The sequence below is a fragment of the Streptomyces sp. NPDC050549 genome, assembly GCF_040655035.1.
GTDB lineage: Bacteria > Actinomycetota > Actinomycetes > Streptomycetales > Streptomycetaceae > Streptomyces.
In genome coordinates this window covers 284,129-399,471 of record NZ_JBFAJD010000002.1, presented here as the reverse complement: position 1 = coordinate 399,471, position 115,343 = coordinate 284,129, and the positions used below count along the sequence as shown (strand labels likewise).

General features: G+C 67.5%; 108 protein-coding genes, 2 tRNA genes and 2 pseudogenes (2 of these 112 running past the window's edge). 68 read left to right on the top strand and 44 right to left on the bottom strand.

Annotation, left to right across the window (positions count from 1 at the left end; genetic code table 11):
* The 3 genes from AB0I51_RS05935 to AB0I51_RS05925 all read right to left on the bottom strand — a co-directional run.
* Window positions 1–3,060, bottom strand: the 5' portion of a protein-coding gene (locus AB0I51_RS05935) for a nitrate reductase subunit alpha (RefSeq protein WP_362971906.1). The gene continues 630 nt to the left of window position 1, outside the view; the window shows 3,060 of its 3,690 coding nt (coding positions 1–3,060); it begins with the start codon at window positions 3,058–3,060; the stop codon falls past the left edge of the window.
* A 295-nt stretch (window positions 3,061–3,355) separates the two neighbouring features.
* Window positions 3,356–3,832, bottom strand: coding sequence for a hemerythrin domain-containing protein (locus AB0I51_RS05930; protein ID WP_362971845.1), 477 nt, complete (start codon window positions 3,830–3,832; stop codon window positions 3,356–3,358).
* A gap of 58 nt (window positions 3,833–3,890) precedes the next feature.
* Window positions 3,891–5,180, bottom strand: coding sequence for an MFS transporter (locus tag AB0I51_RS05925; RefSeq protein ID WP_362971843.1), 1,290 nt, complete (start codon window positions 5,178–5,180; stop codon window positions 3,891–3,893).
* A 582-nt stretch (window positions 5,181–5,762) separates the two neighbouring features.
* On the opposite strand from AB0I51_RS05925, the gene AB0I51_RS05920 reads away from it, so the two are divergent.
* A complete protein-coding gene (locus tag AB0I51_RS05920; protein WP_362971841.1) occupies window positions 5,763–6,095 on the top strand; it encodes a cupin domain-containing protein in 333 nt (110 codons plus the stop codon).
* Window positions 6,096–6,543: 448 nt separating this feature from the next.
* On the opposite strand, the gene AB0I51_RS05915 is transcribed toward AB0I51_RS05920, so the two are convergent.
* The 6 genes from AB0I51_RS05915 to AB0I51_RS05890 form a co-directional block, all read right to left on the bottom strand.
* Window positions 6,544–6,924 (bottom strand): nuclear transport factor 2 family protein, encoded by a 381-nt coding sequence (locus AB0I51_RS05915; protein ID WP_362971839.1) that lies wholly within the window; start codon window positions 6,922–6,924, stop codon window positions 6,544–6,546.
* A 160-nt stretch (window positions 6,925–7,084) separates the two neighbouring features.
* Complete coding sequence (locus AB0I51_RS05910; protein ID WP_362971837.1) at window positions 7,085–7,495, bottom strand: nuclear transport factor 2 family protein; 411 nt, start codon at window positions 7,493–7,495, stop codon at window positions 7,085–7,087.
* A 2-nt stretch (window positions 7,496–7,497) separates the two neighbouring features.
* The gene (locus AB0I51_RS05905; protein WP_362971835.1) at window positions 7,498–8,304 is read right to left on the bottom strand and encodes an MBL fold metallo-hydrolase; all 807 of its coding nucleotides are present in this window, start codon (window positions 8,302–8,304) and stop codon (window positions 7,498–7,500) included.
* Between the two features lie 51 nt (window positions 8,305–8,355).
* Window positions 8,356–8,964: a DsbA family protein gene (locus tag AB0I51_RS05900; RefSeq protein ID WP_362971833.1), complete on the bottom strand. Its 609-nt coding sequence runs from the start codon at window positions 8,962–8,964 to the stop codon at window positions 8,356–8,358.
* A gap of 155 nt (window positions 8,965–9,119) precedes the next feature.
* Window positions 9,120–9,614, bottom strand: a complete 495-nt coding sequence (locus AB0I51_RS05895) for a MarR family transcriptional regulator (RefSeq protein ID WP_362971831.1) — start codon at window positions 9,612–9,614, stop codon at window positions 9,120–9,122.
* A 205-nt stretch (window positions 9,615–9,819) separates the two neighbouring features.
* A complete protein-coding gene (locus tag AB0I51_RS05890) occupies window positions 9,820–11,025 on the bottom strand; it encodes an NAD(P)/FAD-dependent oxidoreductase (RefSeq protein WP_362971829.1) in 1,206 nt (401 codons plus the stop codon).
* Window positions 11,026–12,009: 984 nt separating this feature from the next.
* Here AB0I51_RS05890 and AB0I51_RS05885 point away from each other — a divergent pair.
* Window positions 12,010–12,085: transfer RNA gene (locus AB0I51_RS05885), tRNA-Arg, on the top strand.
* A 94-nt stretch (window positions 12,086–12,179) separates the two neighbouring features.
* Here the strand turns inward: AB0I51_RS05885 and AB0I51_RS05880 are convergent.
* Window positions 12,180–13,760: a tyrosine-type recombinase/integrase gene (locus AB0I51_RS05880; RefSeq protein WP_362971827.1), complete on the bottom strand. Its 1,581-nt coding sequence runs from the start codon at window positions 13,758–13,760 to the stop codon at window positions 12,180–12,182.
* A gap of 301 nt (window positions 13,761–14,061) precedes the next feature.
* Between AB0I51_RS05880 and AB0I51_RS05875 the strand changes: the two genes are divergently transcribed.
* A complete protein-coding gene (locus AB0I51_RS05875; protein WP_362971825.1) occupies window positions 14,062–14,265 on the top strand; it encodes a DNA-binding protein in 204 nt (67 codons plus the stop codon).
* A gap of 680 nt (window positions 14,266–14,945) precedes the next feature.
* Window positions 14,946–15,866 carry a recombinase family protein gene (locus tag AB0I51_RS05870; RefSeq protein WP_362971823.1) on the top strand — a complete coding sequence of 307 codons (921 nt, stop codon included), beginning with the start codon at window positions 14,946–14,948 and terminating at the stop codon, window positions 15,864–15,866.
* A gap of 103 nt (window positions 15,867–15,969) precedes the next feature.
* Here the strand turns inward: AB0I51_RS05870 and AB0I51_RS05865 are convergent, their stop codons facing one another.
* The 5 genes from AB0I51_RS05865 to AB0I51_RS05845 all read right to left on the bottom strand — a co-directional run bounded on the left by AB0I51_RS05865 (window position 15,970) and on the right by AB0I51_RS05845 (window position 19,469).
* Window positions 15,970–16,473, bottom strand: a complete 504-nt coding sequence (locus AB0I51_RS05865; protein ID WP_362971821.1) for a hypothetical protein — start codon at window positions 16,471–16,473, stop codon at window positions 15,970–15,972.
* On the bottom strand, window positions 16,431–17,096 hold the full coding sequence (locus tag AB0I51_RS05860; RefSeq protein ID WP_362971819.1) for a hypothetical protein: 666 nt from the start codon (window positions 17,094–17,096) through the stop codon (window positions 16,431–16,433). The genes AB0I51_RS05865 and AB0I51_RS05860 overlap by 43 nt, the downstream gene beginning before the upstream one ends.
* The gene (locus AB0I51_RS05855) at window positions 17,093–18,229 is read right to left on the bottom strand and encodes a DUF6545 domain-containing protein (protein ID WP_362971817.1); all 1,137 of its coding nucleotides are present in this window, start codon (window positions 18,227–18,229) and stop codon (window positions 17,093–17,095) included. The genes AB0I51_RS05860 and AB0I51_RS05855 overlap by 4 nt, the downstream gene beginning before the upstream one ends.
* 142 nt (window positions 18,230–18,371) lie before the next feature.
* The gene (locus tag AB0I51_RS05850; protein ID WP_362971815.1) at window positions 18,372–18,923 is read right to left on the bottom strand and encodes a hypothetical protein; all 552 of its coding nucleotides are present in this window, start codon (window positions 18,921–18,923) and stop codon (window positions 18,372–18,374) included.
* Between the two features lie 63 nt (window positions 18,924–18,986).
* Entirely contained in the window at window positions 18,987–19,469 is a 483-nt protein-coding gene (locus tag AB0I51_RS05845; RefSeq protein WP_362971813.1) for a hypothetical protein, read from the bottom strand.
* A gap of 573 nt (window positions 19,470–20,042) precedes the next feature.
* Between AB0I51_RS05845 and AB0I51_RS05840 the strand changes: the two genes are divergently transcribed.
* The 15 genes from AB0I51_RS05840 (at window position 20,043) to AB0I51_RS05770 (ending at window position 33,540) form a co-directional block, all read left to right on the top strand.
* Entirely contained in the window at window positions 20,043–21,071 is a 1,029-nt protein-coding gene (locus AB0I51_RS05840) for a ParB/RepB/Spo0J family partition protein (protein WP_362971811.1), read from the top strand.
* Between the two features lie 246 nt (window positions 21,072–21,317).
* On the top strand, window positions 21,318–21,728 hold the full coding sequence (locus AB0I51_RS05835; RefSeq protein WP_362971809.1) for a hypothetical protein: 411 nt from the start codon (window positions 21,318–21,320) through the stop codon (window positions 21,726–21,728).
* A gap of 334 nt (window positions 21,729–22,062) precedes the next feature.
* Window positions 22,063–22,134, top strand: a tRNA-Gly gene (locus AB0I51_RS05830).
* A gap of 171 nt (window positions 22,135–22,305) precedes the next feature.
* Window positions 22,306–23,661 carry a hypothetical protein gene (locus AB0I51_RS05825; protein ID WP_362971807.1) on the top strand — a complete coding sequence of 452 codons (1,356 nt, stop codon included), beginning with the start codon at window positions 22,306–22,308 and terminating at the stop codon, window positions 23,659–23,661.
* Entirely contained in the window at window positions 23,658–24,569 is a 912-nt protein-coding gene (locus tag AB0I51_RS05820) for a ParB/Srx family N-terminal domain-containing protein (protein WP_362971805.1), read from the top strand. Before AB0I51_RS05825 ends, AB0I51_RS05820 begins: the two co-directional genes overlap by 4 nt.
* Entirely contained in the window at window positions 24,566–24,748 is a 183-nt protein-coding gene (locus tag AB0I51_RS05815) for a hypothetical protein (protein WP_362971803.1), read from the top strand. The genes AB0I51_RS05820 and AB0I51_RS05815 overlap by 4 nt, the downstream gene beginning before the upstream one ends.
* A 70-nt stretch (window positions 24,749–24,818) precedes the next feature.
* The gene (locus tag AB0I51_RS05810; protein ID WP_362971801.1) at window positions 24,819–25,361 is read left to right on the top strand and encodes a hypothetical protein; all 543 of its coding nucleotides are present in this window, start codon (window positions 24,819–24,821) and stop codon (window positions 25,359–25,361) included.
* Window positions 25,358–26,815: a terminase family protein gene (locus AB0I51_RS05805; RefSeq protein WP_362971799.1), complete on the top strand. Its 1,458-nt coding sequence runs from the start codon at window positions 25,358–25,360 to the stop codon at window positions 26,813–26,815. The genes AB0I51_RS05810 and AB0I51_RS05805 overlap by 4 nt, the downstream gene beginning before the upstream one ends.
* A gap of 128 nt (window positions 26,816–26,943) precedes the next feature.
* On the top strand, window positions 26,944–28,773 hold the full coding sequence (locus tag AB0I51_RS05800; protein WP_362971797.1) for a hypothetical protein: 1,830 nt from the start codon (window positions 26,944–26,946) through the stop codon (window positions 28,771–28,773).
* Window positions 28,774–29,018: 245 nt separating this feature from the next.
* Window positions 29,019–30,629: a hypothetical protein gene (locus AB0I51_RS05795; protein ID WP_362971795.1), complete on the top strand. Its 1,611-nt coding sequence runs from the start codon at window positions 29,019–29,021 to the stop codon at window positions 30,627–30,629.
* Window positions 30,630–30,727: 98 nt separating this feature from the next.
* Window positions 30,728–31,474, top strand: a complete 747-nt coding sequence (locus AB0I51_RS05790; protein WP_362971793.1) for a hypothetical protein — start codon at window positions 30,728–30,730, stop codon at window positions 31,472–31,474.
* A 106-nt stretch (window positions 31,475–31,580) separates the two neighbouring features.
* The gene (locus AB0I51_RS05785; RefSeq protein ID WP_362971791.1) at window positions 31,581–31,991 is read left to right on the top strand and encodes a head decoration protein; all 411 of its coding nucleotides are present in this window, start codon (window positions 31,581–31,583) and stop codon (window positions 31,989–31,991) included.
* 15 nt (window positions 31,992–32,006) lie between these two features.
* Window positions 32,007–33,053, top strand: coding sequence for a major capsid protein (locus tag AB0I51_RS05780; protein WP_362971789.1), 1,047 nt, complete (start codon window positions 32,007–32,009; stop codon window positions 33,051–33,053).
* Window positions 33,053–33,238 (top strand): hypothetical protein, encoded by a 186-nt coding sequence (locus tag AB0I51_RS05775; RefSeq protein ID WP_362971787.1) that lies wholly within the window; start codon window positions 33,053–33,055, stop codon window positions 33,236–33,238. The genes AB0I51_RS05780 and AB0I51_RS05775 overlap by 1 nt, the downstream gene beginning before the upstream one ends.
* Window positions 33,235–33,540 carry a hypothetical protein gene (locus AB0I51_RS05770; protein WP_362971785.1) on the top strand — a complete coding sequence of 102 codons (306 nt, stop codon included), beginning with the start codon at window positions 33,235–33,237 and terminating at the stop codon, window positions 33,538–33,540. Before AB0I51_RS05775 ends, AB0I51_RS05770 begins: the two co-directional genes overlap by 4 nt.
* Window position 33,541: 1 nt before the next feature.
* On the opposite strand, the gene AB0I51_RS05765 is transcribed toward AB0I51_RS05770, so the two are convergent.
* Complete coding sequence (locus tag AB0I51_RS05765; protein ID WP_362971783.1) at window positions 33,542–34,468, bottom strand: phosphorothioated DNA-binding restriction endonuclease; 927 nt, start codon at window positions 34,466–34,468, stop codon at window positions 33,542–33,544.
* 288 nt (window positions 34,469–34,756) lie between these two features.
* Between AB0I51_RS05765 and AB0I51_RS05760 the strand changes: the two genes are divergently transcribed.
* Entirely contained in the window at window positions 34,757–35,278 is a 522-nt protein-coding gene (locus AB0I51_RS05760; RefSeq protein ID WP_362971781.1) for a DUF1643 domain-containing protein, read from the top strand.
* A gap of 97 nt (window positions 35,279–35,375) precedes the next feature.
* On the opposite strand, the gene AB0I51_RS05755 is transcribed toward AB0I51_RS05760, so the two are convergent.
* The 10 genes from AB0I51_RS05755 to mycP form a co-directional block, all read right to left on the bottom strand.
* Window positions 35,376–38,816 (bottom strand): Swt1 family HEPN domain-containing protein, encoded by a 3,441-nt coding sequence (locus tag AB0I51_RS05755; protein ID WP_362971779.1) that lies wholly within the window; start codon window positions 38,814–38,816, stop codon window positions 35,376–35,378.
* A 67-nt stretch (window positions 38,817–38,883) separates the two neighbouring features.
* Entirely contained in the window at window positions 38,884–41,694 is a 2,811-nt protein-coding gene (locus tag AB0I51_RS05750; RefSeq protein ID WP_362971777.1) for a DUF1156 domain-containing protein, read from the bottom strand.
* Between the two features lie 155 nt (window positions 41,695–41,849).
* On the bottom strand, window positions 41,850–45,455 hold the full coding sequence (locus tag AB0I51_RS05745; RefSeq protein ID WP_362971775.1) for a helicase-related protein: 3,606 nt from the start codon (window positions 45,453–45,455) through the stop codon (window positions 41,850–41,852).
* A 94-nt stretch (window positions 45,456–45,549) separates the two neighbouring features.
* Window positions 45,550–46,728: a hypothetical protein gene (locus tag AB0I51_RS05740; protein ID WP_362971773.1), complete on the bottom strand. Its 1,179-nt coding sequence runs from the start codon at window positions 46,726–46,728 to the stop codon at window positions 45,550–45,552.
* Complete coding sequence (locus tag AB0I51_RS05735; protein WP_362971771.1) at window positions 46,725–47,264, bottom strand: DUF4365 domain-containing protein; 540 nt, start codon at window positions 47,262–47,264, stop codon at window positions 46,725–46,727. Before AB0I51_RS05735 ends, AB0I51_RS05740 begins: the two co-directional genes overlap by 4 nt.
* A gap of 209 nt (window positions 47,265–47,473) precedes the next feature.
* A complete protein-coding gene (locus AB0I51_RS05730) occupies window positions 47,474–48,763 on the bottom strand; it encodes a hypothetical protein (protein ID WP_362971769.1) in 1,290 nt (429 codons plus the stop codon).
* A gap of 20 nt (window positions 48,764–48,783) precedes the next feature.
* Window positions 48,784–49,050, bottom strand: coding sequence for a hypothetical protein (locus tag AB0I51_RS05725; RefSeq protein ID WP_362971767.1), 267 nt, complete (start codon window positions 49,048–49,050; stop codon window positions 48,784–48,786).
* Entirely contained in the window at window positions 49,047–51,692 is a 2,646-nt protein-coding gene (locus tag AB0I51_RS05720; RefSeq protein ID WP_362971904.1) for an SUMF1/EgtB/PvdO family nonheme iron enzyme, read from the bottom strand. Before AB0I51_RS05720 ends, AB0I51_RS05725 begins: the two co-directional genes overlap by 4 nt.
* A gap of 5 nt (window positions 51,693–51,697) precedes the next feature.
* Window positions 51,698–52,474, bottom strand: a complete 777-nt coding sequence (locus AB0I51_RS05715; protein WP_362971765.1) for a class I SAM-dependent methyltransferase — start codon at window positions 52,472–52,474, stop codon at window positions 51,698–51,700.
* A gap of 151 nt (window positions 52,475–52,625) precedes the next feature.
* Window positions 52,626–53,945, bottom strand: a complete 1,320-nt coding sequence (gene mycP, locus AB0I51_RS05710; RefSeq protein ID WP_362971763.1) for a type VII secretion-associated serine protease mycosin — start codon at window positions 53,943–53,945, stop codon at window positions 52,626–52,628.
* A gap of 843 nt (window positions 53,946–54,788) precedes the next feature.
* Between mycP and AB0I51_RS05705 the strand changes: the two genes are divergently transcribed.
* A complete protein-coding gene (locus AB0I51_RS05705) occupies window positions 54,789–55,130 on the top strand; it encodes a hypothetical protein (protein ID WP_362971761.1) in 342 nt (113 codons plus the stop codon).
* A gap of 557 nt (window positions 55,131–55,687) precedes the next feature.
* Here the strand turns inward: AB0I51_RS05705 and AB0I51_RS05700 are convergent.
* A complete protein-coding gene (locus tag AB0I51_RS05700) occupies window positions 55,688–56,248 on the bottom strand; it encodes a hypothetical protein (protein WP_362971759.1) in 561 nt (186 codons plus the stop codon).
* 494 nt (window positions 56,249–56,742) lie between these two features.
* Here AB0I51_RS05700 and AB0I51_RS05695 point away from each other — a divergent pair, with 494 nt between their 5' ends.
* The 3 genes from AB0I51_RS05695 to AB0I51_RS05685 are packed head-to-tail and all read left to right on the top strand — an operon-like array spanning window position 56,743 to window position 59,740.
* On the top strand, window positions 56,743–57,204 hold the full coding sequence (locus AB0I51_RS05695) for an amino acid ABC transporter permease (RefSeq protein WP_362971757.1): 462 nt from the start codon (window positions 56,743–56,745) through the stop codon (window positions 57,202–57,204).
* The gene (locus AB0I51_RS05690) at window positions 57,201–59,141 is read left to right on the top strand and encodes an alpha/beta hydrolase (protein WP_362971755.1); all 1,941 of its coding nucleotides are present in this window, start codon (window positions 57,201–57,203) and stop codon (window positions 59,139–59,141) included. The genes AB0I51_RS05695 and AB0I51_RS05690 overlap by 4 nt, the downstream gene beginning before the upstream one ends.
* Window positions 59,138–59,740 carry a hypothetical protein gene (locus AB0I51_RS05685; RefSeq protein WP_362971753.1) on the top strand — a complete coding sequence of 201 codons (603 nt, stop codon included), beginning with the start codon at window positions 59,138–59,140 and terminating at the stop codon, window positions 59,738–59,740. The genes AB0I51_RS05690 and AB0I51_RS05685 overlap by 4 nt, the downstream gene beginning before the upstream one ends.
* Before the next feature lie 34 nt (window positions 59,741–59,774).
* Here the strand turns inward: AB0I51_RS05685 and AB0I51_RS05680 are convergent, their stop codons facing one another.
* The 5 genes from AB0I51_RS05680 to AB0I51_RS05660 all read right to left on the bottom strand — a co-directional run bounded on the left by AB0I51_RS05680 (window position 59,775) and on the right by AB0I51_RS05660 (window position 64,936).
* Complete coding sequence (locus AB0I51_RS05680) at window positions 59,775–60,968, bottom strand: UDP-N-acetylglucosamine--N-acetylmuramyl-(pentapeptide) pyrophosphoryl-undecaprenol N-acetylglucosamine transferase (RefSeq protein ID WP_362971751.1); 1,194 nt, start codon at window positions 60,966–60,968, stop codon at window positions 59,775–59,777.
* Window positions 60,965–63,133, bottom strand: a complete 2,169-nt coding sequence (locus AB0I51_RS05675; protein ID WP_362971749.1) for a radical SAM protein — start codon at window positions 63,131–63,133, stop codon at window positions 60,965–60,967. Before AB0I51_RS05675 ends, AB0I51_RS05680 begins: the two co-directional genes overlap by 4 nt.
* Entirely contained in the window at window positions 63,130–64,023 is an 894-nt protein-coding gene (locus AB0I51_RS05670) for a TauD/TfdA family dioxygenase (RefSeq protein ID WP_362971747.1), read from the bottom strand. The genes AB0I51_RS05675 and AB0I51_RS05670 overlap by 4 nt, the downstream gene beginning before the upstream one ends.
* Before the next feature lie 134 nt (window positions 64,024–64,157).
* Window positions 64,158–64,370, bottom strand: a complete 213-nt coding sequence (locus AB0I51_RS05665; RefSeq protein ID WP_362971745.1) for a hypothetical protein — start codon at window positions 64,368–64,370, stop codon at window positions 64,158–64,160.
* Window positions 64,367–64,936, bottom strand: coding sequence for an ATP-binding protein (locus tag AB0I51_RS05660; protein WP_362971743.1), 570 nt, complete (start codon window positions 64,934–64,936; stop codon window positions 64,367–64,369). The genes AB0I51_RS05665 and AB0I51_RS05660 overlap by 4 nt, the downstream gene beginning before the upstream one ends.
* Before the next feature lie 232 nt (window positions 64,937–65,168).
* On the opposite strand from AB0I51_RS05660, the gene AB0I51_RS05655 reads away from it, so the two are divergent.
* The 4 genes from AB0I51_RS05655 (at window position 65,169) to AB0I51_RS05640 (ending at window position 67,839) form a co-directional block, all read left to right on the top strand.
* Window positions 65,169–66,047 carry a helix-turn-helix transcriptional regulator gene (locus tag AB0I51_RS05655; RefSeq protein ID WP_318017877.1) on the top strand — a complete coding sequence of 293 codons (879 nt, stop codon included), beginning with the start codon at window positions 65,169–65,171 and terminating at the stop codon, window positions 66,045–66,047.
* On the top strand, window positions 66,047–66,289 hold the full coding sequence (locus AB0I51_RS05650) for a DUF397 domain-containing protein (protein WP_362971741.1): 243 nt from the start codon (window positions 66,047–66,049) through the stop codon (window positions 66,287–66,289). The genes AB0I51_RS05655 and AB0I51_RS05650 overlap by 1 nt, the downstream gene beginning before the upstream one ends.
* 301 nt (window positions 66,290–66,590) lie before the next feature.
* Window positions 66,591–67,325 (top strand): hypothetical protein, encoded by a 735-nt coding sequence (locus AB0I51_RS05645; protein WP_362971739.1) that lies wholly within the window; start codon window positions 66,591–66,593, stop codon window positions 67,323–67,325.
* A 97-nt stretch (window positions 67,326–67,422) separates the two neighbouring features.
* Window positions 67,423–67,839 (top strand): hypothetical protein, encoded by a 417-nt coding sequence (locus tag AB0I51_RS05640; protein WP_362971737.1) that lies wholly within the window; start codon window positions 67,423–67,425, stop codon window positions 67,837–67,839.
* A 79-nt stretch (window positions 67,840–67,918) separates the two neighbouring features.
* Here AB0I51_RS05640 and AB0I51_RS05635 read toward each other — a convergent pair whose 3' ends face one another.
* Together AB0I51_RS05635 and AB0I51_RS05630 are read right to left on the bottom strand one after the other, a co-directional pair.
* Window positions 67,919–68,437: a hypothetical protein gene (locus AB0I51_RS05635; RefSeq protein ID WP_362971735.1), complete on the bottom strand. Its 519-nt coding sequence runs from the start codon at window positions 68,435–68,437 to the stop codon at window positions 67,919–67,921.
* 35 nt (window positions 68,438–68,472) lie between these two features.
* Window positions 68,473–68,838: a hypothetical protein gene (locus AB0I51_RS05630; protein WP_362971733.1), complete on the bottom strand. Its 366-nt coding sequence runs from the start codon at window positions 68,836–68,838 to the stop codon at window positions 68,473–68,475.
* A gap of 97 nt (window positions 68,839–68,935) precedes the next feature.
* On the opposite strand from AB0I51_RS05630, the gene AB0I51_RS05625 reads away from it, so the two are divergent.
* Together AB0I51_RS05625 and AB0I51_RS05620 are read left to right on the top strand one after the other, a co-directional pair.
* Window positions 68,936–69,298 (top strand): hypothetical protein, encoded by a 363-nt coding sequence (locus AB0I51_RS05625; protein ID WP_362971731.1) that lies wholly within the window; start codon window positions 68,936–68,938, stop codon window positions 69,296–69,298.
* Entirely contained in the window at window positions 69,288–69,704 is a 417-nt protein-coding gene (locus AB0I51_RS05620) for a DUF6093 family protein (protein ID WP_362971729.1), read from the top strand. Before AB0I51_RS05625 ends, AB0I51_RS05620 begins: the two co-directional genes overlap by 11 nt.
* Before the next feature lie 137 nt (window positions 69,705–69,841).
* On the opposite strand, the gene AB0I51_RS05615 is transcribed toward AB0I51_RS05620, so the two are convergent.
* The gene (locus tag AB0I51_RS05615) at window positions 69,842–70,411 is read right to left on the bottom strand and encodes a hypothetical protein (protein ID WP_362971727.1); all 570 of its coding nucleotides are present in this window, start codon (window positions 70,409–70,411) and stop codon (window positions 69,842–69,844) included.
* Window positions 70,392–71,615: a hypothetical protein gene (locus AB0I51_RS05610; RefSeq protein ID WP_362971725.1), complete on the bottom strand. Its 1,224-nt coding sequence runs from the start codon at window positions 71,613–71,615 to the stop codon at window positions 70,392–70,394. Before AB0I51_RS05610 ends, AB0I51_RS05615 begins: the two co-directional genes overlap by 20 nt.
* On the opposite strand from AB0I51_RS05610, the gene AB0I51_RS05605 reads away from it, so the two are divergent.
* The 12 genes from AB0I51_RS05605 (at window position 71,593) to AB0I51_RS05550 (ending at window position 86,260) form a co-directional block, all read left to right on the top strand.
* The gene (locus tag AB0I51_RS05605; RefSeq protein ID WP_362971723.1) at window positions 71,593–72,060 is read left to right on the top strand and encodes a hypothetical protein; all 468 of its coding nucleotides are present in this window, start codon (window positions 71,593–71,595) and stop codon (window positions 72,058–72,060) included. The genes AB0I51_RS05610 and AB0I51_RS05605 overlap by 23 nt on opposite strands.
* A gap of 253 nt (window positions 72,061–72,313) precedes the next feature.
* The gene (locus tag AB0I51_RS05600; protein WP_362971721.1) at window positions 72,314–72,745 is read left to right on the top strand and encodes an HK97 gp10 family phage protein; all 432 of its coding nucleotides are present in this window, start codon (window positions 72,314–72,316) and stop codon (window positions 72,743–72,745) included.
* On the top strand, window positions 72,742–73,179 hold the full coding sequence (locus AB0I51_RS05595; protein ID WP_362971719.1) for a hypothetical protein: 438 nt from the start codon (window positions 72,742–72,744) through the stop codon (window positions 73,177–73,179). Before AB0I51_RS05600 ends, AB0I51_RS05595 begins: the two co-directional genes overlap by 4 nt.
* Before the next feature lie 73 nt (window positions 73,180–73,252).
* Window positions 73,253–73,750, top strand: a complete 498-nt coding sequence (locus AB0I51_RS05590; RefSeq protein WP_362971717.1) for a hypothetical protein — start codon at window positions 73,253–73,255, stop codon at window positions 73,748–73,750.
* The gene (locus tag AB0I51_RS05585; RefSeq protein ID WP_362971715.1) at window positions 73,750–74,268 is read left to right on the top strand and encodes a hypothetical protein; all 519 of its coding nucleotides are present in this window, start codon (window positions 73,750–73,752) and stop codon (window positions 74,266–74,268) included. Before AB0I51_RS05590 ends, AB0I51_RS05585 begins: the two co-directional genes overlap by 1 nt.
* A 14-nt stretch (window positions 74,269–74,282) precedes the next feature.
* Window positions 74,283–74,612 (top strand): hypothetical protein, encoded by a 330-nt coding sequence (locus AB0I51_RS05580; protein ID WP_362971713.1) that lies wholly within the window; start codon window positions 74,283–74,285, stop codon window positions 74,610–74,612.
* A 19-nt stretch (window positions 74,613–74,631) separates the two neighbouring features.
* Window positions 74,632–79,692 (top strand): phage tail tape measure protein, encoded by a 5,061-nt coding sequence (locus AB0I51_RS05575; protein WP_362971711.1) that lies wholly within the window; start codon window positions 74,632–74,634, stop codon window positions 79,690–79,692.
* The gene (locus tag AB0I51_RS05570; protein WP_362971709.1) at window positions 79,692–80,585 is read left to right on the top strand and encodes a hypothetical protein; all 894 of its coding nucleotides are present in this window, start codon (window positions 79,692–79,694) and stop codon (window positions 80,583–80,585) included. Before AB0I51_RS05575 ends, AB0I51_RS05570 begins: the two co-directional genes overlap by 1 nt.
* Before the next feature lie 17 nt (window positions 80,586–80,602).
* On the top strand, window positions 80,603–81,532 hold the full coding sequence (locus tag AB0I51_RS05565) for a hypothetical protein (RefSeq protein WP_362971707.1): 930 nt from the start codon (window positions 80,603–80,605) through the stop codon (window positions 81,530–81,532).
* Window positions 81,533–81,536: 4 nt separating this feature from the next.
* Window positions 81,537–82,625 carry a hypothetical protein gene (locus AB0I51_RS05560; RefSeq protein ID WP_362971705.1) on the top strand — a complete coding sequence of 363 codons (1,089 nt, stop codon included), beginning with the start codon at window positions 81,537–81,539 and terminating at the stop codon, window positions 82,623–82,625.
* A gap of 2 nt (window positions 82,626–82,627) precedes the next feature.
* Window positions 82,628–84,916, top strand: a complete 2,289-nt coding sequence (locus AB0I51_RS05555; protein WP_362971703.1) for a hypothetical protein — start codon at window positions 82,628–82,630, stop codon at window positions 84,914–84,916.
* An 18-nt stretch (window positions 84,917–84,934) separates the two neighbouring features.
* Window positions 84,935–86,260, top strand: a complete 1,326-nt coding sequence (locus AB0I51_RS05550; RefSeq protein WP_362971701.1) for a glycoside hydrolase family 6 protein — start codon at window positions 84,935–84,937, stop codon at window positions 86,258–86,260.
* A gap of 86 nt (window positions 86,261–86,346) precedes the next feature.
* Here AB0I51_RS05550 and AB0I51_RS05545 read toward each other — a convergent pair whose 3' ends face one another.
* Window positions 86,347–87,294, bottom strand: a complete 948-nt coding sequence (locus AB0I51_RS05545; protein ID WP_362971699.1) for a hypothetical protein — start codon at window positions 87,292–87,294, stop codon at window positions 86,347–86,349.
* Window positions 87,295–87,704: 410 nt separating this feature from the next.
* Here AB0I51_RS05545 and AB0I51_RS05540 point away from each other — a divergent pair, with 410 nt between their 5' ends.
* The 3 genes from AB0I51_RS05540 to AB0I51_RS05530 are packed head-to-tail and all read left to right on the top strand — an operon-like array spanning window position 87,705 to window position 89,137.
* Window positions 87,705–88,580, top strand: coding sequence for a peptidoglycan-binding protein (locus AB0I51_RS05540; RefSeq protein ID WP_362971697.1), 876 nt, complete (start codon window positions 87,705–87,707; stop codon window positions 88,578–88,580).
* Window positions 88,581–88,607: 27 nt separating this feature from the next.
* Window positions 88,608–88,874 carry a hypothetical protein gene (locus tag AB0I51_RS05535; protein WP_362971695.1) on the top strand — a complete coding sequence of 89 codons (267 nt, stop codon included), beginning with the start codon at window positions 88,608–88,610 and terminating at the stop codon, window positions 88,872–88,874.
* Window positions 88,875–88,891: 17 nt separating this feature from the next.
* On the top strand, window positions 88,892–89,137 hold the full coding sequence (locus tag AB0I51_RS05530; RefSeq protein WP_362971693.1) for a hypothetical protein: 246 nt from the start codon (window positions 88,892–88,894) through the stop codon (window positions 89,135–89,137).
* Window positions 89,138–89,186: 49 nt separating this feature from the next.
* On the opposite strand, the gene AB0I51_RS05525 is transcribed toward AB0I51_RS05530, so the two are convergent.
* Complete coding sequence (locus AB0I51_RS05525; protein WP_362971691.1) at window positions 89,187–89,597, bottom strand: DUF6416 domain-containing protein; 411 nt, start codon at window positions 89,595–89,597, stop codon at window positions 89,187–89,189.
* A 191-nt stretch (window positions 89,598–89,788) separates the two neighbouring features.
* On the opposite strand from AB0I51_RS05525, the gene AB0I51_RS05520 reads away from it, so the two are divergent.
* Entirely contained in the window at window positions 89,789–90,439 is a 651-nt protein-coding gene (locus AB0I51_RS05520; protein WP_362971689.1) for a hypothetical protein, read from the top strand.
* A 33-nt stretch (window positions 90,440–90,472) separates the two neighbouring features.
* Here AB0I51_RS05520 and AB0I51_RS05515 read toward each other — a convergent pair whose 3' ends face one another.
* Window positions 90,473–91,624, bottom strand: coding sequence for a hypothetical protein (locus AB0I51_RS05515; RefSeq protein WP_362971687.1), 1,152 nt, complete (start codon window positions 91,622–91,624; stop codon window positions 90,473–90,475).
* A gap of 450 nt (window positions 91,625–92,074) precedes the next feature.
* Between AB0I51_RS05515 and AB0I51_RS05510 the strand changes: the two genes are divergently transcribed.
* From AB0I51_RS05510 to AB0I51_RS05435, 16 genes are all read left to right on the top strand, one after another.
* Window positions 92,075–93,229, top strand: coding sequence for a recombinase RecT (locus AB0I51_RS05510; protein WP_362971685.1), 1,155 nt, complete (start codon window positions 92,075–92,077; stop codon window positions 93,227–93,229).
* Between the two features lie 56 nt (window positions 93,230–93,285).
* Window positions 93,286–94,371, top strand: a complete 1,086-nt coding sequence (locus tag AB0I51_RS05505; RefSeq protein ID WP_362971683.1) for a PD-(D/E)XK nuclease family protein — start codon at window positions 93,286–93,288, stop codon at window positions 94,369–94,371.
* 91 nt (window positions 94,372–94,462) lie between these two features.
* Window positions 94,463–94,801, top strand: coding sequence for a helix-turn-helix domain-containing protein (locus AB0I51_RS05500; RefSeq protein WP_362971681.1), 339 nt, complete (start codon window positions 94,463–94,465; stop codon window positions 94,799–94,801).
* The gene (locus AB0I51_RS05495; protein WP_362971679.1) at window positions 94,798–95,613 is read left to right on the top strand and encodes a helix-turn-helix domain-containing protein; all 816 of its coding nucleotides are present in this window, start codon (window positions 94,798–94,800) and stop codon (window positions 95,611–95,613) included. The genes AB0I51_RS05500 and AB0I51_RS05495 overlap by 4 nt, the downstream gene beginning before the upstream one ends.
* A 53-nt stretch (window positions 95,614–95,666) precedes the next feature.
* Window positions 95,667–95,936, top strand: a complete 270-nt coding sequence (locus AB0I51_RS05490) for a hypothetical protein (RefSeq protein ID WP_362971677.1) — start codon at window positions 95,667–95,669, stop codon at window positions 95,934–95,936.
* Between the two features lie 95 nt (window positions 95,937–96,031).
* The gene (locus tag AB0I51_RS05485; protein WP_362971675.1) at window positions 96,032–96,340 is read left to right on the top strand and encodes a hypothetical protein; all 309 of its coding nucleotides are present in this window, start codon (window positions 96,032–96,034) and stop codon (window positions 96,338–96,340) included.
* Between the two features lie 67 nt (window positions 96,341–96,407).
* Complete coding sequence (locus AB0I51_RS05480; protein WP_362971673.1) at window positions 96,408–97,109, top strand: hypothetical protein; 702 nt, start codon at window positions 96,408–96,410, stop codon at window positions 97,107–97,109.
* A 97-nt stretch (window positions 97,110–97,206) separates the two neighbouring features.
* Window positions 97,207–97,890 carry a hypothetical protein gene (locus AB0I51_RS05475; RefSeq protein ID WP_362971671.1) on the top strand — a complete coding sequence of 228 codons (684 nt, stop codon included), beginning with the start codon at window positions 97,207–97,209 and terminating at the stop codon, window positions 97,888–97,890.
* A gap of 30 nt (window positions 97,891–97,920) precedes the next feature.
* Window positions 97,921–98,697 (top strand): hypothetical protein, encoded by a 777-nt coding sequence (locus AB0I51_RS05470; protein ID WP_362971669.1) that lies wholly within the window; start codon window positions 97,921–97,923, stop codon window positions 98,695–98,697.
* A gap of 32 nt (window positions 98,698–98,729) precedes the next feature.
* The gene (locus tag AB0I51_RS05465) at window positions 98,730–99,461 is read left to right on the top strand and encodes a hypothetical protein (protein ID WP_362971667.1); all 732 of its coding nucleotides are present in this window, start codon (window positions 98,730–98,732) and stop codon (window positions 99,459–99,461) included.
* Between the two features lie 6 nt (window positions 99,462–99,467).
* The gene (locus tag AB0I51_RS05460; RefSeq protein WP_362971665.1) at window positions 99,468–100,091 is read left to right on the top strand and encodes a hypothetical protein; all 624 of its coding nucleotides are present in this window, start codon (window positions 99,468–99,470) and stop codon (window positions 100,089–100,091) included.
* 46 nt (window positions 100,092–100,137) lie between these two features.
* Window positions 100,138–100,536: a hypothetical protein gene (locus AB0I51_RS05455; RefSeq protein WP_362971663.1), complete on the top strand. Its 399-nt coding sequence runs from the start codon at window positions 100,138–100,140 to the stop codon at window positions 100,534–100,536.
* 160 nt (window positions 100,537–100,696) lie between these two features.
* Window positions 100,697–101,695: an N-6 DNA methylase gene (locus AB0I51_RS05450; protein ID WP_362971661.1), complete on the top strand. Its 999-nt coding sequence runs from the start codon at window positions 100,697–100,699 to the stop codon at window positions 101,693–101,695.
* Window positions 101,696–101,738: 43 nt separating this feature from the next.
* The gene (locus AB0I51_RS05445; protein WP_362971659.1) at window positions 101,739–102,491 is read left to right on the top strand and encodes a hypothetical protein; all 753 of its coding nucleotides are present in this window, start codon (window positions 101,739–101,741) and stop codon (window positions 102,489–102,491) included.
* 74 nt (window positions 102,492–102,565) lie between these two features.
* Window positions 102,566–103,039, top strand: coding sequence for a hypothetical protein (locus AB0I51_RS05440; protein ID WP_362971657.1), 474 nt, complete (start codon window positions 102,566–102,568; stop codon window positions 103,037–103,039).
* A gap of 44 nt (window positions 103,040–103,083) precedes the next feature.
* Window positions 103,084–103,719, top strand: coding sequence for a DUF4352 domain-containing protein (locus AB0I51_RS05435; RefSeq protein ID WP_362971655.1), 636 nt, complete (start codon window positions 103,084–103,086; stop codon window positions 103,717–103,719).
* A gap of 12 nt (window positions 103,720–103,731) precedes the next feature.
* Here the strand turns inward: AB0I51_RS05435 and AB0I51_RS05430 are convergent, their stop codons facing one another.
* Together AB0I51_RS05430 and AB0I51_RS05425 are read right to left on the bottom strand one after the other, a co-directional pair.
* Complete coding sequence (locus AB0I51_RS05430; protein WP_362971653.1) at window positions 103,732–104,616, bottom strand: hypothetical protein; 885 nt, start codon at window positions 104,614–104,616, stop codon at window positions 103,732–103,734.
* Between the two features lie 747 nt (window positions 104,617–105,363).
* Window positions 105,364–106,222: pseudogene (locus AB0I51_RS05425) on the bottom strand (site-specific integrase); the annotation flags it as partial.
* A 2-nt stretch (window positions 106,223–106,224) separates the two neighbouring features.
* On the opposite strand from AB0I51_RS05425, the pseudogene AB0I51_RS05420 reads away from it, so the two are divergent.
* A pseudogene (locus AB0I51_RS05420) lies at window positions 106,225–106,545 on the top strand (GNAT family N-acetyltransferase); the annotation flags it as partial.
* Here the strand turns inward: AB0I51_RS05420 and AB0I51_RS05415 are convergent.
* Together AB0I51_RS05415 and AB0I51_RS05410 are read right to left on the bottom strand one after the other, a co-directional pair.
* Complete coding sequence (locus tag AB0I51_RS05415; RefSeq protein ID WP_362971651.1) at window positions 106,505–107,290, bottom strand: alpha/beta fold hydrolase; 786 nt, start codon at window positions 107,288–107,290, stop codon at window positions 106,505–106,507. The pseudogene AB0I51_RS05420 and the gene AB0I51_RS05415 overlap by 41 nt on opposite strands.
* Before the next feature lie 29 nt (window positions 107,291–107,319).
* Window positions 107,320–108,009, bottom strand: coding sequence for a FadR/GntR family transcriptional regulator (locus AB0I51_RS05410; protein ID WP_362971649.1), 690 nt, complete (start codon window positions 108,007–108,009; stop codon window positions 107,320–107,322).
* A 187-nt stretch (window positions 108,010–108,196) separates the two neighbouring features.
* Between AB0I51_RS05410 and leuA the strand changes: the two genes are divergently transcribed.
* Window positions 108,197–109,996, top strand: coding sequence for a 2-isopropylmalate synthase (gene leuA / locus AB0I51_RS05405; protein ID WP_362971647.1), 1,800 nt, complete (start codon window positions 108,197–108,199; stop codon window positions 109,994–109,996).
* Between the two features lie 20 nt (window positions 109,997–110,016).
* The gene (locus tag AB0I51_RS05400) at window positions 110,017–110,802 is read left to right on the top strand and encodes an ATP-binding cassette domain-containing protein (RefSeq protein ID WP_362971645.1); all 786 of its coding nucleotides are present in this window, start codon (window positions 110,017–110,019) and stop codon (window positions 110,800–110,802) included.
* A gap of 54 nt (window positions 110,803–110,856) precedes the next feature.
* On the opposite strand, the gene AB0I51_RS05395 is transcribed toward AB0I51_RS05400, so the two are convergent.
* Entirely contained in the window at window positions 110,857–111,714 is an 858-nt protein-coding gene (locus tag AB0I51_RS05395) for a hypothetical protein (RefSeq protein WP_362971643.1), read from the bottom strand.
* A gap of 272 nt (window positions 111,715–111,986) precedes the next feature.
* On the opposite strand from AB0I51_RS05395, the gene AB0I51_RS05390 reads away from it, so the two are divergent.
* From AB0I51_RS05390 to AB0I51_RS05380, 3 genes are all read left to right on the top strand, one after another.
* Window positions 111,987–113,216: an MFS transporter gene (locus AB0I51_RS05390; protein WP_362971641.1), complete on the top strand. Its 1,230-nt coding sequence runs from the start codon at window positions 111,987–111,989 to the stop codon at window positions 113,214–113,216.
* 196 nt (window positions 113,217–113,412) lie between these two features.
* Window positions 113,413–113,781 carry a cupin domain-containing protein gene (locus AB0I51_RS05385; protein ID WP_362971639.1) on the top strand — a complete coding sequence of 123 codons (369 nt, stop codon included), beginning with the start codon at window positions 113,413–113,415 and terminating at the stop codon, window positions 113,779–113,781.
* A 64-nt stretch (window positions 113,782–113,845) separates the two neighbouring features.
* Window positions 113,846–115,343 carry the 5' portion of an AMP-binding protein gene (locus AB0I51_RS05380; protein ID WP_362971637.1) on the top strand. It continues 38 nt past the right edge of the window, so 1,498 of the gene's 1,536 nt are visible here — the first part of the coding sequence; its start codon is at window positions 113,846–113,848; the stop codon falls past the right edge of the window.

The window sequence follows — 115,343 nt, the reverse complement described above, 5'->3', positions numbered from 1 at the left end:
GAAGGGGGAGTATCGGCGTCCGCCGGTCTCCGAGCCCGACCACTCGGGTGAGGTGATGACCGGGACGGGAGCGGCCTGGGTGTCGGCGAAGGTGATCTGTTTTCCCTCGTGCTCGGCCGCGAGGTCCGCCAGTTGCCTGCCCGTACGCGCTTCGAGGGTGTGGAAGCCCTGGGTGGCGAGGTGTCCGTTGGTGGTGCCGGACAGGGCGAGGATCGCCTCGCAGGCATCAGTGTCGCGGGCGATCGAGGGCCTCCCGTCTGCCACTCCGCCCCGCACGGTGCCGTTCTTGTGCCGCAGGTACTCCAGTTCGCGGCCGACCTCGAAGGTGACGCCCTTGGTCGTGGCGCCCAGGGAGTCGAGCAGCGGGCCGAGCGCGGCCATCTTCTGCGCCACCGCCCCGTAGTCGCGTTCGACGGTGACGAGTTTCGGCATGGTGCGGCCCGGCACCGGTTCGCACTCCCCCGCCTTCCAGTCACGCACCGTCCCGTGCGGGTTGGCCAGTTCGTCGGGGGTGTCGTGCAGCAGCGGCGCGGTGACCACATCCCTCCGTACGCCGAGATGACCGGCGGCCTGGCGGCTGAACTCCTCGGCGAGGGTGTGGAAGGCGTCCCAGTCGGTACGGGTCTGCCAGGGCGGGGAGATCGCCGGGTTGAAGGCGTGCACGAACGGGTGCATGTCCGTGCTCGACAGGTCGTGCTTCTCGTACCAGGTGGCGGCCGGCAGCACCACGTCGGAGAAGATCGTGGTGCTGGTCATGCGGAAGTCCAGCGTGAGCAGGAGGTCGAGCTTGCCCTCGGGGGCCTCCTCCCGCCAGACCACGTCCCGCGGGCGGGCGTCCGGCGGCGCCTCGGTCGCCCGGACCGCGTGGTCGGTGCCGAGCAGGTGTTTCAGGAAGTACTCGTTGCCCTTGGCCGAGGAACCCAGCAGGTTGGCGCGCCAGATGGTCAGCACCCGGGGGAAGTTCTCGGGTGCGTCCGGATCCTCGCCCGCGAACCGCAGCCGTCCGGCCTTCAGTTCGTCCACCACGTGCTCGGCGGCCGGGCGGCCCGTGGCGGCGGCCTCGTCGGCCAGGTCCAGCGGGTTGCGGTCGAAGGTCGGGTACGACGGCATCCAGCCCATCCGGGCCGACTGCGCGATGACGTCCGCCGTGGTCTTCCCGGCGAACGGGCCGTCCCGGCCGGGACCGGCCGCCGCGAGGGTGTCGGCGGAGAACGGGTCGTAGCGGAACTGGTCGGCGTGCAGGTACCAGTAGGCGGTCTGGATCATCTGCCGGGCCGGCCGGTTCCAGTCGGCGGCGGTCGCGATCGCCGAGTAGCCGGTGATCGGACGGACCTTCTCCTGCCCGACGTAGTGGGCCCAGCCGCCGCCGTTCACTCCTTGGCAGCCGGTGAGTGTGGTGAGCGTCAGGAAGGCGCGGTAGATGGTGTCGGAGTGGAACCAGTGGTTGGTGCCCGCCCCCATGATGATCATCGAACGGCCGCCGGACTCCTCGGCGTTGGCGGCGAACTCCCGGGCGATACGGGCCGCCCGCTCGGCGTCGACTCCGGTGATCGCCGCCTGCCAGGCCGGGGTGTACGGCTCCGTCGCGTCCTCGTACGAGGACGGCCAGCGACCGGGCAGGCCGTCACGGGCCACCCCGTACTGGGCCAGCAGCAGGTCGTACACCGTGGTCACCAGCCGACCGGCGACCCGCCGTACCGGCACTCCGCGCCGCAGCCTGTCCGCGCTGCCGTCCGGAGCGTCGAAGCGCGGCAGTCCGACCGTGACCGGCGTCTCGCCGCCACCGTAGGCCGACAGCAGCGGATCGGTGTCGCCCAGGTCGAGGTTCCATTTCCCGGCCCCGGCCTCGCCGTAGCGGTCGCCGAGCGTGCCGTTCGGCACCACCGGCTCCCCGGTGGCCGCGTCCAGCAGCACGGTACGGAACTCCGCGTGCTCGGCTTCGGCGGCCTCGCCACCGAGGTCGGCGGCGGTCAGGAACTTGCCAGGTGTGTAGGTGCCCGGCTCGTCCTCGGCCTCGTCGAGGGCGACCAGGAAGGGCAGGTCGGTGTACCGCTTCACGTAGGAGGCGAAGTGCTCCGTCTGCCGGTCGACGAAGAACTCCTTGAGGATCACGTGCCCCATGGCCATCGCCAGGGCCCCGTCGGTGCCCGGCTGGGCCGCCAGCCACTCGTCGGCGAACTTCACGTTGTCCGCGTAGTCCGGCGACACCGCGACGACCTTCTGGCCGCGGTAGCGGGCCTCGGCCATCCAGTGCGCGTCGGGCGTACGGGTGACCGGCAGGTTCGAGCCCCACATGATCAGATAGCCGGCGTCCCACCAGTCCCCCGACTCGGGCACGTCGGTCTGGTCCCCGAACACCTGCGGCGAGGCCACCGGCAGGTCGGCGTACCAGTCGTAGAAGGAGAGCATCACGCCGCCGAGGAGCGAGTAGAAACGTGCTCCCGCCGCATGCGACACCATCGACATCGCCGGGATGGGCGAGAACCCGGCCAGCCGGTCCGGCCCGTACTCCTTGATCGTGTGCACATGCGCGGCGGCCACCATCTCCACCGCCTCGTCCCAACTCGCCCGTACCAGACCGCCCTTGCCGCGCGCCGCCTTGTAGCGGCGGGCGCGTACGGGGTCGGAGACGATGTCCGCCCAGGCCGCCACCGGATCGCCGAGGCGGGCCTTGGCCTCCCGGTACATCTCCAGCAACACGCCGCGCACGTAGGGGTAGCGCACCCGCGTGGGCGAGTAGGTGTACCAGGAGAACGCGGCCCCGCGCGGGCAGCCGCGCGGCTCGTACTCGGGGCGGTCCGGGCCCACCGAGGGATAGTCCGTCTGCTGGGCCTCCCAGGTGATGATGCCGTCCTTGACGTACACCTTCCACGAGCAGGAGCCGGTGCAGTTCACCCCGTGGGTGGAGCGCACCACCTTGTCGTGCGACCAGCGGTCCCGGTAGAAGTCGTCCGCCTGCCGGCCGCCCTTGCGGTGCAGGGTGCGCAGATCCTCGGAGACCTCCGCCCGGCTGAAGAAGCGGCGGCTGCGCACCAGCGCCTCTGCCAGCTCGCCGTCCATGCGCGCCCGTGCCTGACTGTCTCTCGTACCCAACGTGCCACTCCGCTCCGGGCGTTCAGGCCCGTTCGAGACGTGTTGGAGACCGGCGCACCCGACTGTACGGGCGCCGTCCGGCGAAAGGCCGACAACCGCACGGGGACCGTGCGGGGACCGTGCGGCGGGGATCGTCTCCGCGCCGAATCGGCAATCGGGATTCCGCGTGGTCGAGCCGGAAGGTGCCCGGGGGCGGGACGGTCCGGCGGACGAGAGGGGGGAAGCGGCCCGACCTGCCCGGTGGTGGGCCTTGGGCGGCCCATCAGGCGGTCGGCCGGGACAAGGTGCTGCCTGCCTCCGCGCGCACGGCCTCCACCGCTTCCCACTCCTCGGTGCCGAGGTTCGCGAGCGCTGCCGGGAAAACGCCGTCCTGCTCCTTGAGGATGTGGTCGCGCAGCATCGCCATCGTCTCGATCAGCCGCTCCGGCCAGGCCGGGTCCGAGGGCGTGACGCCGTCGGCAGCCTCGGCCAGCACCGCTTCGACGCGGCGGTGTTCGGCTTCCAGAACGGCGATCTGCTCGGGGAAGTCCCCGGCCAGCGCAGGGAACAGACCATGCTCCTCGACCCGCGTGTGGGGGCCGAGCACGGTGGCGATCCGGCGGGCGACCCGCGCCATCCTGCCCACGTCACCGTCCTCGTGGGCGGGACGGAGATGGCTGATCAGCCGGACGACCTCGTCGTGCTCGCGGGTCAGTTCGTCGATCGACGCCAGCGACTGGCAGCCGCAGTACTCGCACACGGTGCTGCTCCTTACCTGTTCGAGATCTGTCCGGTCCGTCGTTCCCGGCGGCCGGTGCTCACACCGTGGTGGGCGCCGGGCCGGGCCGAGGTCCGTGTCCGGTGCGACGCGAAGCCGGGACGCCGCCCCGGGCGACGGCGGAGCGGACACCGGTGAGGGTGAAGCCCAGCGCCGCCGCGGCCACCAGCGCGAGCAGGACGAGGCCGGCCGCGTAGGAGCCGTACTCCCCGTACAGCGAGCCCATCACCAGCGGCGGGAGGAAACCGCCCAGGCCGCCCGCGGCACCGACGACGCCGGTGACCGAGCCGATCCTGTTCGCCGGGGTCAGCAGGGCGACGAGGGCGAACGTCGCCCCGCTGCCCGCGCCCAGCGCGGCGGCCATGGCGAGGAAGGCGACGGTGCCCACCGGTGCCAGCGCCGGAGTGAACGACTGCACCACCGCCCCGGCCGCGACGACGGCCAGGGACGCGGCCAGCACCCGGACCGGACCCAGCCGGTCGGACAGCCAGCCGCCGATCGGACGCATCGACACGGCCAGCAGCACGAACCCCGCCATGCGGTTCGCGGCGTCCCCCTGTGTGAGCCCGTAGCCGGTTTTGAGATAGGTGGGCAGGTAGACGGAGAAGGCGACATAGCCACCGAACGCGACCGCGTACAGGACGGACGCCTGCCAGGTGATGCCCAGCCTGGCGGTCGCCGCCAGGCGACGGGCCAGCGGCTCCGTCGGCACGATCCGGCCGGGCGCGTCCCGCAGCAGCAGCGCGGCGGTCGCGGCGTACACGGCCAGTACCGCGGCCGTGATCAGGAACGGTGTCGACATGCTGTGCGCGTCGACCAGCTTCACGGTGGTGAGGGCACTGATGGCGGTGCCGCCCATGCCGGCGCCGAACACCCCGATGGCCAGGCCCCGCCGCTCGGGCGGGAACCAGGCGTTGACGAAGGGCACACCGACGGCGAAGGCGGTGCCGCCGATACCGAGGAAGAATCCGCCTGCCAGGAGCGCGGCGAAGGAGGAGTGACCGGCCAGACCGAGGTAGAGCACCGGCACGATGGTGGCCGCGGACACGATCGGGAACATGACCCGCCCGCCGAACCGGTCGGTCAGCGCGCCGACCGGAATCCGGCCCAGGGAGCCGACCACGACCGGCACCGCCACCAGCAGCGACTGCTGGAAGGAGCTCAGTTCCAGGACGTCCTTGAACCGCGGCCCGAGCGGGCTCAGCAAGGCCCACGCCCAGAAGTTGACGGCGAAACCGACCGTGGCCAGGGCCAGCATCAGCCATGCCCGGCCGGACACGGGCACCCCTGAAGCCGACCCGTCCCCCTGCTTCGTCGACGACTGGACCATGGTGTCCGTCCTTTCCCTCGCCCGGAGTCCCCGGTGGCACGGAGGCCGCGTCGGAACGGCAGGCTCCTTGTCGCACCCACCCAGCCACTGTCCGCATCCGAGCGCCCTGGCGACATGGGCCATGGGGCCCTGGTTCCAGGCAGTCGGCCCCGGGAATCGGCTCCGGGAATCGGCTCCGGCCGGGACACGGCAGAAGAGGGCCGACCGGCACTACCCCCTCCCGTCGCCTTCGGGAACGATGACTCAATGGCCTCGAACGGCGCCTTCACGCACTCGACCGGCCGGAGTACCGCACCGCCGGTCAACGTCGTGTGGCGCACACCCGGCATGCGCCGCCCGCGGCCTCCCGGCCGGCTCTTCGCCGGACTCGGACATTCCTGTCCCGTTGGGCATCTCAGCCAGCTCCCATCCTGCCGGGCATCTCAGTCGGCTCCGTCCCCTCCACCTCGGCCGCGGCGGTGAGCGGTCCACCTCGCGAAACCGGTCGCCGGCTTCCGCCGTCGGCGCCGCGGCAACGTCCTGTCCCCCTCACCCGCATGGCGAACCGGCGGTCGCCGACCAGATGCACGGAGGCTTGAACCCATGCAGAAGCTCTCACTGGACGCGCTGGCCCGCGAGCAACTGCAGTGCGCCACGGCCGCGTCGACCGGACGCAGCGCCACCACCGTCTACGGCGGCCACGAACACGTGCTGCGCCAGACCCTCCTCGCGCTGACCACCGGCACCTCCCTCGCCGAGCACGAGAGCCCTGGCGAGGCGACCCTTCTGGTGCTGCGCGGACGCGTCCGCCTCACCAGCGGCGACGCCTCCTGGGACGGCCGGACCGGCGACCTGATCTCCATCCCGCAGGCGCGCCACAGCCTGCAGGCGGTGGAGGACGCCGCGGTACTGCTCACCGTCGCCAAACTCGGCTGATGCCAACCACCCAGAGTGCCCCGTCACGCGGTGCGACACCCGCCGGGCAGGACAACCCGTCGTGTATCGGCGCGAGCACCCCGGCCAACGCCGCAAGGGCAGTTTTTCCCGAGACAACACCGTCCAGCTTGGTCCCTTCGGCTGCCCCGAACCCCGCCCAGCCCTGGCAGGCCAGGCGGGGTTCGGGGCAGGTGCCCGGGTGCGACCCGAGCGAGCGGCAGGCGGCCCGGCCCGCGTCCTCGGTCGCCACGAAGCGGCTGGGTGGAAGGCGAGTCGGAGCACCGCCGAGCGCCTCCGCAGGGGCGGGCCCCGCCCGCTGCTGATCGACAAGTGCGGCCGTGCGCCGCGACATGTGCTGCGGCGCACGGCCGGTGGTTCAAAGGCCGATGGCGGGCCGTACGACTTTTTGTGTTGCCTGCCGGTCCGGCGCGGACTGTCGGCGTGGAACTCAGAACATGGTGTTGTCGTTGGCGCTCTTGTCGGGCACCTCCTGGATCACGTCCCAGTGCTCGACGATCTTCCCGTCGGCCACACGCCAGATATCCGCGACGGCCATGCCACGGTCGCCCGGCTTGAGGTGCAGGTTGCTGTGGGTGACGACCAGGTCTCCTTCGGCGACGGCCCGCTTGATGTCCAGACGCAGGTCGGGGAACTGGCCGCGCAGCCAGTGGACGTAGCCGACGAACGCCTGAGGACTGTCCTGCGCCTCCGGGTTGTGCTGGGTGTAGCTCTCGCCGAGGTGCGCGGCGGCGGCCTGCTCCGGCTGGTAGTCGTTGAACGCCTGCTCATAAAACGCGATGACGAGCGCCTTGTTGTCGGCAGCGGACACACGCCTCTCCTCTCTTCGGGTGCTGGACGGTGTGTCTAAGCGGACCTGGTGAAGTCGACTGCGGTTCGGCAGCGCCCCAAAGGGGCGCGGGGAACTGCGCGACCAGCCACGACGGCGCTGCGGCCGAAAACCGACCTCTAACGCACATCCAGCGAAGCGCTTAGGCGGTCATGGCGTCGCGGACGAGCGCCGTGTCGACGAACTGCTCGAAACGGACGATGCGTCCCGCGCGTACGACGAAGTGGTGGGCGACGCGCACGTCGATCGGCTTGCCGGTGGCCTTGTTGGTCGCGGTGTAGCGGGCCAGGACGACGACGTTCTCGCCGTCGACGACGTAGGTGTCGTCATGGGCGGTCCAGCCGTCCCAGTCCTGGCCGAGCTTCTCCATCACGCCGGCGGTGACACCGTCAGGAGTGCGGTAGGTACCGGCGAGGGGGAAGCCGGCCATCTCCGTCCACTCCACGTCGGGGGCGAGGGTGGCCCGCAGGGCTTCCAGGTCACCGGCCGCGGAGGCCAGGTACTGACGCCGTACGACGTCGGCGGGTGCGGTGGAGGTCGCGAACTCGGTCATGGTCAGCCCCACGTCATCTCACCCTTGGCGACCTTCGCACCGATCTGCGCGGCGATCAGCATGCCGTTGTCGGGGTAGCGCTTGACCAGCGCCTCGGTGAGCGCGGCACCGTCGGCGGCCTTGCCGAGCTCCTCCTCGAAGGCGAGGAGGTACTCGCGGGTGGCGGAGATGGCGGACGCGTCCGCCGCCGTAGCGGGCAGACGGTGGCCCGGTACGACGAGCTGGGGGTCGAGCGCGGCCATCTCGTCGAGCAGGTCGATCCACGCGGCACGGTCGCCCGGGGTGGGGGTGTCGGCGACCCAGACGTGCTCCTGCTGGAAGAGCAGGACACCGCCGAGGAGGGCGCGGTGCTCGGCCTGCCACAGGTAGTGCCGGTCGGGCAGTGCGGCCGGGCCGCCCTTGAGCTCGAAGCGGTGGCCCTCCAAGGTGAGGTCACCGGTCAGCGGGGTGAGGTCGACCAGCCGGGTGGGCAGGTTCGGGCCGAGCGCGGCCCACGCCTTGAGCTTGCCCTCGTAGGAGTGCTGGATGTGCTCGATGACGAGCGGGGTGGCGACGAACGTCGCGTCGGGGAAGGTGTCGGCGAGGACCTCGGCACCGAAGTAGAAGTCGGGGTCGGCGTGGCTGACGAAGACGGTGGTCAGCTTCTTGCCGGAGTCGAGGATCTCGGCGGCGAGGCGGTGGCCGTCGGCGCGGGTGAACGCGGCGTCGACCAGCAGCGCCTCGTTCTCGCCGGTGACGAGGGTGGCGGTCTTGTTCTTGCTGCCGGCCGGGAAGTCCAGGTCGAGGACCTTGAAGGAGAGGCTGCTCATGCGGGGGCTCCTACATGCAAGGGATGGGGTGGGGTGGGGGCAGGGGGAAGATCAGTGGACGGCGAAGCGTGCGTCGACCTCGTCGGCGGTGGCCTGGCCGTAGGCCAGCGGGGTGACCGAGTCGCCCTCGACGGCCAGCAGAGTGGGGAAACCGGTGACGCCGAGCTGGACCGCGCGGCGGAAGTCGGCGTGGGCCGCGGTCTGTGCGTCGGGTGCTTCGAAGGCGGCGACGACGGCATCCGCGTCGAGCCCGGCGGCCTGGGCGACCGTCCGGTAGGTGGCCGCCTCGGACAGGCTGCGTCCGTCGACGTAGAAGGCGGCCTGGAGGGCCGCGGCCAGCTCCGCCGCGCGGTCGGGGGCGGCCTGGCGCAGGGCTGCGACGCCGCGGGCGGCGGCCTCGGAGTCCATCACGAAGGAGCCGTCGGCGATCAACTGCTCGTAGGCTGCGCCGAACTCGGCGCCGGTCAGCTCGGCGATCTTGGCGTTCGCGCCCTGGACGTAGCCGAACTGGCGGACGGGCACCCGCCGCGACCCGGTGAACAGACCGCCGGAGACGACTTCGACCGGCAGTTCGGGGTGACGGGCAGCGATCTCGCGCAATGTTCCGGAGAACCCGTGCGACCAGCCGCAGTAGGCGTCGAAGACGTAGACGAGCTTCATCGAAGACCTCGGCAGGGATGTGCGCCCGCGGGTTGCGAGCGATTCACCTGACAGAACAGTAACTGACGTGTCAGATATTTCAAGGTTCGTGTGAGGTGGAGCACAAAGGTGTGACTGACAACGGCATTACATCAACGCTGCCGATGGTCCGCAGGTCAGGGCAGACGCGGCAGCAGATCCCGAGCGGTGTGGCTGAGGATGCGGAGATCCTCCGCGAACCGCGTCCGATCCGCCGCGGGCAGGGGATCCACGAGGTACCGCTTGATGTTCTCCAGGTGGACCCGGGACGCGCGCACGACCGTCTCCTCACCCAGCGGCGTCAGCCGCACCAGCTTTCCGCGCCGGTCGTCGGGGGAGTCCGCGCGCGTCACGAAACCCGCCGCCTCCATGCGATCCACCACCCGGGTGGCACCACCGGTGGTCAGAACCTGCTCCTGGGCGATGGCCCGCATCGAAAGCCCCGGCTCACCCGCGCGCCCGAGGATCAGCAGCACCTCGAAGACCAGATGGCTGATGCCGCACTCCGCCTCCAGCGCCCGGCCGAGGATGTACTCCAACCGATTCGCCGCCCCCTGCAGCCGCCCGAACGCCAGGATGAGCTCGTGGTCGGCAGCCTCCTTCGCCGTCCCGATCTCCGCTTCCTCACCCACGGCCACACCGCCCCCTCGTCGTCCCGACACCACCGTACCGATCATGCAGGAACCAGAAGGGGTGGCGGAGGCAGCTGGACCGGTCGAGCGACAAGCAGTCTCATCCATGCCCGCAGCGGCGTGCGGGCGGAACGGCACCAGCCAAACCGCGAGCGGGCGGTGAGCTCGGGCGGTGCTCTTGGGCGCCGCCCGAACAGCGCCGTGCCTATTCGGGCAGAGGCAGGTGCCCGATCACCTTCTGGCCGACGAACGCGGACATGCGCAGGGCGTGGTACGCGTAGTCGCGCATGGCCCGCTCGTATCCGGCGATGCCGTCGAGGAGCGGCTTGTCGCCGGCGGCGACGGCGAGCAGTTGATCACCCAGGGTGTGCGCGTCGCGCAGTGCGGTGTTGGCGCCGATGCCCAGGGCGGGGCTCATGGCGTGGATGGCGTCGCCCATGACGGTGACGGTGGACGGTTCCCAGGCGTCGACGGGTACGCAGCTGCGGCACTTGAGTGCCTGCACGGTGGCGGTGTCCCACAGCCGGACGGTGTCGACCAGGGCCGGGTGCCAGCCGGCGACGCGCCGCAGGGCGTGCGCCTTGAGCGTGTCGGGGCCGGCGGTGAACAGTTCGTCGTCGGGGAGCATCCGGTCGGGCAGGGAGTTGAAGATGCTCAGCGCGTAGTCGGCGGTGGCCTCGCGCCGGAAGCCGGGGTCCTGCTCGGCGATCAGCGGTGAGGTGGGGTCGGTGCGCTCCAGCGGGCCGAGGGTCAGCCCGGTGAAGTCGGCGGCGTAGGCCAGCGAGAAGGCGTTGAACAGCTCCGCGGGCAGCTTGGCCTTCGCCTCCTCGGTGAGGTGGATCTTCGCGGCGATGTGCCGGGAGCCGAGATCGGCGACCTGGACCTGGGGCAGGCGCTGGGCGCGGACGGCCGAGTTGATGCCGTCCGCGGCGATGAGCACGTCGGCCTCGACCGTGGCACCGTCCTCCAGGAGCACGGTGACCGTCGAGTCGGGGTGGGTGCGGTAGCCGGTGACCTTTGCGCCGAAGTGCACGGCCTTCTCCAGGCCGAGGTAGAGGATGCGGCGCAGGGTCGAGCGGCACACCACCAGATGTTCGGGGATGTCGGCGGGCACGCCGGTACCCTCGGTGGCCGACCTGTCGCGGCCGGGGCGGAGGTTGAGCTGCTCGTCGAAGAGGAGCATGTCCTCGCTCGGCATGCCGCAGGTCGCCAGGAACAGCTCCCACAGGCGCGGCTCCAGCGCCGCGTGCAGCGCGGAGGTGCCGGTGGAGTTGATGTGGATCCGGTACCCGGCCTCGCGTGCCGCGATATCGGCGTCGCGTTCGTAGACGGCCACGTCCAGGCCGTGCCGGTTCAGGTAGTGGGCCAGTGTCAGCCCGGCGAGTCCGCCGCCGGTGATGACAATTCGCATTTCGGACACAGTACTCCCAGTGCAGAGTTCTTCTCGTACTCGGAGCACACCAGGACTCCCTTGAAAGGGAGGACGTTGACGCAGAACGGGAAACCGGTGACCTGCGGTCCGGACTACCAACCGGAAAGCAATTTCGTGTGCCCCGAAAGCGTACACCGACGACCCGCCACCAGGGACGAATCAACCGTGCGGTGTGCGGGACTTCACTACTTCCGCCCCACCCAGGGAATTCTTCACATCCCATTTCCCGCATAAAGTCTTGACGAATTCAGAGATGTCTGGTCAGGAGAACATGACTTGACCGATTCCGCGAATATGTGCTCGCATTCCACTGGGAGCCGCGACCACCGGCGTCACCTCGTGGCGGACGGCAAGTTCGCCACGGCGTGTGGCTACGCGCGGCAGCGTTTCAGGCGGTTGATCCCGCGACGCTCGAATCCGATCCACCTCGTCAGGGATCGTGCACCCGATTCGGTAAACCCGATGGGAAGTTCCTTCCGAAGGTCTCCCCTGATCAACTGTTGCCGGACCCAGATCTCCTGGCGTTCCCGCTTCTGCCCATCGGCAACAACCGCTCCAGCCAAGCCCATCGACCGCTGGCCACATCACGCGCCCCGCCCCCGACAAGGGGCAACGTGCCATGCCAGGCCAGGCGCCGGCGAGACAGCGCCCAGTGGCCCCACAAGCTGACGCATGGAGCAGAACGGTCCGATCGCCCTTGACCTCAGCCTCCAATCATTCGCTACAGGCCACAGAAGCTGCAGTTCAGAGGCACCACAGCTCACCTCCCCGCTCTCCTGCCCCTATACAGAGGACAGCCGCTGGCGCGCATCCGCTAGGCTGTCCCTGGTCAGCCGTTGGTACGTCGCGTTGTCTGCTCAGGTGACAGGGCAGAGAGCGTCGCACCACGTCCGACCAGCGGGCTTGTGATCCTCGTCGAAGATCCGCAGCATGGGTTTTCCACAAGGTTTTCCACAAGCCCCGGCCTTCGTAGCTCAGGGGATAGAGCACCGCTCTCCTAAAGCGGGTGTCGCAGGTTCGAATCCTGCCGGGGGCACCAGGCCTGACCAGGCCATATGAATCGAACACCCCCCCCGGAATGATCTCCGGAGGGGGTGTTTTCGCGTGTACGGGGACAGAACGGGGACACGGTGTTAGGCGGCACCCTCCGCGTCCTCTGCGGGGACTGCCCGGGGGCCCTGGGGCTGCTCGCCTGCGGCCTGCTCCCCCTGCTGTGCTGCCTTGCGCGGGACAAGGGCCACGGGCGCGTCCGCGGCTTCAAGTTCGAGCTGCGGAAGGACGCTGGTGTAGGTGTCGGCGGTCAGCCTGTACGAGGAGTGTCCGAGCATCACCTGGATGGTCTTCATGTGGACGCCGGCGGCGAGGGAGAGCGTCGCGGCGCAGTGGCGCAGGTCGTGCAGGCGGATCGGTGGGAGGCCGAGGTCTTTGTTCTGGATGAGCCGGCTGAAGACCTGGGAGAGGTACTCCGGGTGGTACGGGCGGCCGTCCTCCCACGTGAAGACGCGGCCGGAGTCGACGTAAGGCCCGTACTTCTTGGGCTCCTTGCGGTGTTTCTCCTCCCACTCCGCGCGCTCGACCTGCTGGCGTCGCCGCCAGAAGAGCAGGAGTTGGTGGGTCTGGCCGTCGAGGCGGACCGTGCGGGCTCCGCTGTCGCTCTTGGGGGTGTCCTCCCAGACGTCATAGGAGGCCGCGACCAGTTGCTCGCTGATGTGGACGGTGCCGACGGTCATGTCGGTCTCCCTCCAGGGCAGTCCGCAGGACTCGCCGCGGCGGGTTCCTCGGAAGACCATGAGGTGGAACATCGGGTAGAGGCGGTGCTCCGCGACTCCGTCGAGGAAGGCGCCGGTCTGTTCGGCCGTCCAGACCATGACCGGGCCGGGCTTCTCGCCGGTCTCTTGCCAACGGGCGACACGCTCGTCCGTCCACACGAGGGGCTTGGGCGGGGTGTACTTCGGCAGGACAAGGTACTGGGCCCAGTTGTCGCTGATGAGCTTCTCGGTGCTCTTGGCGTAGTCGAGGGCGGCGCTGAGCTCGTTCTTCATCTTGAGCTGGACGCCAGGGCCGGTGATGTACCGGGGCTTCCTGCGGGCCTCGCGGAGTTTCTCCTTGGCCGCGTTCCAGCGCCGCCGGAGTTCGGGCGGGCGCGGTCGGGAGGCCTGCTTCCAGGCGTGCCGGGCGGCCTCGCACTCCCCCTTGGCCAGCTCTGCGGCGTCCTGATTGGCGGCGTGCTGTTCGTTGTCGCGCCAGATCTGCTCGAACATCTCCTGGAGGTGCCGAGTGCGTAAGTCCCGCATCTTGATGTGACCGAGGTTCGGGATGAAGACGCGGTGGATGTGGTCGTCGTACGTCTTCCAGGTGGACCGCTTGAGGTCGACCCGCTTGCTGAACCAGCGGAGCAGGAACTGCTCGAAGGTCTCGTCCGAGAGGACGTCGACGCCACTCTGCGCCTGGTCCCAGATCTCCTGGGCCTTCTCCTCGGCCTTCTTCTTGGTGAGGAAGCCGCCCTTGCGCGGGCGGCGCCGCTTGCCCTTCGGGCCCGGCGGCAGCTCAAGGTAGTAGTACCAACTGCCGTGGTCCCGCTTGCCGAGGTCGGGGCAGGCCGCGCCGAGCTCCGTCATCTTCGGTCTGCCCTGGTCGTCGAGGACGAGTGATCCGTCCTCGTTGGTCGTGGGCCCCTTGCAGTAACAGCGTCTGTAGATCGAGCCCTTGAACACCGTTCCCCTCCTGTGTGTCGCATGAGCAGCCACGCAAGCGTGATCATATGTGGAGACAGATAAAGAGTCTCCCTACTTGTTGCGAGGCAGATGCACCAAGTGCCTTGGTTTGCCCAGTGATCACGGCCTGTCGCGCCGATGGGGGCGACCGGCCAGCGAGTGGGATCTTGTTCGGTCGCCCGAGGAGAACTTAGACTCCGCCGGCACTTCCTGGGAGGCGCGGGGCGGAACAGGAGAGTCTGAGCATGCGAGAGCGAAATGATCCGGCCACCCGACGGTTTCCGACGGCGACGGTGCACGTATGACGCGGGACGAGGTTCTCGCGCTGCCCGTGACAGTCGATGTGCTGACAGCCGGCAGGGCGTTCGGCTTCAGCAGGAACACGACCTACGAGCTGATCAAGTCCGGCGACTTTCCCGTACCCGTGCACCCGTACGGCAAGGGCAAGCGCAGGGTGCTCACTTCGGAGCTGTGGGAGGCGCTGGGGATGCGACCAATGGATTGACTCGGGGGGATCGCTCAGATTCGGCCCCGTCACGTCTCACGTTTCCCACTCGGGCGTGATCGTCGGCCAAGAACGCGCGCGGGCCTCCGTCTCATGGACACGAGGCGAAGGCCCGCTCATAGATGATTACTGCTGGTCAGCCCTTCGGCGACCTTCCACCAAAGCGCCGACGAGAGCAGCAGCAGCAGTGAGCCATTCAGGGCTCACACCGGCGCGCCCGAGCACAATCACCGTGATCGTCACCGTAACCACGACGATGTGCCACCCCTTCACGCCGTGTGCCGGGCCCTCGCCTGGGGCATCCACACAGTGAGGTACTGTCACGTACTTCTCCTCTCAGGTTCGCCTGGGAATGGGCCTTGGCGCGTTTGGTTGGGAAGCCAGGAACACGCGCCGGGGCCCTCTTCATGGGACACCCAAGTCATCCCCGGAGGGAACGGACAACAAGCGTGACCTGACCATCGGTGCCGGTGCACAGGGGGCGCACGACCTCATTAGCCGGGGCAAGGCTCACGGCTGTTACACGTGCTCCGGAACTCCCCGGTAACCGATCTTCCAGCTGTACAGTCCGCCGTGCAGCGGCTGAACTTGGTTCACAACCGAGGTCACATGTCGGGCTGACAATGCTGCGTTTTGGCATACCCTGTCCAGGGGAGCAGGGGGATCGGGCTGGAGAGAACATGAGGGCTTACGGTCACGAAACAGACGGCGTCACCGCAGTTCCGGAGGAGGCCGCCCATTTGGTGGCGGCGGCCAAGCGTCTCCTTGAGGAGAAGAAGACGCTCAGGGAGACCGCGGAGTGGATGACGGAGAACGCGGGGCCCACGGTGTCCGGGCGGCCCTGGGCGCCGACGACGCTGCGCCGCCGTCTCCGGAATCCGGCGATCGCCGGCCTCAGGGAGAACGCCGAAGGCCAGCTGGTTCGCGGGCCTGCCGAGCCGTTGGTCGACCGCGAGACGTTCGACGCGCTGCAGGAGCTGTTCGAAGGCAACCAGAACAGCCAGGGCAGCAAGCCCAGGTTCGTGCACTACCTGTCCGGCGGCCTGGCGACCTGCGCCCTGTGTAAGCAGCCGCTGGTGCCGCGCTCGACGGCGAACGGGGGGCGCGGATACGTCTGCGAGAGCGAGGGCTGCGGCAAGGTGCGGATCTCCGCCGAGCCCTTGGACGAGTACGTCGGCGAACGGGTCGTTGCCCGGCTGGCCACCCCGGCACAGCTGAAGCGCCTCGCCGCGATCCGGGACCGGTTCGCGGCGGACGCCCGGGAGGCTGAACGGTTCCAAACGGAACTCCGGGGCCACAAGGAGGAGTTGGCCAAGGCATACGGTGCCAAGGAGCTGAACCTGGGCGAGTTCAGGGCGGCCAAGGCCGCCTTGGAGAAGCGGCGGGGCGAGGCGATGGCGGCCGTACGGCGGGGCAAGGCTCTCGACGAACTGCCGGAATTGACCCCGCAGGGCATTGAGACCTGGTGGAACGAGACGGCTGGTCGTGAGCAGCGCCGGAACCTGGTGCAGCTCACCGTGCGAGAGGTACGCGTGGGCCCGGCTACGGTGCGTGGGTCCCGGAAGTTCGACGAGGGTCGGTTCGAGATCTTTTGGCGGTAGCGGTTCCAGCCTTTGAGAGGCGGCTGGGCAGCCGTGCTCAGCAGACTGTCCAGTCCTGATCTGCTCCCGCACAGGTTGCTGTCCCGATGCCGGGCGTCTACGTCTACTCCAGTGCACCGGCGGCCGCGTCGATGAAGGGGTTGATCAGCAGTAGATAGGCGCGCCGTGTCTCCTGGAACTCCATCCGGTTCTCACGACTGGCGTTCTCAACTACAGCCGCAAAAGCGGTGACGAGGATGCCCGACATGGTCACTACGTTCGTTGCCGCAACGACAACTGCGGGAGGGCCCTCCAGAGCGATCAGGGTCGCTGCCCGGCGCAATTCTTGACGTCGTTCACGGAGAGCGACTAGAGCACTTGCCGGCTCGGGGGACACAACGACTCCATCAAGTCCTCCTTCGATGGCCTGCGCCCGCTCGATAAATTCCAGGTATGCGGCTCGCCGCTTCTCTCGGATACCGTCACGGCGTTGTGCCGCTGTCGCGGCATCGACCTGGATCCGAGCAGCGGAAGCGTTGCCTCTGCTGGTCAGCCAACTCGCCAGCGAACTGGCCACGATGGCCGTCACGCTGGTGAGTCCGGCGACGAACAACGAGTTGTCAGGCATGCCGAGGAGTCTGTCCACGAAGACTCTGCGACAGTCAACCCGGCGAAGACACCGCCAGCCACAAGGGCTCCGAGCATCGCACCGGCCGCCACCTGACCGATCGTGTGGTCGCGCAGTGCGACTCGCGACCAGCCGATGAGCGGGACCAGCAGAAAGGCCCCCGCCCACCAGGCGTTGATGCCGACGGCCAGGATCGCGACCGCTCCGGCCGAGACCGCGGTATGCACGCTGATCTTCCAGAACGCCGTCACTGGCAGGATCGCCCCGAGGGTGGCCAGCATTGCCACCACCATGGCGGTCATCTGTACGGGTGCGTCGAGCAGCACCATGGCCGCGATAGCGATGCCGACGGACGCCATGATCACGGGTATGAGGTGCATACGTCGCTCGCGCTGCCCGACGTGACGGTCCTGCCAACGGCCGGAGCGTATGCCGTACTTGATGTACGCCATGGGGATCACCGCAGCGAAGACGATCGCGTGGGCTGCCCAGGCCAAACCAGCGAATGTGTTCTCCTGGGCGGCCCCGAGGACGAGGCATACGGCGAGGATGACGTTCTTGGGTTCCAGGCCGTCGGTGATGGCGCGGGCGGTGCGGTGCTCGGCTGCGGGGATCGTGGTCACGCTGGCTTCCTTGTGGGGACGATACGGGCTTCGAGGGTGTCCATGAGCGGGGAGTGGTAATGGCGGGCGACGCGGGCGAGCCAAGTCGCGTTGGTGTCAAGGTCGTTGCCCATACTCAGCAACGGCACGGCCAGGGGGCTGTCGGCACGGGGCTCGTCGTCAGCGCAGCCGCGGCGGCCGGTGCGTAGGCAAAACGCCTGCGCTGCGGCCTCGGCGTCTTCTGTCCGCAGCCCGCAGGCGTGAGCGGCCTGCAATGCTCGCCTCGGCAGGTCCGCCGTGATCCAGGGGAGAACCTCGAGAGCGGAGTCACCGATGGCGAGCACTCGTTGGTCCAGCCGCCTCCACAGATCACGCACGTTGTACCTGTCATGGGATCGGGACGGCGCTTCAGCAAGGATGCGGACAACAGCTTCGGCGGGCAGGACGGAGACCAGTTCCTGCCACAAGGACCGCAGGGCGATCAGCCGATGCCGGCGCCGGACCAGGTGGGCGGCGTTCTCCCAGCCTCGGACCGAGACCCCGGCCAGGATCAGTCCGATGGCCACGACCTGGACGAGGCTGGAGACCTGGTCGACGGTTTCCGCGGACATGGGGTACGCGACGCCTGTCAGGCCGTAGACCAAGTAGCTGCCCCGGAAGAGCGAGTAGCCCACGCCGATCCAGCACCCCAGGGACATCAGGTACATGCACGCGCTGAACATCCGCTGCCCGGAGCCTCGCGCGGCCCGGGCCGCCACCGCGCACAGCGCCCCGGAGAAGGCCAGGGCCAAGGCCATGGTGCCGAGATAGGCGGCTAAGTACGCGGTCCCCGCTAGGTGGCCCGACTGCGCCTCGATGAAGTTCCGGTTCCCGTCGTCCTCGACCACGGCGGGCGCGGTGAAGGGGAACAGCGCGCTGGCGGCGGCGATGGCGACGACCGCGGTGAGCGTCCGCGGACGTGTCGTCGTCAGCCTGCGCCACCATCGGCGGGGCCCTGCCTCGGTTGCGATGGAGTCCACCCAGCGCCACAGGAGGACGGAGCTGAGGATCAGTGCCAGGTGTTTCACCAGTACGGCTAGGTCGCCCACCCCTGTCCACTTGGGGACGACGCGTTCGAGATAGCTCAGGCGCAGCGTCGCTGCGCACGCGAGCAAGACCAGAACGGTCCACAGTTCGCGTTGGCCACGGGAGCCTCGGAGGTAGCGAATCCTCCATAAGCACCAAGCCCATAACGGGACGATCGTGAACAGGGCTATGACGTCGTCTCTGATCATGTGAGGGGTCTTCACCTGCCAGTCAGAGGCTGCGGTGCAGCCGGTCGAGCAACGGATCTGCGTTTCGGCCGGAGTTGCGGAGTTCGGCGCTCTGGCGGAGAAGCGCCGCGAAGGCCTCGGCCTCGTCCTCGCGTTCGGTGTACAGCGGATCTCGGGAACGGCTGGGAGCACGCGTACGAACGCCCAGGAGGTCACCGGCGAGGAAGGCCGGCGACAACCACGTGAACGTCTCCGCCTCCTCCGACCCGACCGGCTTCTCGCCCACGGCTACGACAGGAAGCGGTGGGTGGCCGAGGAACTGGTGACCGAGCTCGTGGGCGTACGTGTGCACCGCCTGCGTACCGGCCGCCTCCGGCGCCACCCAGATGTGGTCCGCCTCGCCAGTCGGCCACCACAGGCCGCACGGGCGCTGGAGGCCCGGCGGGAACGGCTCGCGGTGCAAGATCAGGGGCCGGTGATGGTGCGCGACGGCGGCCTGGTGGAGCGTCTCGAGCGTCAGCGGATACGGGACCGGGAAGTCGGCAAGGGCTTCGGCGCAGCGCTCACGGGAGGCGGGTCCTAACACGGACGGCACACACCGCCCTTGGCCAGGGATAAGTGGGAGATGGTCACTTGAGGCATCCAGGAACGTCGGCGTTCAGCTCTGGGACTTCTGCATCTTGTGCAGGCTGGAGATGAACTCCATGGCAATCTTCAGGCCGTTGGAGTCCAGCCGGCGGGCGCTGCGCGCCAGCATCCGGATCCCCTCGGACTCCTCTTCCACCTGACGGGTCACCTGCTCCGTGTGCTCTCGACGCACGTCCATGAGCCTGTTCGCCTCGGCAGCGACGGCCTCGTACGCGGCGGAGCCCTCCTTGAAGGCGTCCAACGGCACCTGGAAGAAGGCCGCGATGTGCGCGACCTTGTCGAACGACGGCTGAGGACCACCCGGTGCGCGCAGCTTGCGGATCGTCTCGTCGGAGATCGCATGCCTGCCCGCACGTCGGTTTATGGCGGCCGCGACTTCGGTGTTGGTGTACTCCACACCGTTACGACCTGCCCCCGCGGCCTCGAACAGCAGGTTCAGCATCCGGGCGCTGAACGACCACTCGTCAACGGCAGCGTCATCAGGCCGTATCACGCACAACTCCTCTGTCGGACGATCGCACGAGCCACATGATAGCCGCCAAGCACAGATATTTGGTTGGTAAATCCTCAACCACCAAAGATTCTTGACAGAACGTGAAGGAAATGTGTTGGATCCGTAGCGCAGCCGAACGGTCCTGTTCCTGTCAAGTGCCAGGCGCACATACGCGCCACCAGGCAGCCGACAGCGACGAGCCGAACACCACCTCCAGCGACGCCTCCTGCCGGCCAAGGGACCCTCGATGCGAGCCAGCGACAATGCACCCGCCGGGTTACCGGGAGTACCCGATGGCGCCGGATCACAGAGGGCACCAGAGGTCGACCCCACGGACGAGGACAGTCGGCGAGATCTGGAGATCCTGAAGATCCTCATGGGTGCCGACATCGATCTCGATCGAGATCCCTTCGACTCCACATGTGTTAAAGGAGAGGAATGCCCTTTAGGTAAGTAGACTTCGCCGGATCAAATTAAATAACACTTGACGTTCAAGATCGATTGACAATAGTATTTAGTCATCACCTCAAAGGAACTCACCCTGCGAGACCAAGAGTGCGAGGAGTCATCGACATGAACGTCACCGAGGCGAACATCCAGGTCATTGCGATCCCGCTCGCGGACATCGAGCCCAATCCCGACCAGCCCCGCAAGTTCTTCGACGAGACCAAGCTGGAGGAGCTGGCGGCGCAGTTCCGCTCGGTCGGCCAGCTCCAGCCGATCGTGGTCCGGCCGGCCGGCGACAAGTTCCAGATCGTCATGGGCGAGCGCCGCTGGCGTGCGATGCACCTGGTGGAGGATGCCGAGACGATCGAGGCCAAGGTCGTCGGCAGCGTGGACGACGAAGAGGCGTTCGTGATGGGCATCTCCGAGAACATCGGCCGTGCGGACATGACGCTGATGGAGGAGGCGCAGGCGTACGCGGACCTGGTCGGGTTCGGGTACATGGCAGAGCGCATCGCGGAGATGTTCGGCAAGACCACCGACTACGTGCGGTGGCGGATGGACCTGCTGAACCTCACGACGGACATCGCGGAGCTGGTTTCCGAGGGGAAGATCAAGGCGGACTTCGCCTGGTACCTGTCGAAGCTCTCGCCGGCGAACCAGAAGGTCGCCGTCACCCGGTACATGAAGGGCGACTTCAGGACGGAGACGGACGCCTCCACCTTCGCGCAGGCGCTGCGGATGAAGGAGAACCAGGAGGGCTTCTTCTCCGAGAAGGAACTGTCGGAGAAGGAGAGGGAGGACAAGGCGAAGGAGCGCAAGCAGGCCAAGGGCAAGGTCGACCAGGTCGAGCGGGCCGGCGCCTTACTCGAGGAACTGGCGAAGCTCACGCCGACGGAGCTGGCGGACCTGTTCGAGGGCGAGGTCGGCAAGCACCTGGACGCGGTGGACCGGGTACGGAAGGCGGCGGCAGAGACGGCGAAGAAGCTGCGTAAGGCAAAGGCGATGTCCGAGGCGAAGCAGCTAACGGTACGTCCGGAGCTGGAGGTCGAGCCGGAGGCGGAGGATTTCGAGGGCGAGGAGGAGCCGAGCGAGGTCGAGATCGCGGAGGCCGCGGCCGAGGAGCCGTCGGAGGCAGAGCTCGAAGTCGCTGCGTGACCCCGTGACGCATCCGCGCGATGGCCGGGACCCGACTGCGGGTCCCGGCCGTTTCGTGTCGGCGAAACCTTGGGCCAGCGGGGCCGGGATGGGGCGATCGTGAGGTGCAAGTGGGGCGGCGCGCGCGACACTCAAAGATAAAACAATATTAGCCAGTCGAATCAATCGACGATAGAATGTTATTGGCGACAACTCGGTCCCGCACCACCTGATCTACGGCGCTGCGGGACCGCACGAAGGAGGAACGTGTTCGAACTGTTCACGCACAGATATCAGGGCTTCGAGCCGTCGATGGGCGTGCCGGTGCGCATCACCCTGGGCGCGCCACGTTGGACCCTGCCGTACACGCTGGAGCATCGGGTACCGGAGGCCGCACCGAGCCGCGAGTACTTCGGGGCCGCGCGACCGGCGTACGAGGCGGCGTATGTGGCCCAACTGGACGGACATGGCGTCGAGTTCTTCGCCTCCCGCTTCCAGGACATCGCGGTAGCGGCCGGGGACCTGCGCCTGGTGCTGCTCTGCTTCGAGAACCTGTCGAAACCGGAGCAGTGGTGTCACCGGCGAATGTTCGCCGAGTGGTGGCAGGAGAAGACCGGTGCAAGGGTGAGGGAACTCGGACCACTCGGGCCGGCCTACGAACAGGGGACGTTGCTGTGAGCGAGAAGCAGAGACCCAACTGGGCGGAGATGAGACCCGAGGACTTCGAGGCGCTACCGCAGCCGAAACCGGCGCCACCTGGCCAGATGGAACTGTTCGAGCCCGGGCCGGGCAGAGCAAGGATGAAGCCGAGGACGCAGCCGGACTGCCCGGTCGGGACGCCGAGCCTGCTGGACATCGCCGATACAGAGGCATAGCAGCCAACACCCCAGCTCCTCCGGGGTACCAGCCCATGTGGCGGGGTGGCGCCACACCCGCCACATGTGTTGTGACAGTTGAAAGTCTGATACCTTTCAACTGCTGGCGAGACGATCTTCCGGATCAGCCTCGCCACGCGCCGGTAGTGCACCTGGCAGCACGCCCCGCCCCCGGCGGGGAGGAGTCCGTTCGAGTCGGGCCCGGCGCTCGAGGACGCGTCCGCACAGGCACATGGTGCGGAGCCGATCAGCCAAGGAACCATCCCCTCCAGGCGTCCCCCGCGCCTCCTGGTTCCCAGGCGGTCCGGCATGGCAGGACCAGCCCCCTGCCCCTCCGGGCCCACGTCCTTCTCGTTCAACTCCGCGCAGGGGAGGCAGTGTTGTTCCACGGCTCGATCCCCGCGGACCTCCGAGCGATCATCCACGAGCATGCGGCCACCTGGCGTGGCCAGGCCGAGGACGTCTACGTCGGCTGCTCCGGCAACTTCACCATCGAGCGCGTACTGCACGATTCAGGGTTCCGGCTGCACGGATGTGACGTGCAGCTGTACTCGTCAGCGATCGGCTGGTACCTGGCCGGGCAGGAACTTCCCATCACCATCCGTCCTGAGTCGGCCGACGAACTCAACTGGCTGGTCCCGTACTTGGACGGCCGAGCTGGCACGCTCGCGGTGGTACTCCTCGGCTCCCGTTTCTTCCAGTGGCTCGGGCGCGGCGACCATCCGTACTACGGTCGGATGTTGGCTGCGTACCGGCAACAGTTCCCGGAGCTGCACGCGAAGACGGTCGCGAAGATCGAGGCACTGCCGCTGCGACTCGCGTCGTACGCTCCGATGGACGTGAACCGGTGGCTCGCCGAGCGGGTGCCGGCCGATGTCCCAGTCGTCGCTTTCCCTCCGTTCTACGCGGGGGACTACGAAGGCCAATTCGCGGCGCTGGACCAGCACTTGGCGTGGCCGGCGCCGGAGTACCCGACACTGGACGACGCGGCGAAGCAGACGCTGATCGAGCGCATCACCGACCGGCCGCACTGGATGCTCGGGCTTCACTTCGAGGTCGAGGAGCTGGCCGAGCACCTGCGCGGCCAGGTGCAGACGGCCAACCGCGGCTTGCCGATCAACGTGTACTCGTCCGTGCCGCGCTCGCGGATCGTACGACCGAAGCAGCGCCTGGAACCTGTGCGCGCCCCGCGGCTCCTACCGGGCCGGCGCCTCGGCGACGCACTGACGCTCGCCCAGCTGTCGATGGGGCAGTTCGCGACGCTGCGCTCCCAGTACATGAACCCCAACATCCGCCCGGGCACACCGACGATGGCGCTCGCGGTGCTGGTCGACGGGGTCGTGGTGGGCGCGTTCGCGTTCTCGACGCCGAAGTACGACCCGCACAACGTGTACCTGCTCTCCGACTTCCCGGTCGCCCCGACGTCGTACGGCCGACTGGCGAAGCTCGTGCTGCACGCGGCGCTGTCGACGGAAGCACAGTTCCTGGCCCAGCGGACCATGAACACCCGCCTGACCCGGCTGAACACGACGGCCTTCACTCAGCGGCCGGCGTCCATGAAGTACCGCGGACTCCTGCGCCTGAACTCCCGCAAGGACTCGACCGACCCCGCCTACCGCTACCAGCTCGACTACGGCAGCGAGTTGGGACGCTGGTCGCTGGCCGACGGGTTCGCCGAGTGGAGCCGCAAACACGGACACACCACTGAGGGACTCCAGGAGGACACGGCCCGGTGACCCCGCTCAGCAAGCCCCGCATCGTCGAGGGCGACCCGCGTGACCTGACCCTGCTGGACGTGAACGCCCGCTTCATGCGGCACGAGCAGTTCCAGCGCCTGGTGACGAACATCCGCGGCGACGGACACCTGACGTCCACACCTCTGGTGTGGAACGACGCCGACTCCGGCCGCCGCATCGTCCTGTCCGGCAACCACCGTACGAAGGCCGCCATCGAGGCCGGCCTCTCAACAATCTTCTGGCTGGAGGTCACCGACCCACTCCCCCGCCAGAAGCAGATCGCGCTACAGCTGTCCCACAACGCGATCGCGGGCGAGGACGATCCGGCCACCCTCAAGGCCCTGTACGAAGAGCTGGAGGACGTCTCCATGCGCCTGTACTCCGGGCTGGACGACAAGACGCTCGACCTGCTGGATGAGGTGAGCGTGCCGAGCCTCGCGGAGGCCAACCTGGACTTCGCGACAGTGCAGATCGTGTTCCTGCCGGAGGAGAAGGAAGCCGCGGAGCGAGCGCTGGAAACCGCCCGGAGGACGGCGTCCGCCGATGCCCGCTGGCTCGCCCACATCGAGCAGTACGAGAGCGTGTTGGACGCCCTCGACACGACGAGGGGCGCGCACAACATCGGCAATGTCGCGTCTGCGTTCGGGATCGTCCTGGCGATCGTGGAGCGACACCTCGGCGAACTCGCCGAGGGCTGGTACGACCCCGATGAGCAGGCCGCGACGCGCAAGGGAACGGCGCCGATCGAAACGGTGCTCGCCACGCACACCATGCCGACCGACGCAGCTGCCGTAGTCCAGCAGGCCATCGACCGCATGGAACGGGACGGCGACATCGAGGCCGGCCAGCGGTGGCGGGCTCTGGAGCTGTGGGCTGCTGACTATCTGGCAGGCGGAGGCACGCAGTGAACCTGGCCAAGGACTCCTCTTCGTGGGAGCGCACGGTCGCCGTCACTCCGCTGCCCGACTCGGTACGTCGCGACGCAGCTCTCCAAGTAGCCGCCCGCTCCGACGGCAGCGCCGATTGCCGGGACCTGCTGGAGCACCTCGGCCTGTTCGATCCGGCTCTGCGCAGCATGTCGAGTTGAAGCAAAGACATCCAGGCACCAGGAGTGAGCGGGAGAGGGCAGGCAGACCGGGCAGGAGAGCACCGAGCGGATGGCGGAAAGCGCCGAGGCATGGGAGCGGCAGCCGGGCGAATCGACCGCCGCCTGGGAGGCGTTCGCCTGCTACCGCGATCTCGGCCTGTCCCGCAGCATCGGCAAGGTCGCCGAGCGACTGTCGAAGTCCCGCACGCTCATCGAGCGTTGGTCGACGGCTCACCGCTGGGTGCTGCGCGCCGAGGCATGGGACCGAGAGCAGGATCGACTCTGGCGCGCCGAACAACGCCAGGCCGCCCGAGAGGTCGCGCGCAGACACGCCCGCCTCGCATCGGCCGCCCAGTCGAAGATCGTCGTCCAGCTGCAACAGCTGGACCCCTCTCGCCTCAGCCCCTCTGACGTGATCCGCTGGCTGGAGGTCACGATCCGCATCGAGCGCCAGGCGTACGGCATGGACCTGGCGGAGGCCGCCGCCCGAACCACGGGCACGGAGACGGCGGACGTCTCCGGCCTGACGGACGAAGAACGCCGCGCCCGCATGGAACAGCTGCGACGCGAACTCGAGGCGCGCATTGGCACATTGGGCGGCGACCAGACGTGACCGCCGACCCGCCGACCGCGTTCCCGGACCCGGCGCGCATGTCCGATGCCGAGCTGCAGGCCGAGGTCTCCGCACTGATCGAGGCCGACGCAACCTCGGCGCGCCGCTGGGCCTGCGACCGCCCCACCTGCGACGGCCTCCCGCACACAGGCTGGTTGCACCACCACGCCCGCGCCACACAGCGACTCCCCGAAGGCAGCTGGGCGGCATGGATGATGCTGACGGGCCGCGGCTGGGGCAAGACGAAGTCGGCCGCGGAGGCGGTCCGCGCATGGACGGCCACGCCCGGCACGATGATCGCGGTCGTCGCGAAGAACGCCACTCTGGTCAAGGAGATCTGCTTCGAGTCCCCCAAGTCCGGCCTCCTGGCGGTCATTCCGCCCGAGGACATCCGCCGCTACAGCCCCGGCAACGGCCTCACCACCCTCCGCCTGAAGAACGGCTCGGCGATCTACGGCTTCGGCGCCGAGACCCCGGACAACCTCCGCGGCTTCGCGTTCGACAAGGGCTGGCTGGACGAGTACGCGGCGTGGAACCGGCACACTGCCCAGTCGGTCTACGACATGCTGTGGTTCTGCCTGCGCGAGGCCCCGAGCCCACAGGTCGTCATCTCCACCACACCGAAGCCGCTCCCCCACGTCAAACGCCTGGTCGAGCGCGGCCGACGCCCCGGCTCCACGGTGGTCCTGACGACGGGCCCCACCGAGGACAACCGCGCCAACCTCTCCCCCGCCGCCCTCGCCGAACTGGACTCCGAGTACGGCGGCACGCGCCTCGGCCGCCAGGAACTCGACGGTGTCCTCTTGGAGGACGTCGAGGGCGCCCTGTGGAAGCAGTGGATGTTCGAGGTCGAGGGCTTCCGTGTCGCCCGCCATGCGGTCCCGCCCCTGGAGCGCTTGGTCGTCGCCGTCGACCCGGCGGTCACCACCACCGACAGCGCGGACTTCACCGCCTTCACCGTGGCCGGCCGCTCCTACCCGCTGGAGCAGATGTACGGCGACCGCCGCCCCCGCGGCTACGTCCTCCACGCCGAACAGGACCACTACACCCCGACCGCCGCGATGCGCCGGGCTGCGGCGCTGTACCACGAGCACCAGGCCGACTGCGTGGTCATCGAGGCCAACAACGGTGGCGAGTACCTCCCCGCCCTCCTCACCGAGGTCGACCCCACGGTCCAATGGCTCATCGTCCACGCGACCCGTAACAAGCGCGCGCGGGCGGCCCCGGTCGCGATGCTCTACGAGCAGTCCCGGATCAGCCACGTCGGCTCGCCCCGTGCCTTCGCCGCGCTTGAGGAGCAGATGACGACGTACGTCGGTGCCTCCGAGCACGAGGAGAAGTCCCCCGACCTCCTTGACTCCTGTGTGTGGGCGCTTACTGATCTCTTCCTGGACAACTCGGTGTCAGGCGCCCCCGGCGAGGCTACAGACCGGCGCCTCACTGGACGCCGGTGACCGGCGACCCTGACAGAGACGGTTGATGTCAGACCTCATCCACTACTGTGCGTGCCGCATACCGCATCCATCTGCTCCAAGCCGTCCCGCCCACGGGCGGTGAGTTCCCGGGCCGCATAATCGCTCGGGTGAGCGACCTGCCCGTTCCCCTGCCGCCCGGAGCTGCACCCGCGAGTGCTCCTGCCTGGCTGTCCCACGATGCCCTCCGCTGGGCGGATCCTCGGTTGCCGCGCTGGGCGGAGCCTCGGTGGCCGGCACTGGCGCTGCTGCTGACCGTGATCGCGGCGATCCTCCTGGAACCGGAGCAGCCCTGCACGGTGGCGGCCCCGTGCGGGCCCGACTGGCTGGGCATGATCCAGATGGGCCTCGCCGTGGTGCAGCTGCCGTGGTACTTCCGGCTGCCGGAACTCACGCTCGTCTCGGGACCGGTGCTGGCGGTGCTCGTGGCGGTGGAGGAGTTCCCCCTGCCCGGCACCGCCGAGGCCGCCAACGCCGCAGTGATCGCGGCACTCGCCTTCGGATGGGCCGCATCGTGGCAGCGGCTCGCTCTTCGGCGGCGGCAGCGGCACCTTGCCGAACAGGCCGCCGCAGGGGTACGGCACCCGCTCCCCGAAGACATCGGTCCGCTGCGGCGAGGACTCGTCCCCGTCGCTGCCGGGTTCGTGCTGTGCGCCGTGGCCGGTGTGGCTGTCGGCCTGGGCCTGCGGGGTGTTCACGAGGACGAGCAGCGGGCCGCGAAGGCGGAATCGGTGTCGGCCGTCGTCATCGGTCATGGCGAGGACACGCTGCGCGTCCGCGCCTCCGACGGCTCGAAACGCACTGTCGACGCCGCCTACCCCGACGACTACGACACCGACAGCGCCGTGATCCTCCTGTCCGACGGCGACTGGAGCCGCCTGGCCGCCGAGCCGTACGACGCCTTCGGCTGGCAGCTGCTCACCCTGGCCGCCGGGCTGCCGGGGCTGACTCTCCTCGCTGTCGGTGTCCTGGCCCGCCGCCGGGCCGCCGCGCTGCGTCGTGCGCCGGTCCCCGTGCTGCGGGTGCTGCAACGGGTGGACCACAACGTCGACACCTGGATCTACGCCGCCGACGACACCGCTGGCCGTACGCCGCTGCTGCGCTGCCTGGCCTACCCGGTCATCGACGACGAGGCCGGTGAGGACAGCCCCGCTGACGACGAGGACGAGGACTGGCCCGATGTCGACACCCGGCTGCGGGAGGCAGTGCTGTACGGGCCGCCCTACGACGTCGGTGAGTTGGTGATCGTCACCGCCGACTGGGACGGGAACCGGGCGGTCCTGCTCACATCCGGTCCGGTGCGGTTGCCGAAGGGAGATCAGGGGCCGGAGCTCGAACGGCCGGTGGAGGATGTCGTCGAGCAGCGGGATCCGAAGCTGGTGGAGCGAGCCGCGGTGTCGATGCGGCCAGTCGCCCGTCCGGTGCGCTGGGGGCCGGGCGTGTTCACCCGGTGCTCGGCGGTGCTCGGCGCGGTGTTCGTCGCGGCTGTGATCAAGTTTGCTCTGGACGAGGTGAGGGCGGGCACCCTGGGATGGCATGTCCTGCCCCTGCTGGGGCTGGCGTTCGCGCCGGGAGGGCTGGCGGATTTCCTCAACTGGCGTGTCACCGCCGACCGTTCGGGGTTGTGGCTGGCCGGGGCGTACAAGGTCCGCCACCTGACCTGGGAAGAGCTGCGCGCGGTCGCCTACACCGGCGGTGTCCTGGAGATACGCCGCGTCGACGGGAAGACGTGGGCGCCGTCCCTGGGCTGGCCCTGGATGGAACGCCGCCTGCGCGTGCGCCCGTCGTATGTGAGAGCCGTGGAGGAGATTTCCGCCATGCACGCCCACCCGGAGCTCCGCCCCACTGAGGAGAGCCAGCCGCGCGACCGCGGCCTCCCGCTCGGCCCGGTACTTGCGGTGCTCTACGTTCTGTGGGCGGTCGCTCTCCTCATCCTGTGACGGGAGACATCAGCCCGGACGGTGCCGAAGTCGACCATCCCACAACTACCGGCCCCGCCCCGCCCGCCCCGAGGCGTGCCAGGAGGGGCATCCCGCACCGGCAAACGGCCTGCCGTTGGTAGTCCTGCAGCTCGCGCACCGCCCCATCAACACGCCGGCTGCCGGTGAAGTGCAGTTCGAGGCGCGCTGGATCTGGCGCGCACATTAGGCTCCGCCAACTTCAGAGGCCCTACAGGGAGCGGCGGATGCGACGGTGGCGCGACTTGATCATCGATACCTGGGGAGCGCTGTCCTACAAGCCGGCGTTCCGACAGGCCGCGGACCGCCGCCCCGGACGGCTCCCCGGCCATGCCGGCGCATCCTGGGTGCCGGAAGCCGACCTCCGTCGCCTTGCCGCGTACACAGTGCTCGCCGCGTACGACACGAACCAGGCAGCCGCGCTGCTCGGCGATGATGGCGCGGACCGGCGCGAGTACGGGGACCCGGCGCTCATCGTCGACCAGACGCTGACGCACCTGCTCGGTGAGACCCAGCAGATCGTCGTCGCAGGAGCAGAAGAGGCCGAGCAGGCAGCGCAGGACGCGGAGACCCTGCTGCGGGACTGGGCGGACTCCGAGCACTTCTGGATGCGGATGCAGTACGCGGAGCGCAACGCAGTCCTGCTCGGAGACTCCGTGTACCTCCTCGCGTGGTCGAGGGAGAAGGGGCGACCGGTGATCAAGACCATCGACCCCGGCTTCTACTTCCCCGTACTTCCGGACGGCGCGATCGACGCCGACGAGTATCCCGCACGCATCCACCTCGCCTGGGAGACCCCGGCCGACCCGGCGACGGGGAGCAAAGGCACGCTGCGTCGCGTCACCTACGAACTCGGCCTGATTGGCGAAGGCGAGCCGGTGACGCGCACGTACCCGTGGTCGGCGCGACCCAGCGCACTCACCTGCCATCTGACCGACGCAGAGTGGGACTTGGACCAGGTGGACCGGACGGGCGACATCGACTCCCTGTCGCTGAAAAGGGCACGGTTTCATACGAACGCGGACGGAGACATCCTCAACCACCTGGACCTGCAACTGGACTTCATCCCGATCATCCACGTACCGAACACCATCAACGGCGCCGAACACTTCGGCCAGTCCAGCCTGATGAAGGCCGCCCAACTCATCGACGACCTCGGTGCGGCCGACACCGACAGCCAGCGCGCCTCGGCCACCACCGGCTCGCCGATCATCGGCCTGTCCGGCGCCCGCCTGCCCGTAGACCGCAAGTCCGGCCAGCCGCTCCCGGTGCAGGTCGAGCCGGGCATGGTCTGGCCTCTCGGCGACAGCGGTCAGCTCACCACCGTGGACACGTCCACCCAACTCGCCGAACTCCGCTCGTACGTCGACACGTTGCGCGATCGCCTGTCGGTGGTGACCCGCCTGCCGGCCAGCGTCCTGGGCACCATGGAAGTCTCCCAGGCTCCCTCCGGGTACGCGATCCAGCTCAGCTTCGGCCCGCTGGACGCCATGGTCCGCTCCATGCGGCTGGCCCGCGTGGCGAAGTATCCGCTGCTGCTGAAGATGGTGTTGCGCCTGTACCAGGCCGGCGGGGTGCTCCCGCCAGGCCAGCAGCCGCAGGCGTCCATCGCTCTCGGCTCCTACTTGCCCGCTGACCGGGCGGGCATCCTCGACCTGGTGACCCAGGGCGTCGCGGCCGGTGTGCTGTCACTGGAGACGGGCGTACGGATGCTCGTCGACGCGGGCTTCCCTATCGATGACGCAGCGCTGGAGGTGGAACGTATTCAGAGTCGTACTCCAACAGGGGCCCAGCAAGGCCAGGTTGAAGACGAAGACGCGGATGACGAGGCAGCGTAGATACGGGGAATCTTCCCGCTGGTACGTGTGGGCAGGAACAGGACGGGTCTGGTTAGACTGCGCGCCGACGCGGGGGCGTCTGGGCGAGGAGCCCGCCGATGACCACACACCCCAAATCCGCCGAGCGGCCACCGCTGCCGCTCGCACCGCTCGGGTTCCGCCGTGACGGCCGCCCGATCCTGCCGATCCTCGGCGCCTCCTCCGGCGATCCCGGTGACCCGCCGACGGGCGATCCGGCCCCGACGGGTGACGTCGGAAACGCGACGGTGACCATCCCCCAGGAGGAGTTGTCCCGCCGCTTCGCCCGGGAGAAGGACCAGGGCCGCCGTGCGGGCGTACGCGACCTCCTCGGCAACCTCGGCTTCGACTCCGCGAAGGCCCTGACCGACTTCATCGACTCCCAGCGCCAGGCCGCGCAGGAGCGCAGAGACGCCGAACAGGCCCAACTGTCCGAAGTCGAGCGCCGCGAGCAGACCGCCGCCGAACGCGAACGGCAGGCCGAACAACGCGAGTCGGCTGCCGCGGCCCGCGAACGGGACGCCGTCCGCAGGGCACTCCTCGTCGGCCTCGGTGCTACCGGCAACGACCTGGACGACGCCGTCCTCCTGCTCAGCCGAGCCGCAGACCTCGACGCCGACACCGCCGCCCTCACCCAGGCCGCAGAGGACCTGAAGCAGCGCCGCCCCGAACTCTTCGGCCAGCAGCAGCCCCCGCCACCTCCGCCGGCCCCGCCCTCGGGTAGCCCGTCCGGCGGCATCCCGCCGCGCTCCGGCGGAACTCCATCGCGCCCCGGCTCGCTCGGCTTGGACATCGCCCGCCGCCGCGGCCACCTCAACAACACCTGACGCTCGCCCCGCAGGGACCGCGCCCCACCACCCACTCGCGGACGACGGCACCGCCCGGTGACCGTACGGACTCGCCGCTCACCCGGCCTGCCCGAAGGAACCCGGCGTGGATCTCCAGCCGATCACCTACTCCGAGTCCACCACCGCCGACCGCCCCTGGCTCGCCTCCCGGCACGGACTCGACACCCCGCTCACCGTCACCCTCGACGTCGCCAAGTTCACCAGCGGCACGCACTACAGGCCCAGCATCCTCCTCCAGCCGCGCAACACCTTCCTCGCCGGCATCCCGCTCGGCCGTATCACCGCCACCGGCCTCTACGGACCGTGGGACGAGGCCGCCAACGACGGCCGCGCCACGTTCACCGGCGTCCTGCTCGCCGAGGTCCCCTTCGCTCCGAACAGCACTCGCGCCGGGGCGACCCTGCTGTGGCACGGCGTCATTGCGGCCGCCCACATCCCCGGCGGCCTCAACCCGGCGGACATCGCCCAGTCGACCGCGCAGATCCACTTCATCTGAGGAGCCGCACCGACCATGCTCGACACCCTGCTGCGCGACATCGATGCCGCCGACATCAACGCCTTCGCCCGCACCATGACCACCCCAGCCGACTACGAGCTGACCCGCACGGTCATGCCCGAACGCCGCCTGAACTCCGTCAAGTTCCGCATCAGGAGCAGCAAGCGCCGCGTGAACGCTGCGAAGTTCCGCGCGTACGACGCCCAGACCGCCGTAGCCCGCCGCCAGGCCGAGAAGATCATCACCGAGGGCATGCTCCCGCCGCTCGGCCAGAAGCTGCTGATCGGTGAACTCGAACAGATCCTCCTCGACACCTCCCGCGGCGCCGACGCCACGGAGTTCGTCGAGCTGCTCTACGACGACGTCGAGCGTCACGTCGAGTCGATCCACAACCGCATGGAACTGGCCGCCGGCGACCTCCTCACCGACGGGATCTTCACCCTCAACGGCGAGAACGGCCTCCATCTGGAAGCCGACTTCGGCGTCCCCGCCGCCAACATGCCCACGGCCGCCAAGCCCTGGTCCGACCCGACCAGCGACCCCCTCGCCGACGAACTCCGATGGATCGAGTACCTCCGCTCCATCGGCGCCCCGCTCCCCACCCGCGTCATCACCTCGTACAAGGCCCGCGCGACCCTCGCCGCGAACAACGCCTACCGCGCGGCGTACTACGGCAGCGTCAACGGCTCCACCACCCCCACCGCGGTCCTCGCCCCGAACGAAGTCGAGGTCGTCCGCGCCCGCTACAACCTCCCGCCGATCACCGTCTACGACGTCCAGATCTCCGTCGACGACACCTACCAGCGTGTCATCCCCGAGGACCGCTGGATCCTCCTCCCGCCGAACCCGCAGTCGTGGGCGGAGACCCAGTACGGCATCACGGCGGAGTCCTTGGTCCTGTCCTCCGGCACGAACCCGGCTATCACCCGCGAGGAGGCCCCAGGCATCGTCATCACCCAGGGCTACCAGGACGACCCGGTCCAGGTCTGGACGAAGGGTGCTGCGGTCGCCATGCCCATCCTGTACGTCCCCGACATCCACATCACGGCGAAGGTCCTCTGATGCCCGCGGCCCGCACCCTCGCCGCGGCGGTCTTCGTCACCGACCCGGCAACGCACGAGACCCTGCTCCTCCAGCCGGGCACGGAGATCACTAACCCGGCGATCGCCGACCAGATCACCCACCCCGACGCCTGGGCCCAGGAACCGCCTCGCCAGCCCCGCCGCACCAAGGCCGAGACACCGTGACCCTCACCGACGCCGAATACGCCTACCTCCGCTCCGAACTGGGCGAAGCCGAACGCACTGATCTGGACACCCGCTACCAGCGTCTCGGCTCACTCCAGGCCGTGGCCACCGAGGTCCTCCGTGAGCGCAAGGCAGCACTGATCTCCGACCCTCTGGCCGTCACAGTCCAAGGGGTCGCCACCGTCAACAATGCCGAGAACGTCAAGGCACTTGAGCGTCAGATTGCGACCATCGAGGGGGACGGCTCAGCGGAAGTCGACCATCTCGCCCCGGTTCCTCTGCAGCGACGACAAGCCCGATGATCTACGCGGCGGTCTGAGTGCTGGTCCGCTTGAAGACCTGGAGACCGTGCCAGATGACGAAGTCCGCGGAGACGGCTGGCCTCCCGGGCCGGGGCGTGGCGAGGGGACGGCCGTGGAGGGTATCTATGGCCTGCCCTGCCGGACTGCGGGCTACGTACAGTTGAGATACCTGAATATCCAAGCTGGCCGTCAGACCGAGTACTCCGAGGTCGAAGAGCGTGTGGTGGAGCGCGCACAGTGCCAGCCCGTTGTTCACCTCGTCCGGCCCGTCCTGGCTGTGCCATCGGACATGGGCGGCTTCGAGCCCGACCGGGTTACGGCCCAGCGCCCCGTCGTACCCGCACATCGCGCAGGCGAAGGCGTACGCCTGCAGAACCTCCTCAGCGAAGCCGTCTCGGCGTGCCCGCTTCTTCTTCACGACCAGCTGGTACGCCGCCTCCTCGACGGAGGTCAGATCGAGACCGGCAGCCGCGCAGATGGGTCCTTCGAGAGCGGGCGTAAAGTGCTGGTCGAGTAGAAGGCGGGCTGCGCTTGCGAGAGTGGCGGGGTCGGCCAGTAGGTGCTCGATACGCGGGTGGAGCCGACCGTGAGCGCCCTGTTTGCGGAGCCAGCTCCCACGCTCGGGGGCATCTGGCTCGATGGGCTCGCCGTCGTTGCCCCGCAGGTCCCACAGATCGCGTTCCAGGTGCACGAACGGCATCGCGGCCCGTTCCCGCGCCCTCGACCGGCTCAGCACCGCAGGCCCGAAGTCGTTGATCAGGCGGCTGACCGACTCTTCGGCCTCGTCGTACGTAACCGTGGTGCTGCCGGAAGCGGTGTACCGCCCGAGCAACCACAGCAGGAGCAGCGGCTTATGAGGAGCCCGGCGGTTGCCTATCTGCGCACGACGCACCGAGCCAAGCAGGCTCAGTAGCTCGTCGACCGTCATGGCGCCACTTTGTCATGAGCGCCGCCGACAATGCGCCCGCCATCGCCAGCACCAGCACCAGCACCAGCAATTACCGGACCAACCCAGTCCAGGTCTGGACGATGGGCACCTCGATTGCGATGCCGGTCCTGTACGTCGCGGACGTTCGTTACCACGAAGGCCCTCAGCAGCTACTGGCACTCGCTCATCGGTGGCGTTCCAGAACTCGCCGACTTGCGCAATTGGTGGGCGTCGTACCATCAGGAGTCGGCAGTTCGTCCGGCTGAAGACTGCCCCGATAGAGGTGTGATGACCGCCCCGGTCGCTGTTTCCGGAGCCGATCAGCGGATGTTGTGCGCGATTTTGCTCAACCCGCCCCTGCGTCCCGCAGCGGACACGATCTCGCACCGCAATCTGCTTGCCGCGCTGCCACTGATCGGCTGCACCGAGCTGAGACTGGCCAATCTGATCGATCTCCCGTCCAAGGACCAGACGCAGCTGACCAGGCTCGTCGTGACGGAGCAGGACCTCGAAAGGTCCCGTCAGCAGCTGTCCGAGGCGATCGAGGGGGCTGATGAGGTTCTGTTCGCCTGGGGTACCGGGAGGATCACCGGTGTTGTGGGAAGACTCCTCAAGGAGCAGGCTGCATGGGTGCGTACGCACGTGGACGCCCGTGGTCTACGAAAGGTCTGGATGGTCGCTGGCACGCCGAGACATCCGTCGCGGTGGCGGCAGTTCGTCGGCCCGGAGAAGCAGCGTGTCGAGGGCAGTTCATTCGAAGAGCGGCTGGCCAAAGTGCTGACCAGTCATGAATCGAGCGCGCTCCCGTAGCAACTGCTATCTCGCCTGTCATTGGTGACTGGACAGAGAGCCGTGCGCTCGGCGACCGCGGGTCCAAGATCCTAGGCCGCCGAGCGCATCGTCTGGGCTATTCGTCCTCGAAGCCGTACTGCTCGAACTTCAGGGTGCGGGCATTTTCGGTGACGACTCGTACCTTGTCGTCCGAGTAGCCGTCCTTGCTGTGCGCCTCGATCTCCAGGCGGATACGTACCTCGGCCCCTGGAGCGGACCGCAGGTGCGGAAGGATCTCCTCGACGAACTTCGCGAAGTCACGACCGCTGCGCTCTGCATCCACTGGATATGACCCGAAGAAACGGATGTTCCGGATCGGATCCGGCTCTGGAGCAGGCGGAGTCGTTTGCCTCGTAGAGACGTCGGCGGGGCTGCCTCCACTGAACGTGTCGGCGTCATCGGCTATCGACGAATCGCTGGCTGCCCGCGCAGCGGCCTCACGTTCCGCTGTTCTACGAGCCGCCTCGGCCAGATCTCTTTCCCGCTGCTCGTTCGCCTGCTCGGGCTTGACGAGCAAAGTGGCGTCGGTTGGCAGACCGAAGGAATCCTGCATGGGCAGAGAGAGACCGACGTAGGTGCCGCTTGCTTCGTCGTATCCCTCGGCGAGCGCGAATCCCTCGGCTTCCCAGGTGATTCCCTCCGACAGGACGGACAGCACAGCCTGTTCAAGTACGGACCGGTCCCGAAGGCGCATCAAGTAGGGGTGCTTGCGGTAGTAGTTCCACAGTGCACCGAGCGAGACGTGCCCGGACTCCCAGACCGGCCGCAAGTGGGAGTTGAGATCCAGCCGGATGTTGAGCGCACCGAACACCGTGGTGAACTGCCCTGCGCTCACCAGCACCTTGGAAGCCCGTACGGCGAGCCTGTCTTCGCTGCCTTCACAGCGGATCGGACTGAGTACGTACTCCTTGTCGCCCTGTGGTTGCTTCGGCACGATCAGCCAGGTGTACGTACCCGCGATCCTCAGGTTGACCGTCTCGTCCGCCTGGGCGCAACGGCTCTCGGCGAGGCCGGCCTGCTGGGCTGTGAGGTTCAGTCCGGCTTCCCCTCGTTGCGCGTACGCGTCCTTCCATGCAAGGTAATCGCGTACGGCGTCTTCAAGCTCCTCGAGGCGCCGATCATCAGGAGCGAGAAACGCCAGCTGGTTAACGTTCACCCGCGTGGCAGTGCCGCGCTGCTTGAGGCACTTCTTGACGAACTCCAGTGCCTTGGTGTCCTTTTCCCCCTTGCTGTGGAAGAACTTGGGGTGCAGCAGGACCAGCCGGGCCTCTTCCAGGTCCGGCACGTCAGCGGTGCCGTCCGGGGCAGTGTGAACCCGAGCGAAGTCCCCGGAGGGCTGCCTCTGGGTCCGGTTGAGGCGGTCGGCGATCTCCGCCCAGACTTCCTCGGGACGGTCGCGCAGCGCCTCTGCAGCATCCTGAACATGGCGCGTGATGGACGCCTGGGTGCTGTAGTAGTAGCGCCCGCTTTCCGGGTAGAAGAACGTGGTGCGCTGACTGAGCAAGTCGAGCGCGGAGCCGAAATTCCCGATCGTGTCGCCGGGTACGGCCGTACCCAGCCACACGTATTGGCGGTCGATGCCCTTGTGATCGCTACGCAGGGTGGGCGCCGAGCCGAAGTACACCGTGCGGGCAAGCCGGCGGGTGAGCCGCCGCTGGCCGAAGGTGGTGCGCTCCTCGTCGATCCGGACGGGGACGGACCCTTCTCCGTCGACGTCAGTGGAGATGATGACCTTCCACTCGTCGTCGAGGTACTGGTTGAGCTCGCTGACGACCTTCGCATCCTGGAGCGGGATCGAGCCGGGCATGATGAGGGGCCCTGGGTCGTTCGCTGCCCACAGCGCGTGGACGACGGTGCTCATCATGCGCAGCACACCGCGGGTGCGCTGGAACCGTTCCAAGGTCGACCAGTCCTTGTAGAGGCGGTCGAAGAGCTCGGGGTGTATCGGGTAGGCAGCCTTGATCCGGTCCTCGTACGCCGGCTCGGAGCATTCGCGGGGGAACTCGCCCTGCTTCGAGCGGTAGAACTCGACGAACTGCCTTGCCACAGCGGCGATTTCAACTTTGCCGTCGGCGTCGGGCGCTTCGAAGAGTCGACGTCGGACGATCTCGAAGGACTCCTGGGCGGTGGCTGGCTGCCATGGGTCGGCCACGCGCCGCACGACATTCTGCAGCCGTTTGAGGGCGGCCTGACCATGCAGACCACCGATCTCCAGATCACTGGCGCCGGTCGAATCTGCGTCGCTGCCGTCCGCCTTGTGTGATGCCGGAATAGAGACGACTAGAAGTGCGCCGGGGACCGCCTTGACCGATTCGGTCAGGGTCTGCGCGAACGTGAACTGGCTGTCGAAGGTGCCAGCGGGCAAGTCATCCTTGCCATACAACTCACGCGCATAGGCGACCCATTCGTCGATGAGGATGAGGCAGGGGCCGTAGTCGGCGATCAACTCCTGCAGCGCCCGGCCGGGGTTGGTGCCGGCTTCGTCGTCCTCCGCGATTCGGTCGTACGCTTCCCGGCCGCCGAGTTGCCAGGCGAGCTCGCCCCAGAGCGTGTTGACGTGGGTGCCGTCGTCCTTGAGGTCTCCCTTGGCCGGCCTGATCCGATTGCCGACAAGCGTGACTCGCTTCACTTGACCTACGGAGTCCCAGGCGACACCGGAGTCCGCGATCAAGTCGTGGAGTTCCTGCGGGAAATCGGCGAGCGGGGTTCCGGAGGCCAGGTGGTACAACGCCAGCATCGAGTGGGTCTTCCCCCCACCGAAGTTGGTCTGGAGGTTGATGACGGGGCTGGCGTTGGAGTCACCGGAGAGCCGTCGAGCTGCCCGGGTGAGGAGGTCACGCAGTCCTTCGGTGAGGTAGGTGCGCTCGAAGAACCGGACGGGGTCGGTGTATTCCTCGCTGCCCTCGTTACGCTTCACGCCGTCCAGGTCGGCGGCGAACTCTGCGGAGGCGTAGTTTCCGGAGGCCACATCGCGGTGCGGGCGGATGATCTCGCGCCAGGGCTTGATGCTCTGGCCCCTGACCAAGCCGGGGACACCCACCGCTGCACGAGCCGACTCCTTCACCGCCTCGCGGGTCTCGGTCTCGTACATGGCCCGCAGCAGGTTCTGCTTCTCCTTACGGGCAGCTGCTGCCCGCTCGGTGTCGCCGGCCGACGTCAGTAGCCGCTCGACCAAGTCGAGCACGTGCGCGGCATCTTCGGGGCTGTACCGCTCGTTGTGTGCCCACTTGTTGCGGTGATCGCGGAGGAGGGAGGCGATGGACTGCTCACCGCGGGAAAGCTTGTCCTTGAACCCGGCCCGCCACTCCTCGGTGATCACCTTGAGGAGTACAGCCGGGTCGGACTTGGTGTAGACCCGGTTCGTTCCGAACTTCTGGCTATCGCGGGCCTCGAGGACCTTGATCCAGTCGCCCCCGTCGGGCGTGGCGGCTGTCATGATCTCGTCGACGAAGGGCTCCAGTCCCTGCGCCAACAGTTCGAACCCGCGATTCACGCGGTCCCGGTTGCTGATTGCCATCGCCTGTCCTCGTCCCCGTCCTCTGTCCTTCTGGTGCTGATGTCTATGGTGCAACGGCCCGCAGCTGCTACTCCTCGTCGAACGTGAACCCGTCCTGAATCAGCTTCGGAGCCGAGGCCGCCTGCTTGCGTGCAGCAGCGGTCAGATCGGACCATGACTGGCCGAGGCCGTTAAAGAGGATCGCGTCTTGAGCCAGGCCACGCTTCTCGCAGATGGCGAAAAGTAGATACGCCAGCTCCTGGGCGACGTCCATGTCAACGCGGGTGCGGGCGGCTGCCATGAGGCGGGCTGCGGCGTCGCCGCCCTCCTCGTCCAAAGCTTTCGCGAGGTGCAGGACAACTTCCCAGAGGCTGATGCGCTCGTCGGTCTCTGGATGCCAGTCGGAGGGCAGCTCAGAGAAGGGCAGCAGTTTCGCCGTGCCAGCTACGGCTCGGAAGACACCGCCACGCTGGACCCCTTCGACGGAGGTGTTGCGGCCGCGGGCAAGGTTGTCGGCGTCGCCGAAGGAACCCTCGTTCCAGCCGAAGTTCTTGAACCACTGGACGCAAAATCGGGTGTCGGAATCGAAGTCGCCTTCTTGCTCTGACAGCACTTCGTCCAGGATCTGGTTGATGAGCATGAGCGCGGTCCTCACAGTCATCGGCTTGCCGTCGGACTCCAGGACCTGGGCGTACCGGGAGAAGACGGCCATGCCGGGGCCGATCGCAGCCTGGGCCAGGTCGACCGGAGCGATGGCGCCTTGCTGAAGCTCGTTGAGCTTCGCTGGCATTTCGTCCTTGAGTGCACCCAGGAAGGCACCGCGGGTAGTGATGCCGGCGTCGCTGAGGCGCGGGCGACAAGCGAGGACGATAGAAGAGGCCAGGGCGTTACTGTCGACATTACGCATCCGATTGCCCAGTTCTGTCCGCATTGGCCAGGTGCCCGTAATGGACCATCCCGAGCGAATCATTCCAGAGAGGAGGGTCTCCCATCCTGTGGACGCTTCTCCGAACGAATCAGTCTCGGCCTGCTTGAACGCGTAGAATACGGCGGTTGGGAAATTATCAGGAGATTCTCGGCGAATGTTTCTAAAAATTTCATTGAAGCCATTTTCGAAGAAAGTGTCGGCCTCCTTCTTTCCTTTGTGGCGAAGCGGGTCGGCTACAAGCTCTTCGGCCTTTGGAGTGAGCATTGTATTCAAGAGTGAGGGGAATTCACTCTGCAAGGATTTCCTGAGCCACACATAAAAGAAATCAGAGAGGTCCGCATAGGGCACGTTGTCGTAGTAGGGGGGGTCCGTGGAGACGAGAAGTCCAGAATAGCTGCGCTGAGTCGCGTCCGCTTGCTCGACCTTTCCAGGTTTTCCAGTTCCTAGGCGACTGAGTGCCTCTGCGACGGCTTCGAACGCCTTCCCTAGGCCGCCGGATGCATCGACAAATGGGTTGGCCTCGGAGAAGTCCCACACCATTGAAATCGCCTGCCGTGCAAATACATTTCGAGTCCCCTCCGTCTTGGTGCTGCTGTCCCAGCCGCTGATGGAGGTGAGTCGATCGGCGGCCTTGCTGACGGCTAGCGCCAGGTATGTGGAAATGCTTCCTGAATAGGATTCTGCGCTATTTCCGTCTACCTCCAGGTGATCTCCGTTGGGCAGTCCGAATTCTTTCGCATCCTTCGAGATTGAACTTTTGACGTCTTGGGCCAATGAGGTCAGGACGGCCATAACGGTAAGCTGGCGATTTGTGAAGAGATCGGCGTGGTGGGTCATGCCGTAGTTCGGTGGAGTCAGGTAACGCGGATTGTAAGGAATTTCTGTGTCAGGGACCTCCGTCGGACGCGGAACATTCGCAGCTCGTCCGTGCTCCTCGTTCGGTGGCAAGTAGATTCGCCGACGCTTTCCCTCCGCCGCGATGGCCATGAGTTGCTGGCCGATCCGACCCGCCTTGCCTTCCTCCCGCACATACGACAGGGGGACCGCATCTCCGCAACCGATACAGACCGCACCTGCCCGACCGACAGTGCCATCCGCCTCCTTCTTCGGGGCCTGCTTGACGTCGTGACTGATCTCGAAGATGACCTTGCCAGCAACGACGCTTGGGACGACGTATGCCTCCTTTCCCTTCTTCTTACCGAGCCACCATGACTTGACCAGCGGCATTCGAATCCCGCATGCAGGGCTGGGGCACTGCACGGTCCGGGCCCAAATCCAGGCGATGACGTCGGCTTTACTGCCGTCCTCTAGTTTGGCCTTCGGGTACAGGTGGCCAATCTGTGTCTCTGCCTCGTCCCGCATCCACTTGCCGTAGCGGCGGACGTCTTCCGCCAAGCCTGTGGCCCTCGGCCACATGCCCTCGGCTTGGCCACCCTGGGAGAGTTTTTCCTGTGCTGCACCTGGGAATACTGGCGGCTGGCCCGCCCACTTCGGTGGGATCTCGATCAGGGCTTTGTTGATGAGTACTGGCACGGGATTGAGGTCTGAGGCATGGGCTTCCAGACCCAGCCGCTGAGCCTCTAGCGGGATGGAGCCGCCACCTGCGAATGGGTCGAGGATGGGCGGTGGATTGCCGTCAGTGGACTTGAGGATCTCCTCGTGGGCTTCCCGCAACAGTGCCTCATCCGAGGTGTTCTGCCAGGCGACCAGGCGCTCGATGAGGCGGAACAGCCGCTGTCGCTCGGCGGCGACCGCCTCTTCCGTCGGGAACTTGTCCGGGTGAGAGGAAGGGTCGTCCACGAGTTGGGCGAAGAGCACAGCTCGGCACGCGGCGAGCGGGCGACGCGCCCACCACAGGTGAAGCGTCGACGGGTGCCCGTGCCGGATGGACTTCTCCCGCGCGGATTCGCGGTTGATCGCTTCCAGCGGCAGCGCGACCTCGATCAGTTTGCGCTTGGGCGTGGTCGTCATGCGGGGCGCTCTTCTCTTCGGGCCGGGCGGGTGATGCGGGGGCTGGAGTCCTAGTACAGAACGGTCAGCTCAGTCGTCCAGTATGGACCGAGCTGCTGACCGGGATCTCTCCTTCTGCCGATCCCGCTCCCACATCAGGGGTGAGAGGGATCAGGTCAGTGGGGGTGTGCGCCCTGCTCCCACATGCGCTTCCAGTGGAAGACGAACTTGGTCACATTGAAGTCATTCGTACTCGTCTCGCGGAACGGCTGGGTCAGATACCGCACCTCGTCGGACTCCGGCCCGTCGGGGGAGACCGACACCAGGGCGAGGCGGTAGTGATCGCCGACGTTCTTGGCGTGCAGCACCTCGTTACGGGTGATCGTGAAGTCTTGAGCTCCGGCGATCCGGCCCTTGACCTCCAGGTGCAGCAGGCCGCTCCTGTCTGCAGTCCAGGACCGGAGGTCGAAGCCCTTGTTGTTGGGTGGCATCTCTTCGGTCTGGCGGCCGAGGCGCTGCTCGGCGTCTATCACGGCCATGACGGCTCGACGTTCGACGGCAGTTGTGTCTCGCACAGCAGCAGTGACCGCTGCAGAGTCAAGCCGTCGACCAAGTAGGCGATCGACAAGCCCCTGGGGCAGCACCAGTGCCCCGCCTGCTACGCGAGGCGGACGAGGCAGGAGGCGTTCGTCGAGATCCAGTTCGTGTAGCCGTCGCTTCAGCCGTTCCTCCAGGTCGCTCGCGCGGCGCAGCGCGGTCTCGGGGCGCAGCTTCAGTTTGCGTCCCTGGCTCTGCGCATCGAGGAGCTCGAGATGACGGGCGTACCAGAAGTCGATCTCTTGAGTGAGGCGCTGCCGTACCTGTTCACGGGTGCGCTGTACCTCAGGCACGACCCGGTCTCGTACGGACCGCAGATGTTCGTGGACCGCGTGGTCGGCAGCCCAGGCGATGGCTGTCTCCTCGAGCCCGTCGGCCAGCCAGGGCTGCCTGGCGAGCCGGGCGGCTTCCTCCGCCACTGGGTCTGCTTCGTCTTCCGCGGGAGGGTCGTAGTCCAGGTAGGGGGCGGGGCCAGCAGGGATCGCCGAACCGTCGGAGGTGAGCTCGACGAAGTCAAAGCGCTTGCTGACGACTCTCGACCGGGAACGTCCGTCGGTGATCTCCTGGGTGAGTGCGACGAGCAGGCGCGGGGTCTGGCCAGGGTCGGCGCGGTCGATGAGGGCGCTTCCGGCCTTGAGTACAGCTGCGTGTCGCTCGACAGTGACATCGACGAGCGTGTCCATCAATGGGTGGCCTGGGGCTAGCAGTGCCGCCTCCGCGCTGCCCCGTCGGCGGATCAGCTCCCGGTCAAAAACGATTCGCTCGTACCGACGCAGCACCGGGGCCGCCAGTCCATGCTGCGGTGAACGGTTCAGCAGGGCAGTCGGCACATTCGTAATCTCAAACCGGCCGGTCTCCCGCTTCGCCAGCCGACCGCCGAGTTCTGTGAATGCCGCCCGGAAGAATGCCTCGACATAGTGGGGCTGAAGCCGTCGGGCGCGAGCCTCTTCCAGCCGCAGCCGAGTCTCGGCCACCTCGGTTTCGCCCAGTAGATCGCTGTGAAGGGCCCGCTCCGCGAGCAGCTCGTCGAGTCCTTCGCCGACTGTGCTGTCAATGACCTCGTCCAGGCGGGCCCGAACTTCGGGCTGATCGCCATAGCGGACGGCTTCCATGAGTAGCTGGTGCAGTGGCTGCTCCTCGAAGGCTTCGCCGAGCACGTCGAAGATCTGTCCACGGTAGGCGCGACGCTGGTGTTCGATCTTGTCCAGGAGGCGTTGGAAGACGGCGCCCTCACGGGTGCCGGAGGCGACGAGATTCCACAGGTGACACACCTCGGTCTGGCCGATTCGGTGGATACGGCCGAAGCGCTGCTCGATCCGATTGGGGTTCCATGGCAGGTCGTAGTTGACCATCAGGTGGGCGCGCTGCAGGTTGAGGCCCTCGCCGGCGGCGTCCGTGGCCACGAGGACACGGACATCGCGCTCCTGGGTGAACAGCTCCTGGACCCGGCGGCGCTCCTCGCGCCGTACGCCTCCGTGAATCAGTTGGACCGCCTCGTTCTGGCCGAGCAGGCTGCGGATGCGCTCCACGAGATAGTTGAGGGTGTCCCGGTGCTCGGTGAAAATGATGATCTTGCGAGGATTGCCATCATGATCGCGGATCTCGTCCCGGTCTTGCAGCAGGGTACGCAGCTCGCTCCACTTGCGGTCGGTGCCGGAGAGCCGGACCTGTGAAGCTAGCCGGACCAGTTCACCGAGCTGGTTGATCTCGACCGTGAGCTCGGCGGCGGTCCGGGCAGCGGTGGCCGCGTCCAGAACCTCCTCTTCCAGTTCTTCGAGTTCGTTGCCATCCAGGTCGTCGAGACGTTCCTGCCAGTCGTCATCGCCGTTCATGGCGCTCAGACGACGGGTGAGCTCAGGGTCTTCCGATCGGGCGCGCCCGATGGGACCCGCCAGCATCTCTTGATGGCGACGGACCAGGCGTTCACGGCGCCGCTGCAGGGACCGGAGAATCGCCTCGGGGCTGGAAGCCAGACGGCGCTGGAGAACGGTGAGGGCGAAGCCGACGGTGTTCCCCCGGCGTCCATCGCCAGCCGCCCGGAGCCTGTCTGCGCGGTTCATCTCGTTACGGACGTACTGAGTGACAGCCTCGTACAACTCGTGCTCAGCAGGCGACAGTTCGTACGGAACGGTGTAGGCGCGGCGCTCGGGGAAGAGAGGCTTGCCCTCGAAGGTAAGCAGGTCCTCCTTGACCATACGACGCATCAGACCACCCGTGTCGAGCGTGTGGACTCCCTCGCGGTACTTGCCCTCGAAACGGTCCGAGTCGAGCAGGGCGAGGAAAAGTTGGAAGTCGTCTTCCTTGCCGGCATGCGGGGTCGCGGTCATGAGGAGGAGGTGACGGGCGATGCGGCCCAGCAGCTGCCCGAGCTGGTATCTCCGGGTGGTCTTGAGCTCGTTGCCGAACCAGCGTGCAGACATCCTGTGGGCCTCATCCACGACCACCAGGTCCCAGTCCGAATCGTGGAGCTGCTCCAGGAGCTCCTCTGATCGCGACAGCTGATCCATGCGGGCAATCAGCCGGGGGTGGTGCTCGAAGACGCTGCTGTCCGGAGTCGAGTCGACGAGGGAACGGGTGAGCAGCTCGAACCGCAGCCCGAACTTGTCGCGTAGTTCGTCTTGCCACTGCTCGACAAGCGAGCCGGGGGCGACGATCAGGCAGCGCTCCAGGTCACCGCGGAGCAGCAATTCCTTCACGTACAGCCCGGCCATGATGGTCTTGCCAGCGCCCGGGTCGTCTGCGAGCAGGAAACGCAGCGGGGTACGCGGCAGCAGCTCGCCGTAGACAGCGCGGATCTGGTGAGGCAGCGGCTCGAGGTCGGAGGTGGTGACGGCCAGCATGGGGTCGAAGAGCCCCGCCATGCGGAGCCGTAGGGCTTCGGCAGCTAGACGGAAGGCGGAGGGATCGCCTGTGAATCCGGTGCGGGCGGTAGGCGCGTGCAGGGTGAGGTTCGCCTCGTGTTCTCGGTACAGAAACACGCTGCCGAAGGTGCCGGAATCGTCTCGGTAGACGACCTCCATCGCGCTGCTGCCGCGCCAGTCCGCTCGTACCACGGTGACAGGGCCGGAAGCGCTGAGGCCGCTGATGCACGCTCCTGGAGTCAGCTCCTCCAGCTTTACCCCAACTGGATAGACGCCGGGGGCCGCAGGCTGTGGTCTGCCGTCGTCGACTCCGCCGATGGGCATGCCGCCTCCCTGCCATGTACGTACCGTGATCAACAGTAATCTCTACTGGATGGCGATGGCAGGGTGCTGCGGGAATTACGGACGCTGAGGCTACTCAGTCACGGATCTCTTCGACAGTGCAGCTCTGAACGCGGACGAGGTTCCAGCGATTACCGAACCGCTCCAGATCGCCCTGGACCAGCACTTCCTGCCCGTCCAAATGAGCTCGGCCCACTCGGTCGTAGTCGTCAGCGGCCAGCTCGACGTGGACCCTCATAGCGCGACTAGTGGGCTGGTCGTCTGGCCGACCCAAAAGAATCACCGAACCCGGCCCGGTGGTGGCTCCCCGCTCCATCTTGGTTACGAACCCCCGCACGGACACCCCCTGCCGCCCGAAGCGATCGCGAAGGTACTCCGCCCCAAGCTGTAGTTGCCCAATGAGGTCGGGTTGGAACCGGAGGATCCCCGAAGGCTGCTCCATCGGCAGGCTGCTCGCCCACGCGGCCCGTAGCTCGAAGGGCACCTTCCCATGGGAGGAGAGCTCAGCCAGCGCTTCACAGACGTTCGCCGATAGACCGCGTTCGGCATGCTCAGCGAAGACCGAAAGATCACCCGGGTTGATCACTGCATGTTCGGCTGCAGCATGCGCGGCAGCAGCACCTTCATAGAAAGCCGTGGAGACTCGCCGGGCGAGAGGAGTCCCGCCGTAGCGGCCCTGGGCATCGAGTGGCAGCTGCTCGGGCACTCCACTATTGAGCGGCACTTCAGCAGTCAGGATGTAGCTGCCTGGCTGGGCCAGCCCCAGAAGGACACGGCGGCTGAGGAACTCGTACACCTGATTCGGCTTACGGCCAGGCTCAACTGGCCGCGGCTGCTGGTTCTCTAGCCAGGTGGTGGCTCGGTACGTGGCACTGACGAACAGATCCCTCAGACTGGCCACAGCCCGGCTTCCTTCGGGAAGCCAAACCGTGCCCGAGGCGAGTCCCTCAGGCAGGAGCCGCACATAGTGCACATCCGTCTGGGCCTGCCCGATGTCTCGGAGGATCGATGATGGCTCTCGATCTTCGACGATGGCCAAGGTGTCGAACAGATAGCGCAACTGCCGTACGTAGTCGGCGAGGCGCGGGTCCTTGGGGAGCAGGACATCCATGACGCCGTCCGTCAACTGTGTCGCCCAGACCTCAGCGCGCTGCTGGTCATCGGTGAGATACCAGCCTTGTGCGTCTAGGTAGCGTCGGAGGAGCTCAGGGCTCAAGGACCGCAGAGCTTGCTCCGCTAGTTGTTTCTGCGTCATTGGACCGGCACCCCCTGCCCCTGCGTGCGCAGGCGATCCGCCAGAGCGAACATCTGCACTAGAGCATCTTTGCTGAGCAGGTTCTCACGCGGCACTGACACAACGACTGGTGAGTCCTTCTCCAGGTCGTGACGCTGCGGTTCGCCATGGAGGCACGTCCAGTAGGCGGCTTGATGCAGCGCCAACCGCTCATCCGATGCGTCCATCCAGGCGTCGGCATCATCAGGTACCAGGACGACCACCAAGAACGTGGGAAGCGCCCACTCAGATGCAGGCTTCGCAAGTTCGTTGTAGTACTTGCTCTTCATGCTGTGGGTGACAGTCGAGCGGCCTACCCGCGCTTTCCGGGTGCACTTCACTTGTACACCGATCATGGGGTTCTTCAGTCGCCCAAGCGGTCCAGGGTGCCCGACGAAGAAGTCCATCATGTAGTCGTCTTCTTGTAACTTCTGGGCGGTCATCCCGGCAGCTGTGACGACGGCCTGGAAGAACACCTCACCGTAGCGGCCCTGATGGACCTCGCGGTTCAATGCCATCCAGCGTCAGCCCCGCCCCATCATGGTCGCTATCCCCCGCGTTGAACCTGGTCCTGCGCGTGTATCTCCTCCACCGCGGAAAGCGGTGCTCACGCTTTTGCAGTGATCGTAGTAAACGATGTCCCAGACAGAAAGCCACAACGGAGAGAGACCAATGAGGCGTCCTGTACGACGGACGTGCTGTTGATGGCCGCCGGTCGCGATGGCCATTACGCCCTGCCACCCCCGCCCCGCAGGGATGACAGGACCAGGCGCCCGTACCGTGTGGTGAGGGCTGCGGCGGTGGCGGCGATCGACAGTGCGAGCGAGATGAGCAGGTGTGCTGTGGAGTGGTCGTCGAGGACTTGCAGGATGCTGAGGGCGGTGCCGAGTGGGAGGCCGAGGATGGTGAGGACGCCGAGGGCTCCGCTGATCTGTTGGCTGTCCTGGGTCTGTACGAGTCTGCTGTAGTCGGCTGCTTCGGCCAGGATTTCGTCGAATCGTGCTGGAAGCCGGTGCTGGTTCTGGAAGGCGAGCAGCAGGTCGTTGGCCGTGCCGTGTGCGGTGAGGTGCTGTCGCCAGTAAGTGCTGCGGAAGACGGCGATGTTGCGCTCCAGTGTGGCGACGGGGCGTGCCAGCCGTGAGGAGTTGAACACCTCGGAGAGTTCGTCGGTGAGTTCGTCGATGTGGTCGCGTTGGAGCGAGCCGAGGAGCAGTGCGTCGAGGTAGACGGTTCGCGAGTGCAGTGCGCCGAATTCGAAGAAGTCGCCCGCACCGGTGTCGGGCCGGTGGCCGAGGAAGGCGGCCCCTTGGCGCAGCACCAGGGCGCTCCAGTCCGCCGAGATTCTTACGACGTCCTTGAGCTGTTTTCCGGCGGTCTCTGGAGGCAGGGGGAAGTCCTCCGGTGTGGAGCGTGACGCCAGTTGCCACAGCCAGCGGTCCGCGGTGGCGGGCAGTGCTCCTTCGAGGCCGGCTCGGAGGGCGGGAGTGTGGCGCGCCGTGGGGGTCATGAAGGCGATGGTGTAGGGCTGGGCCATGGCGAACGGCGTGTCGGGGTCACGGACGTCAGCGATGCCTGCGAGAAGGCCGGCCGGGTCGAAGGGCCCGGTGAGCAGCTCGTCAGCGGGGCTCGGCGTGAGCAGGTCGTCGGCGGGGTTCGGCCGTCGCCCGGCCAGGGACCGCAGTATGGGCAGCAGTGGTCTTTCCACGCTCAAGTGCAGGACCGCGAGGGCGTGTTCGGGATTGCGAGCGGTGGCCGCACGGAGAAGCTCCATGCCCAGCAGGTGCAGCCCGTCGTGCTTGACGTCCAGCGGCAGGTGCCAGCGCCGCGGCCGTCCGGGTGCCCCGTACAGTGCGCGGGCGGAGGCGGGGGCGAAGTAGGTGGATCGTGTCTGGGCGTCGGTCCGGCGGTTTCCCAGCTCGAACGGGAAGGGACCTTCCGGCCAGCGGGGGACGCTCAGCAGCCGTACCGGCAGGACGATGGTCAGTTCCTGGCGTGACCCTGTGACGTTTTCGAGCACCGGAGGAGCTCCGTGGGTGGTCACCGGTAGAACTCGGCTGGGTCGGGCTGGTTGAGGCGGATGACGAACTCCGCCCGGTCGGGGCTTTCGGCGCTGAGGTGGAAGCGGACGCGTTCGCCCGTGCGGATGGTGCGGAACCCCTCGGTCACAATCTGCCGGTAGTCGAAGCTGTAGTACCGCTCGTCCTCGTCGTCCCGGACGACATAGGAGCCGAGCGCACCGCTCAGCCCGCCGCCACTCGGTCGCCTGTCGACAATGGTTCCGTGACGCGGCCCGCCGACGCTCATGCCGTTGCCTCCCGTGTCCCGGAGGTGTCGAGGTCCTGCACGCACCGGAAGCCGACTGCGTTGCTCCCGCCGCGCTTGCGGTAGATGCCCTTACTGCTGGTCTGCACCGCCCGCATCGGGTTGTCGTAGCTGCCGCCGCAGATGACGGCCTCGCCGGGATCGTCCAGGCTGGTGGATGTCCATTCCCAGCAGTTGCCCACCATGTCGAGGACGCCGAACGGGGAGCGGTTGCCCGGCCGTTCGTCGACGGGTGTCGCGCCGGCCCGCCGGACGGCGTCCCCTGCGAAGTCGCGGTACCACGCCTGATAGGTCACGACAGGTCGGCCGACCCAGGTGTCGGCGCAGTTGACGCGGGTGCTGTCGGGTGTGTCGCCCCAGGGAAAGAGGCGTCCGGCGGTGCCGCGTGCGGCGGCTTCCCATTCGAGGGAGGTCGGCAGCCGCTTGCCCTCGAAGGCGGCGAAGGCGTAGGCGCTCCACCAGTTGACGCAGATGGCAGGGTGGGCTTCGTAGCGCGGATTCTCGTAGTAGTCGTGCCGCCGCAGCCGGTCGGTCCAGGGGCGGTGTGTGACGTCGGCCGGCTGGTCGGGGTGGTCCCACTGCGAGGTGCCGTCCGCGTCGAGGGCGTCGAGGAAGCGGCGGTAGCGTGCGACGGTCACGGCGTGGCGGTCGAAGCGTACGGGACGCTCGACGCGGCGGAGCAGGAGCCGTTCGGCCGGACCGACCAGGTACGCCCCCGCGGGCAGCACGCAGTCGTCCGTCTCCTGGTCGCTGGGCATGCCGGCGAGGAAGGCGCGCACCTGCTCGGTGAGGAAGCCGCCGCCGGGAAGGTCCGCTGCCAGGTTCCGGTTCGCGGGCTCGGCGAGGAACCTGGCAGCCAGCAGTTCCTGGTATGCCGTGTGCACGAGGGCGACGTGATCGGGCCCGGCGGGCCGCAGCAGCGGAGCAAGCACGCAGGCATCGAGATCGAGGCGTCCGTCCTGGAATGCGTTGGCCCCCAGCTGCCGGTGTAGGTCGAGGAGGGAAAACACGGTGCGGTCGGTGAGGAAAGCGCGTCCGAACGTGGCGGGCAGGCGTTGCTCCAGGTCGGGCTGCCCACCCTCGGCCAGCGTCCGCGTGATGTGAGCGCCGAGGATGTCCGCGAGCGGCTTCCCCGCGGGGAGGTTGAGCGCTGTGGTGAGGCGCTTCTCGAGCGGGGTTTCCTCGGGTTCGGCCAGGCGTACGACGTGGAAGTGCGGCACGCGTGAGGGGTCGACGCCGTTCGCGTACATCTGCTCGACCAGCTGCTCGGAGCGGCCCGCGCCGCTGTCCAGCAGCTGACGGATCTGGGGCGAGTCCGCGAGGAACGACACGCGTGAACTCATGACCACCGCCGATTCGGCGGACAGCACGGCCGCGAGATCGGTGAACAGACGCAGGAAACCGGCAGGGCTTGGCTCCTCGACGCCCTCGTCCACGGCATCGAGCACGCACAGAGCGGTCCCGGAACGAATGAGATAGAGGAAGAGTTCGTAGGCGCGCGAGCGGTCCGACGCCATGGCCGGCGCGAGGAGGCGGGCCGCGTACTCGGAGAACGGTTCGTCCTTCGGCTTGAGACCGAGGTCGAAGTAGAAGCGGAAGCGGCGGATCTCCGGGTTGACGGCCAGCGAGCGCAGGAGGGTGCTCTTGCCGCTCCCCGGACGACCGGTGACCAGGACGTTCGCACTGCCGTGCGCCAGGCGTGTCAGGAGCCCCGCCGCGTCGGTGGACTGCTCCATCTTCGACTCGCCGGTGCGAGGATCGGTGGTCAGTGCCGCCGCGGCGACAGCGGCCCTCGGCTCGTCCGGGGTGGCGGCGGAGGTGAGATCGGCGAGGTGGGCGTCGAGATTGACGAGGGTGTCGACGAAGCCGTCGTAGCGCACGATGCGGAAGTCCAGCCCCAGCATGTGATGGAGCGCGCCGGGTCCCGCGCCGCCGTCGTTGTCCAGGACGACGAACCGGGTGAGCTTGGGCAGCCGAGTGCGCAACAGCTCTCCACCACTGGCGGCAAGGACCGTACTCAGGTCGTCGGCGTCCCTGGAGAGCATCAACTCCACGTACTCCAGCCGCATCCCCGACTCGCGGCAGAACAACTGGTAGACCGTGTCCGGGCTGAGGACGAACCGCTTCGCCTGCCGGTAGCCGAGGGTGACGTACAGCCCCGCAAGGAACTCGCAACGGCGCGCCACCTCGGGCACCACGTCGGGCTCACCGCCGAGAAGGGCCGCACTCCCGGTGTCGGTGAACCAGACCAGCACGTCCACGAGCCGGCGCACCGCCAGCAGCCCGTCCTCGTCACATATGTCGTACCCGTCGTGCGTGGACCGGTTGCGGAGCCGTCGAATGTCTTCGAGCGCATCCACAACCGTGCTGCTGCGGATGTACGGACGGCAGCGCTTGACCAAGTCGTTCAGAGCCTTCGTCGAAGGGTCGCCCTCGACTTCGTGGTGACGCCACAGCTCCTTGAGCAGCTTTTCGGTCAGCTTCCCGACCAGGGCGACCGCGTTCTCGGGATAGCCGTCGTTGAGGGACCGTAACGGCCGTTCCAGATCAAGCCCCAGCCGATCGGCGATCCGCGTGTGGTCATCGAGTTCGCTCCGCAGGCGCCGCAGCCGTTCATCGACCATGGTGCTCACGCAGACTCCCCATCTCGCCGGCCGAGGACGAACGCGAACCGGTCCGGGAACACCAGCACGGGCTCCGGATGAGCGACTCGCATCTCTTCGATGCCCTTCTCGATCTCGTTGTCGCTGAAGGTGGAGAGCAGGGACATGTAGCGGGCGCGCACCATGCCGAGATACTTGTCTCGGTCGATGCGCAGCTCATGCTCGACATAGCTGAGACCGGCTTCCAGCCCGGCAGCTCGCAGGTGCCCCTCGATGACGGCCGGGTCCGGCTGCAGCTCCTCGAAGCGCGCGAGAGCCGCCTCGAACAGCGGGTACCGGATGGTGGCCGGGAGCATCACCACCAGCAGCCGGCCTCCCGGCGCCAGCCGCTCGGCCAGGCCGCGAAGCGTGTGCGCCGGATCGGCCACGTGATGCACCGACTCCTTCAGCCACATCGCATCGAGCTGCTCGTACGGCAGTCCCGTACGTCCTTCAGCGATCTCCTCGGCGGAAGCAACGACGGGTGTCAGGTCGGCCGGAGGCGGCGAGCCGAGCTGACCGAGCATCGCCTCGGAAGGATCGACGCACAGAATGGGATGGCGGGGCTGGAGCTGCTTGGCCACTTCCCTCGCGAACAGGCCCGTACCGGAGCCGATGTCAGCGATCCGGTCCATGGGGCCCAGCCGCAGTGCCTCCGTGATCCGGCCCGACATCCAGGGAATGTAGTCCGGACCGTAGACCCAGTGCTCGTCGTACTCGGCCGCCAACTCCTCATAGTGCCCTCGCGCGTCGCGCCCCTCCACGATCCCCCTCGCGTGCCGCTGGTTGTGCCGAACAGGGCACCAGGCAGGCTATCGCGGGTACTTGATCGGCAACAGGCTGTAATTGGACGTTGGCTGGCCGCTGTTCACCATCCCTGCTGGGGGTGCTCCCACCGGCGCGGCGCCCACCGGTTCAGTTTCGCGGGGTCCCCACGTGGTTGCTGTCTCCGTGCGGCCAGACCCTTTGGGCAGGATCCTGAGCAGTCGGATACACACGTGATGCCACCTGAGCACGGCGCCGCCGGCGGACGGACCACGCCGCGTACGCCGCCCCGCCGATGAGTACGCCGCCGCCAAGGCCCCCGAGGATCCAGGGCGTTGCGCTGCCTCCACTACCGGATTTCGTCGACACGTCTGGCGCTGTGCTCTCCTGCTTCGACGAAGAGGAGGCTGATGACTCTGGCGTCTTGGACGCGGCCTGCTTGAAGTCGGGCAGCGGGTACACGCCAGCTGAGCCGGGGGTGCCAGGGTTCGTCAACGCGATGCGGGGGCGGACGGTGCCGTAACCGAGGTAGTCCGTGCGCTCCTTGCCGTTCTTGGGCTTGCCCGCGGTGTTGAGCATGACCCGCAGGACCTGGTTGTTCGTCCAGGTGGGGTGCTTGGACCAGATCAGGGCGGCGGACGCGGACGCGATGGCGGTGGCATCACTGGTGCCGTGTGTCTTGCACAGTTCCGTACCGCCGAGGCAAGCGGCGACCATGGCCTCGCCCGGTGCGACCAGATCGACCTGGGGACCGTGCTGCGACTCCTTCGTCGCCTTGAGGTCCTTGCCAATCGCTCCGACACCGACCACACCGGGCGTGGCCGCCGGGTATTCCAGTTCGTTGAGGGCGCTGCCCGTGTTGCCCACGCCCGCGAAGATCAGCTTGCCCTTGGACAGTGCGTAGGCGACGGCCTCGTTCAGCTGCCGTGAATGGGCGGTGCTTGCCTGCGAGATGTTGATGACCTGGGCGTCCGAATCGGCCGCGTACCGGATGGCCTTGGCCATGTAGGTGGGGTAGTCGTCCGGGTTGCCGTCGCTGCGGCTCTGCTCGATGAAGTCCGGGATGCGGATCGGAAGGATCTTCGCCCCCGGGGCCAGGCCGTAGGAGCCCGTCGTTCGACCTTTGGCTCCGGTCCCGGCGATGAGGACGGCCATGGTGGTGCCGTGGCCGTCGTAGTCCGAGTGTTCGTCCCCGGGGTGCTTGGAGTAGTCCTTGCCCGACACGACCTGGCCGCGCAGGTCGGGGATGTCGTCCTGGACGCCGGTGTCGATGACTGCGACCGTGATGCCTTTGCCGGTACTCGTCTTCCACATTTGCTCGGCTTGCATAGCGTCCAAGTACCACTGCCGGTCGCGGACGGTGTCGGCATGCGCGGGCGTGACGGCGACGCCCGCCAACAGGATGCCGGCGACGGCTGCCACGATCTGGCCGTGCCGTGTGGCCTGCTTGCTGCCGGTGCGCATGGTCATCCTTCTCGTCGTGGGTGTTCGTCGGGCCCGCTGGGCAGGCGTGGCGTGCTCGGTCTGTCTTCCCCGCCCTCCGCCCGCTGATCCGTGCGGTTGCGCGAGCGATCGTTGCGGGCGGAGTGGTCACCACCGTACGGGGCACGGGTGACGGCGGAGGCACCGCGGGCGGCTGTTCCACCGCTCTGCCGCCGTGCGTCGTCTGTCTCCGTTCCCCGTACGAGTCCGGCGCCTCCGGAGGTAGACCCTGCCGGTCCACGCTGTCGGGATGTTCTGGGCTGCCCCCCGACGATCCCATCGGACTGCGCAGGCAGGCGCGCGCTCTTCGACGCACTTTCCGGGTTTGCCGTACGGCCGTTGCTGCCGTACGGCGTGAAGCCAGTGCGGGCTCCACCCGGCACGGTGCCGCGCCCCGTTGGAGACTGCCGCTCACTCGCGGTACCGCCGACAACGGTGCCGCGGGGGATCGCACCAGCTGTTCGTCCGCTCGTCGACGACAGGGGGCGGCCGCCGGTGATGCCGTTGGCGCCTCTGGCCGCGCCAGAAACGGCCTGCCCACGACCAGGGATTCGCTGGCTACCTGACATCCCGGAGCTGAAGGGGCCGGTTGGTCCGCGCCCGGGTACGCGCGAACTTCCCGAAGTACCAGAGCCGGACGCCGTAGGCACAGGGCCTCGGCCTCCGTACACGGATCGCCCCTCGCTCCCCCGAACACCGGGCGGAATCGTCGTACCGGCCCCGAGCGCGGGTGGCAGTAGCCCAGTCGGCGACGACGTCCTGCCGTCCACACCGCCTGAACCCGAAGGGAGACCCGAAGTGGACGGGGGAACCGCTGGAGCGGACGGGAGCGTGCTGACGCTGTCGATCGCCGTGTTCGTCGTGTCAGCCGGGCGACCCGGCGTCGCGTCTGGCACTACCGGCAGGTCCGCCGTGTGGTGGCGTGAGGCTACCTGCGGCGCCGCGCTCGTTCCGCTTGAACTGGTGGCAACGGCGGCCTTGTGCCCGGACACCCGAGCTTGTGTCGTCGCCCCCTGGCCGGCCGCGCCACCGGAGGACGGGGCAGAAATGTGGATTCCGCCATCAACCTTGGTCGGCACGAACTGCTTCGGCAGCTCCGGAAACTCGGGCGCCTCCAGCGCGTCGATCTGCTCCGTCGAGGCGGTGTACGACTGGGCCAGCTTCATCATCTGACCGGCCGCTTCGGCGCTGTCGTTGCCGTACGAGGTCTTGGCCTTCGTCACCTCGGTGTCCGTGGGGCCGCCGCCGTGGTTGCCGACGTCGGTCGCGCTCGCCGCGTGTGCGTCGAGTACCGACCGTGCGGTGGCGCTCTGCATGCGCAGGATCTCCAACTGGGGCTTGACCTCGTGGAGCGTGCTCGCCGCGTGGCCAAGCCACTTGCCCGCGGTCTCGCTGTAGTCGCCCAGGCCCAAGGTGGCCAGCGCGGCCTGGTGGATCCACGTCCGGAACGCCTCACCGCCCTCGCCCTCCCACTCGACAGCCAGGCTATGGGTCCGCAGATCGGTGCCGATCTCCTTGATCGTCTTCGCGGCCTGGGTCAGCAGATCGCCGAGTTCCGTGGCCGTCGCTCCGTCCGCGGGCTCGACCATGGACCACAGCTGCTCGGGGTCATGCGCCGCAAACCGGGCCTGCTTGACCATCTGCCAGGCCCGGCTGCCCAGATCAGACATGGAGCTGTCCCGCCTCTCCCGTCACGAATGCGGTGGCGTCGCCCATCATCGACAGGGACATCACAGACCGCCCGCTTCCGCATCCGAGGGCTGGGAAGCCTTCTGGTCTTGGCCACGAGCCCCCGAGGCGTCGCTGACAGGTTCCTTCGTTCCCGACCCCGGCTGGTCAGCGCGTAGTTCGTCGGCTTCTACCCTGATTCGGCTCAGTCGAGAGCGGATGTCGTCATCGAGGTCGTGATAGCCGGCCTTCGACGCGTCGACCGTGACGACCAGCCCCTCGATCTGAAGCGCCAACATCTTGGACAGCTTCTCCAACTGGGAGTGCACTCGGGTGTAGGAGGTGTGCAGCGCGTCGGCCTCGTCGAAGTTGCCCAGACGCCCGGCCGGGAGAGCGCCGTCCGCGATCCTGTGCGGGGCGGCCTTCGACTTCTCAAGCTGAGTCAGGAGGTCATCCACCCGCTTCTTGAAGGTGGTCAGCGTCTCGCCCTCGATGCTCAGAACCTGTGCCGCGGCAGCACCGATACCCGAGAAAGGCCCGATGCCCGAAGCCACGACCGCGCCCGCAACCCCTCCCAGGGCAGCAGCAGTTGGCTGCGGATCTCCCGTGCTGTCGACCGCCACTACGTCCTCCCCGTACGGCCAGCTTCTCTGTAAGCGCCTTGGCCTCTCACTGGCAGTGCCTCTGCAATCCCCGTCGGTAACAGAAGCAACTCCTGCAAGATAGTCGCGATCTTGTGTCTTCGCGGAATCCTGTTGCCACTACGGCGCGGGGCTGGCTGAAAGCCGACCCCGTCGCACGTCGGGTCACCCCACCCCTGCCATCTCTCACCTGCTGTGGGGCTACGGCAGGGCGAGAGCGAGTTGTCGCCAGGCGTGCAGACCATGCCGTGAATGGCCGATGCGAAACGGTCCTCCGACGGTTCGTCCAAGGGCGCTGTGTCGCGGTCTCACTCCGTTGTAACCACTGTGACAGCAGGTCACGTCCGTGGGCATGAGTATGGGTACTCAGTCGCCGTGGCAGATCGCGCGGATACAGTGCGTTGCGACCACGAGATAACGTCCGCACCAGCAGGCTCAGGCAGCGCCGTGGAGGCGCACAGGGGGAGGTATCGCCGGTGGCATGGGACGAGTGGGAACAGATGAAGGCCGCGGCGGCCGAGCGCCACTCCACTCATATGCAGCTCAATCAGATGGTGCCTGACTCCGGTGGCAGCGCCCCGGCGAGTGGGGCGAAGACCGGGACGGGCGACGACTCGGGCAGCCTCCGCCACACGAACGGGCCGTGGGGCCGCGCGGCCGATACGGCGGACGACCTGAAGACGAGCACCGAGTCCACGAAGAAGAGCCTGCAGTCCAGCCACACGGGCGTGTCGAGCGGTGCTTCCGGCCTGGCGAGCCTCAGTGCGTTGAAGACCGTGCTCACCTCCTGGGAAAACCGGCTGGAGGCCGTACGGGACGAGTGCGAGTCACTGGATCCCAAGCTGCGCGCCGTCGCCAAGGACATGGGCGAGACCGACAGCACCGTGGCCGCCAAGGCGCGCGCTGTGCACGTCTCGGAAGGGGACAAGGGCCAGTGACCTCGACGCTGACCTGGCAGCAACTGCGGGATCTATCATTGTCGGAGCTGGATGACGCGGCCGACGGCTGGGCCAAAGTCTCGCACCACGCGGACGCCTCGGCCGAACGCGTGGATGCCGAGATGTCCGGCTCCCTGGCAAAGACGCAGGAGAGCGAGGCGGCGAAAGCAGCCATCCGTCGCCTGAACCGCCTGAGCAGCAACTACCACTACATCCACGCCGAGTGTGGACTCATCCGTTCCTCTGTGGACGGTCTCTCCACCGAACTCGCCGCCCCTCAGCGACGGCTGAAGGACGCACTCGATGATGCCGCCACCCTGTCGTTCACGGTGAACCAGGACGGGAGCATCGGGTATCCCGCCGGTGGCGAGAACACGATGACCGGGGAGAAGATCCCTGGCGGGACGGTGGTGGGCAACGACGGCACGCTCACCTCGGGCAACAAGGGGCTGTTCCCACCAAACGAGAACGGGCTGTACACACCTGGCACCGGCCCTGGGGGAACACCCGGCCTGATCAATCCCAACCCCAACCATGCCAAGGCACAGGACATCGGCGACCGCATCGCCCACGCTCTGCGCGAGGCCCGGGAGATCGATGAGCGTTACCAAACGGCACTGAGCAAACTCAAGGCAGGCCCTGGACTCACGGTCGACGCGAAGACCTGGGCCGACGCTGCCGCCGACGTCAAGGCCGTGGGTGCTGCCCAAGCGGATTACCTGAAGGACAACATCCCTCTCGACAAGTCCCCCGCCGCTCGCAAGGACTGGTGGGTCCACCTCACGCAGGAACAGCGGGAGGAGTACCTGGCGGTTTACCCGGACGTGGTCGGCAACCTGGACGGCATCCCGGCCATGGTGCGGGACGAGGCGAACCGGGAGAACATCCAGCTCCTCATGGGGAAACTCTCAGGACAGCACGACGAGAAGTCGAAGACGATTCTGGACGGGCTGAAGTCGATCGATTCCCAGCTGCGGAACCCGGTCCCGGGTTCACCACCGATGTACCTTCTCGGAATCGGAGATCAGGGCAACGGACGGGCGATTGTTTCCTACGGAAATCCGGATGCCGCCAAGAACGTATCGGCGTATGTACCCGGCCTCGGAACTGCCCTGGACGCAGACTTTGCGAGAAACGATCTGAAGAGGGCCCAAGACACGGCCATCGATGCACAGAAATACGACCCCTCTTCCGCCTCAATCGTATGGCTGGGATATGACGCGCCGCAGATTCCAGCATCGGAAGTCATACACAATGCGGACGTTATGTCCATGCACGACGCGAAGGTCGGGGCGGCTTCCTACGACAATTTCATGGCCGGCATCTCAGCCACGAACGAGCATGCCGACCCCCACATCACCGCCATCGGCCACTCCTATGGCTCACTCACCGTCGGCCAGGCGGCCCAGCGGGAAGGTGGCATCCCGGGGGTCGACGACATCATCCTCGTCGGTAGCCCTGGCACCGGTGCCGACAACGCGGCGGACCTCAACGTCGGCAAGAACCACGTCTTCGTCGGTGCGGCAGAAAATGACCCGGTGACAATGCTTCCCAACCACAGGGAAGCGGGCGGGCTCGGCGTAGGGTCGGGCGTTGGCGCTATCGCGGGAACCGTTCTAGGGCATCAGTCGGGCGGCGGTTTCCTCGGAGACATCGTCGGTGGCGCGTGGGGTGCAGCCGTTGGCGGAGTCGCGGGCTACGACATCGGGGACAGTACGAGTGATCCCGACGAGATCTGGTTCGGAACCGACCCGGCGAGCAAGGAATTCGGTGCCCGCCGCTTCGCTGTGGACGACGGTCCAATGCCATCGCTCCACGATCCGGCGCCCGCTCACTCGAACTACTTCAATCCGGAAAAAGATCTACAGTCAGCGACCAATATTGCCAAGATCGTGGCAGGGGAATCCGATCGAATTAAGATGGAACAATGGCGATGACGAATCTGAAGAAACTGCTCACACTTGGCGTTATTGCCACATGCCTGCTTTCAGGGTGCAGCGCGGCAAAGGATGCGGCAAGTTCCGCGTCTGGGGAGAGTAAGAAGCCCGCTATGAAAATTACGATGCAACAAGCGGCCGACCGCGCGGACTCGATGCTCGACGCCACGTTCGACGCGATTAAGCCCGAGGTTCACTGGACTCACGGTGCAACGACAACTGGTAGCTGTGACCTCTCAAGGCGTCGGGTCGTCATGACGACTATCTCCCAGGAGAGGTTGGGCAGCTTCCTGGGATTGGTGCAACGTTCCTGGGAGAAGAGCGGATACCACATCAAGTCGGTGGACAGGGATGAGAAATTTCCTGCGATCTATGCCCAGTCAACCGATGGTTTTGGCATCGACCTCACCGTGGGCGCGGAGAGGCAGGTCTTCTTCGAGGTGGCCACCCCGTGCGCCAAACCATCCGACGTTGCCGATCCGACAAGTTCGCCCAACGGGCCCGCCTACAGCTACCCCATCCCCCACCCCAACGTTCGCTCTGACTTCTGGTCGTCTACTACCCCGGTCGCCTCTGCCACGCCGAGCGACAAGAGCTGAACCTGCCGTGCCGACTGACTCGTTGGCGACTTCGTCAGACCCCCACACTCAGCAGCAGCTCCGTCAGACGATCCGCCGCATCCGGACGCCCGGCGGTACGGGCCTGCTGAGCCATGTGCTGACGCTTCTCAGGTGAGGCGAGGATCGGACTGACCGCCGAGCGCAGGCCCTCCGGAGTGACCGCGCCCTTCACCAGGGCGATCGCAGCACCCGCCTGCTGCAGGTGCAGCGCGTTGTGCTCCTGCTCGTTCCCCGCCGACGTAGCCAGCGGGATCAGCACCGCCGGCTTGCCGAGGGCCGTGAGTTCGGCGATCGTGCCGGCGCCGCTGCGGGAGATGACGACGTCGGCCAGGGCCAGCACGTCGGGGAGTTCCGGTCCGACGAAGTCAGTCACCAGGTAGCGGGGCCGGGCATCGCCCGACAACTGGGCCGCGTACTGGCGCGACTCCTCGATGGACGTAGCGCCGCACTGGTGGATCACGTTGGCCTGGGTGAGCAGCCAGGGCAGGATCGCGCGGACAGCGGTGTTGATCTGGACGGAGCCCTGGGCGCCGCCCGTGACGTACACCGTCGGCAAGGTGCGGTCGAAGCCGGCCAGGCCGAGCGTGCTGATCGCTTTGTCCGGTCGCCCCGTCAGGACCTCAGGGCGGACCGGGTTGCCCGTGACCACCGCCGAGTTACGGACCGACTCCGGCAGGAGGGGCAGCGTCGACTCCGACGAGACCGCGACCCGCGTCGCCGCCCGGGCCAGGGCACGATTGGCCAAGCCCAGGCGGACGGTCTGCTCATGGATGACCAGCGGGCGGCGGCAGAACTTGGCGGCCAAGCCGACGGGTACGGCGACGTAGCCACCCGTAGACAGTACGACGTCCGGCTTGAACTCGGAGACGATCGCGCGGGCCTGAGCAGCGCCGAGCGGGACGCGGCCCATGTCCTTGATGTTGGCCGGCGAGGCCAGCTTGAGCGGGTTGCTGGAGCGGCGGATCTTGCCGGTCGTAACCGTCTTGAAGGGAATGCCCTCGCGCTCCGCAACGCGCGCCTCCAGCCCGGTGGCCGTGCCGACCCACAACACGTCCAGGCCGATACCCAGACCGGCCAGTCGAGCACTCGTCGTACGGATCGCGGTGAGGGCGGGATAGGTGTGACCGCCGGTCCCGCCGCCCGTGACAATCAGCCGGAAGGGGCGGCCCAGGGCGGCGAGGCGGCGGTCGAGGTCGGCGCTGGTCACGTCGTGGGGGCTTCCGTTCCGGCGGGCGCCGGGGCGCTGCCCGGGCCGGGGGACATTCGGACTTGCCGGACGATATCAGGCAGTCGGACCTTCGTGAGGAGCCGTCCGACGCCCCATGGAGTGGTCCCGAACTGCCCCAGATACGTGCCCAAGGTGCGCTGCTGGTCGCCGGTCAACACGAACTCGCGCACCCCTGCCTCCGCATACCGGAAGCGTCGCGGATCGCGGACGTTCTCCCGGCGCCGCGCAGCTGCCAGGAACGCATCGAGGTCGAAGCGCGCCGTCTGGCGCAGCGCCTCGGGCGGGTCGGTGCGGAAGATCTCGGAGAGCGTCAAGCGATGGTAGTCGGCACCTTCGCGCACGAGCGCCTCGACCTGAGTGCCGCCGCCCACTCCGACCCCGATGTCGCGAAGCACGGCAAGGCAGGCGCGGGCGGCGAGGTCCGCGGTGTTCTCCAGGGCCTCGGAGAGGATCCGGGTGCGGTAGGTGTAGAGCAGGTTGTTGCCCAGGTGGCCGTCCACGTACTGGTCGATGTTCTCGGTGGCGTACGACAGCAACCTCTCCCGCTCCTCCCACAGTTGGTTGTCGGTCTCGACCCCGAACTCCTTCAGGACCGCCGTCAGGGCGGAGCCGTGGGGCAGCGTCCGCACACGCTCCAGCCAGGTCATGGGCGAGATCTGGTGGGCGCGCAGGATGGCCAGGAGGACGGCGAAGACATCGCCGTTGTAGAGGGAGGCCAGGAGCAGGTCCATCACCCGGCACTCCCGGTAGTCCTCGTACGGCATGTCGGGGACCGTGACGCAGACCTCGTCCAGTTCGGCGGCGCGCAGCTCCTCGCCGAGGACGGTGTAGGTGCCGTAGCAGCGCGGAATGACCCGCCACCTGGTGACCAGGCCGTGTTTCCGTCGATACTCCTCGGTGCACATCTCGCTGCCGGGCAGCAGGGTGAGCTGGAACATGTTCAGGCGGTCGAAGCCGGCGTCGACGAGCTGGCGCAGCGTGCCGAGGTGCTTCGCCTTCGAGTCGCCGGGCAGGGCGAGGATGACCTCGCTGTACGTTCCAGCGCCGGCGTCTGCCGCCGCGAGCGCGATCTCCATGAGCTTGTCGGCGTCGATGTTCGACCTGGCGATCCTGCGCAGGACGTCGGGGTCGAGGGACTGGACGGCGCCGGAGAGGCTGATCGTGCCGGGGACCTGGGCGACGGCGGACAGGACACGGTCGCGTTGGTTCTTGCCGGTGGTGACGTTGACGACGCGCGGCCAGCCGTACAGCTGCTGGCATTCGGCGAGCACCCGGCAGGTCTCGTGGTCCCCGGGGAACATGCCGAAGTTGCTGTCGGTGATGAGGAGTTCGTTGCGGGCCGAGCCCGCTTCGAGCAGTGGCTTCATGTGGCGGCCGATGTAGTGCAGCTCGTCGCGGATCTGCTGTTCGTGCTTCTTGGCGACTCGTTGGAAGTACTGGGTGCCCTCCTGGCAGAAGGTGCACTTGAAGGGGCAGCCGCGGTTCGTCTGGACGGTGGGAACGAGCTTGCCGTCGAAGAACTCGTCCATGCGGCCGGACAGATACGGAGAGGGGACGGAGGACAGGTCGTGGATCCGCAGGCGTGGTGGTGGGGCGTGGAGTGTTCCGTCGTTTGCGAGGCTGTGCACTCCGGGGACGTAGCCGCGCACGTCGGTGCAGGCGAACTCGTTGAGGGTGTGCAGGAGTTCGGCGAAGGCTGGCTCTCCCTCCCCGTCGACGTAGAAGTCGGCCTTTCCCGCCAGCCGTTCGTGCCAGAAGTCGGTTTGGTCGGGGAGGCGGAGCGGGTAGTGCGGGCCGCCGAAGACGACGATCGTCTCGGGGAAACGCTTCTTGATCAGCTCGGCGAAGGCGAGTGAGAGGTGGCTGTTCCAGATGTAGTGCGAGAACCCGATCACGTCGGGCGGGCCGTCCGCATCCAGCGCGGCCGCCAACGCCTCGGGGTACTTGAAGAGACGGATCGGGTGGGCGAGGTCCAGCTTCGTGGCCGCGTAGGTGGCCAGGCCCCCGATCGCCTGCGGCATCGTCTCCGCGGAGATCGTCTGCTGGGTGTACGTCAGGTCGGCCAGCCACGTCTTCAGCGTGATCCGGGGGCGGGACGCCGGGCGGACGGTCGGGGTGGGAAGTGGCACGGAGGAGGCGGTCATGGCGTGACCTCCTCGCGGCGCAGGAAGATCTGCAGGAGCAGGCGGCGTTCGTCCTCTGGCACGTCCTCCTGGCCGGCGCCGAGCGCCTCGCGGCCGTGGCAGCTCAGGTGCTGGTTGACGATGAGCATGTCGCCCTGGCCGAGCAGGAACCTGTGCTGCCCGGTGATCAGCTCGCGCTCCAGGGCGCGGGCCGCCTGCATGTATGGGTCGTCGGGGTCGGCCTCGGCGAGCATCTTCGCCGTGAACCGGACGAAGCCCTCCAGCGGCGGCAACCCGTCGATGACGGGGAACGGCTTCCACTCCTCGCCTACGCCGGTCAGGTCGTCGAAGGCCCCATCCTCATAGCGGGGATGCGCCAACAGCTCGGCGTCGTCGTAGCCGAGTCGTTCCACGGCTCGGCGGATCTGCGAGACGAGGCTGTGCCCTTCACCCTTGGGGTCGGGGCGTACACATAGCAGCGCGCTGTAGTCGGGCGGGCGGGTGGAGTTCACGATGTCCAGGTGCATCGGGTTGTAGCCGACCCCGGTCGCCCGCATCGGGTCGATGGTCAGGTTGGTGCCCAGCGGTTTCCACAACGGCCACCGGTCGAAAGCTCGGAGAGGGGTGGCGATCAGGGAGACCAGCGCCGTGACGGCCTGCAGCCCGGTCTCCACGGTGCCGGCGGTGTCGAGAAGCCCGGCCAGTTCCAGCACAGCGAAGCCTTCACTCTCAAGTGAGTTGAGCAGCCGGTCGCACGTGGCGACGAACTCGGCGGTGTGCGACAGCTCCGACAGCATCCGCCGACAGGCGGTGCTGGACTCCGCGGACAACAGCCCTTCGGAGAGCTGCCAGTCCGGCAGGGACGTGGCGCACTCGGCCAGTTCGGCGGTGAAGTCCTTCGGCAGTGGCACGCGATACGACGGCACTGACGGTAAAGGCATGAGGAACTCCCTGAGTTGGGTGTGGTGGGTGAGCGGTGTGCCGAGATCCGGAGGTGCGGACGCTCTCCGAGATGTGGCGAACCGGTCGCTCCGCTCTCGCTCGCCTATGGGAGGAGCAGCGCGGCAAGATCGCCGAGGTCGACGACGAACCAGATGATCAGCAGCACGGGTACGACCAGCAACGCGAACTGGAAGCAGCCGAAGCCGTAGCGCCGTAGGAGCCGGAGCGGATGGCGAAGCCCCCAGCCCACAAGTGCCGTGCCCGTCCGGCGCGGTCGGACCTGCCGGCGGATCGTGGCTCCGGGCGTCGCCCTCATCGGCGCCTGCTCTTCGATCCGAGGTCGTGCCCCCGGCTTTCCGGACCAGGCCCGCCGCTTTCGTACGAGGCCGAGGGTGCGATCGGCGCGATCGGGAAGATGCACCAGGCGACCGCCCCGTCGACGGTGAACCCCCATCTCCCGCCGAGCTCGTCGATGAGCGTGTCGACCAGCCACAGGCCCCGCCCACTCTCCATCTCCCACCCGACGTGCACCGGTCCGGGCACTGCGGAGGGCGAGTAGTCGTTGACCTCAAGCCGCACCTGCCCGCCGACGTGCCGCATCCGGAGGCCGACCGAGTTGCCGCGCCCGTAGACGACCGCGTTGGTGATCAGCTCCGAGATCACCACTTCCGCCGAATCGACCCGCGCCACGCGCATGCGGCACACGTTCCGCAGCCACGCGCTCCCGATACGCCGGGCGTGCTCGACCCGCGACACATCCCGCACGAAGGCGACGTCGACGGGCGATGGATGCCACGCGAGTGCCGGAGCCGTGGACGCGGCCCTGGCTCCTGCGGGACTCGGGGGAGCGGGCAAAGCCGTTGTCGGAACTGCAGGCACCATCGCCCAGCCCTTCCGCAGGTCAAGGGGGATCAGGAGCGCAGGGCGCGCTCTGTGGCCCAACCACCGTGCCCCGTGGGAAAGTTGCTTCGCAACGAAACAGCTAAAGAAATTTCACCGCGAACGAAAATGGCACATGACACCGCAAGCGCATGGTCTGTTGCAGCGCGCGTATCGCGTGTCAGACTGCGCGCATCGCGGCTTCGGCGAACGCATGCGATGGAAAGGCGAACACATGGCGGCCAAACCCCGACCCACCGTGCGGCGTATCGAACTCGGTTACGAGTTGCGGCAGTTGCGCGAACGGGCTGGGATGACGCTTGAGGAAGTCGTCGGAAGTGGCGTCGTGAACGGGCTGTACGTCACGAAGCTGCACCGCGTCGAGAAGGGGCTTCAGGACCTGCGCAGCGCTGGTGATCTGCGCGCGCTGCTGGAGCTGTACGACGTGACCGACGACCGCGACGTCGACCAACTCCTGGGGATCCAGCGCGACGGCGCGAGCCAGGACTGGTGGACGCCCTTCAGGTCCACGATGCCGTCCGGCATGCCTCGTTTCGTCGGCATCGAGACCGCGGCGCGGGAGACGTGGGCCTTCCATCCGGCACTCGTTCTCGGCCTGCTGCAGACGGAGGCGTACGCACGTGCGCTGTACGAGCTCGCGAAGCCGATCGAGGAGACCACGAGCGAGTTCATCGAGAAGAACGTCCGGGTCCGCCTCCGGCGCAAGGAAGCGCTCACCAGGGACGAAGAGCCGCTGCGGTTGAGGGCCGTGCTGTACGAGCCCGCGCTGCGGTACGTCGTCGGCGATCCGGACGTGATGCGGGAGCAGTACGAGGAGATCGCGAGGGTGGCGTCCCTGCCCAACGTGAGCGTTCAGGTGCTGCCCCAGACGCTGCGCGGATATCTGTCCGTGCATGACTTCACGGTCCTGCACCTGGACGACGGGATGCCGACCTCGGTGCAGGTGGACAACGCGTGGAGCGCCACGTCCGTCTCCGACAAGCCACGCGAGGTCGGACGGTTCACCCGCAAGTTCAACGCCCTCACGGCATCCGCGCTGCCGCCGGAGGAAACGCCGGCGTTCCTGCAACAACTCACGCGAGAGAGCACCTGATGACCCACACCCGTACCCACATGGCCCCCGAGTTCACCAGCGCCGGCGCGCGCTGGTTCAAGTCGTCGTACTCCGACGGCGCCGGCAACAACTGCATCGAGATAGCTGACCTGGCGGACACGGCGTGCGCCGGCGTTGCTGTCCGCGACAGCAAGTACCCGGACGGGGCGGCGCTTCTCTTCGCTCCGGACTCGTTCTCGGCGTTCGTTCGGGAAATCCGGCACGGGCGGTACGCGCGGTAGACGACGAGCCTGGTCCTGGTCTGATTACGGCTGGTGGCGGCAGCGCCTGCCGGGAGCAGCGGTGGCCCTTCTCGGCCGGCCTTGAGCTGAGCTGGGAAGGGCCACTTGTTGGTACGGCTCCATTCGCCCCTGGGTCGTACTCCGGCAGCGGCAAAGAGTGGACCAGCGCTCCAGCTCGCCGCGCAAGATCCACGGAAGAGCAAACTCCGCCCCCGCTTCCGCTCAACTGTGTGTCTTCTGTGACGAGGGCTGCATAACGTGACTCCCGACCATTTGTCATGTTCGACTCATTGGGGGAACTGTGAGATCGAAAGCCAGATATACGCTCGCGGCACTGGTCCTCGGGGCCAGTCTGCTTGCCGGAGGGGCCACGGCCTCGGCCGAGGACACACCACAGGCCGACACCACCGACACCACCACAGCGCCCGAAGGGGCGTGGCACTCGTACGCCGACGCCACGGGGGCGGATGCCGACGCCATCGCAGCCGCGAGCGCGGCGGGTATGTCGGACACGGATGCGGCCGATCTCGCGGCAGTCGACACAACCACCACCGCCGACGACACGGACACCACCGCCGCAGACACGGTGACGCCCGATTCCGTGCCGCCGGAGCCGTCGAGCTCGTGTCCGTCGGGGACGACCTACAACGGCGCCCACCGGGCCTGGTCCTGCATGGACATCATGAAGGACAACGCGGACAAGGGTCACCCCGTATGGATCCGGGTCGGGAAGGCGAACCCCCAGGGCTTCGGCTACACCCACGCCTTCGTGGATCACAACCTGTACGAGGACCCCATGCTCGTCGTGATCTACAACAACTCGCACGGCCTCAAGCAGAAGAACGGCCGGTACCTGTACGGCATGTACTTCAAGAGCCCTCAAGGCGTCAAACAGTTCGTCGAGGTGTACGAACAGCGCACGAAGGGCACCGGGTCGCCGGACAACCGCGAAATGGGCGTCGTGACGGCCTTCTGCAGGAACGCCTCATATCAGGAAGAGAACAAGTGCCCCGAGTGGGTCAACACCAGTCTCTGACGCAACCCTGACCGCGACACAGAGCTCTGGGATCCCGGCCGAGCGTAGGGTGGCACCTGCCTTGGCCGGGGTCCCGGGCTCAACGAGAAGGACGACCATGGATGCTTCCCTGATGCGCTCCGTCGTCGAGGACCTGTCCCGCGTTCTGCCCGAACTGGCGAGGGAGGCACGAGAGCGTGAGCCGTCGCCCGAAACTCCGCCGGGCGGACCCGGATGGCATGCCTACGCGCCGCTCGGCAGCGATGCGCCGCCGCATCTGCCGCCGTCCCCGTGGGGACAGGTGGAGGTCCTGGACATCGGCATGGCAGGACCACTGATCGTCGTGACCTTCCGGTGGCTGCCGACCGGCCAGGTGTTCGCGCACGTCACCGATCTCGGCGCATGGGACGACATGCCCGACGTGGCCGCGCTGCAGATCGAGCACGCCCTCACGCGCGCGCTGGGGTCCGACGAGTTCCCCGATCTACCCAAGGCCATGGTGGTCGGTGACGTCACACTCGTCACCGGCGGATGAGCTGCCGAGGCGGGGAACTGCACCAACCGCAGCGAACTTCCGCTCGTGGTACTGCGACGGTTCTTATCAGCACCTCAACTCACGGCCGCTGACGGTCCAGGAGCCTGGTTCGGACCTCTGCCCAGATCATCTCCTCCAGGGCGTCCACGGATTCCACTCCGAGCCCTGGCTGCCAGCCTTCACGTGCGATTTCGCGCGGCGTCATGTAGCCGGTTTCCGGCCATCGGTCGCCCGAGGCGCTGCGTTGGCGGCTTTCCGTTTTCGAATGGGCCTGCTCGCGCTCCCAGAGGATCAGCGCGGCGGCACGGTCAATGTCCAGGAGGACGGCCGTCCGTCCCGACACCTTCGGCTTGGGCAGCCCTCGCTTGTACATGTACTTCGCGCTCAGGACGTTCCTCTCACCGCGGGTGGCGAGGATCTTCGCCTCCAGCTCTTCGAGGGACGGTCCACCTGGAGTGAAAGCCCGCCGAGCCGCGTAGCCGGAGGGCAGCCACTCACGGACCAGCGCCGCCTGGAGCCAGATCTCCGCGGCGCGGTGCATGGCCACCTCGTAGGGGACCACCTCGGCCTTGGCCTGCTCGTCTCTCTGTCTCGGCATATGGCGTCTCCGGTAGGTCGGTTCCGACGGCGTGGTTATGGCTCGAGTCCGCTGGCTTTGGCGATCCCCTCGACCTCGCTGCGGAGATGTTCCCGTTCGGCCTCGCTCCGGGCGGATTCCGTGTCCGTGAGGGTGCCGAAGTCGACGAAGGTGTGAGCGCCGAATGGGCCCAGGAGGTTGAGGAGTTGGTGCAGCTGCTGCCCGAACTCGGGCGTGAACAGCTCCTGCTCACGTGGCGAGAGGTCGATGTCGACATCGGCGTTGCGGTGGACCAGTGCGTCGTTCGTGCCCTTGAGGATGCGCAGGAGCAGTTCGTACGACTCGGGATCAAGGCTGCTTTGGAGCTCGGACAGGCAGAGCGCGAACTGCTCGGTGCTCTCCGGGAATCCGTGTTCGTTCATGGGGGCATCGTGGCGGATGAAGGTCGCGGTATGGGGTGTTTCTGAGTGATTGGCTAGCTTTCCTCCGTCGCGCTTGACAAGGGTTTAGGCTCCGCCGGTGACGACACCGAACCGGTTCCAGATGACGATGAGCGGCGGCTCGTACGCGGTCGCCGTGGACGGGAACGACGTCAGCGACTTCGTGACGTCCGTCGACGTGCACGCCGAGCCTGACGGCCTCCCTCTCGCCGTGCTGCAGTTGTCGCCGACCAGGGAGTGTCCGGCCTCGCTGGATCTACTGGCTCGCGTGCGGATCGGAGTCCCGCCCGAGCCTGGTCCCGCGGCGGCCGCGTTTCTCGGGGCCATGGATCCCATCGAGGTGGAACGAGCGGCTCTTGCCCGCATCGACCTGGAGAACGTACCGGGCGGCACGACGGCCGCCGTGCTGAGGCAACTGGCGGAGTGGGCCCGTGGCGCTTGATCTCTCCGGTATGCGTCGGATCGTGGAGAAACTGCTCGACGACGAACTTCAGCTGTGGCGGGAGAGGGCGGGAGTCACCGGAGACGAACTCGATGAGGTAACAGGCCAGTTGGAGCCGTCTGGTGCGGCTCCCGTCCTTTTGTGGGAGGGCTCGGGAGCGATCGTGCGCTCGGGGCAGCTCAGCGTCGTGCCGTCTCTCGACGCCGTTGTCGCAGCGCAGTCGGCGTCCACCGCGTATCAGGGACTGCTGCCGCTCACCGCGCCGTCGGCGGCCGTCGACGATGTGCTGAGCGTTGCCCGCTCGGTGCGCGATCCGCAGCTCGTGGGCCGACGGTTCCGCGTGACTGACATCGGTGTTGGAACCTATGTCGTCGTACGGTTCCTGCGGCTGGAGTCCGCTGAATGACGTCACGGCTACGGGGACTTCGCTCCCATTCCGGTGGGATCGCCTGCGGGAACACATGACGCCCTGCCCCGGCAGTCGGGGGCAGGGCGTCACAGGTGGGCCGTACGGTCAGGAGGTGGCCGTGCCGTCGAGCTCGTTCAGGCCATGTCGAGCTGGAACCTGCAGGTGAGGGTCTGGTGGTAGGTCCGTCCGGCCTGGGTGTAGTCCGCCTCGCAGCCCGTGACGGGCTTGGTCACCTTTGCGGTGACCTTGAGCCGTACCACCGCGTACTTGTCGCTGAGCACCCCCGGCTTGATGGTGTACGGGTGCCCCGCATAGTTCGGGTACTTGTCGAGATCCACGTCGCCGGCGGTGGGATGTGCGGTCTCCTGGTAGCCCAGCCGGTAGCCGGGCGTGTCCTTCACCGAGTAGACGGAGTAACCGAGCAACTTGCCGCCCGCCGGGATGTTCAGGAGCTTGACGCCGGTGACGGAGACGGCCTGCTTGGAGATGTTCCTCGTCAGGGGGAAGGCCATGCGGTAGATGCCACCGACCTTCACGTCCGAGAAGCCGATGGCCCCGGTCGTTGTCGGCCCCTCCCCCTGCAGCGCCGTCCCCGTGGCAACCCCGCCGCCCGTCGAGCCCGCGCAACCTGTCGCACAGGCCAGCAGGGCCGCCACGGCGAGGGACAGGGCGCGGCCGCGGCCGCTAGTACGAGTAGATGACACCGGGGTTCCCCGAAATCTTGCCCTTGGCGCCCCAGATGTCGTGCTCCTGGCCGCCCGATCCGGCAGAGATCTTCTGGTAGTGCGACGCGCCGTACTCCGTGTCGAGGCTGAGCGACACCCCGAACGCCTTGACTGCGACACCGTAGGTGATCGAGTTTCCGGAGGTGATGGTCGCGTACGTCTTCTTTGCGAGAACCGCGCGGTAGGCCGGGTTGGAATTCCGGAAGGGGGTCGGTCCGTCCTTGGAACTGACATCGGCGCCGTACCTCGCCACAGCGCCCCCGGACGGAATGTCGTACTTCACCGGAACGATGGAGTACGTATGCGTGGTCTTGTAGGGACAGGCAACCTGGTGGTCGACGTCCTGGTATTCGATGGGAATCTGGAAGCGCTTGGCCCAGCGCGGCCCCTGGTTCGAGAAGCCGACCGCGTGGCCGGTGGTGTTCTTGCGGGAGATCTTTCCGGTGATCGACCAGTGCGCCCCGTCGACGCTAGTCGCGATGCCCCATGTGCTGGACAGTGTGTTGTTGTACTCGAAGGCGGCGGTGGTGTCGTAGAAGGCGTGCCCCTCACCGATGGTGGTGTAGTAGTCGTGCTGCTTGATGATGTGTTTGGTGGGTATGCAGCCACCGCCTAGATCGGGTTTCACGGCGCTGTAGTCGACGCCGTCCACCTTGTCCGGGTTGAAGTCGGCGGTCGACGTGCCGTCCGCCGACTGCCAGGTGTTCGCGGACGTGTCGGAAGCGCTGTCCGTGGTGTCCGCGCTGTCGACCAGAGTCGAGTCCGCGGGTGTCACCTGCGTCTCGTCCACGTCGGGGTGGATCGCCACGGTCTGCGGAGTCTCGGCGCGGGCCGCGGCCGACCCTTCCGTCGTGGCGGCGCCGGTGGCCACGCCGGCGTCCACGTAGTCGGTACCGGTCAGCAGTGTGCCGTCCGGGGCCTGGCCGTAGAAGGACGCTTCCAAGGAGAGCACGCCTCCGTTGTCGTCCGCGTAGGTCTGCAGCTTGCTCGGCAGGGTCGAGGGCAGCGTGAACGACCAGCTGCCGTCCGAGGCTGTGGTCGCCGTGCCCACGGTCGTCGGTGTGATCGTGCTGCCGTCCGCCGGCAGCGCCTCGTCCACCGGGGTCAGGGTCACCGTGGCGCCGGCCAGCGGTGAACCGTTGCCCAGGGTGAAGGCCCCCTTGACCGTGGCGGCGGCGGACACGGGAGCCAGGGTGCTCGGGCTGGGCGCCGCGGTGATCGTCGGCCCGCTGGAGGGAAGCGCTGCGCCGTCCGTCGGCTTGACGTCGGTGTCCGACGGCGAGGGCGACGGGCTGCTGGTGCTGCCGCAGCCCGGTGAGTCGCTGGTGCTCTGTGTGCAGACGGCATTGGCCGGCGACGACAGTCCCAGGCCGATCACCGCCGATGCGGCGACGACGCTCAAGGCAGTGGCGAGAGACAGACGTCTGCCAGATATTTCGGTCACGAAAGAAATCCCCGATTCCCCGATTTCACCGGTGTTCCCCGCTTTTGCGGGTCGCTCGGTGGGTCAAATGAAGCCCCACGAAGTGCGGCTGAGAAATTCTGCGGGGACATGGCCGATCGCCGTTGACGCGCCCCCCGCCTTGCACCGCGCTGGTCTGGTCGTTTGCGGCGTGACTGGAAGCTAGCCCGGCGAAACTTGAAAGGTCAACGAGCTTGGTGATCGCTTTACCATCGAGATCAACTCGCTTTGCCGCTCAGCTCAACTTCGGCTCAAGTCTTACGAATGCAGCCGGAATCCGCGGCAGCTTCCAGCGCTCTCCGGGGGCCACGGGGGAAAGCCGACTGTCGCTGCCCTCTTTGCGAAGGACCGAGTTCGACGAGAGCCAACTGGCCTCAGCCTCAGGCGTGTTGTAGCGCCCAGCTCCCGTAGGCTCCGCCATGCCAAGTCTGAATCCGCACCCCAACTCCCACCCCGATGCAGCCGTGTTCCGAGACCCGATCGAGCTGGCGACCGCGCTGTCGAAGATGGGGCCGGCTGTCCGGGCCCGTACGCGGGCGATCACCCGGCACCACGCCATGCTGCTCCGCGTCCGCATCCAGAAGAACGCCTCCGGGCGACCGGGGCCGAACGTCATCACAGGGCAGTACCGCGCATCCTGGGACGTGAAGGTGACCGTCGCCGACGGACGCGTGAGCGCCGTGGTGTTCACCGACGCTCCGCAGTCGCGGCGACTGGAGTACGGCTTCGTCGGTGTCGACCAGCTGGGGCGCCAGTACCGGCAGCCGCCCTACCCGCACATCGAGCCCGCGTTCCGGCAGACCGAGCCCGGCTTCCTGGAGGCCCTGCGCACGGGGGTGTTGCCGCGATGAGCCCACCACGGCTGCCGCTGACCCGGGCGCTCATGAACGTCCTCGCCGCGGGCACCGGTCGGCCCTGCGGGCTCGGTGTCCTGCCCCGAGCCGAGGACGGACAGCCGGCAGCCTTCCCGTATCTGACCCTCGACAGCCTTCCTGGCGAGTTCTCCGGACCGTCCTTCGCCAACTGGCAGGCAGACGCGACCTGGACGTACCAGGCAACCAGCGTCGGCGAGCGAGCCGACCAGGTGCAGTGGCTCGGCGACAAGGTCCGCGCCACGCTCTTCGACCGCACGCAGAACGGCTGGCGTACGGACATTCCCGTCGCTGAACTCCGGGTGATCGACCGGGAGTTGGCCTACGACGCGGAAGGCGAGCCGGTTGACGGATCGCACGGCAGTATCGTTACCTACGTGCAGCGGTTCACGATCACCGTGACGCCTGCCTGATCCTCCTCTCACCGCGGAGCCACGCGGACGCCCGGCCGACGAGCCCGGCGCGGTTCTCTCCTTCGGAGTGCCCGTGGCTCAGCAGCGCTTCATGCGGCGCGGCATCACCAAGATTCTCTGGTTGAAGAGCATCGCCGCCCCGACCAGGATCCCCACCCGTGCGGAGATCTCCGCCCCGAACTCCACCGACCTGACCGAGGCGATGAGCGATGTCGACGGCTGGTCGCTGACGAACGAGTCGATCGAGACGCCCGACATGGCGTCGACGTTCTCCTCCTCCATCCCCGGCAACGACAAGGCCGACAACTCCTCGATCACCTTCTACGAGGACCAGCTCAGCGACGCCGTCGAGACGCTGCTGCCCAAGGGCGCCGTCGGCTACGTGGTGTTCCTGCGGAAGGGCGACATCCCCGGCTCGAAGTCCCTGGACAGCTTTCCCGTCCAGGTGGCCTCGCGCACCCCGCAGTACAACGCGGGCAACGAGGCCGCGAAGTTCCAGGCGGTCTTCTCGATCACCTCACCGCCGACGCTTGACGCCGCCGTGCCCGCCGCCTCCGGTGGGGGCAGCTGATGGCCGCCAGGCGCGAGGTGACGTGGGAGCAGAAGATGGAGCGGCTGCGCCGCCGCTCCCTGCCAGAGCGCGTTCTGCAGATCTGCGACGACGCAGCGCGGCGCACAGACTACGACGAAGCCAAGCGCGCCGCCGTCCGTGCCCAGCTTCTCGCCGACAGCGATCCGGACAACGCGTCGCTTGCCGCCCGGGCGACTACGGCCGCCGAGCGGTACGCGGCCGCACGCAGAGCCTTCGACACGGCCTCCGTCTCTCTGCGCTTTCGCGCGCTGCCGCGGCCGGTTCTCGAGGAGCTCATCCACGCCCATCCGCCGACCGACCAACAGGCCGCCGACGGGGCGGCGTTCAACCCGGACACCTTCCCCGCCGCGCTCATCGCCGCCTCCAGCACGGACGGCATGAGCGAGACCGAGGCCCGCGAGCTGCTGGATTCCTGGTCGGCGCCGGACGCGAACGCCCTGTGGGAGGCCGCCTGGCAAGTGCAGCAGGAGTCCCGAGCAGACCTGGGAAAAGACTGACGGCCGATCCCCAGTTGAGGGCCGAGTTGGAGCTGTGCGAGACCTACCGCATCCCGCACTCGCATTTCCTCGGGGGTGACGGCCGCTGGTCCGAACTCGACCGTGCGAAGGCCCTGGCGTGGCAGGCGAGGCAGCGCTCGCTCTGCCCGGACTGCCGTACCCGTGAGGCGGAGTGGCAGGACGACCGGCACGCCTACGTCACCGACACCGTGCGCTGCCCCGGCTGCGAGCTGATCGCCCAGGAACGCGACCGCGTGCCCGAGGGGCGGGCCGGCTACGGCATCAAGGTCACGCTCCTGCCCCGGCGGACGTACGAGCACCTGCACCGCGGCGACGACACATAGAGGGAGGTGAAGAGGGCGGGTGGCGACGTACAGCCTGACCGTCCAGCTGACCGCGCAGGCCAACAACCTGATCTCCGGTCTGCGTTCGGCCGCCGACGCGGCTCAGGATCTCGGGCGCCGCACCCGTGACCTCGACCGGCGTCTGGCACAGCTGGACGCTTCCAGCCGTCGCACCGCCCAGCGGATCGACACCCTGGGAACTCGGGCCCGTACGGCGGCAACCCGGCTCGGCGCGCTCGGGACCCGTGGCAGCCAGGCGGGCAGCGGTCTCCGCCGGACGAGCGCCGAGGCAAGCGGGGCTGAGCGCTCCCTCAGGGGCGTGGGGAAGCAGGCCGCTGCGCTGTCCCGGCTTCTCGCCGGCGGGGCACTGATCCTGGGCACCGGCCAGCTGCTGGAGGAGGGCAACCGCTACCAGCGGCAGATGAACGTCTTCTCCGCCGTCACCGGGGCCACGGCCGGGCAGATGCAGCGCGCCGCCTGGATGGCCAACCAGCTCGGCGCGGACCTCGAACTGCCGACCACCACCGCGGCCGACGCCGCCGAAGCCATGGTGGAGCTGGCGAAAGCGGGATTCCGTACCGACCAGGCGATCAGCGCCACCCGCGCCTCACTCCAACTCGCCGCCGCTGCCGGGGTGAACGCCGCCGACTCCGCGAAGTACCTCGGCGACATCATGGACCAGTTCGGCCTCGGTGCCGACCAGGCCGGACGCGCCGCCGACATCCTCGCCGCCACCGCCAACAACGCCTCCGGCGGCATCATCGACATCTACTACGCGATGCGTTACGCCGGTCCGGTCGCGGCCGGCCTGGGCGTGAGCATGGAGGACGCGGCCTCCGGCGTCGGCATGCTGGGCAAGGCCGGCATCCTCGGCCAGACGGCGGGCACGGCGCTGCGCGGCATGATGGCCAACCTCGCCGCCCCGACCAAGGAGATGAAGGAGGGGCTGGCCTCCCTCGGCATCGAGGCGTGGACAGCACAGGGCAACTTCAAGGGCCTGCGGTACGTCATCGAGGAACTCTCCCGTTCCCAGCACGAGATGTCGCAGCAGGACTTCACCCAGGCGGTGAAGAAGGCGTTCGGCAAGCCGGCCATGTCCGGCGCGATCGCTATGGCCCACCAGGGCACCGAGTCCTTCGACGCGCTCTCCCTGGCCGTACGGGAGTCCGGCGCGGCCGCGCAGATTACGGCGGCGCGTGGCCAGGGCCTGGCTGGCGCGATGACGCTGCTGGAGAAGCAGACCAGGCAGACCGGCCTCGCGCTGTACGACGCGATGGCCCCGGGCCTGGAGTACGTCGCCCGGCTGATGACCCGCGGTCTGTCGTCCGCTACCCCGTACCTGGTCGCCGCGATCGAGTACGGGCGCGACCTCGCCACCCTGTACGGACCGGAGCTCAGGGACCAGGCGCGGAGCGGTCTCGGTGGCCTGATCGAGGAGGCAGAGCAACTCGTCGGCCCGCTCCGGGAGCTCGGCGAGCACGCTCTGGCCTCCGGGCTGAATCTGCTGATCAACGCCGCTCGCGCGCTCGGTGACGTGCTCGACAACGCGGCCCAGGGCGTCGAGCCGGTCGCCTCCGCGCTGGGGCTGCTGGGCGATGAGACGGGCGGAGCCGCGAACAGCCTGGACATCCTCGTCGCCGCGGCCAACCTGGCCATGTCCGCGGTTGCCGGGCTCTCCGCCGTGCTCGTTCCGGTCGGGGAGGTGGCCGGCACGCTGGTCCGTGCGTTCGGTGCGCTGCCGGGGCCGGTGCAGACAGCAATCGCCGCGATGTTCCTCGCACGGCGCCTTGCCCCGGTGCTGACCGGGCTCGCCTCGACCGTGAGCGGACGAGTGACCGGCGCGTGGCGGGGCCTCGGCGCGCAGATGCGTGTGCAGCAGACCCTCGCTGCGTCGACAGGCACGTCGATCGGACGGCTTGGAGCTGCCTTCGCCGTCCTCCAGACCCGTATCCCCGTCGTTGGCCAGATGGGCGCCGCCTTCCGCAGCGCGCAAGGCCCGGCCACAGGTCTCACCGGCACGCTCACCGGCATGACCCGGGCCGCGGGCGTCGGCCTGCGCGGTGCGATGTCCGGCCTCGTCGGGTTCATGGGTGGCCCGTGGGGCGTCGCGCTCGTCGGTGCCACCCTCGGCCTCGGGCTTCTGGCCTCCCAGCAGCAGAAGGCCGCCCAAGCCGCCGCCGAGCACCGGCAGCGGATCTCCGACCTCGCCCAGTCCCTGCGCGAGTCCAACGGCGCGGTCGACGACAACGTCCGGGCGATCGCCGCCGAGAACCTGATGCAGGAGAAGATCAAGACGACGCTGGACGGTCAGCAGCGTCTGGTCGACGTCGCGCGCGAGGCGAAGGTCCCGCTGTCGGAACTGGTCGACGCCTACACCGAGCAGGGCACCAGCCTGGCCGAACTCCAGCGACGGCTCAAGGCCGTCTCCAAAGAGCACACCGAGTGGGTGCTGGACTCCGAAAGCGGCATCGGAGGCGAGGCGTTCGACGTGCAGGGCCGGGCCGCGGACGACCTGCGCCGCGGGCTGTCCGGGCTGTCGGGGGACTTCAAGCAGGCGGCGGACGACGCGAAGTCGTACAACGAGGGCGTCCGGGGCGCCGGGACGGGCACGAGCGCGTACGACCGCCTGAAGACCTCGGTCGGCGAACTCGCGGACAAGACCGCCGACGCCGACACCCGCACCCGTGCCCTCAAGGACGCTCTCGACCTGCTGTCCGGCGGCAGCATCTCCCTCCAGGCCGCTGAGGCACGCGTCAACAGCGCCGTCCTCGACGTGAACGAGGCCCTAGACAACGGCATCGAGAAGGCAGACGGTTTCGGCAAGGCCCTGCTGAACAGCAACGGCACCCTGAACACCACGACCCGCAACGGCCAGCAGCTCTACCAGTCCCTCACCTCCCTGAGCGACGCGGCCGCCGACGCGTCAGTGTCGGCATACGCCCTCGCCCAGCAGAACGGGAAGTCGCTGCCCGAGTCGCTGGCCGCCGCCCGCGCGCAGATGGTCAAGGCGCGGGCGGCCGCGGTCAAGGCCGCCGAGGGCTACGGGCTCACGCGCAAGCAGGCCGATGCGGTGGCCGACAGTCTCGGCCTGCTGCCGTCGAAGGTCTCGCTGCTGCTGGAGACCGAGGGCATGGACTCCACGCTGGCCGATCTCCTCGCCGTACAAGCCGAGTTCGACCGACTGCCGAAGGCGACCACGATCCGCGTGGACTCGCTCAGCGAGGACGCCCAGAAGAAGCTGAAGGACCTGGGCTTCACCGTGAAGACGGTTCCAGGCACCCGCGAAATCAAGATCACGGCCCCGACGAAGGGCGCCCGCAGCGCTCTGAAAACTCTCGTCGACGAACTCGCCGCCGTCCCAGGCAACAAGAACGTCAAGGTCAGCGCCGCGGCCAAGGGCGCCCTCGCTTCTCTCCAGGCGATGCAGGACAAGCTGCGCGCCACGCCGAACGCGAAGACGGTCACGATCAGCGCCCCAACGGCCGCCGCTCGTAAGGCCCTTGAAGACCTCGGCTTCAAGATCCGCACTCTCCCGGACGGCAAGGCCGAGGTCACCGTCCCGACCCAGCCATCTCTCACCTCGGTCGCCACCATCCAGAGCGCGATCAACAACATCAACGGCTCCATCATCGGCGTGGGCGTCGCCCTCAAGGCCACTTCCTGGGACCGGGACGGCAACGGAGTACCCGACGCCATCCAGGCCCGCGCCCACGGTGCCGTCGTCGACTACTTCGCCGACGGCGGCGTACGACGCGAGAACCACGTCGCCCAGATCGCCCCGGCCGGCTCCTGGCGGGTGTGGGCCGAGCCGGAGACGCAGGGCGAGGCGTACGTGCCGCTCGCGGTGAGCAAGCGCCCGCGCAGCAAGGCCATCGTCGGGGAGGTCGTCCGGCGCTTCGGCGGTGACGTCACCTGGCACGCGGACGGCGGCCTGTCCGGCTGGTCGTACGCCCCTGCCAGCGCCGCCGAGTTGATCTCGGTGTCGTCGATCCGCTCGGACTCGATGCGCACCGTCAAGCGTAAGGGCAAGGAGGTCGAGATCTTCGACCTGGCCCTGTTCGAGAAGAACCTCGACAAGGCGTCGAAGAAGGCCGCGGCCTGGCGCAGGAACCTCGCCACTGTCGCCCGACGTGCCGGTCAGGACGTCGCCGACGCCCTGGAGGCCATGGGTGAGGACGGCGTGGAACTCACCCGCAAGATGGCCACCGGCAGCTCCAAGTACGTCAAGGAGATGACGAAGGACCTGGAACGGCTGGGCGCGATCGCCAAGGTCACGCTGTCCGACTTCACCACCCAGCTGAAGGCTGCGGTGAAGGACCAGAAGGCGTTCGAGGCAAACCTCACGAAGCTGTCCGCGATGGGCTACACGGACCTGGCGACGATGCTCGCGGAGCAGGGCGACACAGACGCCGAAACCCTCGCCGCCGAAGCCGTGAAGGACAACAAGAAGGCGAGGAAGGCCAACGACGTCGCGAAGGCCGCCTCCAGGACCCTGGCCACCGAGGACCTGTCCGACCTGCTCACCATCATCAGCGCGATCAAGACCAGTACCACCGGCATCCACAAGGTCGCCGACAGCACCGGCCTTGAGGAGGACCGGATCATCGAGGTCGCGGACCTCGGCCAGTCCCGCATCAAGTCCGCGCTCGGTTCCCGTGCCACCCGCTTCCTCGCAGATCTCGCCAAGGCGAGCAGGGGCCTGGCGTACGCGAACGGCGGCGTATGGGAGCCCGGCGTCTACTCGTCACCCACCGCGCTGATCAAGTTCGCGGAGGCTGGCACCGGAGGCGAGGCGTTCATCCCGCTCGCTGCGTCCAAGCGCGCCTCGGCGACCGCCGTACTCGGTGATGTCGCGAGCCGCTTCGGACTCCAACTCGCCCCGGATTCACGGGACTCAGCACCGATCCGCACGGTGGAGGCGCACCCTGCCGGCAACGTTCAGGTCGTCGTGGTCCGCGAGCAGCAACCGCTGATCGGCTCCATGCCGGTTACCGTCTCGGACACCTCCGCCACCCCACAGCAGCTCGGCGCCGAAGTAATGCGCCGCCTGCGCAACGCCCAGCGGGGAGGGCGGCTGTGATGCCCGAACTCGTGGACTGGCAGATCGAGTTGGCCGGAGTCCTCCTCGGCCCCGGAACGGACATCCTGGTCGGCGAAGTCGAGGGGCTGGGCGCACCCGATCTTCGTACCCAGGATGTGGAAAACCCTGTGGATGACGGGGCGTTCGCGGGCGTCGACCTGTACGGGCCGCGCACCATCCGCATCGAAGCGGGCATCCGCACGCCGGCCAACCCGGCACGCGCCCTCGATCTCCTCGCCCAACTGCAGCGTGCCGCGAACGACTTCACCGTACGCAGGACGGCCGGCGCTGACGCGGTGCTGCGCCTGCGCTGGCCCGGCCGGACGACCCGTCGACTGTACGGGCGGCTGCGCCGCGTCGAGGCCACCAGCACCGCGAACGCCCTGCACGGCTGGATCCCGCTGGACATCGAATTCGCGGCCCTCGACCCGCGCTTCCACGCCGACGACGCCTCCGCCCTGACCCTGGCGCTTTCCGTCGACGGGCTGGGCGGCTTCCGTGCCCCGCTCGTCGCACCCCTGACCACGGGCGTCGCCGTCCCCGACGAGCGCCGCGGCTGGATGACCAACGACGGTGACCTCCCCGCGTGGCCGGCGCTGCGGATCACCGGCCCGTGCGCCAACCCCCGTATCCGGCATGTCGAGTCGGGCCAGGTCATCGAGCTGGCCGTCGCGCTCGGCAGCGGACAGCACATCGACATCGAAACCCGGCCCGGCACCCGCTGGGCGCTGCGCGACGGCACCGGGAACCTCGCCCCCGCCCTCTCCCCGGCCTCCCGCCTGGACACCTTCACCATCCCACCCGGCACCAGCGAACTGTGGTGGACCGCCCGCGACTACACCAACTCCACCCGGCTGGCCGTGACCTGGCGCGCGGCCTACGCCGCCCTGTGAACCGGAGGACGTACGACGTGACGTTGATCAATCCGCCACTGCTCACCCACGGAGGCACCCACGCCGCCCGCGCCTTCCGGATGATGGTCCGCGACCTCGCCCGCGGCTCGCAGGGCGTCACCGAAGGCAACGACCTCAAGGTCAGCCAGCTCGCAACTCCCGGCGCGGGCGTGCGGGTTGGCGACGGCTCTGCAGTCGTACGCGGATCCGCGTGGGGCCAGGGCTCCTACACCCAGTACAACGTCGGCGACGCCATCGTCCCCATCGCCCCCACCGGCGCGAGCGCCCGCTCCGACCTTCTCGTGCTCCGTGTCGAGGATCCTGAATACGAGGGCACCCGCGACCCGGCGAGCGACGAGATCGGCTACTTCCACGTGGTCTCCAACGTCTCCGCCACGACCACCGCCGTGCCGTCCGGGATGACCGCCGTCGCGCTGGCCCGTCTGGATATCCCGGCCAACACCTCCGTCATCACCACCGCGATGATCAGCGATCTGCGGTCCATCGCCAACCCGCGCCGCGACCGCAGGCTCTACACCGCGTTCCCCGGCTCGCTGTCCCGCCTCGTCTACCAGGACGACAAGTGGCACACCTGGCCAGGCCCGGCGACGTGGCGGATCCCGGTACCGTCCTGGGCCGTCACCGCCAAGCTCGTCACCACGTTCGCCGGGCTGCGGATGGACAGCGCCGACGTCTACGCCCGCATGCAGCAGGTCCTCGGCACCGTGCAGGGGCAGGACACCGCCATCGACGACGACCAGGGCAACAACACCCGGCGCAGCACGATCGTCCTCGCCGACAGCCTGACCATCCCGACCGCCCTGCGCGGCACCACCCAGACCCTGTACGTCCAGACCTACATGAGCAAGAGCGTGACGGGAAACCTCGGCGTCGACGCCGCCACCAGCCTCATCGCGGACGTCGAGTTCACCGAGGGCGTGGTGTGACGCCGTGCCGGCCTACCGCTACCAGACCCGCCACGCCCTCACCGGCGACCTGCTCGCGGCCGATCTCCCGTTGTCCGACGTCGAGTTCGGCCTCGCCCTCAACGCGGCGGGCGACTTCTCCGCCATCCTCGCCCCGCACTTCGCCCACCTGCTCCCGGCCCAACTCGACCCCGGCAACACGGTGTTGACCGCCGAACGCGATCGCACGCTGCTGTGGGGCGGGCTGATCTGGCGCGCCGAACCCCAGGGCGGCTCGTATCCGATCGAGGCCGCCGGATGGGGCAGCTACCTGCACCGCCGTCACGACGTCCACGGCAACCTCGCCGGGCGCGGCCCGTACACCTACGCCGACCCCTGCCAGGTCATCCGCGACACCTGGACCTACGCCCAGTCACAACCCGACGGCGACCTCGGCGTCACCGTGGACACGACCACCAGCAAGGCCAAGGCCGGCACCCCGGCCGAGCCGTACCGCACCGACTGGTGGGAGGCCCCCGTCCTCGGCCAGGTCGTCGACGACATGACCGCGACCGACGGCGGCCCGGAGTGGACCGAGACCACCGACTGGAGCGAGGGCAGAGCCCTCGGCCGTATCCGGCTCGGCTGGCCCCGCCTCGGCGCCCGCCGCACCGACATCGGCTTCGCCTCCGGCATCAACGTCGCCACCACCATCCCCGTCATCTACGACGCCGACGCCTCCGCCCAGGTGGTCATCGCGCTGGGCGCAGGCGAAGGCCGCAGCCGTCGACGCGCCGTCGACGCGATCCGCAACGGCCGCCTGCGCCTGGAGTACGTCCTCGAAGCCCCGGCCGAGAAGTCCAACGACCTCCTCGCCGCCCGCGCCCGCACCGAACGCATCGCCCGCCAGATCCTTGGCGAAGTCACCGAGATCCAGGTCGTCGACCACCCAGCCGCTCCGATCGGCTCCTGGCAGATCGGCGACGACGTCCGCGTCTCCCTCCACGACCAGTGGAGCGACTTCGACGGCTGGTGCCGCATCACCGGCTGGACCATCCGCCCGCCCCAGGGCGACGACCCCGAACGCGTCACCCTGCAGCTCGCCCGCGCCGACCGCTTCACCTACGGGAACTGACCGTGGCCGACGGCCTCAGTCAACTCGCCGCCCGCCTCGCGGATTTGGAGCGCCGGTACACCCAACTGGCGCGCACCTCCCGCCTCGCGTACTCCTCCATCGAGGACGGCGCGGTCGAGGTGTACGACGCCGGCGGCTCCCTCCGCGCGGTCATCGGGCAGCAACTGGACGGCACCACAGCCATTAACGCCGTTAACGGTCCTCCCCCGCCTGCTCCATCCGCACCTCAGGTGGAGCCGGTCCTGAACGGCCTGCGCGTGACCTGGGACGGCACCTTCGCGGGCGCGGACGCCACTCCGCTGGACCTCTCCCGCGTCCAGGTGCACCTGCTGACCTCGGCGGACGCCGAGCCGGACGTGATGTGGCCCGCGGCCACGATCGAGGCCGCGTCCGGCGCGTCGGTGACCATCGCGACCAACTACTACGACCTGATCTGGGCGCGCCTGGTCGCGGTCAACACCTCCGGCACTCCTAGCCTGCCCTCCGCGGCCGTGCAAAGCACCGCGCGCCGCGCCGCCTCCGCGGACGTCGGCACCGGCGTCATCCAGCAGGGGCACATCGCCGTGGGCGCCATCATCACCCCGCACCTGGCGGTCGGCTCGGTCACCCCCGACCAGATCGCCGTCGGGCAGGGCACCAACTTCATCCCCGACCCGAGCTTCGAGGGCGCAGTCATCGCTGCGGCGATCGCCGCAGCGGGCGCCCCGTGGTCGCTGGCCCGCGGCAACCGCACCGGCGTCGGCGTCCGCACGGACTGCCTGGCCGACACCCCCACCTACTTCACGCTACCGCTGGCCACCGTCCCCGTCCTCGCCGGCACTCAGCTCTACCTGGCCGTCGACATCCTCACCTCCGACGACCTGAACGCCAGCGGCGTGAAGATCCTCGCCCGGTGGGAGAACGCCGCCGGGACGGTCCTCGGCTACGGCGTGGTGGAGACGACCGCCCCGGTACCCGGCATGTGGCAACGCATCAACGGGCAGGTCGCCGCCCCGCAGGGAACCACGCAGTCCGTGCTGTGCCTGGAAGCCTCTGCCGCCACGGCCGGCTGGGTCGTGTTCGACAACGCCGAGGCCCACCAGATCTTCGGCCGGGTGACCGGCGGCGCCCGCGCAGAGGTCGGCCCGCAGGGGGTACGCCTCTTCGACGAGGCGGGCGAGGAGGCCGTGTCTCTGGTCACCGGGGAGCCCCAGTACCTGACCCTGCGCAGCGACGGCCAACCGGTGGCGACGATCGACACCGACGGCAGCGCTGGCTTCAACGACGTCAACGTTGCCGGCGAACTGACGGTGGGCGGAGAACCCGTCACCGACCTGCTGGGAGCCGGGCCCAAGGGAGTCGTCGCCCGCGCCCACCCCGGCTCCACGGTCACCGCGACCGGCAGCGAGATGGGCTACTTCGAGCTGCCGTTCACCGCCGAGGCACGCCGCCTGTACCGGGTGGGATTCCGGGCGACCGCGGATCTCGACACCACCACCGACGGCGAGATCCGCCTCTACCTGCGCGACGGCGGCACCGCACGCCCCACGATCACCTCCACGCTGCGAGAGACCTCGATCCACACGCCCGCGCAGACCGGCCGATTCCAGCAGGTCGACCTGGAACACATCACCAGCTCCACCACCCTGGGCACCGGCCTGCACCGGCTCCTGCTCTCCTTCGAGAACTCCGGAGGCAGCACCGGGCAGACCCTCGAACTCGGCCTGACTACCACCGGCCGCACGAATGTCTTCTACGTCGAGGACACCGGTCCCGAACTGCCGCTGACCGGCGGCTACAACACGGGCGGCGGCACGGCCGACGACCCGGTGCAGACGTACACGAAGACGTACGCGTGCTCGTGGTCCGGTTCGTACGCGAACCGCTCGGGCTACAACGCCTACTACGGCACCTCCTGCATGCAGGGCTACTACTCCGCGAACAACGGGGTGCAGTCCAGCCTGATCGGCTTTCCCGCCGCCCTGGCCACCGACTTGGCCGGCGCGAAAATCGAAAAGGCTGAGGTGTACCTGTACTTCGACCACTGGTACTACGCATCCGGCGGCAAGGCGGTCATCCGGGCGCACAAACACGCCTCCCGGCCGGCGAAGTTCTCCTGCGACACCGAAGCGCAGACCGTCGCCTGGAAACGCAACCAGGGCAAGTGGGTCGACATCAGGGCCGTCTTCGACTCCACCACCTGGCGGGGCATCGCGCTGGACCCCAACACCACCGACAGGACCTACTACGGGCGGGCCCGCGGGTACGGGCAGACGTACCCGCCGCGGCTGCGCGTGACCTACACCAAGTAGCGAAGGAGCGGCCGCGCTGTGCCCACGTACGGAGACCTCGTCGTCAACGGGTCCTTCACCAACGGGACGACCGGCTGGTGGTCGGGCAGCACCGACATGGTCATCATCGCTGCCGGTACGGCCGGACTGGAGGCGACCGCGAGCACGGACGCGGAGAACCTGTGGGACGCGGTGTTCGGTCAGGACGGCGTCACCCTGCGCGCGGGCTGCCGCTACACCTTGTCGTTCACGGCCCGCGCCTCGCAGGAGGGCGCCGTCATGGCCGTGAAGGTCGGCATGGGGGTCGACCCGTGGACCCCGGTCGTGGAGAAGCAGCTCAACGTGCCGACGGTGGACACGCACTTCGTGTTCTCCTTCACCTCGACTTTGGCGACCTCCGGCCAGGTGTCCTTCCAGTTCGGCCAGTCCAGCCCCGTCACCATCCACCTCACCGAAGTCCGGCTGACCTGTTCGACCCCGAGCGAGGGCTTCTACACCGACCCGGACTCCAACGCCGCCAAGTGGCTGCAGGCCAACCCGGACGACCCGCGCGCCAAGAAGATCCGGCGGTCCATCGCCCGGTGCCCCGCCGCCCGCTGGTTCGGCGACTGGAACACGGACATCAAGGCCGACCTGGACGCGTACGTCGCGGCCGCGGCCGCTCAGGGCCAGATGCCCATCGTGGCCCTGTACAACATGTTCAACCGGGACAACGGCGGCCAGAGCTCGGGCGGTTCGGCCTCCCCGGACGCCTACCGGGCGTGGATCGACGCCGCCGTGGCCGGCATCGGCGACCGGCCCGTCCTCGTCGTCCTCGAACCCGACTCGCTGGCCCAGCTCGGCAACCTACCCAGCGACTCGGCTCGCGCCGAGCGCACCACCCTGGCCGCCTATGCCGCGCGTGCCCTCGCCACGCTGCCCGAAACCACCGTCTACCTCGACGGGGGAAACCCGACCTGGATCCGCCCGCCGGAGATGGCCGCCCGGCTGAAGGACGCCGGCGTCGCGCAGGTGCGAGGCTTCGCCGTCAACGTCGCCAACTTCGACTCCGTCGACGTCTGTTGCACCTACGCCACCCAGATCACCACAGAACTGGCCCGCCTCGGCGTCACCGGCACCGGGTTCGTGGTGGACACCTCCCGCAACGGCAACGGCGCGATGGACGCCGAGGGGCAGCACGTCGAGTGGTGCAACCCGGGCGGCCGCCGCCTGGGGGTGCCCAGTTCGATCGGCGTCGGTGACGCAGATTACCTGCTCTGGATCAAGGTCCCGGGTGACTCGGACGGCTCGTGCGGTGTAGGCGTCGGTATCCCTGCAGGGTCCTTTTCACCGTATCTCGCCGAGCGGCTGATCGAGGGCTGGTGACGCGGCTCCAGCTCCGCTGATCTCGGAACGCCGAGAGCGCGACGACAAAAAGGCAGTGCGCCGCAATTCCTCCTGAAAGGAATGGATCAACGCAGCATCAACTGCCCGAGGGTAGGGATCAATGCTGTAGCGAGCGCCAAGAGAGCTCCCGCAACTGACTGCTTGTCAATCACTCCGGACGGACTGGATGAGACCTTCTCGAGTATATCAACGCGCAGAGCGAGATCATTCGTCAGTTGACTGCCTTGCGTCGGCGGATGAACGGGTAACTCTCTACTGATTCTCCGAATCACCGATATTCGATACTCGGACACGGCCATCGACAGCCTCCATTGAGGCACAAAAGATATGGGGATGAGTACGCCCGCCGACAAGACGACCAGGAACCATTTTGCAATCCTCAACAAGATTGTGGGTTCCGCATGGTTCATCCAGTAGACCCAAGGGAAAATGCATGCAGCCGATCCGACAGCCGCGAGAAGAGATCCCATACGGTAACAACGGACGAGAAGCTCGACGCCGGGGGTGTTGGCAGGAGAAATCCAGGAGAGTTCCAGGTAGCCCGGGCGTGTCACCACGCGTGCAAAGTGAGCACCTTGGGCAAGCCAGTACATGCAGTTGAAAACACAGGCTCCTGTAATGGCTGCGCTAACGTAAGAGGCCAGGTCAATGGAGAGCAATTGCGTCATCTTCGGCGAGCGGGAGGCTATGTAGACCAGAAAGGCCGCAGACCCTGCGCCGCTCATCATGACTGTCCCTTGAGCCACTGCCGAGGTCTTGGCATCCAGCCAGCCGTGAACCGCGCCCTTCCCGCGCGCACTGAGCATGTCATCCAGGTCGGGAGTAAGGCTGTGGAACATGTGACACGAAACCCACTGCGACCAGACGCACAGAACATCCACGAAAGAAAAGTAAGCAAGCCAGAAATAACGACGCGAGAGGGTGTCCGTCGAAATTTGCGCAATAAGGTCGTGCGCTAACGCCAGGGCGAAAGGTGCCGCGACGACTGCAGCGAAAGTCAGGATGCCAGTCATGGCCCAGCGATTACGCCCAGGCGGCCCGTCCCTGATCCCGGATGCACGCAGGAGCAGAACCTTTGATATGTCACCGGAGTAGCGTAGTCGCAAAGCAACAAGAGTGACCAAGGAGAACCCCCTCCACCGCACGCCACGTCACAGGCAGTGTAAGGCCACGCACGGCAAAATATCTTGCAGTTTGTCATAATTACCCGGCGGTAATATTTGGCTGATGGAGTCGGCTCCACCTGACTGGAACCGTCCTGCTGACGGCTGTTGGGGTTTCTGGCTCGGTGCCTGCGCTGCGGTAGGCTCCATTCGCCGAGCGACCCTCCGTTCTGCAGCCGATGCGCCTTTTCCCGAGGGACCGTCAGGGTGGCTCCTGGCGAGCAGCGCACGCGGAGGCGCGGGGGAGAAAGCGTCACGACGTGGCCCAGCCACTATCCGCAGACCAGTTCCTCGCCGTCCTGAAGTCGTCCGGTGTCCGCGTCGTCGAGCACGGCAGCTGGCGCTCCCACAACCGCAACCACAAGGGCGCCTGGGGCCCGGTCAACGGCGTCATGATCCACCACACCGGCCCGTACTCCACCGAGGCCGCCATGGTGGAGCTCTGCCGCACCGGCTACACCGCGCTGCCCGGCCCCCTCTGCCACGGCGTCATCGACCGCTCCGGCACCGTCCACCTCGTCGGCTACGGCCGCGCCAACCACGCCGGATCCGGCGACGACGACGTCCTCAAAGCCATCATCGCGGAGAAGCCCCTCCCGCCGGACAACGAGGCCAACACCGACGGCAACCCGCACTTCTACGGCTTTGAGTGCATCAACACCGGCGGCGGTCAAACATGGCCGCAGGCCCAGCTCGACGCCATGTACAAGGTCAGCGCGGCCCTGTGCGAGGCCCACGGTTGGAGCGCGCGGTCTGTGATCGGCCACAAGGAGTGGCAGCCCGGCAAGCCGGACCCGGCTGGCATCGCTATGGACGACTTCCGCACGGCGGTCGCCAAAGTGCTCAGCGGCAAGCCGACGAGCACCACGCCCGCGGAGGACGAGCCGGCGTACGCCTCGTTCCCCGGCTCCGACTACTTCCGTACCGGCCGACGCTCGGCCCTGATCACCGCGATGGGCAGGCGCCTGGTAGCCGAGGGCTGCGGCAAGTACAGCGAGGGCCCCGGCCCCAACTGGACGGAGACCGACCGCAGTTCCTACGCCGCCTGGCAGCGCAAGCTCGGCTACTCCGGCGGCGACGCCAACGGCATCCCGGGCCCGACAAGTTGGGCCAAGCTCCGCGTTCCCAAGCCCTGACCCATAACCCGAGAGGACACCTGCCCCATGGCCACCGCCAAAAGCACCCGGAAGCTCCTCGCCGACATCGCGGAGCGCTCCGTACTGACGTACGTCGAGGCCTTCCTCGCCCTCCTCCTCGCCTCCGGCACGACCGACATCGTCAACCTGTCCACGCTCGAGTCGGCCGCCATCGCGGCGATCCCGGCCGGCCTCGCCGTCGCGAAGGGCGCTGTCGGTTCGCTCCTCGGCCGTTCCGGCACGGCGTCGTGGCTCCCCGCCAGAACCGACCCCGCCTCCATCACCATCAACTGACCAGAGGAGCAGTCGCCATGCCCGACGGAGAGATCGCCCTGGAGCTCGCCGAACTCCGCCGCGCCCTCGAAGTCGGGCTCGCGCGCATTGACGGCCAACTCGCGCTCCTGGTCCAGCGATCCGACCAGACCGACAAAGCCATCGAGGAAATCGACGCCCGCGTCACCACCCTCGAACGGTCTCGCTGGCCCCTCCCCGCCATCAGCACGCTAACCGGTCTGGTCGCCCTCGGTATCGCCGTATGGTCGGCGCTCGGCCGGTGACCACGAAGCGCAGCGACAGGGTGTCCGGCCCGGGCTCGGGTCACCCCTGTTACTGCCCAAGCTGAGTGGCCAGGAACACCGCTGCCACCGAGGGTCGGACCGCGTACGTTGCGCCCGCGCTGCCCTCGGGAGCCTCCCACCAGTAGAACGGATAGCGCCGCCCACTATTGCCCTGCGCCTTGCTCATTCCGGACAGCACGCCTGCCACGCGGCGCACCTGATCGACTTCGTTCGGCCCGTCCAGGGCCTTGTCCACCAGCTCCGTGCCGTGGATCTCACGGCCGGGGTTGCGCAGCAGGTACTCGAATACCTGCCGGGCCTGCGGCGCGAGTTCAGCCAGGAACACCGTGGCGCGCTCCAAGTCCTCCGGGCCCCATTCCGGGTGGTCGTAATGCCCCTCTTCGCCAGAGTGGTTCGCCCAACGCGGATCAGCCTCTGCCAGATACACCGTCACATCCACCTCTCACTCATCCTGAAGTGCTCCATTCTGGCCGCCCGGCTCACTTCGGGCTGCGACTCTCCAACTGCTTTCCATGCGGTTTGGTTCGCGTACTGGTCGCGGCGAGCCGAGCGGTAGGTCAAGCGCGCACCGTCGGGTCAACTATGCTTGACGCATCAAGTGCGTTTTATGCCGCGAGCGCCGGAGACACCGTGACCAAGAAGAGGTTTCCCTACCTGCTGGGACATGCGGAGATCGCGTTCCTCTACGGAGTCGAGCGGCAGACCTCCCAGCTGTGGAAGACCCGCGGAGTGCTGAACGAGCCGGATGCGGTGATCTCCGGAAACCCGTACTGGCTCCTGCCGACCGTGCTCGGACTCGCCCAGGACGGCACGCGCGAGCACCTGCCCGAACGGCTGAAGGAGTACAAGGCCGGTATCGACGGCGGGTACGAGGTCGACGACGCGGCGGAGCTGCCGGACGTCGTCGGCCTGAAGGAGATCCCCTGGGTCTTCGGCAAGAAGTACATGGACGTCTACCAGTGGCGGGTCCGCAGGAGCTTCGCCACCGAGGACGCGATGGTCTCCGGCTCGCCGCTGTGGCTACTGGACACCGTCCTCAAGGACGCCGAACAACGCGGACGCGGCACCGTCCAGGAGGGCATCGACCGAATCCGGGCGGGCGAGCGCGAGCAGATCAAGCCCCGCGGACGGAAGACATCCGCGGAACCGAAGCCGACGCCGAAACCCGTGCCGGAAGCACGGACGTTCCGGCCCGGCCAGGACTCAGTGGAGGATGTTGCGGCGTTCGCGGCGGAACTCCTGAACTCCGGCTTCTCCATGACCGTACGCCCGAAACGCTAGGCGCCCGGGACAGGCGAACCGGTTTCGGATCGCTCACGGTGCGAGTCGCTGAAAAGCGAGAGCAAACGGGGTCAGACGTGTCGACTCGCGTGCCAGCTCGCGGAGAAACACCAGATGGGGTCGGCGGCCCGGCATTCGGAGGCGCCGACGGGTGCGCCACCGTGGCACATGGGTCGTGGTCCCGGCCGAGAACATGGGTACACCCAGCGTCAGAGTGACCTGCTGCTTTTCACGCTTGGTCAGCCCCAGTTCGAGCTCGAGTTCGTGGACCAGGGCACGAAGCTCATCCTGGGCCGCCTTGATGGTGACGAGATCTTCCTGATCGCGGAGCTTGCGGTCGATGCCATGTACCCAGTTCCGGAACGCGGTCGCCTTGGCGCTGCGCCGCACTTCGACCGCGGTCTTCAGGAGCGCACCTCGAGTGGCGCACTGGCTGATGACGTAGGAAGCAATGAGTGGGAAGTCAGCCGATATCGCTGAGCCGCCGAACTCGTCGTTGATCTGGCCGCGCACCGCTTCTCTGATCCTGGCCACCCTGCCCATCACCAGGTCGCTGAAGCGGGCACGCGATTCTATCGGTTGATTGCTGAACAGCATCGAGCGCCATGCGTGCGGCATGTACGGTGCGCAGGCTGCACAGGCCAACCCCTGGTAGTAGAAGCCGCGGTAAGCGAAGAGAGCAAAGCTGCGTACGGCTGCCGTCTGCGTCTCGAGAATGCCTACGAGGGCCCGCAGCTCACGCGCGACCGCACGCTCGAACCCATCGTCAACGCCCGCCAGCGTGAACTCCATGAACTGAGCCGAATCGTGATAAAGCGGCGGCAGGATCTCCAGGTCGTCGGACGAGGGCATGATTTCGAGGCTCTGGACCAAGTGACCTGTCCCCAGCAGGCGCCGTACCTGCCTTGCGCTCGTCCGGAGCAGCTCAGCATGCACCGAGCCTGAACCCCCCACAAGAGACGTTTCCCCGAAGAAGTCTCCGTTCGCACGGCTGATCTGATACAGGTCGCGCCAGTTGACGTGGTCATCCCTGCTGGAGTTGTCGACGGTGAAGCCTTCGACCAGGACGATGGCCTCCAAGACGTCCATGAGCGATCGCAGATCCACACCGGACGGCAGCCGGCGCGTGCGCGACGGATCCCACTCGAAAGCCCTAAGGGCACCGAATATCGTGGTGTTGTCCATCAGGACGAATCCGTCAGGCAGCACATCATCAAGCCACATACCGCCCCTTGCTCGCGTCTCTCAAGCCACCTACCGATCAGCCTGTTGCAGCTGCCGCCATGGACACCATCAGACTTCCCAATCCAGTCGACGGTCACTCTACGATCCGGGTTGAAGTGACCCACACAGCGACCGGCCCCCGTGCGCGACGTGACTGTTGCCTATAACGTGACTCCCTCAACATGTGTCCAGGCAATGCACAGCTACCCTCGGAGACAAGGGGCACACATCGACAGTCAGGGCCTCGTAGGCGCGTTCCGGCTGCACGGCCGGCGCGCGAGCAGGGGCGATCACACCTCGAACTTGACGTCGAGGGTCAAGTGAAATATATTTTTATCAACTTCGATTATATGCAACATGTGTTGCAACACATGAACGTCTTATTGGGGAACAAGTTTACTTGGAGGGGACGTGACCGACACTCCGGTCACCTGGCTCGCGATCCGCGAGGACCAGAAGGCGTTCGAGGACCAGCAGTTACGCGCTCTGCGCGCGGCGTTCCCGGATCTGGCCGAGGCCAGTCCGGCGCAGCTGGGGATCTTCTTCCACTACTGCAAGGCGTCCGGACTCGACCCGTTCGGCCGGCAGATCTACATGATCAAACGCAAGTCCCGCGGCGAGATCCGCTGGACCATCCAGACCGGCATCGACGGCTACCGGCTGATCGCACGCCGGGCCGCCGACCGAGCCGGGCAGTCCATCGCGTACGAGGACTTCGTCTGGTACGACGCCGAGGGCGGCGAGCACACGGTGTGGCTGCGCGACGAGCCTCCGGCCGCGTGCAGGGTCGTCGTCTGGCGTGGAGACTCCCGTTTCCCCGCCGTCGCCCACTGGCGGGAGTACGCACCGAAGGTGTGGGACTACGAGGCCCAGGAGTACAAGCTCGGCGGCCTGTGGCCGCAGATGCCAGCCAGTCAACTGAGCAAGGTTGCCGAAGCACTTGCTCTGCGCCGGGCCTGCCCCGCAGACCTGTCCGGCCTGCACGTCGACGAGGAGCTGCACGCGGCCGACGCGGCGGAGTCCCGCGAGCGCGTCCAAGCCGCCGCCGCGCAGCTGAAGAGCGGCAGAGCAGTGCAGCCGGACAAATCCGAGCAGGGCGGAAAGAACCCCTCGTCCGGCGATGCCGGAGATGTGGTCGAGGGCGAAGTCGTCGACGTGCAGGACGACAACGCAGCGGCGGATACCAAGGCGGCGCAAGAGAACGAGAAGGCGCCATCGGTCGATCCGCGTGCCGAACTGGAGGAAGTACGCCGCGAAGCCCAGCAGCTTGCGAAACATCTCGATATCGGCTTCGACACCGTCAACGAGCGGTGCTTCGACGACTTCGGCGTCTCCTATCAGGACGCCACCACCGAGCAGTTGCGTACCCTCCTCGACGCACTGCAGGCGGGAGGCGGACCCGGTGCCGATGCCCCCTCCCCGGCCGATCCGACGGCCATGACCGCCGCCCCGATCACGCGCCGACGCGCGTCGGCCAAGAAGGCGGTGGCGCGTAAGGCCACCACAAAGAAGACCGCGGCACGAAAGTCCTCCCAGAGCCAGGCCACTCCACGCTCTGCCCAGTAACCCGCACTGCCCATCGGCCATCACAGGCAGACCTCCCAACAGAGTGCGAGATCACCATGCCCACCGACAACATCACCGAGAACCTCGGCATCCCCGTCCCCGACCTTTGGAAAGGCGCACACCGAGACGACCGCGCCCGCCCCCGTTCGCGCCAACGCCTCCTCGGCCCTTCGTCGATCGGCTTATGCAGACGCCGCGCCGCCTACGAGGTCCACGGCACCTGGCCGACCGACCTCGCCGACAACATGCACGCCGCCATCCTCGGCACCTGGCTCCACGAGGGCATCCTGCGCGTCCTGCGGGAGCAGTACGGCGCCTGCACCGAGCTGGAACTCACCGACGGCGTGATCCTCGGTCACGCCGACGCCTACTGGGCTCCGGACCACCTCCACGACCCTGCCGCGAGGACACCGCAGACCCGTGACCTGGGTGTCGTGGAGGACGTCAAGACGAAGAGCACCCGCGCCCTGGACGTCGTCGTACGCCAAGGCCCCAGCCGGGCCGAGTGGTTCCAGGTCCACCTGTACGCCCACCTGCTGCGCACCGGCGGCCTCAGGGACCACCCCGGTCTGCCGACCGGTGAACCGCTACCGGTCGACGTCGTACGGCTGAGATACGTGGGACGGGAGTACGGGCAGGTCGTCGTCCACCAACGCCCGTACGACGAGGACGTCACGAAGCAGGCCCTCGCGTGGGCCGAGGACATCCTGGCCAGCCCCGAACCGGAGGCAATGCCGCGCGACCTCGACGGCCCCGGCCTGTCGATCATCTGCGACAACTGCCCGTTCAAGACGGCTTGTTGGAATCTGGGCCAACTCCCCGACGACCGCGCCCCGCAGACGATCCTCGCCGAAGACACGGCGGCCGTCACCGAGGCCCTGCGCGCCTACGCGGACGCCGCCGAGGTGGAGAGCGCGTCGAAGAAGCGCAAGGCCAAGGCCCGCAAGATGCTGGACGCCGCCGACGCCGGAACCTACGGCGCGTTCAAGCTGTCCTGGTCCGGCGGCAACCCGCGTCCGCCCGAGCCCGACCCCGATGCGATGATCCGCGTCCTCGAGGGTCTCAGCATCGGCATCCCCATGCGGCCAGGCGGGCGGACCTCACGCACCATCGGCGTCTCCCGCGTGCCCGAGGCGAACTGACCACCACACGACCTGGGGCCGCCGCGCCGCAACACAGATCGTCGGCGGCCTCGGTCTCCGCTCACTTACCGGACAGCCCTTGGAGGGGACCATGTCCACACCCACGCTCCGCGAACGGCTCGCGACCATCCTGGCCCAGACGTACGGCGATCACCCGCCGACCGAGCTCACCCGCGAGCCCACACGTCGGATCTACCTCAGCACCACTGCCACAGGCGTGCCCGGCATCGACTTCCTGGCGATCGAGCGAGTGGTCAACGCCGATCTCCCGCTCCCCGGTCTCAACGAGCCCGAGCAGGAACTCGCCGCCCGGCTGATGACCCGGGCGGAACTCGGCGCGGACGAGATCGCCGAGCGACTCCGAGTGGAGCCGCGCACCGTCACCCGCTGGCGGTCGGCCTGGAAGGAAGCGGAAGGGGACGGCAGTTGAGCATCGAGGCCATGGCCTGGGCCTTCCGGCAGAACATCTCCAAGCCCGGCGCGAAGCTGGTGCTCCTTGCCCTGTGCGACTTCGCCGACGAGGCGTGGTCCTGCTTCCCCGGACAAGCCACCCTGGCGGAGAAGACGAGCCAAGGAGAGCGCACCGTGCGCCGGCACTTGGAATGGCTGGAGCAGGAGGGGTTCATCGTCTCCCGCGCCCGGTTCTCGGGCGGGCGCCGCACCAGCAACCGCTACACGATCCACGCCCCGCACCCTCGGACGCCACCGCCGTCGAGTTCACGGACTCCCCGTTCCGGCTCTCCGGCACCGAAGGCGGAGAAGCACACGAAGAAGGTCGGCGGAAGGCGGACGAAGCAGGCGGCCAAAACGGCTGGCGGCCAATCTGACCAGCGGCCAGGTTCGGCGGGGGAACCGGCCAGATTGGCCGGGGAACCGTCAGAGAACCACCAGAGCAACGCCCCCCAGCCCCCGGCGGACGGTGAGGGCCGTCGCGGGACCGGCGACTGTTCGGCACACCCGGATTCCCCGGCGGCCAACTGCCGTGGTTGCGGCACCAGCCCGCGTGCCCGGCGTGCCGCTGTTGCGGCGCAGGAGAAACGAAAGAATGACGAGCGCGCCCGCGGCCGGGACCGCCGTTGGTTCGAAGAGGACAGGGCACGGCGCGCCCTCGCCGCGGAACTCGAGGCTCAGGGTGCTCTGGATGGTCCTCGCCAGGCCGCGCGTGAGGCAATGCGCCGCGGCCAGCCTCGACTCAACAAACCCACAGATAAAGAACACTTGACGGAGAGTGATCAGGATTGATAAAATGTTATCAATGCCACCAAATCGGAACCCGCCCCTGGAGGATTCGACCGATGTTCCGGCAACTCACCCCCGGCGAACGGCAAGCACTCACTGACAGACTCGCCGCCCAGGGCGTCACCCCTCAGCAGTTCAAGCAGGCCCAAGAGCAGGCGCGCGAGCTCGGCGAAGCCCTCACCCGTACATACGGCGAAGCGATCGGCCGTCCAGTGACCCCGATGCAGTTCATCACCGACGTCCTCGGCGTCGAGGGTGCCGGCCGACTACTCGTCTGCGCCCTCCGCGAGACCACTGGCCGGATGGACCTGTATCGCGACTTCTGACCGAGCGCCGCATTTCCACGACCACAACATGTGTGGTGACAGATGATTTCCGTCGACTATCAGACTGAAAGTCCCGACCAGATCGCGAGGAATCCATGAGCATCTCCCTGCCCGACATCGTCGCGATAGTCCTCGCCGCCCGCGTCCAGGGCGAGCCCACCCTCCGAATCGATCCGGACGGCCGTCCCGTACGCGTCCTGACGCTGCGTGGCTCCCGACCCGGCGCGCTGTACGACTTCACGCTCGATGACGGTCACCGCCGTTGGTGCCTGGAGTCCGTCACGGACGACAGCGGGATCGAGATGCACGGCCGCACGCTCGGCAAGCGCCTGTCGGCCCGGCTGAGCGTCCTGCACGGCACTGCCGCCGAGCACTTCGGCCAACGGCCCCCGGACATCCCGTAGCCCCACCGCCCATCACCGCGGGCTCCGGACAGCGAGGGTCCGCGGAATCCACGAAGGAGAGAGCGAAGTGGACCAGCCCACCCGAGAGCAGTTACTGCACGCCGAAGCCGCGAGGCACGGCATCGCTCCCGACACGATCGACCGCGCCGTCAGCGTCATTGCCGCCGTCCAGCGCCGCGACCGCGCCGACTTCCGGCGGAACTTCGGCGGAGAACTGACCCCTGACCGCTGGCTCGCCGCCTACGGCGTCTCCGGCTTCAAGGACCTGTGCGCCCACGCCGCCCATCAGGCCGGGCTCGACCACCGCAGCGACAGCGGCGACGTGATCCTGCGCATCGTCTCCGCCATCGCACCCGTCCCCAAGCAGCACGACGACGACCGCCCGGTCCAGTTCTGGGCCCGCCCGCTCACCAGCCCCGGGGAAGCATCCTTCTCCGCCTACCGCGTGACCTACGAGAGCCCGGACGAGATGCTTCTCGGCTTCGACTGGTCGAGCGCGCTTCTGCGCTCCCACCTGCACGGCGCCCTGCACCGTGGCGGAGGCGCAGCCAGTCTCGAAGAGGGCACCGGCGTGATCGTCTTCACCTACGCGCGGGTGCGCGGGGCATACGTCGCCCGCCCGGCTCCCAGCCGCAGTCAGCCGTCCTGCCACCGCTGCGGCCAGTGGGAGCCGGAACACAGGATGGGCGAACGCTTCGGCGCCTGCGGACAGTTCACGCCCACCACCACGTCTGTCGCGTCGCAGCTCACCGCGGTCTCCGCGCCGTAGCGCTCGCGATGTCCACGCCTGGGGCCGCCGGTGCGAGCGGTCCGGCCCCGGGCGACCCCACTCCCCCAACACCTTTTCCTGAACGAGGAGTTCATCCATGTCCCGAACCCCCTGGCGTGTCGGCGGCGCCCAGCTGAGAGGTCGCCGCGAGGTACAGGCGGACGCGTTCGTCGTCGGCGGCGATCGTGCAACGGGCCGTATCGCCGTGGCCGTCACCGACGGCATCGGCGACACCGTCGCGGCCGTCGAAGCCGCCCGGTTGGCCGCCCAGGAGTCCGTCACAGCCACTCTCACCGCGACACCTGAGTTCGGCTGCATGACAGCCCGCGACCGCCTCGCGGCCAGCGAGAACACGGCGGACGCGTCCATCGTCACCGCGCTGTTCGACCCCGATCACAGCCGTATCCAGATCGCCTGGGCCGGACTGTGCCGCGCCTACCTGCTCACCAGCGACGGGCAGTTGCAGCGCGCCACCTACGACCACTCCCTTGGCGATCGCATCCGAGAGCACACCGCCCGACAAGGCCCGCTAGCGCCGTACGACCGCATGGTCACGCGCACGGTCGCGCACCACGAGTTCGTGACCACGTCCGTGCCCGAACACACCACCGTGGCCTTCCTGTTCTGCACCGACGGGATCAGCGCCGGCGTCACCGATCAGACGATCACTGCCGCCCTCCTCTGCGACGACCCCGACAAGGGCGCCGACCTCCTCACCGGCGAGGTCGGCGACCACAGCCCGGACAACGCGGCCGCCGTCGTCCTGCGCCGTACGTCCTGACCACCCGCGCATCACCAGGAGCCAACTCCCATGGGCAAGCAGCAGCACCGCCCCACCCAACTCCCGCTCGACGAACTCGCGACCGCGTACGTCCGGGCGGGCGAGACCCTCTTCCTCGCGGTCCACGACGACATCGCCGCCCGCGTGCGCCTCGCCCATCCCGAAGCCGCGTACCTGGAAGTGAGCGTCCACGAGCCCGGCGCCGTAGAACTGCACGGCATCTGGAGCGTCCGCGAGCCGGAAAGCGACATCAGCCACGTCCTGTACAACCCGCACGACGATGCGGACGGAAGCTGGCGGGACGGCCCGCTGGACGTCGACGAACTCGTCCAAGACCTCGGACGGATCCTGCCCCACTCCTTCCTCCAGCACTGGGGCGTGATCCAACCGCACCCCGTCCTCGAACACCGCAACCGACGGCGCTGGGTCGTCCTACCGCCGGCCGACCGCGCCGCCACCGTCGCCGAAGTCGTCCGGCGGCATGTCCCGGGCGCCGAATCACTGGTCTGCCGCTTCGAGGTCGACCACGGACGCATCGCCGTCGGCTTCGAGCAGCTCGCCCTCAGCGGCGGCGGGACGGTCGGCGTCCCCTGCCCGCACTGCTCGCCGGAGTCGGAGGACAGCCCGTGGCCACACGACGTCTTCCACGAACTGGCGCACCTACTCGGCCAGCTCTACGCCCTGCCACACCTGCGCGCCCGCCATCTGACGCTGTGCGTGGACGTCGAGTCCCACCACGAGGGACAGCTGTGGCAGCTGGTCTTCCCGTACCGCGAGTCGGCCCTCACCGAGGCCACGCGCACCTGATCAAAGCCCACTCCAGGAAGGACACACCCGTGATGACCAACATCGGGTCGGATCGAACCGTCACAGCCCTGCGTCACCGCCTGCTCGCCGTCGACGCCTTCAACGAGGCCCAGGCCCAGTACGAGATCGCAGTCCTCGACCACGTCACCGCGCTCGTCGTAGAGGCGTACCCGCAGACGACGCACCTCACCTTCGACCACTCCGCACACGACCGGACGATCGAGCCGCACGCCCTGTGGGCCACACACCACGCGGGTAGCGAGGAGTTGGTGCTCGACTTACGCCGCGCCACCGACACCTCCACCTCCGCCCTCGACCTGGACGAACTCGCGGACGGCCTGAACGACGCGCTCGCCGGGCTGCACTCGGCCGCATGGAGCGCCGTACGATCCGAACCGAGGCCGGACTGGCGCTGGGTGCTGGACCTCCCTCCGGCCGACAGAGCCGAGCGGATCGCCGAGCTCGTGCGCGCGCACCACCCCGAAGCCCGCCTGATCACGGTCGAGTTCGTCGGCGACACCTGCCAGGTGCTCGCCATCACGAGCGAGGATCTCTCGGAGCCCGGCGGCACGATCACCAAGCCGACACCGGACGACTGCGGCCGCCGGCTGTGGCCGGAGGAGACCGAGCGGCAGATCGAAGCGCTCACCCTGCAGATCCGCGCCCTTCCCCACCTGCGCGCTCGGCACCTCATGCCCGTCGGCGGACCCGCGATGCGCGAAGCGCTCCTCGTGCTCCCTCAACCCGGCCCAGACGAGAAGTGAGATGTCATGCCCCTGCCTAACGCCAACCCGGTCAGGACCTCCGTCCCCGCCGTGCACGCCCAGACCATCGCGGCGAACATGCTGAGGACCTGGCCGACGTTGATCGGCCTGACCATCGAGTACGTCGCCCACCACGACCAGGGCCCGTGCGGCGCAGTCACCTTCGCCGTCGTACGAGCCAGAGAGCCGTGGCCGGGACCCGTCCTGATCCGTTGCGACGGCTACGGCCACATCGCCCGCAGCTGCGAACACCCCCGGCCCGACGGCCAGCCCTGTTGGCTCCCGTCGGCCCCGCACCTCTCGCTGCGTGACCACGGCCTCTGCGCACAGCACCTACCGCCCCTCGCCGTCCGCGAGTGGGTCAGGCATCCCGAGCTGCCGCTCTACGGACGCGTCACCCGCGTCGACCCGGACGGCACGGTCGCCGTCGCGTTCGCGAGCGGCGAGCTCACCCTTCACGCCGGCCAGGTGCCGCGTGTGCCCCCGCACATCACCGAGGAGCTCGACCGGGGGCCGCTCAACGGCCCCGTGCACCTGGTCGACGAGTTGCCGCCCCGCCCCCGGCGCCATGTGCGAGACGCCAGCCGTAACCGCCCAACTCGCCAGCCCACGAAGGAAAGAGAGAACTGAGCATGAGCCGCCACGCCACTCCGCCGGCCGTCGCAAGGGAGGCGTGATGACCCTTCACTACCTCAGCGCCGTCCAACTCCTGCGCCGCGCCGACGAGGAGAAGGCCCGAGCCCTGTACGCCGACGTCATCGAAGCCCTCGAACAACACTGCACGGACGTCGGCGTGGACTGGTGCGGCAACGAGCTGAACATCACCGTCCAGCTCACGACCGACGGCGAACAGTACGTCGCGATCGCAGGCCGCGAGTCGCTGCCCTGGCACGCGGACCGCAGCGAGATCGGCGGCTGGAAGGCCGTACACATCGACAACACGTACGGCAAGGCGAAGGTCATCTACGACGCGACGACCGACGACGGCGAGGCGCCGGGCGACATGTCCCTCGAGCCCCTCGCCGAGGAAGTCGGCTCGTACGTCAACGGCTGGCGCGCCGAACACGGCGGATAGCCCCAGCCCACCCACACCGCGCCAGGGGGCCGCGCCACGACATCGGCCGGCCCCCTACCCCACCCATGCCTGAATCACGAGAAAGGGACACCCTTGTGCTGACCTTCCCCCTCGGCTGGCACCCTGCCCACCGGTTCGCCTCGGCCGCAACGACGGGGCGATGAGTGCCGTGGTCCAGTTCGACCTGTTCGGCGAGGTGGAGCAGAAGCTCCAGGAGCGCGTCACGCGCCGCGATGAGGAAGCTGCCAAGCCGCGAGCCGCACCACCCACCCGTACGAGGGGCCGTGCCCTCCCGAGTGACCCGCACCGGCACGCCGGCCAAGTCGCCGACAACGCCATCAACGCATGGTGCAGCCACTACGGCGGCAACCGCATCGACGTCCCCCTCGGCACCATCGCCGCCCTGACCTTCTTCCGGGAACCGCTCATCGGCGACTGGCTCCTCACCTTGGAACCCGCCCAGTTCCCGCCTCTCCTACGGGAGATCTGGGGCGTCCAGTGGATGGCCCATCCCGACCTCATCGAGGTCGCCCGGCCTCTTCATGACTGGCTTGAGGAGGAACCCGACGAATATCAGCTCCGCGCCGTACAGGCCGTCGTCCATACCGCGGTCCACAACGGCCTGTTCAGCCTCACTGCTCGGGACGACCCCTACTACCGCTCCGAGGCGGACGTCCTCAGCCCGCTGCTGACAGGGCTGCGGCACAAGAGCGACAAGAAGTGGCGCGGCGAGTACCACACACCTCCGTGCATCACCGACCTGATGGCCCGCGTCCTCGTCGACGGGAACCGCTTCGAGCCGGGCATGTCGGTACGGGAGCCGGCCATCGGCAGCGGAGGCATGTTCCGCTCCGTCGCCCAGCAGATGCGCGAACTCGGCCTGGACCCGCACGACTTCTCCTGGTTCGGCAACGACATCGACCCACTGGCGACCGCGTGCGCCGCAGTCAACGCCATCGTCTGGGACCTCGGCCCCAAGGTCGCGATCTGGTGCGCCAACACCTTCGCCGACGCCGACGGCGGCCTGGACAAGGCCCTCGCCGAACGCGCCGCGGTCATCAGGCACCGCAACGCGGTTGTGAAGCAGGCCCTGTTCGAGCGCAGGTCCCGACGCCTGCTCACTGCTCTTGACCATCTCCTCGAAGGAGCAGCGGCGTGAACGCCTCCACGACCCCACACCGTACGACCGAGAGGGACAATTCGTGAGCCCAACGAAGCCGACCTCACCGAAGGACACCGGGGCCCCGAAGAAGCAGCGCGTCTTCCCTGCGGACTTCGACGAGTTCGTCACCGAGACCGCAGCAGGACTCGGCGACGGTTGGACCGTCGACGCTGACAGCCATCCACACCCCGGCCTGTCCGCGTACCTCGCCCACCCCGACGGGCGCCGCATCGGCATCAAGCACATCTGGCGAGGCACGGCCGTCCAGACGTGGGCACTCGACGTGCCGCCGCGCGAGTACGAGGACCAGGGAGACGCCGAGGCATACGCCTACAGCCTCAAGCAGCTCACTCCCGACACCCGCTACAACGTCGGCGTCTGCTTCACGAACAACCCGCCCGCCGCAACCACGGCACGAAACATCCGCACGGGTCTCCTGCCGGCGTTCGACGGCAGGCGCCCACGGCTGCGCGCCTTCCCGAAGAAACGCTCGCGCCGCGCCCCGGCAGCGCAGAAAAACGAAGCAGCCACCACCGCGACAACGAACAGCAACACCACACGAGCCACGGACCAATCCGAGCCGCAAAAGACCACCGCGAAGGGCCCAGCTCCGGCGAAGACCCCACGCCGTACAGCCAATAAGGCTCAGCCCACCGAGCAGAAGGCCCAGCAGAAGAAGCAGCCGTCTACACGCCGGTCACGGCGCTCCACAGCAGCGGCCGCCAGGACAACGAAGCCGAAGGACACCAAGCCGCAGCAGACACAGCCACCTGAGGAAACCGCCAACAAGTGACCAACGTCCCGGGTGCGAGGCGCTCCGTAGGGCCGCCTCGCACCTTCTACATGTCATCGGCCCGGAGAACTGCCATGACACAGCTCGACCTCTTCGGAGAGAAGCAGGCCGCCATGGACCGCCGGTCCGCCCTCGAAGCCGACCGGGCTGCCCGAGCCGCTCGCCGCGCCACGTACCTCGAATCTCTGAAGATCGATTGCTGCACCGGCGAGCCCATCCCACCCAACGAACACGGCTGTCAGCAGTACCGCTGCGGACGCTGCGGCGCCCTCGCCTTCGCGGGCACCTTCGCCTTCAGCCACGACACCGGCTGGGGCGGCTGCCCCTCCGACACCGAGCCCATCCACCGCGTCGGCAAAACGATGTACCAGGCCGGCCTCTCCGCATACCGACACGACAACCAGCACTACCCACCCTGCGCCCGCCCCGACTGCGGCCACGCCCGCGGCGTCCACCAGAGCGTGCCGCCCACGCCCCCCGAGGACGCACGGTGCTACGAGTACTGCGGCTGCCGCGGGTATGTCGCTCCTGCCGAGCCTGATCCTTGAGAGGAACTGGCTCCGGATGCACGCGCCCTCCGACAGGAGGAACATTGACCACGTCCTACCGGGTCAACGTTTCCCGGGGTGATCTGATGCGCCGCGCTCTTGCTCTTATCCTCGCCGGAGTAGTGTCGGCTGCGGTCGGCTGTTCCAGCGGCGCGAAAGTCACCACCGCACCAGCCAGCAGCACATCGGCGACGAGCGCCCCAACCGAACAGGCACCTTCTTCTGAAGCGCCCAGCACACCGCCCTCGCCCGCCACCTCCGCAGCCGTCGGGGACACCCTCGACCTCACCGGTGACGAGAACGGCCAAGCCCTCGCCGTCACCGTGGTCAAAGTCGTTGATCCAGCCGCCGCTGCGAACGACTTCTCCACCCCGGGTGCAGACAAAAGATTCATAGCTGTCCAGTTCCGGCTCGAGAACACAGGCGCTGCGGTCTACACAGACTCCCCGAGCAACGGAGCGAAGATCGTGGACACGCTGGGGCAGCAGTTCGAGGCCACCGTCGAGGACACCGCCGCTGGCCCCAGCTTCCCCGGAAGCGTCACCATCTCACCCGGCGACACTGGACTGGGGTTCATCACCTTCGAGATCCCCACCAGTTCCAAGATCGCCAAGGTTCAGTTCGCGATGAACAGCGGCTTCGCCGGAGACACCGGCCAGTGGAATGTCTCCGGAGAGTAGTGAACGTCGTGCTCACAGCCCTGCGTTGAGCGCGCTGAGGAACTGAGCCTGAGCGAAGTCATGGAGCTTCTTTGCGTCACTGCCGGGGTCGTCCTTGATGACGGCGTCAGTGACGACCTTGACCAGGTCGAAGATAGCCGACAGAGGGTTGATCTTGTATTTGAGGATCTTGACCCCCACGCGGAAAGCAGTAGCCAGGATGCCGGTCTTCTCCTTGGCGCCGACCCATAGCAGCTCGGCGGCTCCCCCCTCGGGACTGCGCCACGTGGCGACGAGTGTGCTCGCGCAGTCGAGGCGGCGCCCAAGAGGGCTGATCCGAGGGCGTTCCTTCGTGAAGATGAACTGGGGCTTCGTCTCATGCTCGTCGAAGGGCTTCACGACCGTCTCGGTCTCGAATTCGATCACGGGCATCATGACCGTCTTGGTCTCGAACCTAACGACGGGTGTAGCAACCGTCTCGCACTCGATCTCGACAGCTGGGCCCACGTTATCCTTGGCAAGCTTGGCCCGGGGCCTGAACATAGCCCTCGTGACCGTCTCGCGCTTGAACTTGAGGACGGGCTCCACGACTTCCTTAGCCTTGAGCTTGATGACCGGCTTCATGCGCGTCGCAGCGCCGAGCCTCCTGATGACCGGACTTACCGCCGTCTCCGTCTCATCCTTTTCAGAGCGCTTGATCGAGGCTCGCGTCCGTCCCGGGAGCGAGCTCCTCGCGGAGCTTGGTGCGACCACCAGATCGCCTGTGTTCGGCAGCAAGGACTGCTTGACGTGCAGCCGGTTTGTGAACCTCTGCGTCGGACAGAGTTCGGCCAGGCCCTTCCCACGCAGCTGCCTCTCGGCTTCGGCATTCCGATCGTGCCCCGCTTGATGCCCTTCAAAAGGTCCGAACTTCGACATGCGTCCCTCCCCTGTCGGGCTGCTCCCATGTGCAGAGTGACGTGTGCGCGGAGGCGGCGGTAGAGCCATCAGACCCCAGCGTCGGCAAACCCTTAGCCGAGCTCTGCGGTGAGCTCACTAATGCCCGAAAGATCTTGTTTATGGGCATACAGGCCGCGCAAAAGATTGGCCGGATCATTACTGCACCGTACTTACCCAATACGAGGGCGAATCGGGCAAGGCCGTAGTCGAGAGAGAACCACTTGCGCTACCAAAGATGGCCATCTGGCCACCGCGATCACCAGAGTCTGCGTTCCGCCGCCACCTCGCCGATCGCGGCACGGCAAACGAAGTGAACCCGCGAAGGCCGAGCGGTGCTCACCAGAACAGAAACCCTGCCTCTACCAGCACCCCGAACCACCGCCGGACACCCGCCTCACCCGTCCCAGCCCACCGAGGACGCAACGGGGACACCACGGGGACACGCCCCCTCCGACGGGGACACAACGGGGACGTACTGCGTGGGACACTTCGACAGCGCCCAGGATCGTCCGGGACTCGTTGGGACAGAATCCGCGCAGGCCAGAGCCCACCCGGAAGCCCGCCGTCGCCACTCACCCGGCTTTCCGCCTGGTCAGCCCACTCCCGCCCCATCAGCCCCAAAACCGAAACGATCTTTCTCCTAAAGCGGGTGTCGCAGGTTCGAATCCTGCCGGGGGCACAGCACGTTACCGCTCCGACCTGGGGTTTGTCCCCCAGGGAGGGCTCCTACTCGGCCTCGGATGTCTCGTCCGGCGCCGTTTGCGTGAGCGGACGGAGAGTTGATCTCCGGAATTTCTCCCAACGGATCAGCATCATCCGGCACGGGCTCCGGGCTGGGATGCTCCGCGTCGTCGGGCTCGGCCTCCGCTTCGGGGGCGGCGTTTTCGGAGGTGACCCGAGCGTGCGGGACGAGCCGGGCGGCGGCCTCGGCGATCGCCAGGTCAGCCTCGGGGAGCAGGCTCGTGTACGTGTCGGCCGTGATGGTGATCGAGGAGTGGCCGAGCATCTCCTGGATGTCCTTCAGGTCGGCCCCGGCCGCGTAGGCGAGGGTCGCGGCACCGTGGCGGAGGTCGTGGAGCCGGACCGGCGGGAGATCGATCTCCTCGTACAGCTCGATGAACCGCCGTGTGACATTGGCGGGGTGGAGCATCTCGCCGTTCTCCTTGGTGAACACGCGGCCGGTCTCCACCCAGGCGCTCTCCCACTCCTTACGGTCCTTGTCCTGCTGGGCGCGGTGCCGCCTGAGGGCCTGGACCGTGTCGGAGTCGAGCGCGATGGTCCGCGTGCCCGCGTCGGTCTTGGGGTCGTCCTCGATCACCTCCCAGCCGTCCACGACGAGTTGCTTGGCGACGGTGATGAGACCGGCGTCCAGGTTGATGTCGGTCCACTTCTGCCCGCACGCCTCGCCCCGTCGCAGTCCACGGAACGCGATCAGGTGGAACAGCGCGTACAGGCGGTCCTCCGCAACATGGTCGAGGAAGAGCCCGGTGTGCTCCGGCGTCCAGACCATCACCGACGAGGGCTTCTCGCCGGTGCGCTTCCAGTGGAGGATGCGTTCCTCGGTCCATACGAGGGCCTTGGGTCGCGACGCCGGCACAGAAGTACACCGAGCGTCCGGCCGTGGCGCTGAAGGAGATCGGCGTCCGGCCGGCCTGGCGGAAGACCGGCACCGCCCGCCGCATCCACGACGCCCTCCTCACCACACGCGACGAGCCGTACGTCACGCTCATGGTCAAGCCGGCCGCCGGGGACGGAAAGGTCCACGCGCTCTACAAGTCGTGGGGGTACGAGGACATCGGGCAGAGCCAACCGTCACCGGCCTCGCCGGTCCTGACCGTGATGATCCGCGCCAGCCGCTGGCCGGCCCTCACGAGTGAACTCGCCGTGCTTTCGGATCAGTTGCCATGACACCGCGCAGGATGTCCGCCACTTCCTCGGTGTGCTGATTGATGAAGAAGTGCCCCCCAGGCAGCGCGTGCACCCGTAACGTCGAGGACGTGTGCCGCTCCCATGCCTGTACGTCAGGGGGGTTGGTGAGGGAATCCATGGACCCCATGAGCGCGATAACTGGACAGCTGACGGCCGAGTCGGCTTCGGGGTGGTAGCGGCTGTGTGCCATGAGGTCACTGCGTATGACAGGCAAAAACATTCTGCGCAGCACCGGATGGCCCAGAAGGTCGGCATCGGCGCCCCCCAGCGAGCTGATCAGTTCGATCAGCGGCTCGTCAGGGTCTTCCGAGCCCTCGCTGACGGAATCCAAGGCAGGCAGCCTGATGCGAGAAGGGGCAGGATGCCCGGAGGCCACGAGAACGATCTGCCTCTGGTCGGGCGTGCGACGGACGACCTCATAGGCCACCGCCGCCCCCAGGCTGTGGCCGAAGAAGATTGCCGGTCCGTCCTCGCGAATCCGCGCGAGCACTTCGGCCACTTGGTCCGCGAGGACGTGAACATTGGTGAAGAGGGGTTCTCGTTGGCGTTCCGCGCGCCCCGGGTACTGGACACACGCCGTCTGCGCCATGTCGGCCAGCCGCGCCGCGAGGTGCTGGTAGGAGCCGGCGGAGCCACCTGAGTGTGGGAAGAAGAGGACCGTCCAGGGCGTGGCCGGCGATGCAGCGCCGGGGAAGGACCGTATCCACGGTTCGGCGTCGAGCATGACTACCGCTCTCTCAAAGGACGACGAGGTCAGAGGGAGTGAAGCAAGGCGAGTGTCTGCTTGAGCTCGTCCCGCAGCGCATGTCCAGCTGCCTCGGCGTCTCCCCGCACGACAGCGTTGATCAGTACGGCGTGCCCCTCATCGCCATGATTCGGATTGTCGGAGCGCAGGCTGAGCAGCTCGACCAGATCGAGCAACCGACGTTGCAGCACAGGTACGAACTCGGTGAACAATCCGGTGAGCACCGGGTTGTGCGCCGCGACGACCACGGCCTCGTGCAAGGCGATGTCGGCCTCGACGAATTCGGCGTTGCCCCCGTTCGCAGCGTCCCGGCGCCTGGCCAGGGCACCATGCAGAGCGGCGATGTCGTCGTCGGTGCGGCGTTGCGCGGCCAACTGCGCGGCTTCGACTTCTACGAGCATCCGGACCTCGTAGACATCGGTAATGACTGCCTGGCGCAACTGGGTGGCCCAGTCTTCCTTGGGCTTGGTCGCGATGACGAAGACACCGGCTCCCTGGCGTGCCTGCACCAGGCCGGCGCCAGCCAGTGCCCGCAGAGCTTCACGAACGGTTGAGCGCCCCACACCAAGGGACTTGGCCAGAGTGGTCTCGCCGGGGAGCTTCGTCCCGACGGCCCATTCACCCCCGGTGATCTGTTCGCGCAGGTGCTCAGTAGCTTGCTCGACCAAAGGGGACGGCCGCAAGGCACCTAGTGCCATGTGAGATTCACCTTCCCACACCTCTCGGGTTGTCTGAGGAGCTGAGTTGTCGTTACTGTACCCCCATGCTGCTGCACGAGCTTCTTCTCCTCGGCTGCCGCTGCGGGGCCTGACACGACCGGCACCCCGCAGCGGGGTACCGGGCTGCGCCGGTCATCGTATGGCCGACTGAAAGAAGTTCCGCACGATGGCTTCCTCCTTCCAGAGCACGGTGTTTCCCACCCTGCGCACTCCCTCCGGTGGCGTCCCGGCGGATGCGCCCCGGTGGAACCCCCAGCGCCCGAGCGCGATGCCCCATCACCGCTACCAGCCCGCAGACCAGCGGGTCGCACTGCCCCTGACAGACAGGACCTGGCCGTCGCACCGGCTCGAGCGGGCTCCGCTGTGGGTGCCGGTCGACCTGCGCGACGGGAACCAGGCCCTGGCCGAGCCGATGGACACCGAGCGCAAGCGCAGGATGTTCGACCTCCTGGTCACCATGGGCTTCAAGGAGATCGAGGTAGGTTACCCCTCCGCCAGCCAGACCGACTTCGACTTCGTGCGTCACCTGGCCCACAGCGGCGCTGTCCCCGATGACGTGACCGTCTCCGTGTTCACCGCGGCCCGCCAGGACCTGATCGACCGGACCATCGCCTCCGTCGAAGGACTCCCCCGCACCCTCGTGCACCTCTACACCGCGACCGCCCCCACGTGGCGGGATGTGGTCCTGGGCCGCTCCCGCGCCGAAGTCCACGAGCTGATCCGGGATGCCGCCGCCTATCTGATGCGCCGTGCCGAAGAACAGCCGGGTGCCGACATCCGGTTCGAGTTCTCCCCGGAGGTCTTCAACCTCACCGAGCCGGACTTCGTCCTGGAAGTGTGCAACAGCCTGACCGAGCTGTGGGAAGCGAGCCCGGACAGGCCGGTGGTGCACAACCTGCCCGCGACGGTGGAGATCGCCACTCCCAATGTCTACGCGGACCAGATCGAGTACATGAACCGCAACCTGGCGCGCCGCGAGTCCGTGATTCTGTCGGTCCACCCGCACAACGACCGCGGCACCGGCGTCGCCTGTGCCGAACTCGCTGTCCTGGCAGGGGCGCAGCGCGTGGAGGGCTGCCTGTTTGGCAACGGCGAGCGCACCGGGAACGTCGACCTGGTGACCCTGGCGCTGAACCTGTATGCACAGGGCGTGAACCCGATGATCGACTTCTCCGACATCGACGCAGTGCGCGAGGCGGTGGAATACTGCAACCGACTGCCGGTCCACCCCCGCCACCCCTACGGGGGCGACCTCGTTCACACGGCCTTCTCCGGCACCCACCAGGACGCCATCGCCAAGGGCATGGCCCACCACGCCAAACAGGCCGCCGAGAAGGGCCTGCCCGTCGAGGAAGCCCCATGGGCCGTGCCGTATCTGCCCATCGACCCGGGCGACATCGGGCGCACGTACGAAGAAGTCATCCGCATCAACTCCCAGTCCGGCAAAGGAGGCATCGCCCACCTCCTGCACACCCACCACGGCCTGGACCTGCCCCAGACGATGCGCCCGGACTTCTCCCGCGCGGTCCAACACATCACCGACGCCACCGGTCAGGAGCTGTCCCACAAGGAGCTGTGGGAACTCTTCCGCACCACCTACATCACCCCGGCACTGGACGGCCCGGTCACACTGACGTCCTGGAGCGCCACGGAACCAGCTCCCGGCGAGCACCGGTTCACCTGCGCTCTGCACATCAGCGGACAGGAGCGCGCCTGCCGGGGCACCGGAAACGGGCCCCTGTCCGCCCTCGCCGATGCCCTCCGGAGTGTCGCAATCACCGTCGACATCCTCAGCTACACCGAGCACTCCACCAGCACAGGACCGGGCAGCCCAGCCGTCGCCTACGCCGAGTGCCGCGTGAACGAGGTCACCTGCTGGGGAGCGGGCTGGGATACCTCGGTTCTGACCGCATCGGTCCACGCCGTCATGTCCGCCGTCAACCGCTCTGGTCGGGCCTCCTCGTGAGTGCAGCCCCGGTACTCCGCGTGGAAGATGTGGATGTCGTCCGCGACGGCAATCCGATTCTGTGTGAGGTATCGCTGACCGTACGAGCCGGTGAGCACTGGGCGCTGCTCGGCGCCAACGGGGCGGGCAAGAGTACCCTGCTCAGTCTCCTCGGGGCGCTCGCGCACCCCACTCGCGGCATCGTGGAGGTGCTGGGCCACCGGCTGGGACGGGTCGACATGCGGCAACTGCGCTCGTACGTCGGCCATGTGAACCCGCGGCACGATCTGCGCTCGCCCCTCAAGGTCGAGGACGTTGTCCTGACCGGGCTGACCAACACCATCGAACGCGTGCCCCGCTGGAAGCCGACGCCCCGGCAAGTCGCCGATGCCGACCATCTCATCGGCCTGCTCGGCCTCAGCGATCGCCACAGTGCACGCTGGCCCACCCTGTCCCAAGGGGAACGGGGCCGTGCATTGATCGCTCGGGCTCTCATGCCCAGTCCGCAGCTGCTGCTACTCGACGAGCCCGCGACCGGCCTCGACGTCGCCGGCCGCGAGCAGCTCATCGAACGGATCGACACGCTTCAACACACCTACCCGGATCTCGCATCGGTCCTGGTAACCCACCACCTGGAGGAGCTGCCTCCCGGGACAACCCATGTGATGCTGCTGCGTGACGGGCGTTGTCTGGCGTCCGGTCCCGCCGACGAGGTCCTGACCAGCGACCAGGTCAGCAAGTGCTTCGATCACCCCATCCGCCTCACCCGCGTCGATGGGCGTTGGAGTGTGAGGGCCAACCGCCCGGCCAGACCACAAGTCGGCTGAGAAGGTTGTCGCGGCGGTGCGCTCCCACCGGAGCACTCCGCCGCGTGCGCTCCCTCAGGACAGCGACTTCTCGGCCTTCTCGACAGCCTCCCGAGCCTGGCCCCAGTCCTCGTCGAAGTGATCGGCCAGGGCCTGAAGCCACCGCTCGATCCCGAAACCGACGCAACTGGTGGACACCGGGGCGCCGTTGGGCAGCGATATGGAGCATCGCTCGCCGAAGAAAGTGTGGTGCGTGTTCACGGAGGCGATCGCCATGCCCTTGTACACGTACTCGTGTTTGACCGGGACGATCTGCTGGAAGGTGGCGCGTTCTCCGGACTGGTCGTAGAAGGGGTCGGAGGCCGCGCGGCGTTCCAATGGCAGACCGATCTCACCGGCCAGGGTCTCCAGGAAGTGGGCGGAGTGATCGAGGTGGGCCGTGACCTGGTCTGGGGTTCCCAGCGCCACGACCTCGCGCATCCGGAATGCCTTGAGTCGGCGGAGTCCGTCGAAGTGATCCTCGTTACGGAAGCACTGCCCCAGCAGGGTCACCAGCTCTCCGCCCTCCGGCACCTGCCGACCCCTGAAATGGAGGTACACCCCGTAGCAGGCGCTGGACGGGAGTGCCAGACCGGCTGAGCGCAGTGAGCCGGGCGCGAACCCTCCCGAGACGGCCTCCTGCTCGATCTGTTCGGTCCCTGCCGTGGCAACGTCCAGCGCCGAGGATACGAGGGCGAGTTGAGGGAAGTTCCGGTAGACGTCGAGCGTGGCGAGGTCAGCTACCGGCAACAACGGCGGCACAGTCAGTGCCGCCGCCCCCGAGCCGTGGGCCCAGCCTGTGTAGATACGATCCAGCGTCCCGGCGAGCCGCGTTGGCTCCTCCTCCAGTGCAGCAAGTCCTTCTGACACCCGGACACGGGCGTTGATGCTCATCACAAGCTCCTTTGCGTGAATGCCTCGTCCGACAGGAAGGCCCATCGACAGCGGTGAGGGCGGCTTGCCAGCCACCGGGCATGCTGCGGTCTCTCTCGGGGGCAGCGGGGAGCAGAGAGTGCGCGGCGTGCGCGGCGTGCGCGGCGAGCCCAACACCCCTCACGAGTAAGGGCTTTCGGTGCCCCGCAGCGCTCGCTAAGGTAACACCTCAGAGGACCTGAGTACCTGAGGTCTATGGGATGTGCATCACAGCGAACAGGACAGACGTTTCGATGAAAAAAGGGCAACTCGGCTTTCTGGCCGGTACGCACGCGGTCAACGACCTGTACCAGGGAGCGATCCCCGCGATGCTGCCGTTCCTCATGTCCGAGCGTCACTACAGCTACGCAGCGGTTTCCGGCCTGGCGTTCGCGTCCAGCGGCGTCTCCAGCCTGTTCCAACCGCTCTTCGGCATCCTCTCCGACCGAAAGCCGCGGACCTGGCTCGTACCGGCCGGATTCATCACCGCGGCCCTGGGGGTGGTGGCGGCCGGGCTGTCCGGCAACTACATGATCACCTGGCTCTATGTCGCCTTGGCGGGGATCGGCATCGCGGCCTACCACCCGCCCGCGACGAGCCAGGCCCGTGCCGCCGGCGGCTCCTCACAGAAGGCCATGAGCATCTTCTCCGTCGGCGGAACCGTAGGCGGCTCCATCGCACCATCGCTGGTGACTCTCGTGATCGGATCGGCGGGATTCGACGGCAGTTACCTGCTGGCAGCCCCCGCCCTGGTCATGCTGTTCCTGTGGGTGCTCAAGGGCCCCTGGATGCGCTGGCGGGGCTACGTGGAGGCGACTCCGCTGGTGGCCGGTGCATCAGCGAGGTCGTCGGCGGACGAGCCACCACGGTCAGACGACTGGCGCTCCTTCGCCCGCCTGGTGGTCGTCATCATCGGGTGGTCCATCCCCTTCGTCACGGTCACCTCGCTGGTGTCACTGCACGCGCAGCGTGATCTGGGCCAGTCCACAGCCGCAGGGGCCGCCACGCTGACCTCCTACACAGCGGCGGGAGCAGTGGGCACGCTGCTTGGCGGCTGGGTCGGCGACAGGTACGGCCGGATGACCTCGGTGCGGATCGGATACCTGGTGGCACTCCCCGCCTTGGTGGGCATCGCCTGGGCGCCGGCATTCCCCGTGCTCGTGGCAAGTACCGTCGTGTTCGGCACAGCCATGTTCCTGCCCTTCGCGGCGCAAGTCACGCTCGCACAGGACTACTTGCCCAACCGTCCAGGGACGGCGAGCGGTCTGACTCTGGGACTCGCTATGGCCGCAGGCGGCCTGTGTTCACCCGCGTTCGGGTGGTTGGCTGATTCGAGCGGCCTGCGGGCCGCCTTCTACGCACTGCTCCTCGTATTCGTCATCCCTGTAGTCATGGGAATGCGCCTTCCCGATCGCGTCCTGGACTCGCCCGACGGCCAGTCGACGGAGCAGCGCGAGGCAGAAAATTCCGGAAGCGCACAATAGGAGTACCGGCCAACTTGCAACAGGGAACGTCACTTCGTTCCCTAATGCAGTGCTCAATATTTGAGACGGCCATTGAAAGTAACTTCGTCGTTACGTAGCGTCTGGTCCAGCACGGAAAGCATTCATCCGAGGCAATGTATCGCGGATGAAAAAACGTCCACGATGTCCATCCTGTGTGTCAGCAAGGAGAAATCTTATGAAGATTAACTGGGATGACCACGAGGAACTGAAGGCCGAAGGAATCGCACTTTCACGGCGCTTCGCGTTCGGCCAGGAGATGTCCTGCCTGAAGGTGGTCGCCGACCAGTCCGGAGACCTGAACCTCCCACCGCACTGGCATGAGAACGAGCAGTGGGTCGTGGTCACCGAGGGCTCGATCCGCTTCATCTGCGAAGGGATCGAGTACGAACTCAACGCCGGCGACGTGGCCTATATACCTTCGCGCCAGCGCCACACGGCCACGTTTGTCGGCGAGGAGGGCGCCGTTCTCATGGAATTCTCCGCTCCCCCGCGACTCGACCTCGCCCCCGGTTCCATCCTTCCGTCATCGATGAAATTCGACTGAATCCCGCCGACAACATTCACCGGCTAAATTCACCGGCTATCACCACGCCGATGGGGGATCGACCGTGCGCAGCAGCATGTTCGGCAGGGCCAATACAGAGATAACCATCCACGAAGCATTCGGACGGGTCGCACGCCAGCTTCCCGACCGGAACGCCATTGTCACCGCCAACAGTGCAGTGACCTACGCAGAACTCGCGAGCAAGTCCCATCAGATCGCCCGCCAGTTGATCGACCGCGGTATCCAGCCCGGCAGTATCGTCCCCGTGGCGGCCCGTAGGTCACCGGATTTGGCCGCCGTCATCCTCGGTGTGCTCATGGCCGGCGGGTCCTACGGCATCCTCGACGTGAGGTGGCCGCTCCCCCGCATTTCTCAGCTCCTGTGCAGCATGCACCCTCTGGTCGTGCTGGCGGACGCCACGGGTTCCAGCCTCCTCCAACAGGCGCAGATCAGTCACACAACCTTCGAAGACCTGAAGCGGACGTCCTCAGTCTCCGAGGCATCAGCTGCCCTGCCGGATGTCCCGCCGGACGCCTGCGCGACCCTGTTCTGGACATCGGGGAGCACAGGCATCCCGAAGGCAGTCCTGTCGCCGCACCGGGCCACCACCAGGCTTTTCGCCCCGAACGGCTTCATGGACTTCGGCGAGCATCCCGTGATGATTAATGCGGCGGCGGTCGCCTGGGACGCCTTCACCCTGGAACTTTGGGGCATGCTGCTCAGCGGCGGTACCGCTGTTGTCCATGAGGACGATCTCCTCCTGCCGTCGGCTATCCGAGGCTACGTCCGTGACTTCGGCGCCACCCACCTCTTCCTCACGCCATCGCTCTTCGATGTGATCGCGGGCGGCGACATCGACTGCCTGGCCGGGCTGCGCGCCGTGCTCCTGGGCGGCGACAGGCCGCCCCCTGCAACCTGCCGGAAGCTCCTCGACACCTACCCGGGCATCGAGTTGTACAACGGTTACGGCCCCGTCGAGTCCTGCGTGTTCGCAACGACCCATCGCATCACCTTGGACGACACCGACACGGCCCTCGGTGTGCCGGCCGGCCTCCCCGTGCCCGGCACGGAACTGCATGTCATCCGCGACGGCGCTACGGTCCAGCGCGGCGAGATCGGCGAGGTCGCCATCGGAGGCTCGGGACTTGCCCTGGGTTATCTGGACGCTCCCGACCAGACAGCCGCAGTTTTCCAGCACATCACAGTCGACGGAAACAGGATCCCTGTCTATCTGACCGGAGACCAAGGCTGTATGGATCAAACCGGCGTCATGAATTTCGCCGGCCGCAAAGATGCGCAGGTAAAAATCGCCGGCCACCGAATCGAGCCGGCGGAAATCGAGTCGGCCGTCCGCTCTCTCGGAAGCATGAGATCGGTCATCATGCCGATCCCCGACCGCAACGGAACACCGCGCATCATCCTGTTCGCCGAGGAGCCGGACAAGGCGATGACCGAACTGGAAATGCAGGGTCAACTCAGGGAAGTACTGCCTGCCTACATGGTGCCCTCGAAGGTGCACTTCGTCTCCTCGATGCCGCTCCTGGAAAACACAAAGATCAACA

Bases quoted from the DNA above. Each gene is read 5' to 3' on its own strand.
- AB0I51_RS05925 (WP_362971843.1), bottom strand. From the start codon at position 5,180: ATGGTCCAGTCGTCGACGAAGCAGGGGGACGGGTCGGCTTCAGGGGTG.
- AB0I51_RS05920 (WP_362971841.1), top strand. From the start codon at position 5,763: ATGCAGAAGCTCTCACTGGACGCGCTGGCCCGCGAGCAACTGCAGTGC.
- AB0I51_RS05910 (WP_362971837.1), bottom strand. From the start codon at position 7,495: ATGACCGAGTTCGCGACCTCCACCGCACCCGCCGACGTCGTACGGCGT.
- AB0I51_RS05905 (WP_362971835.1), bottom strand. From the start codon at position 8,304: ATGAGCAGCCTCTCCTTCAAGGTCCTCGACCTGGACTTCCCGGCCGGC.
- AB0I51_RS05900 (WP_362971833.1), bottom strand. From the start codon at position 8,964: ATGAAGCTCGTCTACGTCTTCGACGCCTACTGCGGCTGGTCGCACGGG.
- AB0I51_RS05890 (WP_362971829.1), bottom strand. From the start codon at position 11,025: ATGCGAATTGTCATCACCGGCGGCGGACTCGCCGGGCTGACACTGGCC.
- AB0I51_RS05875 (WP_362971825.1), top strand. From the start codon at position 14,062: ATGACGCGGGACGAGGTTCTCGCGCTGCCCGTGACAGTCGATGTGCTG.
- AB0I51_RS05870 (WP_362971823.1), top strand. From the start codon at position 14,946: ATGAGGGCTTACGGTCACGAAACAGACGGCGTCACCGCAGTTCCGGAG.
- AB0I51_RS05865 (WP_362971821.1), bottom strand. From the start codon at position 16,473: ATGCCTGACAACTCGTTGTTCGTCGCCGGACTCACCAGCGTGACGGCC.
- AB0I51_RS05840 (WP_362971811.1), top strand. From the start codon at position 20,043: ATGAACGTCACCGAGGCGAACATCCAGGTCATTGCGATCCCGCTCGCG.
- AB0I51_RS05810 (WP_362971801.1), top strand. From the start codon at position 24,819: ATGGCGGAAAGCGCCGAGGCATGGGAGCGGCAGCCGGGCGAATCGACC.
- AB0I51_RS05795 (WP_362971795.1), top strand. From the start codon at position 29,019: ATGCGACGGTGGCGCGACTTGATCATCGATACCTGGGGAGCGCTGTCC.
- AB0I51_RS05790 (WP_362971793.1), top strand. From the start codon at position 30,728: ATGACCACACACCCCAAATCCGCCGAGCGGCCACCGCTGCCGCTCGCA.
- AB0I51_RS05780 (WP_362971789.1), top strand. From the start codon at position 32,007: ATGCTCGACACCCTGCTGCGCGACATCGATGCCGCCGACATCAACGCC.
- AB0I51_RS05775 (WP_362971787.1), top strand. From the start codon at position 33,053: ATGCCCGCGGCCCGCACCCTCGCCGCGGCGGTCTTCGTCACCGACCCG.
- AB0I51_RS05765 (WP_362971783.1), bottom strand. From the start codon at position 34,468: ATGACGGTCGACGAGCTACTGAGCCTGCTTGGCTCGGTGCGTCGTGCG.
- AB0I51_RS05760 (WP_362971781.1), top strand. From the start codon at position 34,757: ATGACCGCCCCGGTCGCTGTTTCCGGAGCCGATCAGCGGATGTTGTGC.
- AB0I51_RS05755 (WP_362971779.1), bottom strand. From the start codon at position 38,816: ATGGCAATCAGCAACCGGGACCGCGTGAATCGCGGGTTCGAACTGTTG.
- AB0I51_RS05750 (WP_362971777.1), bottom strand. From the start codon at position 41,694: ATGACGACCACGCCCAAGCGCAAACTGATCGAGGTCGCGCTGCCGCTG.
- AB0I51_RS05745 (WP_362971775.1), bottom strand. From the start codon at position 45,455: ATGCCCATCGGCGGAGTCGACGACGGCAGACCACAGCCTGCGGCCCCC.
- AB0I51_RS05740 (WP_362971773.1), bottom strand. From the start codon at position 46,728: ATGACGCAGAAACAACTAGCGGAGCAAGCTCTGCGGTCCTTGAGCCCT.
- AB0I51_RS05735 (WP_362971771.1), bottom strand. From the start codon at position 47,264: ATGGCATTGAACCGCGAGGTCCATCAGGGCCGCTACGGTGAGGTGTTC.
- AB0I51_RS05725 (WP_362971767.1), bottom strand. From the start codon at position 49,050: ATGAGCGTCGGCGGGCCGCGTCACGGAACCATTGTCGACAGGCGACCG.
- AB0I51_RS05720 (WP_362971904.1), bottom strand. From the start codon at position 51,692: ATGGTCGATGAACGGCTGCGGCGCCTGCGGAGCGAACTCGATGACCAC.
- mycP (WP_362971763.1), bottom strand. From the start codon at position 53,945: ATGACCATGCGCACCGGCAGCAAGCAGGCCACACGGCACGGCCAGATC.
- AB0I51_RS05685 (WP_362971753.1), top strand. From the start codon at position 59,138: ATGACGAATCTGAAGAAACTGCTCACACTTGGCGTTATTGCCACATGC.
- AB0I51_RS05675 (WP_362971749.1), bottom strand. From the start codon at position 63,133: ATGACCGCCTCCTCCGTGCCACTTCCCACCCCGACCGTCCGCCCGGCG.
- AB0I51_RS05665 (WP_362971745.1), bottom strand. From the start codon at position 64,370: ATGAGGGCGACGCCCGGAGCCACGATCCGCCGGCAGGTCCGACCGCGC.
- AB0I51_RS05660 (WP_362971743.1), bottom strand. From the start codon at position 64,936: ATGGTGCCTGCAGTTCCGACAACGGCTTTGCCCGCTCCCCCGAGTCCC.
- AB0I51_RS05655 (WP_318017877.1), top strand. From the start codon at position 65,169: ATGGCGGCCAAACCCCGACCCACCGTGCGGCGTATCGAACTCGGTTAC.
- AB0I51_RS05650 (WP_362971741.1), top strand. From the start codon at position 66,047: ATGACCCACACCCGTACCCACATGGCCCCCGAGTTCACCAGCGCCGGC.
- AB0I51_RS05640 (WP_362971737.1), top strand. From the start codon at position 67,423: ATGGATGCTTCCCTGATGCGCTCCGTCGTCGAGGACCTGTCCCGCGTT.
- AB0I51_RS05635 (WP_362971735.1), bottom strand. From the start codon at position 68,437: ATGCCGAGACAGAGAGACGAGCAGGCCAAGGCCGAGGTGGTCCCCTAC.
- AB0I51_RS05630 (WP_362971733.1), bottom strand. From the start codon at position 68,838: ATGAACGAACACGGATTCCCGGAGAGCACCGAGCAGTTCGCGCTCTGC.
- AB0I51_RS05600 (WP_362971721.1), top strand. From the start codon at position 72,314: ATGCCAAGTCTGAATCCGCACCCCAACTCCCACCCCGATGCAGCCGTG.
- AB0I51_RS05595 (WP_362971719.1), top strand. From the start codon at position 72,742: ATGAGCCCACCACGGCTGCCGCTGACCCGGGCGCTCATGAACGTCCTC.
- AB0I51_RS05585 (WP_362971715.1), top strand. From the start codon at position 73,750: ATGGCCGCCAGGCGCGAGGTGACGTGGGAGCAGAAGATGGAGCGGCTG.
- AB0I51_RS05570 (WP_362971709.1), top strand. From the start codon at position 79,692: ATGCCCGAACTCGTGGACTGGCAGATCGAGTTGGCCGGAGTCCTCCTC.
- AB0I51_RS05545 (WP_362971699.1), bottom strand. From the start codon at position 87,294: ATGACTGGCATCCTGACTTTCGCTGCAGTCGTCGCGGCACCTTTCGCC.
- AB0I51_RS05535 (WP_362971695.1), top strand. From the start codon at position 88,608: ATGGCCACCGCCAAAAGCACCCGGAAGCTCCTCGCCGACATCGCGGAG.
- AB0I51_RS05530 (WP_362971693.1), top strand. From the start codon at position 88,892: ATGCCCGACGGAGAGATCGCCCTGGAGCTCGCCGAACTCCGCCGCGCC.
- AB0I51_RS05515 (WP_362971687.1), bottom strand. From the start codon at position 91,624: ATGGACAACACCACGATATTCGGTGCCCTTAGGGCTTTCGAGTGGGAT.
- AB0I51_RS05505 (WP_362971683.1), top strand. From the start codon at position 93,286: ATGCCCACCGACAACATCACCGAGAACCTCGGCATCCCCGTCCCCGAC.
- AB0I51_RS05500 (WP_362971681.1), top strand. From the start codon at position 94,463: ATGTCCACACCCACGCTCCGCGAACGGCTCGCGACCATCCTGGCCCAG.
- AB0I51_RS05490 (WP_362971677.1), top strand. From the start codon at position 95,667: ATGTTCCGGCAACTCACCCCCGGCGAACGGCAAGCACTCACTGACAGA.
- AB0I51_RS05485 (WP_362971675.1), top strand. From the start codon at position 96,032: ATGAGCATCTCCCTGCCCGACATCGTCGCGATAGTCCTCGCCGCCCGC.
- AB0I51_RS05475 (WP_362971671.1), top strand. From the start codon at position 97,207: ATGTCCCGAACCCCCTGGCGTGTCGGCGGCGCCCAGCTGAGAGGTCGC.
- AB0I51_RS05470 (WP_362971669.1), top strand. From the start codon at position 97,921: ATGGGCAAGCAGCAGCACCGCCCCACCCAACTCCCGCTCGACGAACTC.
- AB0I51_RS05465 (WP_362971667.1), top strand. From the start codon at position 98,730: ATGACCAACATCGGGTCGGATCGAACCGTCACAGCCCTGCGTCACCGC.
- AB0I51_RS05460 (WP_362971665.1), top strand. From the start codon at position 99,468: ATGCCCCTGCCTAACGCCAACCCGGTCAGGACCTCCGTCCCCGCCGTG.
- AB0I51_RS05455 (WP_362971663.1), top strand. From the start codon at position 100,138: ATGACCCTTCACTACCTCAGCGCCGTCCAACTCCTGCGCCGCGCCGAC.
- AB0I51_RS05450 (WP_362971661.1), top strand. From the start codon at position 100,697: ATGAGTGCCGTGGTCCAGTTCGACCTGTTCGGCGAGGTGGAGCAGAAG.
- AB0I51_RS05440 (WP_362971657.1), top strand. From the start codon at position 102,566: ATGACACAGCTCGACCTCTTCGGAGAGAAGCAGGCCGCCATGGACCGC.
- AB0I51_RS05430 (WP_362971653.1), bottom strand. From the start codon at position 104,616: ATGTCGAAGTTCGGACCTTTTGAAGGGCATCAAGCGGGGCACGATCGG.
- AB0I51_RS05415 (WP_362971651.1), bottom strand. From the start codon at position 107,290: ATGCTCGACGCCGAACCGTGGATACGGTCCTTCCCCGGCGCTGCATCG.
- AB0I51_RS05410 (WP_362971649.1), bottom strand. From the start codon at position 108,009: ATGGCACTAGGTGCCTTGCGGCCGTCCCCTTTGGTCGAGCAAGCTACT.
- leuA (WP_362971647.1), top strand. From the start codon at position 108,197: ATGGCTTCCTCCTTCCAGAGCACGGTGTTTCCCACCCTGCGCACTCCC.
- AB0I51_RS05395 (WP_362971643.1), bottom strand. From the start codon at position 111,714: ATGAGCATCAACGCCCGTGTCCGGGTGTCAGAAGGACTTGCTGCACTG.
- AB0I51_RS05390 (WP_362971641.1), top strand. From the start codon at position 111,987: ATGAAAAAAGGGCAACTCGGCTTTCTGGCCGGTACGCACGCGGTCAAC.
- AB0I51_RS05385 (WP_362971639.1), top strand. From the start codon at position 113,413: ATGAAGATTAACTGGGATGACCACGAGGAACTGAAGGCCGAAGGAATC.